The organism is uncultured Roseicyclus sp. (assembly GCF_937892565.1).
Classification (GTDB): domain Bacteria; phylum Pseudomonadota; class Alphaproteobacteria; order Rhodobacterales; family Rhodobacteraceae; genus Roseicyclus.
Window position 1 is genome coordinate 1 of the sequence record NZ_CALAHQ010000066.1, and the last position, 112,233, is coordinate 112,233.

Annotated in this window: 107 protein-coding genes (1 of these 107 only partly in view); 59 read left to right on the forward strand and 48 right to left on the reverse strand. The window is 64.8% G+C overall.

Annotated features, from left to right (window positions below):
• Window positions 1-8 precede the first annotated feature (8 nt).
• Complete coding sequence (locus Q0094_RS08275) at window positions 9-647, forward strand: DUF938 domain-containing protein (RefSeq protein WP_297618237.1); 639 nt, start codon at window positions 9-11, stop codon at window positions 645-647.
• Here Q0094_RS08275 and Q0094_RS08280 read toward each other — a convergent pair.
• The 9 genes from Q0094_RS08280 to Q0094_RS08320 form a co-directional block, all read right to left on the reverse strand.
• On the reverse strand, window positions 644-3,145 hold the full coding sequence (locus Q0094_RS08280) for an FAD-dependent oxidoreductase (RefSeq protein WP_297617658.1): 2,502 nt from the start codon (window positions 3,143-3,145) through the stop codon (window positions 644-646). The genes Q0094_RS08275 and Q0094_RS08280 overlap by 4 nt on opposite strands.
• A 269-nt stretch (window positions 3,146-3,414) precedes the next feature.
• Complete coding sequence (locus Q0094_RS08285; RefSeq protein ID WP_297617661.1) at window positions 3,415-4,491, reverse strand: BMP family ABC transporter substrate-binding protein; 1,077 nt, start codon at window positions 4,489-4,491, stop codon at window positions 3,415-3,417.
• Window positions 4,492-4,586: 95 nt separating this feature from the next.
• Window positions 4,587-5,510, reverse strand: coding sequence for an ABC transporter permease (locus Q0094_RS08290; protein ID WP_297617664.1), 924 nt, complete (start codon window positions 5,508-5,510; stop codon window positions 4,587-4,589).
• Window positions 5,507-6,592: an ABC transporter permease gene (locus Q0094_RS08295; protein ID WP_297617667.1), complete on the reverse strand. Its 1,086-nt coding sequence runs from the start codon at window positions 6,590-6,592 to the stop codon at window positions 5,507-5,509. Before Q0094_RS08295 ends, Q0094_RS08290 begins: the two co-directional genes overlap by 4 nt.
• On the reverse strand, window positions 6,589-8,103 hold the full coding sequence (locus Q0094_RS08300) for an ABC transporter ATP-binding protein (RefSeq protein WP_297617670.1): 1,515 nt from the start codon (window positions 8,101-8,103) through the stop codon (window positions 6,589-6,591). Before Q0094_RS08300 ends, Q0094_RS08295 begins: the two co-directional genes overlap by 4 nt.
• Window positions 8,100-8,873 (reverse strand): xanthine dehydrogenase accessory protein XdhC, encoded by a 774-nt coding sequence (xdhC, locus tag Q0094_RS08305; protein ID WP_297617673.1) that lies wholly within the window; start codon window positions 8,871-8,873, stop codon window positions 8,100-8,102. The genes Q0094_RS08300 and xdhC overlap by 4 nt, the downstream gene beginning before the upstream one ends.
• Window positions 8,870-11,218: a xanthine dehydrogenase molybdopterin binding subunit gene (xdhB, locus tag Q0094_RS08310; protein ID WP_297617676.1), complete on the reverse strand. Its 2,349-nt coding sequence runs from the start codon at window positions 11,216-11,218 to the stop codon at window positions 8,870-8,872. Before xdhB ends, xdhC begins: the two co-directional genes overlap by 4 nt.
• Window positions 11,215-12,615, reverse strand: a complete 1,401-nt coding sequence (gene xdhA / locus Q0094_RS08315; RefSeq protein ID WP_297617679.1) for a xanthine dehydrogenase small subunit — start codon at window positions 12,613-12,615, stop codon at window positions 11,215-11,217. Before xdhA ends, xdhB begins: the two co-directional genes overlap by 4 nt.
• 192 nt (window positions 12,616-12,807) lie before the next feature.
• Complete coding sequence (locus Q0094_RS08320) at window positions 12,808-13,251, reverse strand: J domain-containing protein (protein ID WP_297617682.1); 444 nt, start codon at window positions 13,249-13,251, stop codon at window positions 12,808-12,810.
• Between the two features lie 231 nt (window positions 13,252-13,482).
• On the opposite strand from Q0094_RS08320, the gene dnaE reads away from it, so the two are divergent.
• Together dnaE and Q0094_RS08330 are read left to right on the forward strand one after the other, a co-directional pair.
• A complete protein-coding gene (gene dnaE / locus Q0094_RS08325; RefSeq protein ID WP_297617685.1) occupies window positions 13,483-17,016 on the forward strand; it encodes a DNA polymerase III subunit alpha in 3,534 nt (1,177 codons plus the stop codon).
• A 40-nt stretch (window positions 17,017-17,056) separates the two neighbouring features.
• Entirely contained in the window at window positions 17,057-18,289 is a 1,233-nt protein-coding gene (locus tag Q0094_RS08330; protein ID WP_297617688.1) for a CynX/NimT family MFS transporter, read from the forward strand.
• Window positions 18,290-18,414: 125 nt separating this feature from the next.
• Here the strand turns inward: Q0094_RS08330 and Q0094_RS08335 are convergent, their stop codons facing one another.
• A complete protein-coding gene (locus tag Q0094_RS08335) occupies window positions 18,415-18,618 on the reverse strand; it encodes a SlyX family protein (RefSeq protein WP_297617691.1) in 204 nt (67 codons plus the stop codon).
• A 127-nt stretch (window positions 18,619-18,745) separates the two neighbouring features.
• Between Q0094_RS08335 and hisS the strand changes: the two genes are divergently transcribed.
• From hisS to hisG, 3 genes are read left to right on the forward strand one after another with little or no spacing between them, the layout of a single operon-like run.
• The gene (hisS, locus tag Q0094_RS08340) at window positions 18,746-20,236 is read left to right on the forward strand and encodes a histidine--tRNA ligase (protein ID WP_297617695.1); all 1,491 of its coding nucleotides are present in this window, start codon (window positions 18,746-18,748) and stop codon (window positions 20,234-20,236) included.
• On the forward strand, window positions 20,233-21,342 hold the full coding sequence (locus Q0094_RS08345; protein ID WP_297617698.1) for an ATP phosphoribosyltransferase regulatory subunit: 1,110 nt from the start codon (window positions 20,233-20,235) through the stop codon (window positions 21,340-21,342). The genes hisS and Q0094_RS08345 overlap by 4 nt, the downstream gene beginning before the upstream one ends.
• Entirely contained in the window at window positions 21,339-22,031 is a 693-nt protein-coding gene (gene hisG / locus Q0094_RS08350) for an ATP phosphoribosyltransferase (protein WP_297617701.1), read from the forward strand. The genes Q0094_RS08345 and hisG overlap by 4 nt, the downstream gene beginning before the upstream one ends.
• Before the next feature lie 405 nt (window positions 22,032-22,436).
• Here the strand turns inward: hisG and Q0094_RS08355 are convergent, their stop codons facing one another.
• A complete protein-coding gene (locus Q0094_RS08355; protein ID WP_297617704.1) occupies window positions 22,437-22,874 on the reverse strand; it encodes a DUF1489 domain-containing protein in 438 nt (145 codons plus the stop codon).
• Between the two features lie 124 nt (window positions 22,875-22,998).
• On the opposite strand from Q0094_RS08355, the gene Q0094_RS08360 reads away from it, so the two are divergent.
• From Q0094_RS08360 to Q0094_RS08385, 6 genes are all read left to right on the forward strand, one after another.
• Window positions 22,999-25,272, forward strand: a complete 2,274-nt coding sequence (locus Q0094_RS08360) for an adenosylcobalamin-dependent ribonucleoside-diphosphate reductase (protein ID WP_297617707.1) — start codon at window positions 22,999-23,001, stop codon at window positions 25,270-25,272.
• Between the two features lie 100 nt (window positions 25,273-25,372).
• The gene (locus Q0094_RS08365) at window positions 25,373-26,317 is read left to right on the forward strand and encodes a lipid A-modifier LpxR family protein (RefSeq protein ID WP_366940244.1); all 945 of its coding nucleotides are present in this window, start codon (window positions 25,373-25,375) and stop codon (window positions 26,315-26,317) included.
• A gap of 277 nt (window positions 26,318-26,594) precedes the next feature.
• Window positions 26,595-27,215 (forward strand): 30S ribosomal protein S4, encoded by a 621-nt coding sequence (rpsD, locus tag Q0094_RS08370; protein ID WP_297617712.1) that lies wholly within the window; start codon window positions 26,595-26,597, stop codon window positions 27,213-27,215.
• 81 nt (window positions 27,216-27,296) lie between these two features.
• On the forward strand, window positions 27,297-28,718 hold the full coding sequence (locus Q0094_RS08375) for a saccharopine dehydrogenase C-terminal domain-containing protein (protein ID WP_297617715.1): 1,422 nt from the start codon (window positions 27,297-27,299) through the stop codon (window positions 28,716-28,718).
• 188 nt (window positions 28,719-28,906) lie between these two features.
• Window positions 28,907-29,362, forward strand: coding sequence for a hypothetical protein (locus tag Q0094_RS08380; protein WP_297617718.1), 456 nt, complete (start codon window positions 28,907-28,909; stop codon window positions 29,360-29,362).
• A 73-nt stretch (window positions 29,363-29,435) separates the two neighbouring features.
• On the forward strand, window positions 29,436-30,302 hold the full coding sequence (locus Q0094_RS08385; RefSeq protein WP_297617721.1) for a 50S ribosomal protein L11 methyltransferase: 867 nt from the start codon (window positions 29,436-29,438) through the stop codon (window positions 30,300-30,302).
• Window positions 30,303-30,342: 40 nt separating this feature from the next.
• On the opposite strand, the gene Q0094_RS08390 is transcribed toward Q0094_RS08385, so the two are convergent.
• Window positions 30,343-30,549 (reverse strand): DUF1127 domain-containing protein, encoded by a 207-nt coding sequence (locus Q0094_RS08390; protein ID WP_297617724.1) that lies wholly within the window; start codon window positions 30,547-30,549, stop codon window positions 30,343-30,345.
• Between the two features lie 366 nt (window positions 30,550-30,915).
• Between Q0094_RS08390 and ruvC the strand changes: the two genes are divergently transcribed.
• The 16 genes from ruvC (at window position 30,916) to folD (ending at window position 46,330) form a co-directional block, all read left to right on the forward strand.
• Window positions 30,916-31,419, forward strand: a complete 504-nt coding sequence (ruvC, locus tag Q0094_RS08395) for a crossover junction endodeoxyribonuclease RuvC (protein WP_297617727.1) — start codon at window positions 30,916-30,918, stop codon at window positions 31,417-31,419.
• Window positions 31,416-32,099 (forward strand): Holliday junction branch migration protein RuvA, encoded by a 684-nt coding sequence (ruvA, locus tag Q0094_RS08400; RefSeq protein WP_297617730.1) that lies wholly within the window; start codon window positions 31,416-31,418, stop codon window positions 32,097-32,099. Before ruvC ends, ruvA begins: the two co-directional genes overlap by 4 nt.
• 43 nt (window positions 32,100-32,142) lie before the next feature.
• Complete coding sequence (gene ruvB / locus Q0094_RS08405) at window positions 32,143-33,165, forward strand: Holliday junction branch migration DNA helicase RuvB (protein WP_297618240.1); 1,023 nt, start codon at window positions 32,143-32,145, stop codon at window positions 33,163-33,165.
• A gap of 8 nt (window positions 33,166-33,173) precedes the next feature.
• Entirely contained in the window at window positions 33,174-33,827 is a 654-nt protein-coding gene (locus Q0094_RS08410) for a hypothetical protein (protein WP_297617733.1), read from the forward strand.
• Window positions 33,824-34,234 carry a tol-pal system-associated acyl-CoA thioesterase gene (ybgC, locus tag Q0094_RS08415; protein WP_297617736.1) on the forward strand — a complete coding sequence of 137 codons (411 nt, stop codon included), beginning with the start codon at window positions 33,824-33,826 and terminating at the stop codon, window positions 34,232-34,234. Before Q0094_RS08410 ends, ybgC begins: the two co-directional genes overlap by 4 nt.
• A gap of 109 nt (window positions 34,235-34,343) precedes the next feature.
• Window positions 34,344-35,036 (forward strand): protein TolQ, encoded by a 693-nt coding sequence (gene tolQ, locus Q0094_RS08420; protein ID WP_297617739.1) that lies wholly within the window; start codon window positions 34,344-34,346, stop codon window positions 35,034-35,036.
• Window positions 35,036-35,509, forward strand: coding sequence for an ExbD/TolR family protein (locus Q0094_RS08425; RefSeq protein ID WP_297617742.1), 474 nt, complete (start codon window positions 35,036-35,038; stop codon window positions 35,507-35,509). The genes tolQ and Q0094_RS08425 overlap by 1 nt, the downstream gene beginning before the upstream one ends.
• Before the next feature lie 12 nt (window positions 35,510-35,521).
• Window positions 35,522-36,637 (forward strand): hypothetical protein, encoded by a 1,116-nt coding sequence (locus tag Q0094_RS08430; RefSeq protein ID WP_297617746.1) that lies wholly within the window; start codon window positions 35,522-35,524, stop codon window positions 36,635-36,637.
• Between the two features lie 64 nt (window positions 36,638-36,701).
• On the forward strand, window positions 36,702-38,039 hold the full coding sequence (tolB, locus tag Q0094_RS08435; protein ID WP_297617749.1) for a Tol-Pal system beta propeller repeat protein TolB: 1,338 nt from the start codon (window positions 36,702-36,704) through the stop codon (window positions 38,037-38,039).
• 76 nt (window positions 38,040-38,115) lie between these two features.
• Entirely contained in the window at window positions 38,116-38,628 is a 513-nt protein-coding gene (pal, locus tag Q0094_RS08440) for a peptidoglycan-associated lipoprotein Pal (RefSeq protein WP_297618242.1), read from the forward strand.
• Window positions 38,629-38,632: 4 nt separating this feature from the next.
• Window positions 38,633-39,454: a tol-pal system protein YbgF gene (ybgF, locus tag Q0094_RS08445; protein ID WP_297617752.1), complete on the forward strand. Its 822-nt coding sequence runs from the start codon at window positions 38,633-38,635 to the stop codon at window positions 39,452-39,454.
• Window positions 39,451-40,728 (forward strand): tRNA lysidine(34) synthetase TilS, encoded by a 1,278-nt coding sequence (gene tilS, locus Q0094_RS08450; protein WP_297617756.1) that lies wholly within the window; start codon window positions 39,451-39,453, stop codon window positions 40,726-40,728. Before ybgF ends, tilS begins: the two co-directional genes overlap by 4 nt.
• Before the next feature lie 77 nt (window positions 40,729-40,805).
• Window positions 40,806-42,725 (forward strand): ATP-dependent zinc metalloprotease FtsH, encoded by a 1,920-nt coding sequence (gene ftsH / locus Q0094_RS08455; RefSeq protein WP_297617759.1) that lies wholly within the window; start codon window positions 40,806-40,808, stop codon window positions 42,723-42,725.
• A 137-nt stretch (window positions 42,726-42,862) separates the two neighbouring features.
• Window positions 42,863-43,471, forward strand: coding sequence for an MOSC domain-containing protein (locus tag Q0094_RS08460; protein ID WP_297617762.1), 609 nt, complete (start codon window positions 42,863-42,865; stop codon window positions 43,469-43,471).
• Between the two features lie 141 nt (window positions 43,472-43,612).
• Window positions 43,613-45,289 (forward strand): formate--tetrahydrofolate ligase, encoded by a 1,677-nt coding sequence (locus Q0094_RS08465; RefSeq protein WP_297617765.1) that lies wholly within the window; start codon window positions 43,613-43,615, stop codon window positions 45,287-45,289.
• A 141-nt stretch (window positions 45,290-45,430) separates the two neighbouring features.
• Window positions 45,431-46,330, forward strand: a complete 900-nt coding sequence (folD, locus tag Q0094_RS08470; protein ID WP_297617768.1) for a bifunctional methylenetetrahydrofolate dehydrogenase/methenyltetrahydrofolate cyclohydrolase FolD — start codon at window positions 45,431-45,433, stop codon at window positions 46,328-46,330.
• Between the two features lie 56 nt (window positions 46,331-46,386).
• On the opposite strand, the gene pdeM is transcribed toward folD, so the two are convergent.
• From pdeM to Q0094_RS08505, 7 genes are all read right to left on the reverse strand, one after another.
• Window positions 46,387-47,049, reverse strand: coding sequence for a ligase-associated DNA damage response endonuclease PdeM (gene pdeM, locus Q0094_RS08475; protein ID WP_297617771.1), 663 nt, complete (start codon window positions 47,047-47,049; stop codon window positions 46,387-46,389).
• A complete protein-coding gene (locus Q0094_RS08480; protein WP_297617774.1) occupies window positions 47,046-49,472 on the reverse strand; it encodes a ligase-associated DNA damage response DEXH box helicase in 2,427 nt (808 codons plus the stop codon). The genes pdeM and Q0094_RS08480 overlap by 4 nt, the downstream gene beginning before the upstream one ends.
• Window positions 49,473-49,652: 180 nt before the next feature.
• A complete protein-coding gene (locus Q0094_RS08485) occupies window positions 49,653-50,282 on the reverse strand; it encodes a 3-oxoacid CoA-transferase subunit B (RefSeq protein ID WP_297617777.1) in 630 nt (209 codons plus the stop codon).
• A complete protein-coding gene (locus Q0094_RS08490) occupies window positions 50,282-50,986 on the reverse strand; it encodes a CoA transferase subunit A (RefSeq protein ID WP_297617779.1) in 705 nt (234 codons plus the stop codon). The genes Q0094_RS08485 and Q0094_RS08490 overlap by 1 nt, the downstream gene beginning before the upstream one ends.
• A gap of 67 nt (window positions 50,987-51,053) precedes the next feature.
• A complete protein-coding gene (locus Q0094_RS08495) occupies window positions 51,054-52,160 on the reverse strand; it encodes a class II histone deacetylase (protein WP_297617781.1) in 1,107 nt (368 codons plus the stop codon).
• A 116-nt stretch (window positions 52,161-52,276) separates the two neighbouring features.
• Entirely contained in the window at window positions 52,277-52,513 is a 237-nt protein-coding gene (locus Q0094_RS08500; RefSeq protein WP_297617783.1) for a hypothetical protein, read from the reverse strand.
• Between the two features lie 9 nt (window positions 52,514-52,522).
• Entirely contained in the window at window positions 52,523-52,915 is a 393-nt protein-coding gene (locus Q0094_RS08505) for a thiol-disulfide oxidoreductase DCC family protein (protein ID WP_297617785.1), read from the reverse strand.
• A 131-nt stretch (window positions 52,916-53,046) separates the two neighbouring features.
• On the opposite strand from Q0094_RS08505, the gene Q0094_RS08510 reads away from it, so the two are divergent.
• On the forward strand, window positions 53,047-53,748 hold the full coding sequence (locus Q0094_RS08510; protein ID WP_297617787.1) for a M48 family metallopeptidase: 702 nt from the start codon (window positions 53,047-53,049) through the stop codon (window positions 53,746-53,748).
• Between the two features lie 85 nt (window positions 53,749-53,833).
• Window positions 53,834-54,088: a DUF6455 family protein gene (locus Q0094_RS08515; protein WP_297617789.1), complete on the forward strand. Its 255-nt coding sequence runs from the start codon at window positions 53,834-53,836 to the stop codon at window positions 54,086-54,088.
• Window positions 54,089-54,094: 6 nt separating this feature from the next.
• Here Q0094_RS08515 and rimO read toward each other — a convergent pair whose 3' ends face one another.
• Entirely contained in the window at window positions 54,095-55,462 is a 1,368-nt protein-coding gene (gene rimO, locus Q0094_RS08520) for a 30S ribosomal protein S12 methylthiotransferase RimO (RefSeq protein WP_297617792.1), read from the reverse strand.
• Window positions 55,463-55,764: 302 nt separating this feature from the next.
• Between rimO and Q0094_RS08525 the strand changes: the two genes are divergently transcribed.
• Window positions 55,765-56,133, forward strand: coding sequence for a transglycosylase SLT domain-containing protein (locus Q0094_RS08525; protein ID WP_366940245.1), 369 nt, complete (start codon window positions 55,765-55,767; stop codon window positions 56,131-56,133).
• Between the two features lie 106 nt (window positions 56,134-56,239).
• On the opposite strand, the gene Q0094_RS08530 is transcribed toward Q0094_RS08525, so the two are convergent.
• The 6 genes from Q0094_RS08530 to metF form a co-directional block, all read right to left on the reverse strand.
• On the reverse strand, window positions 56,240-56,848 hold the full coding sequence (locus Q0094_RS08530) for a GcrA family cell cycle regulator (protein WP_297617795.1): 609 nt from the start codon (window positions 56,846-56,848) through the stop codon (window positions 56,240-56,242).
• 124 nt (window positions 56,849-56,972) lie between these two features.
• A complete protein-coding gene (locus Q0094_RS08535; protein ID WP_297618248.1) occupies window positions 56,973-57,815 on the reverse strand; it encodes a DMT family transporter in 843 nt (280 codons plus the stop codon).
• 89 nt (window positions 57,816-57,904) lie between these two features.
• Complete coding sequence (locus Q0094_RS08540) at window positions 57,905-58,831, reverse strand: alpha/beta fold hydrolase (RefSeq protein WP_297617798.1); 927 nt, start codon at window positions 58,829-58,831, stop codon at window positions 57,905-57,907.
• 41 nt (window positions 58,832-58,872) lie between these two features.
• Window positions 58,873-59,799 carry an ornithine carbamoyltransferase gene (argF, locus tag Q0094_RS08545; protein ID WP_297617801.1) on the reverse strand — a complete coding sequence of 309 codons (927 nt, stop codon included), beginning with the start codon at window positions 59,797-59,799 and terminating at the stop codon, window positions 58,873-58,875.
• A gap of 83 nt (window positions 59,800-59,882) precedes the next feature.
• Complete coding sequence (locus Q0094_RS08550; protein ID WP_297617803.1) at window positions 59,883-61,073, reverse strand: aspartate aminotransferase family protein; 1,191 nt, start codon at window positions 61,071-61,073, stop codon at window positions 59,883-59,885.
• Window positions 61,074-61,239: 166 nt separating this feature from the next.
• Window positions 61,240-62,109, reverse strand: a complete 870-nt coding sequence (gene metF, locus Q0094_RS08555; RefSeq protein WP_297617806.1) for a methylenetetrahydrofolate reductase [NAD(P)H] — start codon at window positions 62,107-62,109, stop codon at window positions 61,240-61,242.
• A gap of 93 nt (window positions 62,110-62,202) precedes the next feature.
• On the opposite strand from metF, the gene Q0094_RS08560 reads away from it, so the two are divergent.
• Window positions 62,203-63,114 carry a LysR family transcriptional regulator gene (locus tag Q0094_RS08560; RefSeq protein ID WP_297617809.1) on the forward strand — a complete coding sequence of 304 codons (912 nt, stop codon included), beginning with the start codon at window positions 62,203-62,205 and terminating at the stop codon, window positions 63,112-63,114.
• Window positions 63,115-63,249: 135 nt separating this feature from the next.
• The gene (locus tag Q0094_RS08565; RefSeq protein WP_297617812.1) at window positions 63,250-64,044 is read left to right on the forward strand and encodes an inositol monophosphatase family protein; all 795 of its coding nucleotides are present in this window, start codon (window positions 63,250-63,252) and stop codon (window positions 64,042-64,044) included.
• On the opposite strand, the gene Q0094_RS08570 is transcribed toward Q0094_RS08565, so the two are convergent.
• From Q0094_RS08570 to fsa, 4 genes are read right to left on the reverse strand one after another with little or no spacing between them, the layout of a single operon-like run.
• Window positions 64,041-64,727: a CDP-alcohol phosphatidyltransferase family protein gene (locus Q0094_RS08570; protein ID WP_297617815.1), complete on the reverse strand. Its 687-nt coding sequence runs from the start codon at window positions 64,725-64,727 to the stop codon at window positions 64,041-64,043. The two genes, Q0094_RS08565 and Q0094_RS08570, sit on opposite strands and share 4 nt — an antisense overlap.
• Window positions 64,728-64,787: 60 nt before the next feature.
• Window positions 64,788-65,711 (reverse strand): tyrosine recombinase XerC, encoded by a 924-nt coding sequence (locus Q0094_RS08575; protein WP_297617818.1) that lies wholly within the window; start codon window positions 65,709-65,711, stop codon window positions 64,788-64,790.
• A 6-nt stretch (window positions 65,712-65,717) separates the two neighbouring features.
• A complete protein-coding gene (locus tag Q0094_RS08580; RefSeq protein ID WP_297617821.1) occupies window positions 65,718-66,449 on the reverse strand; it encodes a DUF484 family protein in 732 nt (243 codons plus the stop codon).
• Between the two features lie 50 nt (window positions 66,450-66,499).
• Complete coding sequence (gene fsa, locus Q0094_RS08585; RefSeq protein WP_297617824.1) at window positions 66,500-67,156, reverse strand: fructose-6-phosphate aldolase; 657 nt, start codon at window positions 67,154-67,156, stop codon at window positions 66,500-66,502.
• 75 nt (window positions 67,157-67,231) lie between these two features.
• Between fsa and Q0094_RS08590 the strand changes: the two genes are divergently transcribed.
• The 4 genes from Q0094_RS08590 to Q0094_RS08605 all read left to right on the forward strand — a co-directional run bounded on the left by Q0094_RS08590 (window position 67,232) and on the right by Q0094_RS08605 (window position 72,543).
• Window positions 67,232-69,424: a primosomal protein N' gene (locus tag Q0094_RS08590; protein WP_297617827.1), complete on the forward strand. Its 2,193-nt coding sequence runs from the start codon at window positions 67,232-67,234 to the stop codon at window positions 69,422-69,424.
• A gap of 67 nt (window positions 69,425-69,491) precedes the next feature.
• A complete protein-coding gene (hisC, locus tag Q0094_RS08595; protein WP_297617829.1) occupies window positions 69,492-70,577 on the forward strand; it encodes a histidinol-phosphate transaminase in 1,086 nt (361 codons plus the stop codon).
• The gene (locus Q0094_RS08600; protein WP_297617831.1) at window positions 70,574-71,509 is read left to right on the forward strand and encodes a prephenate/arogenate dehydrogenase family protein; all 936 of its coding nucleotides are present in this window, start codon (window positions 70,574-70,576) and stop codon (window positions 71,507-71,509) included. The genes hisC and Q0094_RS08600 overlap by 4 nt, the downstream gene beginning before the upstream one ends.
• A gap of 362 nt (window positions 71,510-71,871) precedes the next feature.
• On the forward strand, window positions 71,872-72,543 hold the full coding sequence (locus Q0094_RS08605) for an extensin family protein (RefSeq protein ID WP_297617834.1): 672 nt from the start codon (window positions 71,872-71,874) through the stop codon (window positions 72,541-72,543).
• Between the two features lie 105 nt (window positions 72,544-72,648).
• Here the strand turns inward: Q0094_RS08605 and Q0094_RS08610 are convergent, their stop codons facing one another.
• On the reverse strand, window positions 72,649-73,650 hold the full coding sequence (locus Q0094_RS08610) for a DUF2125 domain-containing protein (protein ID WP_297617837.1): 1,002 nt from the start codon (window positions 73,648-73,650) through the stop codon (window positions 72,649-72,651).
• An 86-nt stretch (window positions 73,651-73,736) separates the two neighbouring features.
• Here Q0094_RS08610 and Q0094_RS08615 point away from each other — a divergent pair, with 86 nt between their 5' ends.
• From Q0094_RS08615 to Q0094_RS08625, 3 genes are all read left to right on the forward strand, one after another.
• A complete protein-coding gene (locus Q0094_RS08615) occupies window positions 73,737-74,273 on the forward strand; it encodes a gamma-glutamylcyclotransferase (RefSeq protein WP_297617840.1) in 537 nt (178 codons plus the stop codon).
• Between the two features lie 93 nt (window positions 74,274-74,366).
• Window positions 74,367-75,602: a biopolymer transporter ExbB gene (locus Q0094_RS08620; RefSeq protein ID WP_297617843.1), complete on the forward strand. Its 1,236-nt coding sequence runs from the start codon at window positions 74,367-74,369 to the stop codon at window positions 75,600-75,602.
• Window positions 75,603-75,608: 6 nt separating this feature from the next.
• Window positions 75,609-77,177 carry a peptidoglycan -binding protein gene (locus Q0094_RS08625; protein WP_297617846.1) on the forward strand — a complete coding sequence of 523 codons (1,569 nt, stop codon included), beginning with the start codon at window positions 75,609-75,611 and terminating at the stop codon, window positions 77,175-77,177.
• Between the two features lie 84 nt (window positions 77,178-77,261).
• On the opposite strand, the gene clpA is transcribed toward Q0094_RS08625, so the two are convergent.
• Both clpA and gloB read right to left on the reverse strand, forming a co-directional pair.
• On the reverse strand, window positions 77,262-79,598 hold the full coding sequence (clpA, locus tag Q0094_RS08630) for an ATP-dependent Clp protease ATP-binding subunit ClpA (protein WP_297617849.1): 2,337 nt from the start codon (window positions 79,596-79,598) through the stop codon (window positions 77,262-77,264).
• Between the two features lie 200 nt (window positions 79,599-79,798).
• On the reverse strand, window positions 79,799-80,581 hold the full coding sequence (gene gloB / locus Q0094_RS08635; RefSeq protein ID WP_297617852.1) for a hydroxyacylglutathione hydrolase: 783 nt from the start codon (window positions 80,579-80,581) through the stop codon (window positions 79,799-79,801).
• 71 nt (window positions 80,582-80,652) lie between these two features.
• On the opposite strand from gloB, the gene Q0094_RS08640 reads away from it, so the two are divergent.
• From Q0094_RS08640 to Q0094_RS08670, 7 genes are all read left to right on the forward strand, one after another.
• On the forward strand, window positions 80,653-81,450 hold the full coding sequence (locus tag Q0094_RS08640; RefSeq protein ID WP_297617855.1) for a methyltransferase domain-containing protein: 798 nt from the start codon (window positions 80,653-80,655) through the stop codon (window positions 81,448-81,450).
• Window positions 81,451-81,802: 352 nt separating this feature from the next.
• Entirely contained in the window at window positions 81,803-82,363 is a 561-nt protein-coding gene (locus Q0094_RS08645; protein ID WP_297617858.1) for a F0F1 ATP synthase subunit delta, read from the forward strand.
• Window position 82,364: 1 nt separating this feature from the next.
• Window positions 82,365-83,903 (forward strand): F0F1 ATP synthase subunit alpha, encoded by a 1,539-nt coding sequence (gene atpA / locus Q0094_RS08650; protein ID WP_297617861.1) that lies wholly within the window; start codon window positions 82,365-82,367, stop codon window positions 83,901-83,903.
• Window positions 83,904-83,915: 12 nt separating this feature from the next.
• Window positions 83,916-84,794: a F0F1 ATP synthase subunit gamma gene (locus tag Q0094_RS08655; RefSeq protein WP_297617864.1), complete on the forward strand. Its 879-nt coding sequence runs from the start codon at window positions 83,916-83,918 to the stop codon at window positions 84,792-84,794.
• A 16-nt stretch (window positions 84,795-84,810) separates the two neighbouring features.
• Window positions 84,811-86,235: a F0F1 ATP synthase subunit beta gene (atpD, locus tag Q0094_RS08660; protein ID WP_297617867.1), complete on the forward strand. Its 1,425-nt coding sequence runs from the start codon at window positions 84,811-84,813 to the stop codon at window positions 86,233-86,235.
• A gap of 9 nt (window positions 86,236-86,244) precedes the next feature.
• Entirely contained in the window at window positions 86,245-86,664 is a 420-nt protein-coding gene (locus tag Q0094_RS08665; protein WP_297617870.1) for a F0F1 ATP synthase subunit epsilon, read from the forward strand.
• A gap of 148 nt (window positions 86,665-86,812) precedes the next feature.
• Complete coding sequence (locus tag Q0094_RS08670; RefSeq protein ID WP_297617873.1) at window positions 86,813-87,160, forward strand: H-type lectin domain-containing protein; 348 nt, start codon at window positions 86,813-86,815, stop codon at window positions 87,158-87,160.
• A gap of 58 nt (window positions 87,161-87,218) precedes the next feature.
• On the opposite strand, the gene Q0094_RS08675 is transcribed toward Q0094_RS08670, so the two are convergent.
• Window positions 87,219-88,247, reverse strand: coding sequence for a ribose-phosphate pyrophosphokinase (locus Q0094_RS08675; RefSeq protein WP_297617876.1), 1,029 nt, complete (start codon window positions 88,245-88,247; stop codon window positions 87,219-87,221).
• A 111-nt stretch (window positions 88,248-88,358) separates the two neighbouring features.
• Between Q0094_RS08675 and Q0094_RS08680 the strand changes: the two genes are divergently transcribed.
• Both Q0094_RS08680 and Q0094_RS08685 read left to right on the forward strand, forming a co-directional pair.
• Entirely contained in the window at window positions 88,359-88,961 is a 603-nt protein-coding gene (locus Q0094_RS08680; protein ID WP_297617879.1) for a 2-hydroxychromene-2-carboxylate isomerase, read from the forward strand.
• Complete coding sequence (locus Q0094_RS08685; protein WP_297617882.1) at window positions 88,958-89,725, forward strand: alpha/beta hydrolase; 768 nt, start codon at window positions 88,958-88,960, stop codon at window positions 89,723-89,725. The genes Q0094_RS08680 and Q0094_RS08685 overlap by 4 nt, the downstream gene beginning before the upstream one ends.
• A gap of 72 nt (window positions 89,726-89,797) precedes the next feature.
• Here Q0094_RS08685 and Q0094_RS08690 read toward each other — a convergent pair whose 3' ends face one another.
• The 6 genes from Q0094_RS08690 to Q0094_RS08715 all read right to left on the reverse strand — a co-directional run bounded on the left by Q0094_RS08690 (window position 89,798) and on the right by Q0094_RS08715 (window position 94,827).
• Window positions 89,798-90,844, reverse strand: coding sequence for a low specificity L-threonine aldolase (locus tag Q0094_RS08690; protein WP_297617884.1), 1,047 nt, complete (start codon window positions 90,842-90,844; stop codon window positions 89,798-89,800).
• Complete coding sequence (locus tag Q0094_RS08695) at window positions 90,841-91,287, reverse strand: YcgN family cysteine cluster protein (RefSeq protein WP_297617887.1); 447 nt, start codon at window positions 91,285-91,287, stop codon at window positions 90,841-90,843. The genes Q0094_RS08690 and Q0094_RS08695 overlap by 4 nt, the downstream gene beginning before the upstream one ends.
• The gene (locus tag Q0094_RS08700) at window positions 91,284-92,210 is read right to left on the reverse strand and encodes a bifunctional riboflavin kinase/FAD synthetase (protein ID WP_297617890.1); all 927 of its coding nucleotides are present in this window, start codon (window positions 92,208-92,210) and stop codon (window positions 91,284-91,286) included. The genes Q0094_RS08695 and Q0094_RS08700 overlap by 4 nt, the downstream gene beginning before the upstream one ends.
• Window positions 92,211-92,258: 48 nt before the next feature.
• Window positions 92,259-92,702 carry a MaoC family dehydratase gene (locus Q0094_RS08705; protein ID WP_297618251.1) on the reverse strand — a complete coding sequence of 148 codons (444 nt, stop codon included), beginning with the start codon at window positions 92,700-92,702 and terminating at the stop codon, window positions 92,259-92,261.
• A gap of 209 nt (window positions 92,703-92,911) precedes the next feature.
• Window positions 92,912-93,784, reverse strand: a complete 873-nt coding sequence (locus Q0094_RS08710) for a TIGR01459 family HAD-type hydrolase (protein WP_297617893.1) — start codon at window positions 93,782-93,784, stop codon at window positions 92,912-92,914.
• Window positions 93,785-93,903: 119 nt separating this feature from the next.
• Window positions 93,904-94,827 (reverse strand): manganese-dependent inorganic pyrophosphatase, encoded by a 924-nt coding sequence (locus Q0094_RS08715; RefSeq protein WP_297617896.1) that lies wholly within the window; start codon window positions 94,825-94,827, stop codon window positions 93,904-93,906.
• A gap of 240 nt (window positions 94,828-95,067) precedes the next feature.
• Between Q0094_RS08715 and Q0094_RS08720 the strand changes: the two genes are divergently transcribed.
• From Q0094_RS08720 to Q0094_RS08740, 5 genes are all read left to right on the forward strand, one after another.
• A complete protein-coding gene (locus Q0094_RS08720) occupies window positions 95,068-95,355 on the forward strand; it encodes a co-chaperone GroES (protein ID WP_297617899.1) in 288 nt (95 codons plus the stop codon).
• A gap of 66 nt (window positions 95,356-95,421) precedes the next feature.
• The gene (gene groL, locus Q0094_RS08725) at window positions 95,422-97,059 is read left to right on the forward strand and encodes a chaperonin GroEL (RefSeq protein WP_297617902.1); all 1,638 of its coding nucleotides are present in this window, start codon (window positions 95,422-95,424) and stop codon (window positions 97,057-97,059) included.
• Between the two features lie 132 nt (window positions 97,060-97,191).
• Complete coding sequence (locus tag Q0094_RS08730; RefSeq protein WP_297617904.1) at window positions 97,192-98,037, forward strand: NAD(P)-dependent oxidoreductase; 846 nt, start codon at window positions 97,192-97,194, stop codon at window positions 98,035-98,037.
• Window positions 98,030-99,163 carry an alpha-D-ribose 1-methylphosphonate 5-triphosphate diphosphatase gene (locus Q0094_RS08735; protein WP_366940251.1) on the forward strand — a complete coding sequence of 378 codons (1,134 nt, stop codon included), beginning with the start codon at window positions 98,030-98,032 and terminating at the stop codon, window positions 99,161-99,163. Before Q0094_RS08730 ends, Q0094_RS08735 begins: the two co-directional genes overlap by 8 nt.
• Entirely contained in the window at window positions 99,160-100,029 is an 870-nt protein-coding gene (locus Q0094_RS08740) for a DMT family transporter (protein WP_297617910.1), read from the forward strand. The genes Q0094_RS08735 and Q0094_RS08740 overlap by 4 nt, the downstream gene beginning before the upstream one ends.
• Here Q0094_RS08740 and Q0094_RS08745 read toward each other — a convergent pair.
• On the reverse strand, window positions 99,999-100,448 hold the full coding sequence (locus Q0094_RS08745) for an NUDIX hydrolase (protein WP_297617913.1): 450 nt from the start codon (window positions 100,446-100,448) through the stop codon (window positions 99,999-100,001). The two genes, Q0094_RS08740 and Q0094_RS08745, sit on opposite strands and share 31 nt — an antisense overlap.
• A 78-nt stretch (window positions 100,449-100,526) precedes the next feature.
• Between Q0094_RS08745 and Q0094_RS08750 the strand changes: the two genes are divergently transcribed.
• Window positions 100,527-101,270, forward strand: coding sequence for an alpha/beta fold hydrolase (locus tag Q0094_RS08750; protein ID WP_297617916.1), 744 nt, complete (start codon window positions 100,527-100,529; stop codon window positions 101,268-101,270).
• 59 nt (window positions 101,271-101,329) lie between these two features.
• On the opposite strand, the gene Q0094_RS08755 is transcribed toward Q0094_RS08750, so the two are convergent.
• The 3 genes from Q0094_RS08755 to Q0094_RS08765 form a co-directional block, all read right to left on the reverse strand.
• The gene (locus tag Q0094_RS08755; protein ID WP_297617918.1) at window positions 101,330-102,400 is read right to left on the reverse strand and encodes a 5-(carboxyamino)imidazole ribonucleotide synthase; all 1,071 of its coding nucleotides are present in this window, start codon (window positions 102,398-102,400) and stop codon (window positions 101,330-101,332) included.
• Window positions 102,393-102,881: a 5-(carboxyamino)imidazole ribonucleotide mutase gene (gene purE, locus Q0094_RS08760; RefSeq protein WP_297617920.1), complete on the reverse strand. Its 489-nt coding sequence runs from the start codon at window positions 102,879-102,881 to the stop codon at window positions 102,393-102,395. The genes Q0094_RS08755 and purE overlap by 8 nt, the downstream gene beginning before the upstream one ends.
• Before the next feature lie 72 nt (window positions 102,882-102,953).
• On the reverse strand, window positions 102,954-103,181 hold the full coding sequence (locus Q0094_RS08765) for a DUF465 domain-containing protein (protein ID WP_297617923.1): 228 nt from the start codon (window positions 103,179-103,181) through the stop codon (window positions 102,954-102,956).
• A 173-nt stretch (window positions 103,182-103,354) separates the two neighbouring features.
• Here Q0094_RS08765 and Q0094_RS08770 point away from each other — a divergent pair, with 173 nt between their 5' ends.
• Both Q0094_RS08770 and Q0094_RS08775 read left to right on the forward strand, forming a co-directional pair.
• Window positions 103,355-103,777, forward strand: a complete 423-nt coding sequence (locus tag Q0094_RS08770; RefSeq protein WP_297617925.1) for an Hsp20 family protein — start codon at window positions 103,355-103,357, stop codon at window positions 103,775-103,777.
• 15 nt (window positions 103,778-103,792) lie between these two features.
• Window positions 103,793-104,020 carry a DUF1150 family protein gene (locus Q0094_RS08775; RefSeq protein ID WP_297617927.1) on the forward strand — a complete coding sequence of 76 codons (228 nt, stop codon included), beginning with the start codon at window positions 103,793-103,795 and terminating at the stop codon, window positions 104,018-104,020.
• 54 nt (window positions 104,021-104,074) lie between these two features.
• Here the strand turns inward: Q0094_RS08775 and Q0094_RS08780 are convergent, their stop codons facing one another.
• Entirely contained in the window at window positions 104,075-105,733 is a 1,659-nt protein-coding gene (locus Q0094_RS08780) for an NAD+ synthase (RefSeq protein WP_297617929.1), read from the reverse strand.
• Window positions 105,734-105,910: 177 nt separating this feature from the next.
• Here Q0094_RS08780 and Q0094_RS08785 point away from each other — a divergent pair, with 177 nt between their 5' ends.
• Window positions 105,911-107,413 carry an MORN repeat-containing protein gene (locus Q0094_RS08785; protein ID WP_297617932.1) on the forward strand — a complete coding sequence of 501 codons (1,503 nt, stop codon included), beginning with the start codon at window positions 105,911-105,913 and terminating at the stop codon, window positions 107,411-107,413.
• A gap of 173 nt (window positions 107,414-107,586) precedes the next feature.
• Here the strand turns inward: Q0094_RS08785 and Q0094_RS08790 are convergent, their stop codons facing one another.
• Window positions 107,587-109,653 (reverse strand): bifunctional sulfate adenylyltransferase/adenylylsulfate kinase, encoded by a 2,067-nt coding sequence (locus Q0094_RS08790; protein WP_297617935.1) that lies wholly within the window; start codon window positions 109,651-109,653, stop codon window positions 107,587-107,589.
• 153 nt (window positions 109,654-109,806) lie between these two features.
• Window positions 109,807-110,763 (reverse strand): thioredoxin-disulfide reductase, encoded by a 957-nt coding sequence (gene trxB, locus Q0094_RS08795; protein WP_297617937.1) that lies wholly within the window; start codon window positions 110,761-110,763, stop codon window positions 109,807-109,809.
• Window positions 110,764-110,973: 210 nt separating this feature from the next.
• Between trxB and Q0094_RS08800 the strand changes: the two genes are divergently transcribed.
• Window positions 110,974-111,474: an Lrp/AsnC family transcriptional regulator gene (locus Q0094_RS08800; protein ID WP_297617940.1), complete on the forward strand. Its 501-nt coding sequence runs from the start codon at window positions 110,974-110,976 to the stop codon at window positions 111,472-111,474.
• Window positions 111,475-111,902: 428 nt separating this feature from the next.
• Here the strand turns inward: Q0094_RS08800 and pgeF are convergent, their stop codons facing one another.
• Window positions 111,903-112,233: the end of a peptidoglycan editing factor PgeF gene (gene pgeF / locus Q0094_RS08805; protein WP_297618254.1), read on the reverse strand. 431 nt of this gene lie beyond the right edge of the window; 331 of the gene's 762 nt are visible here — the last part of the coding sequence; the start codon falls outside the window, past its right edge; it ends in the stop codon at window positions 111,903-111,905.

Here is a 112,233-nt window from a genome sequence, read left to right on the forward strand (position 1 = left end):
CCCCGCCCATGTCCCCGCCCCATGCCCCGACCGCCGCGCCCGATCCGCGGCTTTCGGCCGCCGCGGCGCTCAGGAACCGTGACGCGATTGCAGCTGAGTTGATCCGCCTTGCCCCGCCACGGGGTCTTGCCCTGGAACTCGCCTCGGGCACGGGGGAACATGTGATCCGCTTTGCCGCCGCGATGCCCGGGCTGATCTGGCAGCCGACCGACCCCGACCCGACCCGCCGCGCATCCATCGCGGCATGGGCGGCCGACGCGGGCTTGGGAAACATCCGCGCGCCCCGGCATCTGGATGCGGCACAGCCCGGCTGGGCCAGGGATCACGGGCCGGCCGAATTGATCGTGCTGATCAACCTGTTGCACCTGATCTCGGGGCCTGCGGCGCGGACCCTGCTGGCCGAGGTGGCGGCGGCCCTTGCCCCGGGCGGCTGCTTTGCGCTTTATGGCCCCTTTTTGCGTGATGGGCGGACCACCAGCGATGGCGATGCGGCGTTCCACGCGGCTTTGCATGCGCAAGACCCGGCCATCGGTTACAAGGATGCGGCCGATGTGGCCGGCCTGCTGCAAGATGCCGGGCTGGTCCATGCGGGCACCATCATGATGCCCGCCAACAATCTGCTGATGGCGTTCGGCCGCCCGGCCTAGCCGTCGGCCCGGATGGCCGCGTTCTGCGGATCATAGGGGCTGTCTTCGGTCACCACCGCATCCCAGAGATCGCGGAACATGCGCAGCTTGAGCCGGGTGCCGGGCTTTGCCAGATCGGGGCGCACATAGCCCATGCCGATCTGCTTGCCAAAGGCCACCGAATAGCCCCCCGAGGTCAGCCGCCCGATCTTTTGCCCGTCATGCAACAGCGCCTCGCGCCCCCATGGATCGGCATCGGCCGGCCCGTCGATCAGGACCGTGACACAGGCGGCGCGAATCCCCGTGGCCAGCATGCGGGCCTTGCCGGTGAAATCCTTGTCCAGATCGACGAAGCGATCGAGCCCCGCCTCGAGCGGCGTGGCATCGCGCCCCAGTTCCGTGCCAAAGGCGCGATAGCTCTTTTCCTGCCGGAGCCAGTTCTGCGCCCGCGCCCCCACCAGCGTCAGCCCGTGTTTTTCGCCCGCGGTCATCAACTGGTCCCACAGATGGCGCTGCATCTCGATGGGATGGTGCAATTCCCAGCCCAGCTCGCCCGTATAGGCCACCCGGATCGCGCGCACCGGGCACATGCCCAGTTCGATGGTGCGCATCGACAGCCACGGGAAGCGCTTGTTGCCAAGCACCGTGTCCGGGTCGGCGTCCCTGACGATCTCGGCCAGCACGGCGCGCGATCTGGGGCCGGCGAGGGCAAAGACACCCCATTGCGTGGTGACGTCATGGATATCGACATATCCGCCGCCTGTGCCCATGAAATCCTCGGCCGACTTGATCAGGTAATCGGCGTCATAGGCGGTCCATGCCCCCGCGGAGACAAGGTAGTATTCCTGCTCGGCCAGCCGCACGATGGTATATTCCGTGCGCACCGTGCCGGCATTGGTCAGCGCATAGGTCAGGTTGATCCGGCCCACCTTGGGCAGCCGGTTGGTGGTGAAACGGTCCAGAAAGGCCGTGGCCCCCGGCCCGCGCACCAGATGCTTGGTGAAGGCCGTCGCATCGATCAGACCCACGCCGTGCCGGATCGCCTGGGCCTCGGCGCGGGCATGGGTCCACCAGCCCCCGCGCCGGAAACTGCGCGTGTCGTGGTCGAACCCCTCGGGCGCATCCTTGGGCCCGTAGTAATTCGGCCGCTCCCAGCCATTGACCTGCCCGAATTGCGCACCCAGCGCCTTTTGCCGGTCATAGACGGGCGCGGTGCGCAAGGGGCGGCAGGCTTCGCGTTCCTCATCGGGATGGTGCAGGATGAAGACGTGCTCGTAGCATTCCTCGTTCTTGCGCGCGGCATATTCGGTGGTCATCCAGGACCCGTAGCGCTTGGGGTCAAGGGCGGCCATGTCGATCTCGGCCTCGCCTTCGACCATCATCTGCGCAAGGTAATGGCCCGTGCCGCCCGCCGCCGTGATCCCGAACGAGAAGCCTTCGGCAAGCCACATGTTGCGCAGGCCCGGTGCCGGGCCGACCAGCGGATTGCCGTCGGGGGTGTAACAGATCGGGCCGTTGTAATCATCCTTCAGCCCCACCGTTTCCGAGGAGGGAATGCGGTGGATCATGCTCATGTATTCCGCCTCGATCCGCTCCAGATCCAGCGGGAAGAGATCGGCGCGAAAGCTTTCGGGAACGTCATATTCAAAACAGGCGGGCGCGCCCCGCTCATAGGGGCCGAGGATCCAGCCGCCGCGTTCCTCGCGGACATACCATTTGGCGTCGGCATCACGCAAAACCGGATGTTCGCCATGCGACTTGCGCCATTCGACCAGCGCGGGGTCGGGTTCGGTCACGATATACTGATGCTCGACCGGAATGGCGGGGATCTTGATCCCCAACAGGCGGGCGGTCCGCTGGGCGTGGTTGCCGGTGGCGGTGACCACATGTTCGGCGGTGATGATCACCTGCTCATCCGACGGCACCAGATTGCCGCCCTTTTCCACCATCTTTGTCGCGGTCACGCGCCAGTCTGTGCCGGTCCAGGCATAGCCGTCGACCTGCCATTTCCGTTCGATCGCGACACCACGCTGGCGCGCGCCCTTGGCCATGGCCATGGTGACATCGGCGGGGTTTATGTAGCCATCGGTCGGATGATAGATCGCGCCCTTCAGATCCTCGGTCCGCACGAGCGGCCAGCGTGCCTTGATCTCGGCCGGGGTCAGCCATTCATGGGCGATCCCGACCGTTTCGGCGGTGGTGGCATAGAGCATGTATTCATCCATGCGCGCATCCGTCTGGGCCATGCGCAGATTGCCCACCACCGAAAACCCGGCGTTCAGACCGGTTTCCGCCTCGAGCGTCTTGTAGAACTTGACCGAATGGTCGTGGATGTGGCTGGTCGCGAACCCCATGTTGAACAGCGGCAAAAGCCCTGCCGCATGCCAGGTGGAGCCGCTGGTCAACTCGTCGCGCTCCAAAAGCATCACGTCGTGCCAGCCCGCGCGGGCCAGATGATAGGCAATCGAGGTGCCGACGGCGCCGCCGCCGACAACAAGGGCTTTGACATGCGTTTTCATGGCCGGGCGGGTCCTTTGGGAATGGGCGCGGAAATCCACGCCCTACCTGCCCGAGTGGCGCGGCTTGCGCCACACCCACCCGACCGAAATCGATACGAAAGCGACATGACCTGGCCCGGCCTCTGCCTTTGCGAAACATTCCGGGCCAGCCCGGAACAGGCGGGGCAGAGCGCCCGAATTTTCGTACGAAAATTCGCACCCCCGTTTTGCTGCGCAAAACGAAAAAGGCCCGCCGGACAGGCGGGCCTTTCGCGACAAGGCAAGATGGATCAGTTCGGGATTTCGCCGGTGATGCCTTCGACATAGAAGTTCATGCCCAAAAGCGTGCCGTCATCGGCCACTTCGCCCGCAGCCAGCCAGGCCGAGCCGTCTTGCTTGTTGATCGGGCCGGTGAAGGGGTGATAGGTTCCCGCCTTCAGCGCATCGATCATCACCTGCGCCGAAGCGCGCACCTCGGCCGGGATCGCCTCGGTCAGCTCGCCGATCACGACCATGCCCTCGGGCATGCCTTCCCAGATGTCGGACTGTGTCCATGTGCCGTCCATCGCTTCACCGACACGACGGATGTAATAGGGCGTCCAGTTGTCGATGATCGAGGCCACGCGGGGGCGGGGCGCGAACTGGATCATGTCGGATGCCTGGCCAAAGGAGATGATGCCGGCTTCCTGAGCCACGGTCTGGGGTGCGGTCGAATCGGTGTGCTGCATGATCACATCCGCGCCCGCATCGATCAGCGCCTGTGCGGCATCCGCCTCGATCGCGGGATCGAACCAGGTATAGGCCCAGACGACGCGGAACTCGACATCGGGGTTGACCGCGCGCGCGTGCAGGAAGGCCGAGTTGATGCCCTGGATCACCTCGGGGATCGGATAGGACCCGATGTAGCCGATGATGTTGCTTTCCGTCATCTGCCCTGCGATGTGTCCGAGGACGGCGCGGCCTTCATAGAAGCGGGCGTTGTAGGTCGAAACATTGGAATGCTCGCGCATGTAACCCGTCGCATGCTCGAAATAGACATCGGGAAACTTGGCCGCCACCGCATTGGTCGCTTCGCCATATCCGAAGGAGGTGGTAAAGACCATGTCCGCACCGCCAAGGATCATCTGGGTGATCGACCGCTCTGCATCGGCGCCTTCGGGCACGCTTTCCAGATAGACGGTTTCGACAGCGTCGCCGTAATGGGCTTCCACGGCCAGGCGTGCCTGATCATGTTCGTAGGTCCAGCCGTAGTCACCGGGCGTGCCGACATAGATGAAGCCGACCTTGAAGGGGTCTTGCGCAACAGCCGGCAGCGCAAGGCCCATGGCCAATGCGGCCGATGCAAGAAGTTTTGGCAGCAGTTTCATTCAGATATCCTCCAGTTTGGATAGGGGGTAAGGATGCGCGCTGGCGCGTGCGGGGTGGATTGTGTGTCTGGTGTCTGTCGCATGCGCATGCGCCCTCATCCAGATGCATGAAAGATGCGGCCCAGCATGGCGGGCGCGTTCAGCGCGGCCCGCGACCGGTCCGACGAGATGATCACCAGCACGATGATCGTGATCAGATAGGGCGAGGCATCCAGAAGCGCCACCGGAACCCCCACCTCGGCGGCCTGCAGGCGCAACTGCAGCGCCGCGATCCCGCCAAACAGCCACGCGCCCAGCAGCACGCGCCACGGCTTCCACGACGCAAAGACGACCAGCGCCAGGGCGATCCAGCCTGCACCGGCTGTCATCGCCTCAAGCCAGTTCTGCACGCGCACCACCGACAAGAACGCCCCGCCAAGCCCGGCACAGGCGCCGCCGAACAAGATGGCCGCGATGCGGATGCGCACCACCTTGTAGCCCAGCGCATGGGCGGCATCGTGGTTTTCGCCCACCGCCCGCAGCACCAGCCCGATCCGTGTGCGCGTCAGGCCATACCAGACCGCTGCCACCAGAATCAGCGCCACATAGACCAGCACCGAATGCGAAAACAAGATCGGTCCGGCAACCGGGATATCGTGCAACGCGTCCGGAAAGGGGCGGAACACCGCAGGCAAGGCCAGCCCGCCATAGCCCACCCCGATCAGCGCGGCCAGACCCAGCCCGAACAGCGTCAGCGCCAACCCCGAAGCGACCTGATTGGCCAGCAGGATCTGGGTCAGGATGGCGAACAGGAAAGCCAGCGCAATTCCCCCGCCCATGCCCGCCACGAACCCCAGAAAGGCCGAACCGCTGTGATGGGCCACGACAAAGCCACAGACCGCGCCCATGATCATCATCCCCTCGACCCCGAGGTTGAGCACGCCCGCCTTTTCCACCACCAATTCGCCGATGGCCGCCAAAAGGATGGGGGTTGCCACCGTGATCAGCGCGACGATCAACGTGACGGGATCCACGATCATGCCAAGGCCCCCCGCTTTCGCCTGATCCGGTAATTGGCCATCACATCCAGCGCCAGAAGAAAGAACAACAGCATCCCCTGAAATGCCTGTATCGCAGGGGCCGGAATGCCCAGCATCAGCTGCGCCAATTCCCCCCCGATAAAGGTCAGGGCCATCAAGAGCCCCGCCAGCAGGATGCCGATCGGGTTGAGCCGCCCCAGAAACGCCACGATGATCGCCGTGAACCCGTAGCCCACATTGAAATCGATCGAGATGCGACCGGCGGGCCCCGCCACTTCGAACAGCCCCGCCGCCCCCGCCAGCGCGCCTGACACCCCCATGCACAAGATCACCAGACGGCCCGCATTCACCCCGCCAAAGCCCGCCGCGCGCGGCGCCTGGCCCGCCAGCCGGATCTGATAGCCCAAGATGTGCCGCGTCATGATCACATGGGCCGCGATCACCGCGACAAAGGCCGCCACGACCCCCAGATGCATCCCCGTGCCGGCGATCAGTTCCGGATTGTCGGTGCCCGCATGGCGCGCCAGATTGCGCGACCCCGGAAAGCCCGAGCCTTCGGGATTGCGCAGCCATCCCGTCGCGGCGGAGGCCAGCATGGCCTCGGCGACATAGACCAGCAACAGCGACACGAGGATCTCGTTGGTGCGCGCATAGACCCGCAAAAGCGCGGGGATCATCGCCCAAAGCACGCCCCCGGTCAGCCCCGCCACCAGCATGCCCGGAAAGATCAGCGGGTGGGTCGATGGCCAGAACGCCAGCCCGAACGCCGCGCCGCACAGCGCGCCCACGATATACTGACCCTCGGCCCCGATGTTCCAGATCCCCGCCCGGAAACCCAGCGAAAGCCCGATCGCGATCAAGATCAGCGGCCCCGCCTTGACCAGCAGCTGGGGCCGTGAATAGCCCGCGAATTGCTCGGAAAACAGCGGATCCCAGAAGATGATGCGGATCGCCTCGACCGGATCCTTGCCCAGCGCCGCAAACATCGCGCCGCCCGCGATCATGGTCAGAAGCACCGCCAGAACCGGGCCGCCGATGACCCAGGCCTGTGCCGGCTGGGGGCGCTTTTCCAGAACGATCATGCCACGGCCTCATGCATGTCATGCGCCCCGCCCAGCATCAGGCCGATCTCTTCCATGCTCAGGCCGCGTGCGGGTCGTGGCGCCGAAAGCCGACCCTCACTCAGCGCGCAGAACCGGTCCGAGATTTCCAGCAGCTCATCGAGATCCTGGCTGATCACGATCACCGCTGCCCCGCCCTGCGCCAGATCCAGCAAGGCTTGGCGGATCGCGGCGGCCGCGCTTGCATCCACCCCCCATGTCGGCTGGTTGACCACCAGAACCATGGGCTCTTGCAAGATTTCACGCCCGATCACGAATTTCTGCAGATTGCCCCCCGACAGCGCGCGGGCCGCCACCCAGGGCCCCGGTGTGCGCACGTCGAAGCGGCTGATGATGCGGTTGGCGAATGCGCGCGTCCTGGCCCAATCCACAAAGCCGTGCCTGTCCAAACCCTGTCTGAGCCGCCCGGTCAAAAGCGCGTTTTCCGTCAGGCTCATCTCTGGGGCGGCTGCGTGGCCCAACCGTTCCTCGGGGGCACACAACAGGCCCAGCGCGCGCCGCGCATTCGGACCCAATGCGCCGATGCCCTGTTGCTTGAACATGATCGCGTCGGGCGCCACCCGTGTTTCACCCGACAGCGCCGCCAAAAGTTCATCTTGGCCATTGCCCGCGACACCACCAATCCCCAGCACCTCGCCTTCCCGCACCAAAAAGGCGATATCGCGCAGCGCGGTGCCAAACGGGTTGGCCGGTGTCGCACTCAGCGCCCGGACCTCCAGCAGCACTGCGCCGGGGTCATGATCCGGGCGCGCGGGCTGGCTCAAGGATTTGCCCACCATCAATTCGGCCATATGTGCGGCCGTTACCTCGCGCGGGGTGCAGGCGCCGACCTTGCGCCCCAGCCGCAAGATCGTGGCCGCATCGCACAGCGTGCGGATTTCCTCAAGCTTGTGCGAAATATACAAGATCGCCGTGCCCTCGGCCGCCAGCTTGCGCAGGGTGTGAAACAGGATCTCGACCTCTTGCGGGGTCAGCACCGATGTGGGCTCATCCATGATCAAGAGCTTGGGGTCTTGCAACAGACAGCGGATGATCTCGACCCGCTGGCGTTCGCCCGCGCTCAGATCGCCCACCAGCCGATGCGGATCAAGCGGCAGGCCATAGGTCTGGCTTACCGTGGTAATCCGTTGGGCCAGGTCGCGCGATTTCGGCGGATCTTCCATGCCCAGCGCGATGTTCTCGGCCACGCTCAAGGCCTCGAACAGGCTGAAATGCTGAAACACCATCGCCACGCCCGCCGCGCGCGCGGCCCGCGGCGCGCCCGGCGCATAGGCAGCGCCGCGCAACCGCATCGTGCCGCGGTCGGGCTTGACCAGCCCATAGATCATCTTGACCAGAGTGGATTTGCCCGCACCGTTTTCACCCAAAAGCGCGTGGATCTCGCCGGGTGCAATCGAAAAAAAGATATCGTCATTGGCCACGACGCCCGGATAGGCCTTGCAAAGCCCCTCGATCTCCAAGAGCGCCGTCACGTCGTGATCACTTTCCCCGGGTGGATCGGCTTGGCTGCCGATTCCTTGTGCAGATGCTCTGTCAGTAGCCGCCCGGCCACCCCGACGGCAATGGCTTGCGGATGTCTGCCAAGCCGCGGGTCGCCGATGGGGCAGGCAATGCGCGAAATTTCGGCATCCTTGCACCCCAATGCCTTGAGGCGCGCCTGAAATCGCGCCCATTTGGTGTCTGATCCGATCAACCCGCAACTGGCAAAGCCTTGGGCAAGTGCGGCGTGACACAGCGCCAGATCGATCTCGTGGCTATAGGTGAGGATCAGGTGATGGGCGGCTTTGGGGGCATGCGCCATCAGCCGGGGCATGTCGGCGGTCACCACCCGGTCGACGCCGTCGGGGATCTGGGCGGGAAAGCGCGTGGCGCTGTCATCGATCCAGGTGATCGCCACCTCTGGCAAGGGGGCCATGACCGCCACGACCGCGCGCCCGACATGGCCCGCCCCCCAGACCCAGAGCGGTGCGCCTTCGGGCCGCTCGAGCGATCGGGCCGCCTCGAAACGCAAACCGACCGCGCCGCCGCAACACTGCCCCAGGCCGGGGCCCAGCGGCAGGCGGTGATCGGCGCGGTCCTGACCGTCGGCCAGCATCTGACGTGCGATGCGCATCGCCTCCCATTCCAGCGCGCCGCCCCCGATGGTGCCCACAATGTCATCCGCGCGCACCAGCATCGCGGCCCCAACCTCGCGCGGGGCGGAACCTTGCACGCTTGAAACCGTGACGCGGATGCCGGTCATTGCACCCCCCGCGCCCGGTCGACCGCCGCCAGCACCGCCTCGGGCGTGGCGGGGGCCTGAAGATCGGGGTAATGCCGCCCGCAAGCAGCGCAGGCATCCGACAGCGCCATCAGCACGCTGATCCCCAGCATGAAGGGTGGTTCCCCCACCGCCTTGGAGCGATAGATCGTTTCGGCGCGGTTGGGCTGATCCCAGAGCGCCACGTTGAAGACGGGCGGCCGGTCCGAGCAGGCGGGGATCTTGTAGGTCGAGGGCGCATGGGTTCTCAGCCGCCCGCCATCGTCCCAGACCAGTTCTTCGGTCGTCAGCCAGCCCGCGCCCTGAACAAACCCGCCCTCCACCTGCCCGATATCGAGGGCGGGGTTCAGGCTGGCGCCCGCATCATGCAAGATGTCGGTGCGCAAGATGCGGTTCTCGCCGGTCAATGTGTCGATCACCACCTCTGAGCAGGCCGCACCATAGGCAAAGTAGAAAAACGGCTGGCCCTTGCCCGCGATCCTGTCCCACGCGATGCCGGGCGTTGCGTAAAAGCCGGTCGCGCTCAACGACACGCGCGCCTGATAGGCGTGCTGCACGGCGCTGGCAAAGGGCATCTCTGCACCATTCGCCCGCACCATGCCCGCCTCGAATACCACCGAGGCTGCATCGGATTGCAACAGCGGCGCCACCACTGCCGCGATCCGGGCGCGGATCGCATCGCAGGCGGCCTGAACCGCCATGCCATTCAGGTCGCTGCCCGAACTGGCTGCCGTGGCCGAGGTGTTGGGCACCTTGCCCGTATCGGTCGCGGTGATCTTGACCCGGTCCATTCCCACCCCGAACCGCGCCGCCGCCACCTGTGCCACCTTCTGAAACAGGCCCTGGCCCATTTCGGTGCCGCCATGGTTGAGCTGGATGGACCCGTCCTGATAGACATGCACCAGCGCGCCCGCCTGATTGAGATGGGTGAGGGTAAAGGATATTCCGAACTTGACCGGCGTCAGCGCGATGCCCCGCTTCAGCACCGGCTGCGCGGCGTTCCAGGCCGCAATCGCCGCGCGCCGGCGGTCGTGGTCGCAGCTTTCGGCCAGCCGGGCGGTCATCGCGCCAAGGATGAAATCGGTGACCTGCATCCCATAGGGCGTCACCCCGGCCCTGGCGGGCGCCCCCCCCATCTTGGCTTCCGAAATACTCCCGCCGGAGGCTCCCGCAGGTGCCACCGGCGCCTCGGGGTAATAGTTGCGCCGCCGCACCTCTAGCGGGTCGCGGCCGAGCCTGTGGGCGATATGGTCCATCACCCGTTCGATCCCCGCCATGCCTTGCGGCCCGCCAAAGCCGCGAAAGGCCGTGGCGCTCTGGTGGTTGGTGCGCAATCGGTGCGAGGTGATGCGCGCGGCTTGCAGATCATAGGCATTGTCGGCATGCAGCATCGCCCGGTCGGCCACCGGCAGCGACAGGTCCATCGACCAGCCGCAGCGCAGGTAATGGGTGACATCCACCCCCAGCACGCGGCCCGTGTCGTCAAAGCCTGCGCGATAGTCGATGCGGATGTCATGGCGTTTGCCCGTCACCATGAAATCATCGTCCCGGTCATAACGCATCTTGGCGGGCCGGCCCGTGCGCGCGGCCACCACCGCACAGGCAATCGCCAGCGCATTGCCCTGGCTTTCCTTGCCGCCAAAGCCGCCGCCCATCCGCCGCACCTCTACCCGCACGCCATGCATGGCCACGCCCAACGCATCGGCCACCTTGTGCTGGATCTCGGTCGGATGCTGGCTTGAGGCGTGGATGACCATGTCGCCGCCTTCCTGCGGCAGGGCTAGTGCGGCCTGACCTTCGAGATAGAAATGCTCCTGCCCGCCCAGTTCGATGCGGCCCTCGATGCGATGGGGGGCTGCATCCAGCGCGGCCTCGACATCGCCCCGCCCATAGATGCGCGGGCCATCTTCGAAGCGGGAATTGGCGGCGAGCGCCGCCTCGATGGTCAGGATCGGTGGCTCTTCGGCATAGTCGATCCGCGCCAGTCGTGCCGCCCGACGCGCGGCCAGATGGCTGGTGGCCGCCACCAGAAAGATCGGCTGTCCCAGATAGTGAACCGCCCCATCGCTCACCAGCGGTTCGTCATGGGCTGCGGGCGCACAATCGGGGATGGTGTCGAAATCCGCCCCCGACAGCACCAGCGCCACGCCGGGCGCCGCGCGCACCGCCGCCACGTCCAGCGCGGTGATCCGCCCGCGCGCGACGCTCGACAGCCCAAAGGCCAGATGCAGGCAATCGGCCGGCATGGGGATATCGTCGATATAGCGCGCCTGACCCGTCACATGGAGGGGCGCTGCATCATGGGGCAGGGACCGGTTCACGCTCATGCCCCGACCTCCAGCACATTGACGGCACGGCCCATGCTTTCGTGGAAATGCCGTGTCAGCATGGCTTGTGCGGCGCGCAACCGATACGCGGCCGAGGCGCGCATATCCGAGAGCGGTGTGAAATCCAGCGCGAAACCCGCGCTGGCCTGTGCGATGGTGGCTTCGGTCCAGGGCTGGCCGATCAGTGCCGCCTCGACGGCCCGGGCGCGTCTGGGCGTGCCGGCCATGCCGCCAAAGGCGATGCGCGCGGCCGTCACGACACCATCCGCACGCGCGATGTTGAAGGCACCGCAGACGGCCGAGATATCCTGGTCAAAGCGTTTGGACAGCTTGTAACAGGCAAGCCGGTCGGGCTGGACCGGAAAGCTGACGCTTTCGACGAATTCGCCCGGGCTGCGGTCTTGCTTGCCATAGGCGACAAAGAAATCCTCAAGCGCCACGCTGCGCCGGGCATCGCCTTTGCGCAGATGCAGGGTTGCCCCCAATGCGATCAGCGCGGGCGGGCTGTCACCGATGGGCGAGCCATTGGCGATGTTGCCACCGACCGTGGCGGCCGCGCGCACCTGTGCCGATCCATAACGGCGGATCAATTCGGCGAAACCGGGGTGGCGGTCCGCCATGGCGGTGCCCAATTCGGCGATGGTGGTCATCGCCCCGATGCGGATCGTGTCGCCATCTGCATGGATCCCGCGCAGATCGGCGCATTGGTTCAGGAACGCGACCGGCCCCAGATCGCGCAAGCCCTTGGTCACCCAAAGCCCCACATCTGTCGCGCCTGCGATCAGCGTGGCGTCGGGATGGGCCAGATACCAATCGGCCAGCTCATCGGCAGACCGGGGGCAAGCGGCGGGCGGATGCGCGCCGCTGTGCGTTTGTGAAACGATGACGCCCGCATCGCCCAGCCTTTGGGCATCGGCCCGCATCCAGTCAGGGATCGGGGCCGATGCCGCCGCCCTTGCGGCCCGGATGATCGGCGCATAGCCCGTGCAGCGGCACAGATTGCCGGCCAGTTGGTCGTCATGGTCGCGCCGTCCGTTCAGATGCGCCACCGCCATCGACACGACAAAGCCCGGCGTGCAAAAGCCGCATTGCGATCCGTGGTGTTCGACCATCGCCTGTTGCACCGGGTGCAGACCCCCATCGGGCGCGGCAATGCCTTCGACGGTGCGCACCGCGCGCCCGTCGAGCTGGGGCAAGAACAAGATACAGGCATTGAGCGCGCGGGCGCTGCCATCGGGGTCGGTCACCATCACCGTGCAGGCGCCGCAATCGCCTTCGTTGCAGCCCTCCTTGGTGCCGGTCAACCCGCGCTGCTCGCGCAACCAATCAAGCAGCGTCACCGTCGGCGCCGCCGCGACATCATGCGGCGCCCCGTTCAGAAGAAACCGGATACCCATCGTGATCTCAGCCTGCCGCGATACCATCGGGGGTGGTCGTCCGGCCTTCGATGCGGCGTAGAAGGCGGCCCCGTTTTGTTGACTGACCGCTGCCTATCCAAACGAGGTTGCAGCCCCAATGCAAGCCTGCGCCCCGGCTTTGCCCGGATGTTGCCCGTGAAAATCACGGATCTGCAGCAATTTCAGCGATACTTACCAGACGCCAAGGCAGCGTGCCCGCGGCCCCGGGGCAAAGATCCGCCGTGCCTCCAGAAAACAGGCGCGCGCTGCTGCACGGGCAGCATCATGGCCGTGCCCGGTCGGGCGACCCGCTGGCACCGGCGCTGGCACCGGCACCGCATGGGGTGCAACGCGCGCTTGCGCGGCATGGTCGTGGGCCGATTGCGGGGCGGGGCCCTTGGGTGGGGCGATGTTGTCCGATCGGGCAGGGCGGTCGGTCGGCCGGGCGCGACAGGCTCTTGCCCGATCCGCGCGCGCCCATGCCAGAGCGGTGTCAAGCGCATCGTTGATTTCGGCCAGCTTGCGGCTTGTCTCGGCCCGGTCGCCGCGGGCCTGATCGGGATGGAGCGTGCGCACCAGAGCTTTCCACGCCCGGCGCAGTTCGACCGCGTCGGCACCCGGTGTCGCCCCCAACATGGCAAACGCGGCGCGTGTGCGAAGGGTCAGCTCAGGATGATGACTGTGCGGAATCGCTCACGCTCCATGGCACAAAGGGTCAGATTGCGGCAAATTTCTCACAAGAACAGCTAAAATGCACGCTAAATCCGTGCCGTTTCCCGGTCAGCCTGCAGCGCGCCATAGCGAGTGCCGCCGTCGCGCCGGGGGTTTGGGCTTCACGTTGCGCGCCCCTCAGGATAGGCTCTCGCCATGGCCGATCCGCGATTCATCCATCTGCGACTGCACACCGAGTATTCCTTGCTCGAAGGGGCGATGCGGGTCAAAAAGCTGCCCGGGATGGTGGCCGATGCCGGCATGCCTGCGGTGGCGGTGACCGACAGCAACAACATGTTTTGCGCGCTGGAGTTTTCGGAAACCGCCGCGAAATCCGGGGTGCAGCCCATCATCGGATGTCAGATCGATGTGGCCCATGACCCGGTCCGCCCCGGCGAGCGAGCGGTGCCGCCCGCGGCCCTTGTGTTGCTGGCACAAGACCGGCAGGGCTACGAGAACCTGATGACCCTGAATTCCGCGCTTTATCTGCGCGGCGATGGCAGCGTGCCGCATGTCACGCTGGACGAACTGGCCGCCCATGGCGCCGGGCTGATCTGTTTGAGCGGCGGGCCGGATGGGCCGCTTGGGCGGCTGCTTCAGACCGGCAACACGGCCAAGGCCGAGGCGCTGCTGACGCGGCTTTGCGCGATCTATCCCGACCGGCTTTACATCGAGTTGCAGCGCCACCCCGGCGAGGGCGGATTGACCCCGGCCGAGCGCCTGACCGAGCGGCCCAGCATCGAATTGGCCTATGCGCGCAACCTGCCGCTTGTGGCCACAAACGACGTCTATTTCCCCAAGCCCGAGATGTTCGAGGCCCATGACGCCATGATCTGCATTGCGCAAGGCGCCTATGTCGATCAGGCCGAACCGCGCCGCCGACTGACGCCGCAGCATTATTTCAAATCGCCCGAGGAAATGGCGGCGCTGTTCGCCGATCTGCCCGAGGCGCTGGACAACACCGTCGAGATCGCGCGCCGCTGCGCGTATCGCGCGCGCACCCACGCGCCGATCCTGCCGCGCTTTGCCGAGGATGAGGTCGAGGAATTGCGCCGTCAGGCCCGTGCGGGGCTTGCGGCGCGGCTTGCCGTCATCCCCCATGCAGCCCCGGTCGCAGAATATCAGGCGCGTCTCGATTTCGAACTTGGCATCATCGAGCGGATGGGATTTCCCGGCTATTTCCTGATCGTGGCCGATTTCATCAAATGGGCCAAGGATCAGGAAATTCCCGTGGGCCCCGGTCGCGGTTCGGGCGCGGGCAGCCTTGTGGCCTATGCGCTGACCATCACCGATCTGGACCCGCTGCGCTACAGCTTGCTGTTCGAGCGGTTCTTGAACCCCGAACGTGTGTCGATGCCCGATTTCGACATCGATTTCTGCATGGATCGCCGCGAAGAGGTGATCCGCTATGTGCAAGAGAAATACGGCCGCGACCGGGTGGGCCAGATCATCACCTTCGGCGCGCTTTTGTCCAAGGCCGCGGTGCGCGATGTGGGGCGTGTGCTTCAGATGCCCTTTGGTCAGGTCGACCGTCTGTCCAAGATGATCCCGCTTGACGGGGTCAAGCCTGTCTCGATCACGCAGGCCGTGACGCAAGAGGAACGCATTCGCGCGGAAATGCGCGAAACCGAACAAGACCGCCGCGAGGGGCGCACCAACCCGGTGCGGCGCCTGTTCGATTATGCCGAAAAGATCGAGGGGCTGCTCAGGAACGCGTCGACCCATGCGGCGGGCGTGGTGATTGCGGATCGTCCGCTGGATGCGCTGGTGCCGATCTACCGCGATCCGCGATCCGACATGCCCGCCACCCAGTTCAACATGAAATGGGTGGAACCCGCGGGTTTGGTAAAGTTCGATTTTCTGGGGCTCAAGACCCTGACCGTGGTGCAAAACGCCATCGATCTGATCCATGCCTCGGGTCGCCAGTTGCACGAAGCCCCCGATGGCGCCCGGCTCTATGATCCCGCGCCGGGGGCGGAAAACCAGATCAACGCCATCCCGCTTGACGATGCGAAAACCTATGAGCTTTACGCCTCTGCCAGGACGGTCGCGGTGTTTCAGGTGGAAAGCTCAGGGATGATGGATGCGCTGCGGCGCATGCGCCCGACCTGCATCGAGGATATCGTGGCGTTGGTGGCACTCTACCGCCCCGGCCCGATGGAAAACATCCCCGCCTATTGCGAGGTCAAGAACGGCCAGCGCGCGCTCGAATCGATCCACCCGTCGATCGACCATATCCTCAAGGAAACCCAAGGCATCATCGTCTATCAGGAACAGGTGATGGAAATCGCGCAGGTCATGGCGGGCTATTCGCTGGGGGGCGCCGATCTGTTGCGCCGTGCGATGGGCAAGAAGATCGCCGAAGAAATGGCCAAGGAGCGCCCGAAATTCATCGAAGGCGCGACCGCCAATGGCGTCAGCCAGCAAAAGGCCGGCGAGGTTTTCGACCTGCTCGAGAAATTCGCCAATTACGGCTTCAACAAATCCCACGCTGCTGCCTATGCCGTGGTCAGCTATCAGACCGCATGGCTCAAGGCCAACCATCCGGTCGAATTCATGGCTGCGGTGATGAATTGCGACATCCACCTGACCGAAAAACTGGCCGTCTACCGGCAAGAGGTGGCGCGCATGGGCATCAAGGTGGTGGCGCCTTGTGTGAACCGCTCGGCCGCCACCTTTGCCGTGGACAACGGGCGCATCCTGTATGCGCTGGGCGCGCTCAAGAATGTGGGCGTGGACGCCATGCGCCTGATCGTTGCCGCGCGCCAGACCGGCAGCGGCGGCGAAAAACCCTTCAGATCCGTCTTTGATCTGGCCCGGCGCGTCGATCTGAAAAGGGTGGGCAAGCGCCCATTGGAGATGCTGGTGCGCGCGGGGGCCTTTGACACGCTCGACCGTAACCGCGCCCGTGTCTTTGCCGGGCTGGATGCGCTGGTCGCCTATTCGGCGGCGATCCATGATGCGGCTGCCTCTGATCAGGTGTCGCTTTTTGGTGCGGCGGGCGATGATCTGCCCGAGCCGCGCCTGCCCGATCCCGAGGATTGGCTGCCAACCGAACGGCTGGCGGGCGAACATGCCGCCATCGGTTTCTACCTGTCGGGCCATCCGCTGGATGATTACCTGCCCGCACTCAGGCGCAAGGGCGTGCAGACGCTGGCCGAAGTCACCCAGAAGGTGCAGGGCGGGGCCTTTGTCGCCCGCATGGCAGGCGCGGTATCCTCGCGCCAGGAACGCAAATCGCAAAAGGGCAACCGCTTTGCCTTTGTGGCGCTGTCCGATCCCACGGGGCTCTACGAGGTCACCATGTTCTCCGATGTGCTCGATGCCGCGCGGCCGCATCTGGAGACGGGGATGAACATCCTGTTGCAGGTCGAGGCCACCCTTGAGGCCGATCAACTCAAGCTTCTGTGCCGTGGCGTGCAGCCGCTGGATGCGGCGGTGGCTGCGCAATCGAGCGGGCTGCGGGTCTTTGTGGAGGGCGAGGCGGGCATCGCCTCGGTCCGCTCGCTTTTGGCGCGCATGGCCGAAGGGGCGCCACGTACGGCGCGCGGCCCGATCCATCTGTGCCTGATGGCCCCCGACCTGCCCGGCGAGGTCGAGCTGATCTTGGGCGATGATTTCCCTGTCTCGCCCCAGATCAAGGGCGCGCTGCGCTCGATGGAGGGGGTCGTGACGGTCGAAGAGGTGTGACCCCTTTCCATCGGTCGCGCGCCCGCTTAGCGTCATGCCCATGAACGCCGCCCCCGCCGCCCCCCTCAGTCTCGACAGCCGTGCGTCATGGACCCGTCTTGGGCTGTCCTTGCTTGTCTCGCTGATCGGCAATGTCGGCATGTGGGCGATCATCGTGATCCTTCCGGCCGTGCAGGCGGAATTCGCCGTCGACCGGGCCGATGCGTCTTTGCCCTACACCCTGACGATGATCGGCTTTGCGCTGGGCAATTTCTTGATCGGCCGCGCCGTCGACCGCTGGGGCGTGGCGCGCTGCCTTGCGGGTTCGGCCGTGCTGATGGCGGCCGGATACGCCGTGGCCGCGCTGGCCCCCAACCTTGCCACGCTTTCGGCGCTGCAATTCCTGATCGGCTTTGGCACGGCGACCAGCTTTGGCCCCCTGATCGCCGATGTCAGCCAATGGTTTCTCAGGCGCCGTGGCATCGCGGTCGCGATCATCGCCTCGGGCAATTACCTGTCGGGCGCCTTTTGGCCACTGATCCTTGCCGATATCCTTGCCGGTCCCGGTTGGCGGACGGCCTATATGGTGATCGCGCTGACCACGCTTGTGGTGATGCTGCCCGCCACATGGCTGCTGCGCAAACCGCTGCCTGCCAGCGCGATGCAGGCCGCTGAAACCGCCGCAGCGCTCAAGGCGCGTGACAGCGGGCTGTCGCCGCGCGCGCTCACATGGTTGCTGGCGGTGGCGGGCATCGGCTGTTGCGTCGCGATGTCGATGCCACAGGTCCACATCGTGGCCTATTGCACCGATCTGGGCTATGGCCCGGCGGTGGGCGCCGAGATGCTGTCGCTGATGCTTATGGGCGGCGTTGTCTCGCGTCTGATCTCGGGGTTGCTGGCCGACCGTCTGGGCGGTGTCGTCACGCTCATCATCGGCTCAAGCCTCCAGATGCTGGCCTTGTTTCTCTATCTGCCCACCACGGGCCTGACGCCGCTCTATATCGTGTCCCTGATCTTTGGCCTGTCGCAGGGTGGCATCGTGCCGGCCTATGCGATCATCGTGCGCGAATATCTTCCCGCGCGTGAGGCGGGCGCCCGCGTCGGCCTTGTCATCATGGCGACCATCTTCGGCATGGCGCTGGGCGGCTGGATGTCGGGGCTGATCTACGACATCACCGGCTCCTATCGCTGGGCCTTTCTCAATGGCATTGCCTTCAATGCGCTGAATGTGGCGATCATGCTGGCGATCTGGATGCGCGCCCGTCCGCGCCACCCCCAGCCCGCGCCGGCCTGATCCCGCCTGACCCATGGCGCCCCGCCCCTGCCATCTTTGCTTTCCAAATACTCAAACTGGGGGAACGGCCACAGGCCGTGGGGGGCAACGCCCCCCGGACTGCGCGGGCAAGGTGTGCCGCTGATTTACCAGTGCGGGGGTTTTTGATCACCCAGCGGGATGGTGGCACCCTGATCGAGGCTGCGTTCGACCTCGCGCGCCAAAAGCATCTCGACCCGGCGCGTCAGCCGCGCGATGTCGGCGTCCTGGCGCGCCACGACCTCTGACAATTCATCGCTGACGCGCTCAAGATGCGCGATGCGTTCCTCGATTGGTCCCAGATCGCTCATGTTCAACCCCTGTTCGTCCTGTCTCTACCATCTGCTGCGCGCGTTCGCATCCCCCTGCCGCAGCCTTGCCGATCCCGCCCCCCTCCGCTAGACGAGGCGCGACGCCGACCCAAGGGATATGCCGCCCATGGCCCAAGATCGCAAACAGCCCCGCCCCAAGGCAGAGCCGCCCAAAGGGTTCCGCGACTATTTCGGCGCCGAGGTGCTGGAACGCCAGCAGATGCTCGATGCCATCGCGCGCGTCTATCACGCTCATGGCTTTGACCCGCTGGAAACCGCCGCCGTCGAAACCGTCGAGGCGCTGGGCAAATTCCTGCCGGATGTCGACCGGCCCAATGCCGGGGTCTTTTCCTGGCAGGAGGACGAGGGCGAGGGCGGCACATGGCTGGCGCTGCGCTATGACATGACCGCGCCCTTGGCGCGTGTGGCCGCGCAATACCGCAACGACCTGCCCAGCCCCTATCGCCGCTATGCCATGGGCCCTGTGTGGCGCAACGAAAAGCCGGGGCCGGGCCGCTTCCGGCAGTTCTACCAATGCGATGCGGATACCGTTGGCGCGGCATCCGTGGCCGCCGATGCCGAGATCTGCGCCATGCTGGCCGAGGCGCTCGAGGCCGTGGGGATCGAGCGGGGCGACTACATCGTGCGGATCAACAACCGCAAGGTGCTGAACGGCGTGCTCGAGGTCGCGGGGCTGTCGGGCGATGACAAGGACCATGAACGCGGCATCGTGCTGCGCGCCATCGACAAGCTTGACCGTCTGGGCGAAGCGGGCGTGCGCGCGTTGATGGGCGCGGGCCGCAAGGATGACAGCGGCGATTTCACCCAAGGCGCCGGTCTGTCGGCAGAGCAGGCCGATGTGATCATGGGCTTCATGGCCGCGCGCCGCGACACCGCCGCCCAGACAGTGGCGCGGCTGCACGACCTGGTCGCGGGCTCCGACATCGGGCGCGAAGGCGTGGCCGAGTTGGAAACGATCGCCGACCTCCTCGCCGCCCAGGGCTATGGCCCCGACCGCATCGTGATCGATCCGTCGGTCGTGCGGGGCTTGGGCTATTACACCGGCCCGGTCTATGAGGCGGAACTGACCTTTGAAATCCTCGACGAAAAGGGCCGTCCGCGCCAGTTCGGCAGCGTGGCGGGGGGCGGGCGCTATGATGATCTGGTCAAGCGCTTCACGGGGCAGGAGGTGCCTGCCACGGGTGTTTCCATCGGGGTGGATCGCCTGCTGGCCGCGCTGCGCGCCAAGGGGCGGCTGTCGGGTGCAACCCAGGGCCCCGTCATCGTCACCGTGATGGATCGCGACCGCATGGCCGATTATCAGCGCATGGCGGCGGATCTGCGCGCGGCGGGTATCCGCGCCGAGGTCTATCTGGGCAACCCCAGGAATTTCGGCAACCAGCTCAAATATGCCGACAAGCGCGGGTCGCCCGTGGCCATCATTCAGGGCGGTGACGAGGCCGCGCGCGGCGTGGTGCAGATCAAGGATCTGATCCTTGGCGCCAAGCTGGCCGGGGAGGCGACGCTGGAAGAATGGAAATCCCAGCCCGCGCAGGTTGAGGTGCCGCTGGCCGATCTGGTGGCCCGGACCCGCGCCATTCTGGATCGCCACAGGTGAGCGGGAAATCCGCCCTCCGGGCCGAGGCGGCGCGGCTTTTGGCCCTTTTTGTCGCGGCGGGCGCCACACCCGTCGAGGCCGATCTGCTGCTGCCCGCCGAAACGCTTCTGGATCTCTATGGCGAGGATATCCGCGCGCGCGCCTATGTGACCCATGACCCCGACCGGGGCGAATTGATGCTGCGCCCCGATTTCACCGTGCCGGTGGTGCAGATGCACATGCAGGGCGGCGCCGACCCCGCTCGCTATTGCTATCAGGGCGAGGTGTTTCGCACCCAGGCCGCCGGTTCCGGGCGGCCCAGCGAATACCTTCAGGTGGGCTATGAGGTCTTTGACCGCGCCGACCCCACCCGCGCCGACGCCGAAGTCTTCGCGCTGTTTGCCCGTGCGCTGGGCGCGCTTGATCTGCGTGCGGTGACCGGTGATATCAGCATTGTGTCGGCGGCCATCGACACGCTGGCCACGTCGGAGGCGCGCAAGGCCGCGCTGCGCCGGCATATCTGGCGGCCGCGTCGGTTTCGCGCGCTGATCGACCGGTTTACCGGCAAGCAACCTGCACCGCCCGCGCGCGCGGCCCTGATTGCGGCGATGGCGGCCAAGGGCGGCGAGGGCTTGATGGCCAAGGCCGGGCCCGAGATCGGCCTGCGCGCCCGCCAAGAGGTGACCGAGCGGCTCGAGGCGCTGCTCGCCGATGCCGCCACCCCGCCCATCCCCGCCCCTCAGGCCGAGGTGCTGAGCGCGATCCTGACCCTCAAGGCGATGATGCCGGACGCCCATGAACAATTGCGCGATATCTGTGTCGATCTGCCGGGGTTGCAGCCCGCCGTTGACCGGCTCGAGGCGCGGATGCAGGCGCTTGGCGCCGCCGGTGTCGATGTCGCCCATCTGCCGTTCGAGGCAAGCTTTGGGCGCACCACGATGGAATACTATGACGGTTTCGTCTTCGGGTTTCTGGTGCCGACCCGACCCGATCTGCCGCTGGTGGCATCGGGCGGGCGCTATGATGCGCTGACGCGGATTTTGGGGGCGGGGCGCGCCATTCCGGCGGTGGGCGGTGTGATCCGGCCGGAACTGGTGCTGCGGCTGGCCGCGGGAGGGGCGCCATGACGATCCGTTTGGCTGTGCCGTCCAAGGGGCGGCTGATGGAGAAAACCTTTGGCTGGTTCGCCGAGCGCGGGGTCGAGATGCGCCGCACCGGGTCCGAGCGCGAATATGCCGCCGCCGTTGATGGCGTGGATGTGGAATTGATGCTGCTGTCGGCGGGCGAGATCCCGCGCGAACTGGCCGCGGGGCGCATCCATCTGGGCGTCACGGGATCCGATCTTGTGCAAGAACGCATCCCCGCCTGGGATCAGACGGTCGAAGTGGTGGCGCCGATGGGCTTTGGTCATGCCGATCTGGTGATCGCCGTGCCCGCCTTCTGGATCGATGTCGCCACGCTGGACGATCTGGATGCCGTGGCGGCCGCCTTTCGGCGCCAGCATGGCTTTCGGCTGCGGGTTGCCACGAAATACCACCGCCTTGTGCGCGATTTCCTGCGCGAGGCGGGGGTGGCCGATTATCAATTGGTCGACAGCCAGGGTGCCACCGAAGGCACCGTGGCCCATGGCACCGCCGAGGCGATTGCCGACATCACCTCTACCGGTGAGACGCTGCGTGCCAATCACCTGAAAATCCTTGAGGATGGGCTTATCCACCGGTCCGAGGCGACGCTGTTTCGCGCGCGCGGCGCAGACTGGGGCGCGGTCGAAAAAGCGGCACTGGCCGATCTGGTCGCCCGCATCGGCGCAGCCTGAGGGCCGCCCCGGCCCTGACGCTGCGTCAGCGGCACCCGGACGGGTTGCCGCAACGCTGGCCCGGGATGGAACTTGGCCCCTGTCCCGGTTGTTGACACGAGGCGGCTGGCCTGTGTGGCGGTGCTGGCGGCGAGCGGGCGAAAGAAGACCATGATGGTTTCTTGCTGCCTGCGCTGTGCTGCCCTCGCATCCGCCACAGCGTCAGCCGACCCTGCACCCAAAGGCAAACCGCTTGATCCAGGCCGGGCTTCGCACATGGGCCCGAGGGCGCGCCCAACTTGCCCCTGCGGCGCGCAACGCAGGCTTGACGCCATGGCGTGACTGGTTGAGCCGATCAAGACCATGTTCGGCCCGCAACGGCCTTGCCGCCGTCAACAGCGTGAACGCCCGCATCACAAGCCGCAGCTAGAGCACGCCGATTTCCGCCAACGCCGTTTGCAGCGACTGGGGCAGGGCCTCTTCGGTTTCGCGGCCCTTGGGCAGGTCGCGCGGCGCATCTTCGGGTGACAGATAGCGCCAGCCCTGAAAGGGGCGCCTGGCCGTGGCAGCCACGCGGATCACTTGCGGGTTCAGGACGATGCCACACCGCATGATGCCGTCGTGACCGGTGATCTCATCAAGCCGCAAGATCGGCTGCCGGCACAGCACCAGCCCCTTGAACACCCAATAGAGCGCGCCGCCATTCAGCACCTCGCCCGCGCGTTTGGGCCACATGCGGGTGATGTGGCGCGGCAGGCCATCGGGCCCCTTTGCGCGGGCTGTTGCCTGCCAATCGGTCAGGTCTTCGACCCGTTCGGCGCCGACGCACAGCTTGATCAGATGGATTGTCCCCGACTTACCCACAGCTTGCTCCACAGATTCCCGAAACCCTACCGCATATCGTAGGACGTTCACGCGCCGCTGCAATCTGTTGAAGGATCGCACGGGTCGGGCTATGTAGCACATCTTCCCAAAGGAGCCACTTGCCATGTCGCGTTTCGCTGCCCCCATTGCCGAGCAAATCTGGGACATGAAATACCGTTTGAAACAGGCGGATGGCATGCCGCTGGACCAATCGGTCGAGGATACCTGGCGCCGCATCGCCCGCGCGCTGGCCTCGGTCGAACATGACACCGCGGAATGGGAAGATCGGTTTTACACCGCGCTCGAGGATTTCAAATACCTGCCTGCGGGCCGGATCGTGGCGGGGGCTGGCACGGCGCGGTCGGTGACGCTGTTCAACTGTTTCGTCATGGGCACGGTGCCCGACAGCATGGGCGGCATTTTCGACAATCTGCGCGAGGCGGCGCTGACCATGCAGCAGGGCGGCGGCATCGGCTATGATTTCTCGACCATCCGGCCCAAGGGGGCCGAGGTGCTGGGGGTTGCCGCCGATGCATCCGGGCCGCTTTCCTTCATGGATGTCTGGGATGCGATGTGCCGCACGATCATGTCGGCAGGCAGCCGTCGCGGCGCGATGATGGCGACCTTGCGCTGCGATCACCCCGATATCGAGGCGTTCATCGCCGCCAAATCCGATCCCGCGCGGCTCAGGATGTTCAACGTGTCCGTGCTGGTCACCGACCCCTTCATGGAGGCGGTCGCCGCCGATGGCCCGTGGGAGCTGGTCTTCGGGGGCCGCGTCTATCGCACCGTTCAGGCGCGCGATTTGTGGAACAAGATCATGCGCGCGACCTATGATTATGCCGAACCCGGCGTGATCTTCATCGACCGCATCAATGCCGAGAACAATCTCAACTATGTCGAGACGATCGCGGCGACCAACCCCTGTGGTGAACAGCCCTTGCCGCCCTATGGGGCCTGTTTGTTGGGGTCGATCAACCTGTCGCGGCTGGTCGAGGGGGCTTTTGGCCCCGATGCCCGGATCGATGCCGGCCGCCTGTCCGATCTGGTCGCACTGGCGGTGCGGATGATGGACAATGTCGTCGATGCCTCGCGCTTTCCGCTCGAGGCGCAGGCCGCAGAAGCGCGCGCCAAGCGGCGGATCGGGCTGGGTGTCACGGGTCTGGCCGATGCGCTGGCGATGGTGGGTCTGCGCTATGGCTCGGACGCTGCGGTCGAAATGACGGGCGAATGGTTGCGTCTGATTGCCAATGCCAGCTATCGCGCCTCGGCGCTGCTGGCGGCTGAAAAGGGGGCGTTCCCGCTTTATGACGCGGCGGCTTACGCCAAGGCGCCGATGATCTTGCGGCTTGAGCCTGATGTGCAGGCGCTGATCGCCCGGCACGGGCTTCGCAATGCGCTTTTGACGTCGATCGCGCCGACGGGCACGATTTCGCTGTTTGCGGGGAATGTGTCGTCGGGGATCGAGCCGATCTTTGCCAATTCCTACACCCGCAAGGTGCTGCAGCCCGATGGCACCCGCACCGAGGAAGAGGTGGTGGATTATGCCGTGGCGCTGTGGCGCGCGCGGATGGCCAGCGCGCCCTTGCCCGATCATTTCGTCACCGCCCAGACGCTTGCGCCGCTTGATCATGTGCGCATGCAGGCCGCCGCCCAGCCGTGGATCGACAGCTCGATTTCCAAAACCATCAACGTGCCCGCCGATATCGATTTCGAAAGCTTCAAGGATGTCTATGCCGCCGCCTATGCCAGCGGCTGCAAGGGATGCACGACCTATCGGCCCAATGACGTCACGGGAAGTGTCCTGACCGTATCCGAGGCCGAGGCCCGCCCCGAAGCATCCGCCGCAAGCGAGGCCGCCCGTGGCGAGGTCATCTATATGTCAGAGCCCCTGGATCGGCCTGCGGCCCTTGAGGGGCATACCTACAAGGTCAAATGGCCCGACAGTGAACATGCGCTCTATATCACCATCAACGATATCGTTCTGGCCGGCCACCGCCGCCCCTTTGAGGTGTTCATCAATTCCAAGAACATGGAACATTTCGCCTGGACCGTGGCGCTGACGCGGATGATCTCTGCGGTGTTCCGGCGCGGCGGCGATGTGAGTTTCGTGGTCGAGGAACTGAAAGCCGTGTTCGATCCGCGCGGGGGCGCGTGGATGAACGGCAAATATGTGCCCTCGATCCTTGCGGCCATCGGCGGTGTGATCGAACGGCACATGGTCTCGATCGGGTTCATCGCGGGCGAGGGGATGGGCCTGAAATCCGACCCGCAGGCCGAGGTGGTCAATCTGGGCCACAAGCCCGGCCCGGCCTGTCCGTCGTGCGGGCAATATGACATGCGCATGGCTGAGGGATGTCTAACCTGCAACAGCTGTGGTTATTCGAAATGCAGCTGACGGGCGGGTCCGCTTTGCCACATTCTTGCCTTATTTCATGCGATAATTAACGGTAATTTTAGGGTGGCGCGACGGCGCCGGCGCGCAGGGTGTATCAATGATGTCGATTTCGCGTCTTTTTGGGGCGGCTTTTCTTTGCTTGGGGGTGATTGCCCAAACTGCCGCTGCCCAAGACGGGCACAAGACTTTGGGATTGACATCGTTCTTTGCGAACGACGGCATCGGTGACGGTATCGTCAAATTTCCAAGCGACGGCGCGAACGATCGCTGGCGCAGCGCCGGTGTCGGGGTCCATGCGGTGCGCGGCGAAAGCTGGTCGGGTTCGCTGCCGATGCTGCCCTTCGAGATCATCGAGTACCGCTTTCGCCTTGAGGTGATGGCGCCAGATAACCTCAGGAGGCCCGATTCCGATGATCGGCTCTTCGCGGGCAGCCTTTGGGCGGGTGCGCATACCCATCTGGCGTGGCGTGGGTTCGAGGTGACGGCCGGGGCCGATCTGGTCATCACTGGCGAGCAGTCCGGCGTGCGCCGGTTGCAAGCCAACATCTACGATTGGCTGGGCGAATCAGAGGTCAATGTCGAAGACCATCAGGTCGACGATGGCATCTATCTGCACGGCACGGGGGAACTGGCCAAGACCTTGGCGATCGGCTGGGGCGAACTGCGCCCGTTTTTCGAAGTGCAGGCCGGGGTTGAAAACCTGTTGCGGGTGGGGGCCGATCTGACTGTTGGCGGTTTGGGACAGGGCGGATTGCGCATCCGCGAACCGATCACCGGCCAGCGGATCGCGTCGATTTCCACCATTGCCGATGGCGGCTGGTCCTTTCTTGCGGGGGCGGATGTGGCATTTGTGGCGCGTTCGATCTTTTTGCCGGAAAGCCGGGGTTATACGGTGGAACCCATGCGTTACCGGCTGCGGGCGGGGGCAAATTACGGTTTCGCCAACCGGAACCTGTTTTATGGTCTGACCTACATGTCCGAGGAATTTTCTGCCCAGACCGAAGGCCAGTTTCTTGGAACGATCAGCCTGATGCGGCGGTTCTGACGCAGCCCGGCGGGTGCCGCACCCGGCCCCGTCGAATGCGACGCAGGTGTGGCGCCTCCGCTTCCGTCCAAATCCCGCGCGCTGACGCGTCAAGCGCCGCCGCTTGCCCGGCATTGACACGCTGTCGGGTTGCCCCTAGAGACGCGGCTTGTCCTCGGCCCGTGATGGGCGGGGATTCCTATTGGTGTTGGTGGCCCCCGCAAGGGAATGCCTGTCGCCCCGGCAAAATCCGGGGAAAGGACAACGCCCTCTCGAACAACGAAGAGGAGATCAGACGGTGACCAAACGCACCTCTGCCAAGTATAAAATTGACCGCCGGATGGGCGAAAACATCTGGGGTCGTCCCAAATCCCCCCTCAACAAGCGCGAATATGGCCCCGGCCAGCATGGTCAGCGCCGCAAAGGCAAGGTTTCGGATTTCGGTCTGCAACTGCGCGCAAAGCAGAAGCTCAAGGGCTATTACGGCGACCTGACCGAAAAGCAGTTCCGCCGCATCTATACCGAAGCTGAACGCCGCCGCGGGGATACCGGTGAGCTTTTGATCGGTCTGCTCGAGCGCCGCTTGGATGCGGTCGTGTATCGCGCGAAATTCGTGGCGACCGTCTTTGCCGCCCGTCAGTTCGTCAACCACGGCCATGTCACCGTGAACGGTCAGCGGGTCAACATCCCCTCTTACCGCGTCAAGGATGGTGATGTGATCGAGGTGCGGCAGAAATCCAAGCAACTGGCCTTCGTGCTGGAAGCCGCACAGCTGGCCGAGCGTGACGTTCCCGATTACATCGAAGTCGATCACTCAAAGATGATCGCAACCTTCGTGCGCACCCCGGGTCTTGGCGATGTGCCGTATCCGGTCGTGATGGAACCCAAGCTCATCATCGAATACTACGCGCAGAACTGAATTTTCTGCACGCGATTGTCATGGGCCGTGCCACTATGGCGCGGCCCATTTGTTTGCTTGGTAACCTGACAGGAGGCCCGCATGGTGCAGACCCATCCCGTCTATGGCCGCATTGACGGACCCATCGTGATCATCGGATTTGGCTCGATCGGCAAAGGCACCTGGCCGCTGATCGAACGCCATTTCGACTATGATGCCGACAGGCTTGTGGTGATCGAACCCGATCCCGCACGGGCCAATTTCCTGCGCCAGCATCGGATTACCCATGTGCGCGATGCCCTGACGCCCGAAAACCACCGCGCTGTTCTGGGGCGGCTTCTGGAGCCGGGCCGGGGTTTTTGCGTCAATCTCAGCGTCGATGCGTCCTCGCTCGATCTGATGCGGTTTTGTCGCGAGATCGGGGTGCCTTACATCGACACGGTCGTCGAGCCATGGGCAGGGTATTATTTCGGCACCGCCGACAATGCGGCGCGGACCAATTATGCGCTGCGCCAGGCGGTGCGCGATGAAAAGATGCGCCATCCCGGCGGTACCACTGCGGTCAGTTGCTGTGGGGCCAATCCGGGGATGGTGTCGTGGTTTGTCAAGGACGCGTTGCTGACCTTGGCGAAAGACACCGGTCGGTCGGTGGCCGTGCCACGCGACCGCGCGGGCTGGGCCGGGTTGATGCAGGCGCTGGGCGTCAAGGGCGTGCATATCGCCGAACGCGACACCCAGGCCCGCCGCCAGCCGCGCCCGCGTGGCGTGTTCGTCAACACATGGTCGGTCGACGGCTTCATCGCCGAGGGTTTCCAGCCCGCCGAGCTGGGCTGGGGCACCCATGAGCCATGGTTCCCCGAAAATGGCTACCGTCATGACACCGGCTGTCAGGCCGCGATCTGGCTGGACCGGCCCGGCGCCATCACCCGCGTGCACAGCTGGTGCCCGACACCGGGGCCGCAATTCGGTTTTCTCGTGACCCATAACGAGGCGATTTCCATCGCCGATTACTATACCGTCGGCGCTGGCGCCGATCCTCAATACCGGCCCACCTGTCACTACGCCTATCACCCCTGCGATGACGCGGTCTTGTCCTTGCACGAGATGTTCGGATCAGGGCGCGCGCAGGACAAGCACCACATTCTGACCGCCGACGAGATCGTCGAAGGCATCGATGAATTGGGTGTGTTGCTCTATGGGCACGAAAAGAACGCACTCTGGTATGGCTCGCGGCTGTCCACGACCGAGGCCCGCGATCTTGCGCCCTATCAGAACGCCACCGGCCTTCAGGTGACATCGGCGGTTCTGGCGGGAATGGTGTGGGCCTTGGAAAACCCCAATGCCGGGATCGTCGAGGCCGATGAGATGGATCATGCGCGCTGTCTCGAGGTGCAGCGCCCCTATCTGGGGCCGCTCGAGGCGCATTACACCGACTGGACACCCTTGCAGGATCGGTGGGAGCTGTTCCCCGAGGATATCGACCCCGAAGAGCCTTGGGCCTTTCGCAACGTGCTGGCCAGTTGAGCCGCAACAGGGGTGATCCAATGGTGCCGCCTGCGGCGGCGTTGCCTTTGCCTCGCCCCGCCTTTGGCGGGTCTCAGGCGCGGGGGCGCTGGCGCCCTGCGCGGTTCGGGAATGATCAGGGGGCAGCCCCGCCCGCCTGCACGCTGGTGGGCAGGGATGGCATGGGCACAGCGGCGTAAGGGCGCGCCATGGCGCGTGGCGATACCCTGAAAACCTTGTCTCTGGCCGAAGCAGGGCGGCTATCGGTCTGCCGGCGGCCGGGCGTGCTTTTGGCGCTGATGCTGGAAAACAGCGGTCTTGGCATGATCTTTGTGCCTTACGCCGGGCTTTACCTGTTCGATTGGGGCCCTTGGATGGCGGGCGCGCTTCATGCGGTGAGCCATCTGTTCTTTGCGCTGTGGCCTGCGATGAAGACCTGTGTTCAGAAGATCGCGGCGCCCGGCAATATCGCCCCGACCGCGGCCATGGCCTTGACCTTGACCATCAACCACATCGCCGCGGTGTTCCTGCCCGCGGTATGGGGGTATCTGTGGCTCAGCGCGCCAGCGGCGGTATCGCTGGCGCTGGCGTGTCTGGTGCCGCGTCTTCCCGAACGCGGGCGCGAAACCGTGCTGTTGGGTGGCGTTGCAGCGCCCGCCCGGTAGCGTCGCCGTTGCCAAGCGTGACGCAAGCGCGTAGGTCCCGCCCAAGCATTTTTCGCGACAGGGATCTTGACCCATGCCCACATGGACAGCGCTGACCACATTGCCCGACAGCGACAAGGCCGAGGCGCTTGGTGCGGCGCTGGAGGCGCTGGAGCCAGAACCCACCGGCGTCGGTATCTTCGAGCTGGAGGATGGATCGGGCCTGTGGGAGGTCGGGGGCTATTTCTCCGTGGCCCCCGATGTGATTGCGTTGAGCATTCTGGCCGCGGCCCATGGCGCGCGCCCCTTTGCGGTGTCGGACCTGCCCGAGACCGATTGGGTCGCGCATGTGCGGCGCGAATTGCACCCTGTCGAGGCGGGGCGGTTCTTTGTCTACGGATCCCACGATGCGGCGGCCTTGCCGGCGGATCGGATCGGGCTGTTGATCGAAGCGGCCATGGCCTTTGGCACCGGGCATCACGGCACCACCAAGGGCTGCCTTGATGCATTTGACATGCTGTTGACCGACGATGTTGTGCCGCGCAACGTTGCCGACATCGGTTGCGGCACGGCTGTTTTGGCGATTGCGGCGGCCAAGGCGACGGATGCGGCGGTTGTCGCCTCTGACATTGATCCGCAGGCCGTTGAGGTGGCATGCGCCAATGCTGCCGCCAATGGCGTGGGCGGGCGGGTCGCCTGTCTGGAGGCGGCGGGGTTCGCGCATCCCGAGTTGGCCCGAAATGCGCCGTTCGATCTGGTTTTCGCCAATATCCTCAAGGGGCCGCTGATCGATCTTGCGCCCATGATGGCAACCCATGTTGCCCCAGCGGGGCATGTGATCTTGTCGGGTATCTTGATCGCGCAGGCCGATGAAGTCACGGCTGCCTATCATGGGGTGGGCTTTTGCTTGCGCGACCGCCGCGAGATCGGGGATTGGGCCACGCTGACCTTGCGCCGCTGAGGCGGCTTTGCCTGTGGCGCGTTGCGCCCACAGGCGGCGGTCAGTCGCGCCGATAGGTGCCGCGCGCGATATCGTCGATATCCCCGCGCACAAGCCCCAGATCATCAAGTTCCCGGTCGGTCAGGACCGACAGGCTTTTGCGGGTGACGCGGGCATCGTTCCAGGCGGCAATCCGACCGAACACATCAGCCAGCATCCGGGAAAGGCTCGAGCTTGCGCCAAGGGGGCGGGTTGTGATGATTGCCATGATTGTATCCTTGCGATGATCATCTTTCGGGGAACGGGGCGCACATCGGTTCGGCCCGTCTGATCAGAGGCTGCATCTAGATCGCCGGAAAGCGGCATTCAAGCGGCGTTTTCTGCATGGGACACATGCGTTTTGTGCATGACGCAGAAACCGGCATTAACCCTTGGAGATTATGGTGAAATCCGGGCCAGGTCTGTCGTTTTCGACGATGGGAGCGGCGGTTTTGGGCGTCGCTTTTCCGACATCGATCGCAAACAGCTTTTCTGCGCGGGCAAGGGCGCTTGCGCTAGGCAATGTTCGCCTTTCGTGCTAGTGGTGCAGAAAGGTCACGAATAAGGCCGGTGTTTTCCGGGCAAGGGCGGGCGGATGCGGATTATCGGGATCGACCCGGGGCTCAGATGCCTCGGATGGGGGGTGATCGATGTGGATGGCACGCGCTTGCGGCATGTCGCCAATGGTCAGATCCTGTCGGGGGCGGGCGATCTGGCGGCGCGGCTTTTGGCGCTGCATCAGCAATTGAGCGCGGTTGTCGCCTGTCATGCGCCACAGGCGGCGGCGGTAGAGCAAACCTTTGTGAACAAGGATGCGGCTGGCACGCTCAAGCTGGGTCAGGCGCGTGGTATCGCCATGCTGGTGCCCGCGCAGGCCGGGTTGCGTGTGGCGGAATACGCGCCCAATGCCGTGAAAAAGGCGGTGGTGGGCGTGGGGCATGCCGAAAAGCAACAGGTGGATCATATGGTGCGCTTGCAATTGCCCGGCTGCGATCCGGCCGGACCGGATGCCGCCGATGCGCTGGCTGTCGCGATTTGCCATGCCTTTCACGCGCAATCGGCCCATCGGCTTGCCCAGGCGATCGAGGCGGCATCATGATCGGCAAGCTGACGGGGCGCGTGGATTACAAGGCGGCGGATCATCTTTTGCTCGATGTGGGCGGTGTGGGCTACACGGTGCATTGCTCGGATCGCACCTTGGCCGCGCTGCCGGGGGCCGGACAGATGGCCGCGGTCTATACCGAATTGTTGGTGCGTGAGGATTTGTTGCAGCTTTTTGGATTTCTCACGCCCTATGAGCGCGAATGGCACCGCTTGCTCATCACGGTTCAGGGTGTGGGCTCCAAGGCGTCGATGGCCATATTGGGCACGCTGGGCCCCGATGGTGTGGCGCGCGCCATCGCGATTGGCGATTGGGCGTCGGTCAAGGCCGCACCCGGTATCGGGCCGAAACTGGCCCAGCGCGTGGTCAATGAGTTGAAGGAAAAGGCGCCGGGCATCATGGCCTTGGGCGGCACGATGGGGCAGGCGGCGGGCATCGCGCCCGATCCGCTGGTCGAGGATGCGGCCCGACCCGGCGCGCCCGATGTCCGACAGACCCAACCGACCCTGCCCCCCAGCGGCGCGGCACAGGCCGACGCGCTGTCGGCATTAAGCAATCTCGGCTACGCCCCATCCGAGGCGGCGCGCGCCGTCGCCGAAGCCGCCGGGGCGGCACCGGGGGCCGAGGCATCCGTGCTGATCCGCGCGGCGCTCAGGCTTTTGGCACCCAAGCAATAGGGGGGGTGGCGTGGCCCGCGTGGCTCAGCCATAGATGCCCGATATGACAGAGCCCGATCCAACCTTGCGCCCTGCGCCCCTGCCCGAAGATGTCGACCGCGCTCTGCGTCCGCAGACGCTGTCCGATTTCATCGGTCAGGCCGAAGCGCGGGCCAATCTGAGCGTATTCATCGAAAGCGCGCGCCGCAGGGGCGAGGCGATGGATCATGTCCTGTTTCATGGCCCCCCGGGCCTTGGCAAGACCACGCTGGCGCAGATCATGGCGCGCGAACTGGGGGTGGGGTTTCGCATGACCTCGGGTCCGGTGCTGGCGCGGGCGGGCGATCTGGCCGCCATCCTGACCAATCTGGAAGCGCGCGATGTGCTGTTCATCGACGAGATCCACCGCCTGAACCCCGCCGTGGAAGAGGTGCTTTATCCCGCGCTCGAGGATTTCGAGCTGGATCTTGTGATCGGTGAGGGGCCAGCCGCGCGCACCGTGCGCATCGAGTTGCAGCCCTTCACGCTGGTCGGTGCCACGACGCGGATGGGGCTGTTGACCACGCCGCTCCGCGACCGCTTCGGCATCCCGACACGGTTGCATTTCTACACCACCGAGGAATTGACCCGCATCGTCGCGCGCGGCGCGCGCCTGTCGAACATCGATGCCGACCCCGAGGGCGTGATCGAGATTGCCGGTCGCGCGCGCGGCACGCCGCGCATCGCCGGGCGGCTCTTGCGGCGGGTGATCGATTTCGCGCTGGTTGAAGGCGACGGGCGGCTGACACAGGCCATCGCCGACATCGCGCTGACGCGGCTGGGGGTGGATCATCTGGGGCTCGACGGGGCCGACCGGCGCTATCTGGGCCTGATCGCCGAGAACTATGGCGGTGGGCCGGTGGGGGTGGAAACCCTGTCGGCCGCGCTGTCGGAAAGCCGCGATACATTGGAAGAGGTGATCGAGCCCTACCTGCTGCAACAGGGCCTGATCGCGCGCACGCCACGGGGGCGGATGCTGGCACACAAGGGCTGGACGCATCTGGGGATGCCCCCGCCACCCGGCCCGGCGCAGGGCAATCTGATCTAGGCCCGCAGATGACCGATACCACCCTCGCCCCTCTGTCGCCCGATGCCATCACCGCGCTGTTCACCCGCTCGGATGGGCAGTTTCTGTTTGCCCGCTGGGGGCGGCCCATCGTGCCGGTGGTCTTTGGGGTCGAGGATGCGACTGTTTCGATCCTCAAGGGCGCGATCGAGGCGGTGGTGGCGCTGGCCGGACACAAGATGGCGGAAACCGACCCGGAACTGGGTGCGAACCTGATGGTGTTTTTCATCCGCGACTGGGCCGAGTTGACCGCAACCCCCAATCTTGACCGGCTGATCCCCGATCTGGCCGCTCTGGTCGTCCGGTTGGATGGGGTGGGCGCCAATCAATATCGATCGTTCCGCTTTGACGAAGGCGGCGGGATCAAGGCGGGCTTTGTCTTTGTCCGCATGGATGACGCGCTGGCCGAGGCCCCGGCGGAAACCATCGCGCTCAGCCAGATCGTGCAGACGATCCTGTTGTGGTCCGACACGGCCTTTCTGGGCGCATCGCCGCTGGCCATCTTGCGACCGGGCGGCCCCGCGATCCTCAAGCCGCAGATCGCCGATCTGATCCGGGCGGCCTACGACCCCGCATTGCCGGTGGCCGCGACCGATCCCGCGCTGTGCTTGCGCTTGGCGGCGCGGGTGGGGCGGAGGCAATGACCCATCGCTGGCCCATCCGCGTCTATTATGAAGACACCGATCTGGCGGGGATCGTCTATTATGCCAATTACCTGCGGTTCATCGAACGCGCGCGGTCTGAACTGGTGCGGGCGGCGGGCATCGATCAGGTGGCCCTGAAGGCGGCAGGCTTGGTCTTTGTCGTGCGCCGACTGGAGGCGGATTATCTGAGCCCCGCGCGCTTTGATGATCAACTTGAGGTCCACAGCCGTCTGTTGGAGATGACAGGGGCCGGTTTTTCCCTGTCGCAAGAAATCTGGCGCGATCAGACGCTGGTGTTTCGCGCGGTGGTTTGGCTTGTGGTCATCAACGCCAAAGGGCGCGTGACGCGGCTTGCGGCGGGGCTTCGCGCAGGGCTGGATGCGTTCACGGCGGATGTCGGCCGCTGACACAGAAGTGTTCGCATTCCCCCTTTCAAGCTGGTATATCGTCGCCTTAATGAGGCGCGAAAAGCGCCCGTTCCGATTTGAGGCCCGGGCAAAGGACAGTTTACAGGCTATGGAAACCGAAACGCTCGCTGCTGCGTCACACGCAGACTTTACCCTTATTGCGCTTTTCTTCCGTGCGTCGATTACGGTGCAACTTGTCATGATCGGGTTGATCGTGGCCTCGGTCTGGGTCTGGGCCGTGACCTTTACCAAGGTCAAGATGTTTCGCGGCGCGCGCGCCAATGCGACCGCCTTTGACGCCGCGTTCTGGTCGGGGGAACCTCTGGATGAGTTGTACGACCGGATCGCCGATGCGCCAAACAGCGCCCAAGAGCGGGTGTTTGTGGCTGGCATGACCGAATGGCGGCGGTCCTTGCGGGATGATGGCGCGCTCATCCCCGGCGTGCAGCAACGGGTGGACCGATCGATGGATGTGGCCATTGCCCGTGAAAGCGAACGCTGGACCCACGGTTTGGGCTTTTTGGCCACCACCGGGTCGGCCGCGCCGTTTGTGGGCCTGTTCGGCACGGTCTGGGGGATCATGCGGTCGTTTCAGGAAATCGCCATTTCCGGCAATACCTCGCTGGCAACCGTCGCCCCCGGCATCGCCGAGGCGCTTCTGGCCACGGGTCTTGGCCTTTTGGCCGCAATTCCGGCGGTGATCATCTACAACATGCTCAGCGCCGATGCCGAGCGTCTGGTGGGCGGGCTGGAAGGGTTCGCGGACGAGTTTTCCACCCTCTTGTCGCGGCAGCTTGACTGATGGGGGTCTCGGTTTCAACCAACAGCGGATCGCGCCGCAGGGGCCGCGGACGGCGCGCCAATCTCAAGCCCATGTCCGAGATCAACGTCACGCCCTTTGTCGACGTGATCTTGTGCCTGTTGATCATCTTCATGGTGGCCGCCCCCTTGATGACGGTGGGCGTGCCCATCGATCTGCCCGACACCGCCGCCGAGGCGCTGCCGTCCGAGGACGAAGAACCCCTGACCGTGACCTTGGCGCCCGACGGGCAAGTGATGATCCAGACCACGCCCGTTCCGATGGCCGATCTGATCACCCGCCTGCAAGCGGTCGCGACCGAGCGCACATCAACGCGTATTTTCCTGCGCGCCGATGGCGCCATTCCCTATGACGATGTGATGCGCATCATGGGTGCGCTGAATGCGGGCGGCTTTCGCGAGATCGGTCTTGTGACCGATTCGGGTGGCCCGCGTCTCAACGGCGCCGGAGAGTGAGGGGGCGAGCGGATGCGTCGATCCCTGTACGTCTCATCCGCCATTCACGCCGCGATCCTGCTATGGGTCGCGCTGGGCGATGGCTTGTTCAAGGACAGCCCGGATCCTGTTTTTGAGGTGACAGGCGTCACATTGGTGTCGACCGCCGAGTTCGACGCCATGTTCGATCAAGCCCAAACCTCGGCCCCGGAGGCAGAGATCACGCCCGCGCCGCGCCCGGCGGAACCCGAACCGCCCGCTGCGCCCGAACCTCTGCCCGAGCCCGCACCCTTGCCTGAGCCGCCCGCGCAAACCGCCGAAGCGGCACCCGAGCCCGCGCCGCAGCCTGAACCCACCCCGCCGGGTGAGGTGACCGATACGCTGGCGCCCCCCGCGCCGCCATCGGGTGCGCCCGATCTTCCCCAGACGGGTCGGCCCACGCCGCGCCCGGCCGACCGCATCGCGCCCGTCCCCACACCCGCCCCGGAACAAGATGTGGCCATAGCCCCCGAGGCAACGCCCGAGGTGGCCACGCCCGCCCCGGCGGAAACACCCGCCCCGGCCGAAGAACAGGCCGCCCCCGAAGAGGCCGCGACGCGCATCGTGACCGAAGCCGAAACGCCATCAGGCGGCCCGCTTGGCCCCTTGGCCTCGATCCGCCCGCCGACACGCCCCGACCCCCCGCGCCCGGTGGAAACCGCCGCCCCCGCGCCCGATCCGGCCCCCCAGCCAGAGCCGCCGCAAAGCGATCCTTTGGCCGATGCCATCGCCTTGGCGGTCGCCTCTGCCGTCAGCACACCGGCCCCATCCAATGCGCCGTCTGGCCCGCCCTTGACCGCCGGTGCGCGCGAAGGCTTCCGGGTGGCGGTATCAACCTGTTGGAACGTCGGTTCGCTCAGCAGCGAGGCACAGCGCACCACCGTGATCGTGGGCTTTGACATGACGCGCGAGGCGCGCCCGGTCGAAGGGTCGTTGCGCCTGATTTCCTTTGAGGGCGGATCGCAGATGGCGGCCCAGCAAGCCTTCGAGACCGCGCGCCGCGCGATTTTGCGCTGTGGTGCCACGGGTTATGGCCTGCCTGTCGAAAGCTATGACCACTGGCAGCAGGTCGAACTTGTCTTCAACCCCGCGGGGATGCGTCTGAGATGAAATCCGCGCCCGCCCCTGTTACAATGCCCCGTCAGACCCGCCCCCAGTGGCCAGAGGTACATCCATGTTGACCCGTCGCTCCCTGATCTGTTCCGCCTCGGCGCTGGCTGCGGCCACGACCCTGCCCGGGCTGGTGCGCGCCCAAAACCGGCCGCTTCGTCTGGAAATCACCGAAGGTGTGATCGAACCCTTGCCCTTTGCGATCCCCGGTTTCATCGCGCGCAACGGCGCCGCCGCCGATGCCGCCGCCGACATCACCCGTGTGATCGCTGCCGATCTGCGCGGGACCGGGTTGTTCCGCCAAATTCCCGACAGCGCGCATATCTCGACCGTGACCAGTTTCGATGCCCCGATCCTTTATCCCGACTGGCAGGCGATCAATGCCCAGGCCCTGATCGTGGGCGAGGTGGAACAGCAAGGCGGGCGCCTGATCGTGCGCTTTCGCCTGTTCGACGTGTTCAGCCAGCAGCCTTTGGGTGATGGGCTGCAATTCGTGGGCGAGCGTGACGGCTGGCGGCGCATGGCGCATAATGTGGCCGATCAGGTCTATGAGCGGATCACCGGCGAGACGGGCTATTTCGACACCCGCGTCGTCTTTGTGCATGAGGAAGGCCCCAAGAACGCGCGCCTCAAGCGGTTGGCGCTGATGGATTACGATGGGGCCAATGTGCAGTTCCTGACCGACAGCCGCGCCATCGTCATGGCGCCGCGCTTCAGCCCCACGGGCGACCGCATCATCTATACCAGCTTCTTATCCGGCCAGCCGCGTGTCTATGTCATGGATGTCGCCAGCGTCAGAAGCCGCCCCCTCGAGGCAATCTCGGCGGGCAACATGACCTTTTCGCCGCGCTTCACCGCCGATGGCGGCACTGTGGTGTTTTCCATGGAACAAGGCGGCAACACCGACATCTTCCGCGTGGATGTCAATGGCGGCGGCCGCACCCAGCTGACCAATGCGCCCTCGATCGAAACGGCGCCGTCCTTTTCACCCGATGGCAGCCAGATGGTGTTCGAAAGCGACCGCACCGGCGGCCAGCAGATCTATGTCATGCCCGCCGGTGGCGGCGAGGTGCGCCGCATCAGCCAGGGCAGCGGGCGCTACGGCACGCCGGTCTGGTCGCCGCGCGGCGATTACATCGCCTTTACCAAGCAAGAAAGCGGCCGCTTCCATATCGGCGTGATGCGCACCAATGGCTCGGAGGAACGTCTGTTGACGGCCTCTTTCCTCGATGAGGGCCCGACATGGGCACCCAATGGGCGCGTGCTGATGTTCACCCGTGAAACCGCCGGCGCCAATGGCGCGCCTGCCGTCTATTCGGTCGATATCTCGGGGCGCAACCTGCAGCGTGTGGCCACCCCCGGCATGGCATCCGACCCGTCATGGTCGCCGCGCTTGCCATAAAATCCACCCTCGCATGGACGCGCGCCGTGCGGCCATGCTATGCTGATCAAAACAACAAGGACCGAGCATCATGACCATGTCCCTTCGCGCTTCTGCACTGATCCTTTCGGCCACGCTTGCGCTGTCCGCCTGTTCGCAGGGTGGGCTTTTCGGGCGCGATGACGCCGTCGATTTGAACGGCGCGCAAGCGTCTGGCGCCTTTGGATCGGTCTCTGACCCGCGCTCCATCGCGTATTTCAACCAGATTGTGGGCGACCGGATCTTGTTTGCGGTGGACCAATCCACGCTTGATGCGACCTCGATGGCCACCCTCGACGGTCAGGCGCAGTGGCTGATGACCAACCCCGAATTCATAGCCCTGATCGAAGGCCATGCCGATGAACAGGGCACCCGGGAATACAACCTTGCGCTGGGCGCGCGCCGGGCTGCGGCCGTGCGCGATTACCTTGTGTCGCGCGGTGTGGCCGCCAACCGGCTCAACACCATCAGCTACGGCAAGGAACGCCCGATCGAGATCTGTTCGGATGAAAGCTGCTATCGCCAGAATCGTCGCGGTGTGACGGTGCTGACGGTCGGCGCCGGGGTCTGATCCCATGCGCCGCGCCCTGATCCTTGCGCTTGCGCTGGGCCTTTGGCCGCTTGTGGCTGTGGGGCAGGACAGGGCGCAGTCTCTGGCCGATATCCGGCAGGAACTGGCCATCCTTTTCGTTGAGATGCAACGCCTTCGGGCTGAGCTGAACACGACGGGCGGCGCGATGGGCACCGGTGGCGACGGCACGGTGCTTGCCCGTGTCGATGCCATCGAGGGGGAGTTGCGCCGCCTGACCTCGGCGACCGAGACGATGCAGATCCGTGTCGACCGTGTGGTAAGCGATGGCACCAACCGCATCGGCGATCTGGAGTTTCGGCTGTGCGAACTGACGCCGGATTGCCGCATCGCCGATTTGCCGCCCCAGCCGCCGCTGGGCGGTGAGGCGGCGCAGCCGGATGCCGGCACCGCCCCCCCATCGGACGGCGGTGGTGCCAATCTTGCCGTGGCCGAGCAGAATGATTTCGACCGCGCGCGTGCGGCCTTTGAGGCGGCAGATTACGCGCAAGCCGCTCAGTTGCTGGATGCCTTTACCCAGACTTATCCCGGCGGACCCTTGTCAGCCGAAGCACATTTCCTGCGCGGTCAGGCCGAAGGCCAGCAAAGCGCGTGGAACCGGGCGGCCCGGGCCTATCTTGACAGTTTCACGGCCGATGCGTCGGGGCCACGCGCGGCTGCGGCCTTGCTCAATCTGGGCACGTCACTGGCCGAGCTTGGCCAAAGCGACGAGGCCTGTTTGACCCTGTCCGAGGTGTTGTCGCGCTATCCCGCCGATCCTGTCACCGCCGATGCGCAGGCCGCGCGCGGGCGTCTGGGCTGCAGGTGAACCAAGACACGCTTGAAAGCCGTTTTGCCGTGCAGATGGGCGCCTGTCTGGGCCCCGATTTCCCGCGCGCGATCGGCCTTGCGGTGTCGGGCGGCGGCGACAGCATGGCGATGCTGGCGCTTGCGCATGGCTGGGCGCGGGTCATGGGAATCGGGCTGAGGGTTGTGACCGTGGATCACGGCCTGCGCTCCGAAGCGGGGGCCGAGGCCGCGATGGTGGCGGCCGAATGTGCCACGCTTGGACATGCCCACGACATTATGCGCTGGCATTGGGATGGGCAGGGCAATCTGCAAGATGCCGCGCGGCAGGCACGGCGCGATCTGATCGGCGCATGGCGGCGCGATCTGGCGCATGTGCTCTTTGCCCATACCCAAGACGATCAGGCCGAAACCGTGCTGTTGCAGCTGTTGCGGGGGTCGGGGGTCGATGGGCTGGCGGGCATGGCCGCCGCACGGCGCGTGCCGGATGCGCGGGGCGGCTGGTGGCTGTTGCGCCCGCTCTTGGGCGAGGCGCGGGCGGATCTGCGCCACTATGCGACCACCTTGCGTGTGCCGTTTGTCGATGACCCCTCCAACAGCGATCCAAGATTTGACCGGGTGCGCGCGCGCCACGCGATGGCGGCCCTTGGCCTGGCGCCCGAGGGGCTGGCCCGGACCGCCGCCCGCATGGCGCGTGCTGCCCGAGCCTGTCGTGCAAGGGCCGCCGACATTGCCCGGCGGATCGCCACCGAGGAACAGGTGAATGGCGCGCCGACCGGCGATCTGCTGATCGACCGCGATGGTCTGGCTGCCGTCGAGCGCGACAGCCAGATGCGGCTTTTGGCGGGCGGGCTGCAATGGGTGGCCAGCGCCCCCTACAGACCCCGCGCGCAGGCCCTTGAGGCGTTGCTTGATCGGGTGCTGGCGGGGGGTGGCGGCACCTTGCATGGCGTGGATGTGACGCCAGGCGCTGCGGCGATCCGCCTCTCCCGCGAGGGGGCGGCCTTGACCGATGCGCGAAAGCCCGCCTGTGCCGGTCTTGTCTGGGATGGGCGCTGGCATCTGGGCGCGCTGGCCGAACCGGGCCTGATCTTGCGCCCGCTTGGGCCTGACGGATGGGCACAGCGCCCTGAAAAAACACAAGTTTCAGCCCCGGCGCGTGCCGCTTATGCTTGGCCTGCGTTGTTTCGCGGCGACCGGCTTGTGACCTGTGGGCCACTTGGTCTTGGGGGGGCCGATGTGATCGGGTTTCGTCCAGGGGGCGGCCATTTCGCCCAGTTCCTTGAATCACATTGAAGTCGGGCGCGGCATCTCTATCTTTCCACCATAACGCGGGTGTTGAGTTTCACGCCCGGATGTAAGGAGATATCCCCTTGGGCAACGCGAGAAACGTCGCATTCTGGGTCATCTTGTTCCTGCTGATACTGGCCCTGTTCAACCTGTTCTCGGGTGGTCAGACTCAGGTGGCACAGCGCGGCGTGGCCTATTCTGAATTCATCTCTCAGGTGCAAGGCGGGCAGGTTCTGTCGGCAACGCTGGATGGCGAGAATGTTCAATTCACCACATCGGACGGCACCTTTGGCACCGTTGCGCCGGCTGATGCCAACACCACCCAGATCCTGCTTGATCGCGGTGTGCGCATCGAAGCGCGCCCGCAGGAGCAATCGGGTTTCCTGAGCGTGCTGTCCTTGTGGCTGCCGGTGCTGGTCCTGATCGGCATCTGGATCTTCTTCATGAACCGGATGCAGGGCGGCGGGCGTGGCGGCGCCATGGGCTTTGGCAAATCCAAGGCGAAACTCCTGACCGAAAAGCATGGCCGCGTGACCTTTGACGATGTCGCCGGCATCGACGAGGCCAAGGAAGAACTGGAAGAAATCGTTGAATTCCTGCGCAATCCGCAGAAATTCAGCCGCTTGGGTGGCAAGATCCCGAAAGGGGCGCTGCTGGTCGGCCCGCCCGGCACGGGCAAGACGCTTCTGGCGCGCGCCATCGCGGGCGAGGCGGGCGTGCCGTTCTTCACCATCTCCGGCTCGGATTTTGTCGAGATGTTCGTGGGCGTGGGCGCAAGCCGCGTGCGCGACATGTTCGAACAGGCAAAGAAGAACGCGCCCTGCATCGTCTTCATCGACGAGATCGACGCCGTGGGCCGGTCGCGCGGCGTGGGCTATGGCGGCGGCAATGATGAGCGCGAACAGACGCTGAACCAGTTGCTGGTCGAGATGGACGGCTTCGAGGCAAACGAGGGCATCATCATCATCGCGGCCACCAACCGCCCCGATGTGCTGGACCCCGCATTGCTGCGCCCCGGCCGGTTCGACCGTCAGGTTCAGGTGCCCAACCCCGACATCAAGGGCCGCGAGCGCATCCTGAGCGTGCATTCGCGCAAGGTGCCTTTGGGCCCCGATGTCGATCTGCGCATCATCGCGCGCGGTACGCCGGGCTTTTCGGGTGCCGATCTGGCCAACCTGGTGAATGAGGCGGCATTGGCGGCCGCACGCATCAACCGGCGTTTCGTGACCATGGAAGATTTCGAGAATGCCAAGGACAAGGTCATGATGGGCGCTGAGCGCCGGTCGATGGTCATGTCCGAGGATGAGAAGAAGCTGACAGCCTATCACGAAGCCGGCCATGCGGTCGTTGGCATGAACGTTCCCGAGCACGACCCGATCCACAAGGCCACCATCATTCCGCGCGGTCGCGCGCTGGGTCTGGTGCTGTCCTTGCCCGAACGCGACCAGCTCTCGGTCAGCTACCGCAAATACACCTCCAAGATCGCCATGGCGATGGGTGGGCGCGTGGCCGAGGAACTGGTTTTCGGCAAGGACATGGTGACATCGGGCGCGGCCAGCGACATCCAGCAGGTGTCGCGCATCGCGCGCGCCATGGTCACGCAGTTCGGTTATGCCGAAGAGCTGGGCTATGTCGACTACGCCAATGAACAGCAATCCTATCTGGGCGCTTACGGGGGCGGCACGAACCATTCGGCGGCGACGCAAAAGATCATCGATGACAAGGTCAAGGCGCTGATCGACGAAGGCTATGAGACCGCCAAGCGCATCCTGACCGAAAGGCGCGACGATCTGGAGCGATTGGCGCAAGGGCTGCTGGAATACGAAACCCTGACCGGCATCGAGATCCAGAAGGTGATAAACGGCGAAGCGCTGAACAAGGGCGATGACAGCGGCGACACCACCACCCGCTCGGGCGGCGGCACGCCATCGATCACGGCGATCCCCAAGCTCAAGCCCAAATCAAAGCCCGCAGGCGACATGGAACCCGAACCCAGCGCCTGATCGATCTGTGCCCCGAAATTACTGAAAAGGCCCCCGCCTGTTGGGGGCCTTTTTCCTTTGCGCCAAACTGCAGCTTGCGGGTTGCGCCCATGCCTTGCCTTTGGTGAGATGGGCCAACCGATGACAGGATGCCGCCCATGCCCGCCTTGATCCCTACCAACCATACCGCCACCGTCACATGGCTGGGTGTGAACCCCGACCGCGATGCCGCGCTGGAAACCCAAGCCTTGAGCGAAATGGTGCTGACCTTCGCGGGGCATGTGCGGGAAAGCCGGGCGGGGCTGACGCGCCCCTCCGACAGCCGGGTGCTGGCGCAATACAAGCGCGGCACGCCGATCCGCAACACCCGCCAACTGTCGATCCTGTCGGCCGAGGATCTGGATGCCATCGCCGCCGAGATGGGGATCGCGGCGCTGGATCCGGCACTTTTGGGCGCCTCGATGGTGATCCGGGGCATCCCCGATTTTTCCCATGTGCCGCCGTCGTCGCGGCTGCAAGACGAGGCCAGCGGCACCACGCTGACCATCGACATGGAAAACCGCCCCTGCACGCTGCCTGCCAAACCGATCGAGGCGCGCCATCCCGGCAAGGGCGCGCGCTTCAAACGCGCGGCGCAGGGACGGCGCGGTGTGACCGCATGGGTCGAACGCGAGGGGGTGATCGCCCTGGGGTCGACGCTGCGCCTGCATATCCCCGACCAGCCGGTCTGGCCGCATCTGCACCAGGCGCGAAAAGACGTCGGTTGATCACAGCCGTTTCGGATCGGAAACCTCGCGTGGCGATTGAGCCCGCGAATGTGTCGCAATCGGTCCTCACGATGCGGATCGCACCCGCTATAGCCAAAAGCGACAGATCACGCCCGCATGTGGGAAGGGAGCCCGCCTGACATGGCCTTCAAGACAGATATCGAAATCGCCCGCGAGGCGAAGAAGCACCCGATCCAAGCCATCGGCGAGCGGCTTGGCATTCCGACCGAGGCGCTTGTGCCCTATGGGCATGACAAGGCCAAGATCGGGCAGGATTTCATCACCGGGCTGGCGGGGCGGCCCGATGGCAAGCTGATCCTTGTGACCGCGATCAACCCCACGCCCGCGGGTGAGGGCAAGACCACGACGACCGTGGGTCTGGGCGATGGGCTGAACCGCATCGGCAGGCGGGCCGCGATCTGCATCCGTGAGGCCAGCCTTGGCCCGAATTTCGGCATGAAGGGCGGGGCCGCGGGGGGTGGCTATGCGCAAGTCGTGCCGATGGAAGAGATGAACCTTCATTTCACCGGCGATTTCCATGCGATCACCAGCGCGCACAATCTGTTGTCGGCGATGATCGACAACCACATCTATTGGGGCAATGCGCTGGGCATCGATGAGCGCCGCGTCGTGTGGCGCCGCGTGATGGACATGAACGACCGCGCGCTGCGCGATATCGTCGTGTCGCTGGGGGGCGTGTCGAACGGATTTCCGCGCCAGACGGGCTTTGACATCACCGTTGCCTCCGAGGTGATGGCGATCTTGTGCCTGAGCGAGAACCTGGCCGATCTGGAGCGGCGTCTGGGCGACATGATCGTGGCTTACCGCCGCGACAAATCCCCGGTCTATTGCCGCGACATCAAGGCCGACGGGGCGATGACCGTGCTGCTCAGGGATGCGATGCAGCCCAATCTGGTGCAGACGCTGGAAAACAACCCCGCCTTTGTGCATGGCGGGCCCTTTGCCAATATCGCGCATGGCTGCAACAGCGTGATCGCCACCAAGACCGCGCTGAAGCTGGCGGATTTCGTCGTGACCGAGGCCGGGTTTGGTGCCGATCTGGGCGCCGAGAAGTTCATGAACATCAAATGCCGCAAGGCAGGCCTTGCGCCCGACGCGGTGGTGATCGTGGCGACCGTGCGCGCGATGAAGATGAATGGCGGGGTGGCAAAATCCGATCTGGGGGCCGAGAATGTCGCGGCCGTTCAGGCGGGCTGTGCCAATCTGGGCCGCCATATCGAGAACGTCAAAAGCTTTGGCGTGCCGGTTGTCGTCGGCATCAACCATTTCGCGGGCGACACCGAGGCCGAGATCGCGGCGGTAAAAGCCTATGTCGCGGCGCAGGGTTCCGAGGCGATCTTGTGCAAGCACTGGGCCGAGGGCAGCGCGGGGATCGAGGATCTGGCGCGGCGGGTGGCGGAGCTGGCCGAAGGCGGCAGCGCCGATTTCCGCACGCTCTATCCCGATGAGATGGGGCTGATGGCCAAGATCGAGACCATCGCGACCAGGATCTATCGCGCAGGGTCCGTGACCGCCGACGCAGGCGTGCGTGCACAGCTCAAGGCCTGGGAAGAGGCGGGCTATGGGCATCTGCCGGTCTGCATGGCCAAGACGCAGTATTCCTTTTCGACCGATCCCAACCTGCGTGGTGCGCCCGAGGGCCATGTGATCCCCGTGCGTGAGGTGCGGCTGTCGGCGGGGGCGGGGTTTGTCGTTGCGATCTGTGGCGAGATCATGACCATGCCCGGCCTGCCCAAGGTTCCGGCGTCGGAAACCATCCGGCTCAATGATGCAGGCCTGATCGAGGGGCTGTTCTAGGCAAGGGGGGCGCGGCGGCGGGGGCATCGAACCCCCGCCGCCGCGCGTGCCGCCCCGGGCGGCCCGGGCGCCCAGACCGATGGGCTGTGCGGGTCGGCGGGTGTCGGCATGCGTATTTCGGGAAAGATGAAGGATCAGGGCATGGCCGCGACGATATTGGACGGAAAAGCCTTTGCAGCCAAGGTGCGTGGGCAGGTGGCGACCCATGTCGCGGCACTCAAGGCCGGGCACGGGATCGTGCCCGGGTTGGCGGTCGTGCTGGTGGGCACGGATCCGGCCAGCCAGGTCTATGTGAAGAACAAGGGCATTCAGACAATCGAGGCCGGCATGGCGAGCCATGAGCACAAGCTCGATGCCGCCACGCCCGAGGCCGAAATTCTGGCGCTGGTTGCGCGGCTGAATGCCGATCCTGCGGTGCATGGGATCTTGGTGCAATTGCCGTTGCCGGCCCATGTGGATGCGGCCAAGGTCATCAACACCATCGACCCGGCCAAGGATGTGGACGGCTTTCACATCTCGAATGTGGGGCTTTTGGGCACGGGGCAAAAGGCGCTGGTGCCCTGCACGCCGCTGGGCTGTCTGATGATGCTGCGCGATCATCATGGTGATCTGTCGGGGATGGAGGCGGTGGTGCTGGGCCGGTCCAACATCGTGGGCAAACCCATGGCACAGCTTTTGCTGGGGGAAAGCTGCACGGTCACGATCGCGCATTCGCGGACCCGCGATCTGGGCGCGGTGTGTCGGCGCGCCGATATTCTGGTCGCGGCCGTCGGCCGCCCAGAGATGGTCCGGGGCGACTGGATCAAGCCCGGCGCCACGGTAATCGATGTGGGGATCAACCGCGTCGCCCATCCCGAGGATGCGACCCGGACCCGGCTTGTGGGCGATTGCCATACGCAGAGTTGCGCCGAGGTCGCAGGCGCGATCACGCCTGTGCCGGGCGGCGTGGGGCCGATGACCATTGCCTGTCTGTTGGCCAATACGCTGACGGCCTGTTGTCGGGCGCATGGGCTAGCTGAACCTGACGGTCTGGCGGTCTGACGGCCTGACGGCTCCCGTTGCGGGGGCGCTTGCGTCCGGGGTAGCGGCCCGTGGCATCAGCGCGGCATCGGCAGCCTTACGGGCGGGGCCCCGATTGCGATCGCCTCGGCCGCGGCGCCCATCAGGCCCGACAGTTCCGGCCGGTCGCAAAACAGCCCGCCCGTATAGGCGCCATAGGCGGGCAGGATCAGCCGGGTGTCGTCAAACAAAAGGCAGCGGCGGGTGATGCTGCGTCCGCGCAATTGCAGCCGCAGCTTGGGGTGATAATGGCCCGACACCTCGCCCTGCGCGCCGGGTTCGGCGATGTGGCGAAACATCAGCGGCCCGTTGCGATGTTCGGCCAGATGGGTGCCGCCCAGATCGAGCGGGCCGGGGTCGTGATTGCCCAGAACCCAGATCCAGCGCCGCCCGGCCATCAGGCTGGTCAGATGATCGCGCACGGGATCGGTCAAGCCCTGGGCAGCGGTCAGATCATCGAAGCTGTCGCCGAGGCAAATGACCGTTGCCGGGGCCAGAAGCGCAATGTCTTGCGCCAGCCGATCCAGCGTTTCAACGGTTTCATAGGGTGGCAAAAGCACGCCGCCCCGCCGCGCCATGCGGTCGGATTTTCCCAGATGCAGATCCGCAACGCAGAGCAGGTCGCGCGCGGGCCAGTGGAGCCCGCCCGAGGGCAGCGCATGCAGAATTTGGGCCCGGAACACAAAGGGCAGCGCGGTCATGACCGGGGCGCTTCGGTCAGGCCGGCGGTGGCCATCAGGCGCGCGGCCTCGGCCTCGAGCAGGCGCTGGTCGGCCATGCCCGCGATGGGCACGCGGCCGGGTTCAAGAAACAGGGGCGCGGCCAGCGGGCTGACGCGGTCCAGCCGCAGATGGTCGATCCGGTCGCCGATGCGCGCCAGCATCGCCTCGATCCGGCCGAAATCGACCAGACCGCGCATCGCCTCGGCCCTTGTGATGTCAAGCATGACATGGCCAGGGTCATATTTGCGCAGCGTGTCATAAAGGATGTCGGTCGAAACTGTCGCTTGTCGGCCCGATTTTCGTGGCCCGCCGGGCTGGTTGCGTTCGATCAGCCCCGCGATGATCGCGCTGGCCTTGAAGGTGCGTTTCATCACGGCGTTGTCGGCCAGCCATGCGGTCATGGTGTCAATCAGATTGTCGCGGGAAAACAGGTGTTTGGGATCGCCCGGTGCCCGCAGGCCCCAGATCAGCGTGGCATAGTCGGTGGCCACGAAGCCCATGGGGTCAAGGCCCAGATCCTCCATCCGTTTGGTGATCAACAGGCCCAGCGTCTGTTGCGCGTTCCGCCCGGCAAAGCCATAGGCCACGACATGTTCGCGCCCGTCATGGGCAAAGCTTTCCACCAGAAGCCGGTCACGTTCCGGCAGCCGCGACACCCGGCGCTGAAGCGCGAGCCAGTCGCGGGTGTGTTGCGGCAGATCGGGCCAGTCGGTTTGCGCGAACATCGCCAGAATCCGCTCGCTGAGCTGGGTTGAGGTGGCGAATTTCGTGCCCATGAAGGTGGCGATCTTGGGCTTTTGGGTGGGTGTGCGGCTGACCTCGACCACCAGATCGCGCATGCCTTCGTAGCGCACGATCTGACCGCCGATCAGAAAGGTGTCGCCGCGCTTGAGCATGGCGGCAAAATATTCCTCCACCTCGCCCAACGGCGCCCCGCCCCGGGTTTTCTGATAGCGGACCTGCATCTTGTCGGCATCCACGATGGTGCCGATGTTCATGCGGATGCGCAGCGCCCGGCGCGGATCGCGCAACTGCCACAGCCCATCGGGGCGCTGGACCAGCCGTTGCCATTGATCATAGGCCCGCAGCGCATAGCCCCCGGTCGCCGCGAAATCGAGGCAGCGCTCAAAGCTTTCGCGCGACAGGTTCGCATAGGCCCCTGCGGTGCGGATTTCCGCAAACAGGTCATCGGCATCGAAAGGTCCGGCCGCGGCACGGATCAGGATATGCTGGCACAGCACATCGAGCGGGCCGTCATGGTCGCTGTCGCCATCCAGCGTATGGTCGCGCACGGCATCCAGCGCGGCCTTGCATTCGATCACCTCGAAGCGGTTGGCGGGCACGATCAGCGCCTTGGACGGCGCGTTGTAGCGGTGGTTGGCGCGCCCGATCCGTTGCACCAGCCGCTTGACGTTTTTTGGCGCGCCGATCTGGATCACCAGATCGACATCGCCCCAATCGATCCCCAGATCGAGCGATCCCGTGCACACGATTGCTCTCAATTTTCCTTCGACCATCGCCTGTTCGACGCGGTCGCGCTGTTCGCGCGCCAGCGCGCCGTGATGGATGCCGATGGGCAATTGCGCATCATTGGCCAGCCACAGATGGTGAAAGAACAGCTCGGCCTGCGCGCGGGTGTTGTGAAAGATCAGCGTGGTGCGATGGCGCTTGATCTCTTCCAGCACGGCCGGAATGGCATAACGGCCACCGCCGCCCGCCCACGGGGGGGGCGCATCGGTTTGCAGCATGGCGATGTCGGGGTCGGGGCCGGGATCAGCCAGCAAGATGGCGCAAGGATCGGGGTGGCGGGCAAGGATGCGGGCGATGGCGGGCGGGTCTTCGACGGTGGCCGACAGACCCACACGGCGCAGACCGGGGGCCAGCGCCGACAGCCGCGAGAGCGCCAGCATCAGCTGATCGCCCCGCTTGCTTTCGGCCAGCGCGTGCACCTCATCGACGATGACGCGGCTGAGCCCGGCAAAGATGCGCTCTGCATCAGGGTAAGACACCAGTAACGCAAGGCTTTCGGGGGTGGTCAACAAGATATGCGGCGGGTCGGCGCGCTGGCGCCGCTTGACATGGGCGGTGGTGTCGCCGGTCCGGTCCTCGACCCGGATCGGCAGGCCCATCTGTGCGATGGGGCCGGTCAGGTTGCGCTTGATGTCGGCGGCCAGCGCCTTGAGCGGGCTGATATAGAGCGTGTGCAGCCCTGTGTGGCGTCCATCGGCAAGCTCTGCCAGCGTGGGCAGAAACCCCGCCATGGTCTTGCCCCCGCCGGTGGGCGCGATCAGCAACTGGCAGGGCGCACCGGCACAATCCAGCATCGCTTGCTGGTGTGGGTGGATCGACCAGCCGCGCGTGGCGAACCAGCCGGTGATCTGAGGGGGAAGGGGGCGCGTCATGGGATGCAAGATAGCCATGCGCGCGGGCTTTGCCATGGGGGGTAAGTTTTCGCGTCCGGCTCTTGGCAATCGTGCTTGATCGCATCCGGTTGGCGGCCTGATGCGCGGTCTGGCCCGGCCCCATATGAAAACGGCCCGCTTTCGCGGACCGTTTCAGATCGTGCCAAGGTCTGTCGGGGCTCAGTTGACCAGCGTCGCCTCGGTCGCGGCGCGGAGGTCACCTTCGGTCACACCATCGGCCAGTTCCAAAAGCTTCAGGCCACCGGGAACCACCTCGAGCACACCCATATTGGTGATGATCAGATCGACCACGCCCGTGCCGGTCAGCGGCAGGGTGCAGGATTTCAGCACCTTTGATTCGCCATGCTTGTTGGCGTGATCCATGACGACGACCACGCGGCCCACACCGGCCACCAGATCCATCGCGCCGCCCATGCCCTTCACGAGCTTGCCGGGGATCATCCAATTGGCAAGATCGCCGCTTTCCGACACCTCCATCGCGCCCAGGATCGCCATGGCGATCTTGCCGCCCCGGATCATGCCAAAGGACGCCGCGCTGTCGAAATAAGCGGTGTGGGGCAATTCGGTGATCGTCTGCTTGCCGGCATTGATCAGATCGGCGTCTTCCTCGCCCGCGAACGGGAAAGGGCCCATGCCGAGCATGCCGTTTTCCGATTGCAGCGTCACGGTGATGCCATCGGGGATGTAGTTCGACACCAAGGTCGGGATGCCGATGCCAAGGTTCACATACATCCCGTCGCGCAGTTCCTTTGCCGCACGCGCGGCCATCTGGTTGCGGTCCCAAGGCATTATGCTGTCTCCCTCTGGCGAACGGTGCGTTGCTCGATCCGCTTTTCATGTGTCCCTTGGATCAGGCGGTGCACATAGATGCCCGGTAAATGAATGGTGTCGGGGTCGAGCGAGCCTGTCGGCACGATCTCCTCGACCTCCATGATGCAGATGCGCCCACACATGGCGGCGGGCGGGTTGAAGTTGCGGGCGGTCTTGCGGAACACGGCGTTGCCGGTTGCATCGGCTTTCCACGCCTTGACGATGGCGAGATCGGCGAAAATCCCGCGTTCGAGGATGTAATCCTGCCCGTCGAAGGTTTTCACCTCTTTGCCCTCGGCAATCACGGTGCCGACGCCCGTCTTGGTGTAAAAGCCGGGAATGCCCGCGCCGCCCGCGCGCATCCGCTCGGCCAGCGTGCCTTGGGGGTTGAATTCCAGTTCCAGCTCGCCCGACAAATATTGGCGCATGAATTCGGCGTTCTCGCCCACATAGGACGACATCATCTTCTTGATCTGGCGGGTGGCCAAAAGCTTGCCCAAGCCGAAATCATCAACCCCCGCATTGTTGGACGCGACGGTCAGATCCTTGGTGCCCGCCGCGACAATCCCGTCGATCAACAATTCGGGAATACCACATAGCCCAAAGCCGCCCGCCGCGATCAGCATGCCGTCAAACAGCACCCCATCGAGTGCTTCCGCCGCTGAGCCATAGATCTTTTTCATTGCGATCTTCCTTCAACACGAATTCGGGCGCACCCTGCCGCCGCGCTGCGGCGAAGTCAACGGAGCCTCAGGGGTCAAGGGCTGCTTCCATCTCGGCCAACAAGCCAGAGCAATAGGCCTCGAACCTTGGGCCGGGCTGCTGGCTGTCGATGCGGTCCTTCAGCGGATCGGGTGCGGTGATGTCGCTGCCTGACAGGGTCTCCAGCACGGCGTGGCCACAAAAGGGAACATGCGCCTCGGAATAGCCGCCTTCATGGGTCAGCATCAGCCGCCCTTCGCACAGATCGGCGGCGGCCGCCATCGTCATGGCGGTCATCTTGCGAAACGTGTCCGAGCCCGCCATCATCCGCCCCAGCGGGTCGACGGCCGAGGCATCAAAGCCACAAGCCACCACGATTGCATCGGGTTGAAAGGCATAAAGCTGCGGGATCACCAGCCGTTCGAAGGCCTCCAGATAGGTGGTATGCCCAGTTCCGGGGGGCAGAGGCAGGTTGAGGTTGAACCCCAGGCCGGCACCCGCGCCGCGATCCTCGAAATCGCCCGAATCGCGCGGATAGTTGCGTTCCTGATGGATCGAGATGGTCAGCGTGTCAGGGCGCTCGTAATAGATCGCCTCGGTGCCGTTGCCGTGATGCACATCCCAATCGATCACCGCGATCCGGTCGGCCAACCCCGCGGCGCGCGCGGATTCGAGCGCGATGGCAATGTTGTTCAACAGACAAAATCCGTTGGGAAAATCCGGCAGGCAATGATGCCCCGGTGGGCGTGACAGCGCATAGGCATTGTCAAGCCGCCCCTGCAGCACATCGAACAGTGCTGCCTTGGTCAGCCCGGCGGACAGCGCCGCGATGTCATAGCCATCCGCGCCAAAAGGGGTGCGCAAGCCCAATTCCCCGCCGCCTTCGGCACATTTCTGTCGAAACAGATCGATGTAATGGCGCGGATGGATGCGCAAGATATCCTCATGGGTGGCGGGGGCGGCGCCGGGCGTGGCCAGATCGGCGATCAGCCCGGTCACTTCGACCAGATTGCGAAAGCGCCGCTTGGTTTCGGGATTTTCGGGCAGCCCGCTGCCCGTTGCGGGCTGCATCAGCCCGCCGACAGGCACCAGAAAACTGTAGTTGCCGCCAGAGTGCCAAAAGCAGCGTTCATTGACGAAAAATCCGGTGGCCATGCTGTCTTCCCCCTATCCCATGCCGCAGTATGGGCGGGTCCACCGGGATCTGTCCATGGAAATGGCGCCCTGTGGACAACTGTGGGGACAGATTGGATAAGCATAAGCCGCTGACCCTAGCGTTCCAGCCGATAGACCCCTTCGGGAAGGTCAAGTGCTGCGGCCAGATCATGCAACTGGGCGATGGATAGGGTGACGACCTGTTCCGTGTTGGTGCGCGGATCATATTGGGTGATCGTCACACATTCGGCAAAGGCCGCGATGGCGACATCCTCAAGCAAGGGCTGGCCGTTTTCCCCCTCATCGACAAGGGTGATCACGGTGGCGTCGAACTCGTGTTCGATGGTGAACATGGATGAAGCCTATGGTTGAGTGCCATCGCTCGCAAGGCCCCGCGCATCACGGCGCGCCTGGCGGTGATACAGCCACGGGGCCGCAATGCGGTTGTAGATCAGATCGGCCAAACTGCGCAGACCGGGCAGCATGACCAGCCTGGCCACCCAACCCATCCCCGGCAATGCAGCCCAGATCGCCGCAAACGCAGGTATGCCGCTGATGATCCGCCCATCGGGCAGTGCCGCATGCATGCGCCGCTTGGCCTGATCCGGGGTCAGTTGCCAAAGCCCCAGATCGGCGGTGTTGAGATCTTCGAACAGCAGCGGCGCGCGTGTCTTTTCGGCGCGGGCGCGATAATGGGCGATCTCGGCCCGGCAGATCGGGCAGCGGTCGTTGTAAAGGATGCGCGTGATTGCCATGCCCTGCACCTATCGCAGGCGCGCCGTGGGTCAAGCGCAGGGATCACCCATAAGACCACAATGCCGTGATGGGGGCTGGACGGCGCCCAAGGGCTGGTTAGGCTTGGCGGATCTGGAAAATGAGACCCCGCATGCAGCGTTTTGCCCTGTATCTCGGACTGGCAATTGCCCTGGCGGGCTGTGTGCCGATGGCCGCGCCCCCGGTCGCATCCGCCCCAAGGCTTGGGCCAGAGCAGGCGCTGGAAAATTTCCGCGAGGTGATTGCGCGCGTCGAGCCTGTCGCCGAACAGCTGTGCCGCGAACAAACCCCCGATCAGCGGTGCGACTTTGCCATCTATGTCGACCGCGCGCCGCGCAGCGGGGTAAATGCCTTTCACACCATCGACGATGCAGGCCGCCCTGCCATCATCTTTACCGTCGCCCTGATCGCTGTGGCCGCAAATGTCGATGAGCTGGCCTATGTCATGGGCCATGAGGCGGGCCACCATATCGGACGCCATCTGCCGCAGGCCCGCGCCAGCGCCCATCTGGGCGCCGAGGTCTTTGCCCAGATCGCGCGCGCGGGCGGTGTCAGCGAGCGTGCCGTGGGCGAGGCCGCACAGATCGGCGCAGTGGTGGCCGCCCGCCAATTCACCCGGCAGGCGGAATTGGAAGCCGACGCCATTGGCACGATCATCGCCTTGCGGGCGGGCTATGACCCTTTGCGCGGGGCGGCGTTCTTTGAACGCCTGCCCGATCCTGCCCGCAGCTTTCTGGCCACCCACCCGCCCAATGCGCTGCGCATGGAAACGGTGCGCCGCACGCTGGCCGAGGCGCGCCGCCCCGGTCCTTGATCTGGGTCAAGGTGTAGCGCCACGCGACCTCTAGAGTTTCCCCAGTTCAATCGGCCAAACGAGGGCCGCACACGGGGAAAGACCGATGCCGGGTGACAAGACCCGCGCGCAACATGCCGCGCTGATGACCCAAATGGCCCAGACGCTGGGCGTTGATCTGGATGCCGCTCAATCGCGCGGCGCGCTGTCACCCGCCGCGCACGCGGCGATGGTGACGGCTTGCACCGGTTGCGCCAACCCCAAGGCCTGTGGCCAATGGCTGGCTCACACCACAAGTGCCAAGGCTGCGCCATCCTATTGTCGCAACGGCGATCTGTTGGGCCGTCTTGCGCCGCAATAGGCGCGTCTAGCCCGTCAGGCGGCCCCAAAGATCATATTCCCCGGCGTCTTCCACCACGACTGTGACCATGTCACCGGGGGCAAGCCCGTCAAATCCTGCGTCGATGAACAGGTTGCCGTCGATTTCCGGGGCATCGGCCATGGTGCGACAGGTTGCGCCCTCATCATCCACCGCATCGACCAGCACCACCATCGTTTGCCCGACCTTGGCGGCAAGCTTGGCCTCGGAAATGGCTTGGGCTTTTTGCATGAAGCGGTCCCAGCGCTCTTGCTTGACCTCTTCGGGCAGGTGACCCGGCAAGGCGTTGGATCGCGCACCCGCCACATTTTCGTATTTGAAGCAACCCACCCGGTCGAGCTGCGCCTCATCCAGCCAGTCAAGCAATGTCTGGAATTCAGCCTCGGTTTCGCCGGGATAGCCCACGATAAAGGTCGAGCGCAGCGTGATGTCGGGGCAATCGCGCCGCCATGCCGTGATCTCGTCAAGCGTGCGCGAGGCCGCGGCGGGCCGTGCCATGCGCCTGAGCGTGTCGGGATGGGCATGTTGAAACGGAATGTCGAGATAGGGCAACAGCCCGTTGGCCGGGTCAGCCATCAGCGGGATCAGATCACGCACATGCGGGTAAGGATAGACATAGTGCAAGCGAACCCAAGCACCCAGTGTGGATAAATCTCTGGATAGATCGAGAATTGGAAACTTTACCTCGCGGCCTTTCCAGTCGGTTCCATAGGCTGACGTGTCCTGAGAGATCACCAGAAGCTCGCGCACGCCCGCCTCGACCAGCTTTTCGGCTTCGCGCAGGACGGCCTTGGCCGGGCGTGATTGCAGCCGCCCCCGCATGTCGGGAATGATGCAGAATTTGCATGTGTGATCGCAGCCCTCGGCGATCTTGAGGTAGCTGTAATGGCGCGGCGTCAGCTTGATACCCGTTGCAGGCAACAGATCAACAAAGGGATCGGGCGAGGGCGGCACCGCCTTGTGGACGGCATCCAGCACCTGTTCGTATTGGTGGGGCCCGGTCACGGCCAGAACGGTGGGGTGGGCGCCCGTAATGGTGTCGGGCTCGGCCCCCAGACATCCCGTCACGATCACCCGACCGTTTTCGCGCAGCGCCTCGCCGATGGCCTCCAGGCTTTCGACCTTGGCCGAATCGAGAAAGCCGCAGGTGTTCACGATCACCGCATCGGCCCCCGCATAGTCAGGCGAAATGGCGTAGCCTTCGGCTCTGAGCCGCGTCAGGATGCGTTCGCTGTCAACCAGCGCCTTGGGGCAGCCAAGGCTGACCATCCCGATCCGGGGCTGTCCGGAGCGGGCGACATCTGGGATCTGGGCGCGCGCAAGATCCGGGCGCAGGTCGGGCGGGTTCTGGCTCATGATGGCGCAGATAGCCCGCCTTGCACAAAAGGGGAAGGCGTGACCGCGGTGTTCCCCTCTGAAGTGGCCGGCAAACCGCAACGTGGTCTTGACGCCGTGCCCCGACCGCCGGAAAAGATCGTGTGCGCCAGCATCAAGGCCCTGTCGGTGCTGTGGCAAGATGATCTGTCGGGTCGCGTGTTTCTGGGGGTATTGTGCGGGTCAGGATCAGCTTTTTGGCGGGCATCCTTGCCCTTACCGGGTGCGCTGCCACGCCGGTTCCGACGGTATCGACCAGTCTATATGCCGGTGAGACACCACAGATGCGCAGGCTGGTGCGCGCTAGTGCGCAAGAGCATGACCTCCCCGAGGTTCTGCTGCACCGGGTGATACAGCGCGAAAGTGACTACCGCGCCGATGCGCGCAACGGCCCCTATTGGGGACTGATGCAGATCACGCCGCAGACGGCGCGCAGCATGGGCTTTCAGGGCCCGCCAGAGCGTCTGCTCGATCCAAGGGTGAATTTGACCTATGCGGGCAAGTATCTGCGCGGTGCATGGCTGGTTTCGGATGGGGATATGGACAAGGCCATGAGTTGGTATGCGCGTGGCTATTATTTCGAAGCGCGCGAGCGTTGCTTGCTGGTGGAAACAGGGCTGGCCCAGCGCGAGGTGGCACGCCAGTGTCGATGAGGGGTGCGCCCATAAAGGTAGGGCGGGGTTAACCCCGCCCTACGGGCTGCTCCGGCCAAAGCGTGGGGCAGCGACGCCCTGTCTCAATGCGTCTGGGCGGGTTTTCTTACCGCCGTCGGTCGCGGCGGGCGGACATCGGTTGAAACGCCACGCCCACATGCGCCTCGCAATAGGGTTTGCCCTGTTGCACAGGCAGGCCGCAGAAATAGAATTCCTGCGTGGCGGGGTCGCCGATGGGCCATTTGCAGGTGCGTTCGGTCAATTCCATCAGGCTGATGCGTTTGGCGGTCTTTTCCACTTCGTGCACCTTGGCCAACGCTTCGGGGCTGATTTCATTGGCTGAAGGCTGTGGCGGCAATGGTTGGCCCGCGGGCACGATGGGCTTTCTGAGCGGCATCACATTGCTGGGGCGCGGCGCGGGTTGTTCTTCCTCGACAGAGGCGGGCGGGATATCCGGTTCGGAGGGGGCGGCGCGCGGTTCGTCCTTGCGAACGGGCTTGGGTGCCGGGCGCGCCTCTGCTTCCGGGGTTGGCTTGGCTTGCGGGGCCGGCGTGCTGGCCGCGCCACCCACGCGGTTGGACAGGCCAAGGCGATGCACCTTGCCGATCACCGCGTTGCGGGTGACCCCGCCCAGTTCCTTGGCGATCTGGCTGGCCGACTGGCCCTCGCCCCACATCTTCTTCAACGTCTCGACGCGTTCGTCGGTCCAGGACATGCCCGTCTCCTGATTGCTGGGCCGCATGGCCCGTCCCAAGACACCGCCCTATGACGGGTCTGGCGCGAAAAGTGAACCTCATTCTATCCCCGCGCCCTTGGGCGGCGCAAGGGCGTGCCCGCGATCAGTTTTTGCGGCGGTTGACCGCCTCGCGCCAGGCCAGCAGGCCCGCGCCCGCGATGATGGTCAGCGCGCCGATCAGGCTGACCGCCGTCGGGATCACGCCGAAGAGAAGGGCATCATAGCCCGCCGCAAAGACCAAGGTGAGGTAAGAGAAGGGCGTGATGAAACTGGTGTCGGCACGCGCCAGGGCATTGATGAAAAACACCTGCGCGCAGGCCATCAGCAGGCCGATCCCCGCCATCCCCGCCCATTGCGCGGTTGTGGGTGGCTGCCAGACCCAGATCACGGTGAGCGCGGCGATGACCAACCCGATGGAATTGTTTACAATGAGGATCTGAAGCGGCCTTTCGCGGCCCGACAGGCGCTTCATGAAGATCAGCTCCAGCCCTAGCGCCAAGGCCGCCCCCAGCGCAAGAAGCGCGCCGGGTTGTACGGCCTCCGTTCCAGGCCGGATCAAGATCATCGCGCCTGCAAAGGCGATGACGGCGGCCAGCCAGCGCCACGGCCCCACCTTTTCTCCCAGAAGCGGGATGGCAAGGATCATGGCCAGAACCGGGTTCAGAAAGGAAATCGCCGTCGCATCCGACAAGGGGATGGCGGCCGCGGCCGCGAACATCAGCGTGACGCCGCCCCAGCCGCAGGCCGTGCGCAGAACATGCGTCCGGTAATCTGGCCGGATCAGGCGCAGTCGCAGAACGGCAATGGCCGTAGCAAAGACCAGCCAGGCGAACAGGAACCGCCCGAAGCTGACCTGCATCGGATGCAGCGGCGGGCCCAGCGTGTCGGTGCCCAGTGCCTTGGCGATCAGCGTGGTTGCGGCCAGAAAGGCGGTGGCGCAGATCATCAGGGCTACGGCCAGCCCCGGTGCGGGGCGGTACAGCGGGGCTGGCAGGGCCGCGGGTGGAACCGGTCCCTGCGGGGTGGAGGGTCCGGTCATCGCGGGGCCAGAATGAACCCGGCGATGGCGGGTCCGAGCCTGTCGTGAAGCGGCAGGGACGGGTCGGCATAGGTGGCGAAGCTCGCGGCGGTCAGCGCTGCCGGGCTGTCGTCGGCCGGGGTGGCGAGCTTGAGCGTATGGGTCAGGCCGGGCAACGTCAGGCGGCTTGCATCGGGGCGGGCGGCGGCGAGAGGGTCGGCCTCGGACGGCGGGACCTGCAGATCGGCATCGCCGTGGATCATCAGGACGGGCAGGTCGCTGGCAGCCAGCAGCGCGGCGGGATTGGTCATCACCAGTTCGCGCAGGTAGGCGCGGGTCGCGGGGCCGAAGATCGCGGCGAGGCCGGGCGGCAGGCCAATGGGGTCTGGGGTGCCGGTCGCGATCAGCTTGGCCAGCGCCCTGTCGAAGGCGGGCAGCGTCGGGGCGAGGGTCGGTTGCGCGGCGATCTGGTCGCGCATCACCGCGCCGAGGATGCGGCCGGGCGTGGCCAGAAGCACGAGGCCGCAGACATCGGGCAGGGCGGCGGCATCGAGCGCGAGGATCCCGCCCTCGGAATGGCCGATCAGCCAGATGCAGGGCGCGCCCGTCTGGGCCCGAAGGAGGTCGGCCCAGGCGGCGGTATCCTCGCGGTAGGCGCTCAGGCTGACGGCATTCGGATCGCCGCCGCTGTTGCCGATGCCGCGCTTGTCGATCCTGAGGGTCGCGATGCCCTCGGCGGCGAGCGCCTCGGCGAGCAGGCGGTAGGCGTCGGTGCTCAGGCCAAAGGCCGAGTTGCCGTTCCGGTCCGTCGGTCCCGATCCGGGCACGATCAGCGCTGTGGCCCGGACAAGGCGCGCGGGCCGTTCGAGCGTGCCGTGAAGCGTCCCGAAGGGGCGTTCCACCGAGAGTGCGACCGGATCGGCGGAGGCGGGCAGGGCAGACATGAGGAGAAGGCTCAGGGCAAGGCGGCGCATGCGGGCACGGGTCACACGCCCAGACACCAGCGCAGGATCGCCTTTTGCGCGTGGAGCCGGTTTTCCGCCTCGTCGAAGACCACCGATTGCGGGCCGTCCATCACGGCATCGGTAACCTCTTCGTTTCGGTGAGCGGGCAGGCAATGCATGAACAACGCATCGGGCGCGGCATGGGCCATCAGCGCCTCGTTCACCTGATAGGGGCGCAACTGGTTGTGGCGGCGTTCGCGGGTGGTCTGGCTGTCATGCATGGAAATCCATGTGTCGGTGACGACCAGATCGGCGTTTGAAACCGCACGCACGGGGTCGCGTTCAATCGTCACCGTGGCGCCTTTGGCGCGGGCTTCGTCGAGAAAGCGGCGCTCGGGATCAAGGGTTTCGGGGCCGGAAAAGGTCAGGTCAAATCCGAACTGCCCCGCAGCATGGGCGAAACTGGCGAACACGTTGTTGCCGTCGCCGCACCAGGTCACCTTGCGCCCGGCGATGGGGCCGCGATGTTCTTCGTAGGTCAGGATATCGGCCATGATCTGGCAGGGATGGGTGCGATTGGTCAGCCCATTTATCACGGGAACCGTGGCGTGATCGGCCATCTCCAAGAGCACATCCTCCTCATAGGTGCGCAGCATGATCAGATCGACATAGCGCGACAGCACCCGGGCGGTGTCGGCAATCGTTTCGCCATGGCCCAGCTGCATTTCCGATCCGGTCAGCACCATGGTCTGCCCGCCCATCTGCCGCACGCCCACGTCAAAGGACACACGCGTGCGGGTCGAGGGTTTTTCGAAGATCAGCGCCACCATGCGGCTGGCCAGCGGTTGATGATCATCCGCGGCTCCCTTGGGGCGGTCTGCGCGCGCGCGCTTCATCGCGGCGGCCTGATCGATCATTGCGCGCAGATCGGTCGGGGCGGTTTTGTTGATGTCGAGGAAATGGGGCATCTGAGGTGCCTTTCGGCTTGTGGCGGGCACCCGGGGGGCCAGCCCCCCGGACCCTCCGGAGTATTTGCAAGGCAAAGATGGGATCAGGCAGCCGCAATCTTTCGGCTGAGTGCGCTGGCGGCGGCGTCAAGTCGGGTGATGCCTTCGGCGATCTCGTCTTCGGTGATGGTCAGCGCGGGCAGGATGCGCACGACATTGTCGCCCGCGGGAACGGTCAGGATGGCCGCATCATAGCCCGCAGCCACCAAATCGGTGTTGGTGGCGCGGCATTTGAGCCCCAGCATCAGGCCAGAACCCCGCACGGTTTCGAGGATATCAGGATGTGCGGCGACCAATCCTTCGAGTTTCTGGCGCAAAAAGCCCGCTTTCTTGCGGACATCTTCCAGAAAACCGGGCCGGGTGATTTCATCCATGACAGCCGCGCCCACGGCGCAGCCCAAGGGATTGCCGCCATAGGTCGAGCCATGGGTGCCTGCGGTCATGCCGCGTGCGGCCTGTTCGGTCGCCAGAAGCGCACCAATTGGGTAGCCGCCGCCAATACCCTTGGCCACCATCATGATGTCGGGCGTAACACCCGCCCATTCATGCGCGAAAAGCCGACCCGTCCGCCCAACGCCGCACTGAATTTCGTCGAAGATCAGGAGCAGCCCATATTGGTCGCACAGATCGCGCAGCCCCTTGAGGCACGCGTCGGGAAGCGGGCGGATGCCGCTTTCGCCTTGCACGGGTTCGACCATGATCGCGCCCACATCGGGCGCGCTGGCGGCTGCGCGCAGCGCGTCGTGATCGGCAAAGGCAAGCTGGCGGAAACCGGGCAGAAGCGGCCCGAACCCCTTGGTCAGCTTTTCCGATCCGGCCGCCGAGATCGCGGCGATGGACCGGCCATGGAATGCGCCTTCGAAGGTCAGGATCGTCGTGCGCTCGGGTGTGTCGCTGTCATACCAGTACTTGCGCGCCATCTTGACGGCCAGTTCTGTCGCCTCGGTGCCGGAATTGCAGAAAAACACGGTGTCGGCAAAGGTATGGTCCACGAGCCGGCGCGCCAATTCTTCTTGTTGGGGGACGACATAAAGGTTCGATGTGTGCCACAGCGCGTTCGCCTGATCCGTCAGGGCGCGCACCAGCGCCGGATGCCCATGGCCCAGCGACATGACCGCGATGCCTGATCCGAAGTCCACAAAGCGTCGCCCGTCAGCCTCGATCATCCACGATCCTTCGCCTTTGACAAAGGACAGCTTGGCACGGTTGTAGCTTGGCAGGACAGGCGAAATCATCTCCGTCTCCGTTGCGGACATCAAAAAACCTGCATCGCGCAGCGTCGCGCGCAAGTCAATTCATCCCTGCGCCGCGCACGCCTGTTTGTGCACGGCGTGCCTGCCATCTTTGCTTTGAAAATACTTGGGGGAGGCCGCAGGCCGGGGGCAGCGCCCCCTTGACGCCTCAGGCCACTTGCGACAGCGCGGCCTTGGGCAAGACGCCCAGCGCGGCACAGACATCGCGCGTCAGGTCGGGGGCGTTGAGCGTGTAGAAATGCAGATCCTCCACCCCGCCTGCGATCAGATCCGTGCAAAGCTCGGTTGCAAGGGCGGTGGACAACAGCGTCTCGCGCCCGTCGCGCAGGGCCTTGTCATAGGCCTCGTCCAGCCATGCGGGGATCGCGGTGCCGCAGCTTTGGGCGAATTTGCGCACGCCCGTCCATGCGTTGATCGGCAGGATGCCGGGAATGATCGGGGCGGTGATGCCCTGCGCCGTGCAGGCATCGCGGAAGCGGAAAAAGGTCTCGGCCTCGAAAAAGAACTGGGTGATGGCGGAATTGGCGCCGGCATCGATCTTGCGCTTCAGGAAATCGACGCAGGCCTGAAGCGAACCCGCCTCGGGGTGGGGATCGGGGTAGGCGCCCACGCGCAGATGGAACTTGCCGGTTCGCGCCAGTGCCTCGATCAGCTCGACGGAGCTGGCAAAGCCCTGTGGATGCGGGGTGAAACGGCCCTGACCCTTGGGCGGATCGCCGCGAAGCGCCACGATCTGGGTCACACCGGCGGCGGCATAGGTTTCGGCGATGTCCAGCGTTTCCGCGCGGGTCGCGTCCACACAGGTCAGATGTGCCGCGACCGCGACACCGTAATTGGCGTGGATCGTCTTGACCGCATCATGGGTCAGCGCCCGCGTCGTGCCGCCCGCCCCATAGGTGACCGAGACGAATTCCGGGGCAATGGGCGCCAGCACATTGAGCGTTTCCCACAGGCGGAACGAGCCCTCGAGCGATTTGGGCGGGAAAAACTCGAAAGAAACGCGGGGCGGGCGGGCCATGATATATCCGATGCTTGATCTGGTGCCCTCAGATGTCGCATAGACTGTGCCTTGCGACAAATTCATAATCTTCATCATCAATATGAGTTTCACATGCATCTGGAGTTCCGGCACCTGCGCACGATCAAGGCGATCCACGAGGAAGGCGGGCTTGCGCGCGCCGCTGACAGGCTGCACATCACGCAAAGCGCGCTGTCCCATCAGATCAAGGGGCTGGAGGATCAGGCGGGGCTCGAATTGTTCGTGCGCCGGGCCAAACCGATGAAGCTGTCGCCCGCCGGGATGAAGCTGCTCCGACTGGCAGAGGATGTCTTGCCGCGCATCGCCGCCCTCGAGGATGAGTTTCTGTCGCTGCGCAAAGGGCGGACCGGGCGCTTGCACATCGCGATCGAATGTCACGCCTGTTTCGACTGGCTTTTGCCGGTGCTGGAGGCGTTTCGCCTGTCCTGGCCCGATATCGATGTCGATATCCGCCCCGGCCTGCAATTCGAGGCGCTGCCGGCGCTCTTGCGCGAAGAGGTGGATCTGGTGGTGTCGTCGGATCCCGAAAAGCTTGCAGGCGTCGATTTCACGCCGCTCTTCGACTATGAGCCGGTGTTCGTCTGCGCCGCCGATCATCCGCTGGCCACCAGACCATGGATTGATGCCGAAGATTTTGCCGATCAGTCGTTGATCACCTATCCGGTGGAACGTGCCCGGCTTGATGTCTTCAGCCAGCTCCTGTTTGCCGCCGGGGTCGAGCCGAAATCGATCCGGCAGGTGGAATTATCGGCGGTCATCTTGCTGTTGGTGGCGTCCGGGCGGGGGGTGGCGGTGTTGCCCGATTGGGTGGTGCGCGACAGCGCCAGGCACCCATCCCTGGTCACGCGGCGATTGACGCAAACGGGCATCACCCGCCGCCTTTATGGCGCCACGCGGGCCGAAGATACCGCCAAGCCCTTCATGGCGCAGATGCTCAAACTGAGCCGGACAGAGCCCCCCAAACTCCAGCGTCGCCAAGGGTAGCGAAAAACGCAAGTTTTTCGGTTCGTTTTCCTCAGGGAAAACGGCGCGGAAAACTCCGGTTTTCCGCCCCCCTTGGCACTGCGGCGCAGGGGGTCTATAGGCTCGGCCCTGTCCGACCCGAAGGAAGAATGTGCCATGCAAGGCTCCGCCAATCTCAACATCATGCTCAAGGCCGCCCGCAAGGCGGGGCGCGGCCTCGTCAAGGATTTCCGCGAGGTCGAGAATCTTCAGGTGTCCTCCAAGGGGCCGGGCGATTTCGTCAGCCGCGCCGATCGCGCCGCCGAAGACATCTTGAAGACCGAGTTGATGGGCGCGCGCCCGAATTACGGCTTTCTGGGCGAAGAAGGCACCCGCATCGAAGGCACCGATCCGACCCGGCGCTGGATTGTCGATCCCTTGGATGGCACCACGAATTTCCTGCATGGCATGCCCCATTGGGCGGTGTCGATCGCGCTGGAACACAAGGGCGAGATTGTGGCGGGCGTGGTCTATGACCCCGCCAAGGATGAAATGTTCTATGCCGAAAAGGGCGCAGGCTGCTGGCTCAACGACAGCCATCGCTTGCGTGTGTCGGGGCGCAACAAGATGATCGAAAGCGTCTTTGCGACCGGCGTGCCCTTTGGCGGGGCGAAATACCTGCCCGCGACCTTGCAGGATCTGGCGCGTCTGATGCCCGCTTGTGCGGGTGTGCGGCGCTGGGGGTCAGCGGCGCTGGATCTGGCCTATGTGGCGGCAGGCCGCTACGAGGGCTATTGGGAACGCGGCTTGAATGCGTGGGATATTGCCGCTGGCATCTTGCTGGTGCGCGAAGCGGGCGGTCTGGTGGAGACGATCCGCGAGGGGCAGGATCTTTTGGCCGATGGTCAGCTGATCGCCGCATCCGAGCCGATGTTCGACAGTTTTGCCGCCATCATCCGCGACCGTTCCTAGGCGCGCGCCGGGATCATTTGCTGGGCTACGCCCGCCAGAAGCAGATAGAGCGAGCTCAACGTCACCACCCCGGTCAGAGCCGGGTTGGAGGCAAAATCCGTTGCGGCCGCCAAAGCGATCGATCCGGTCCAGATCATTGCAACGGGCAGCGTCACCCAACGCCAGCGCGCCGTGCGCACCGGATGGACGAACCTCAGGTTCAGGAATTGCGCAAGGCACAATGCCACCACCAGCCCCAAAATGATCTCCCAAGGGGGCAAGATCACCAACAGCGCCAGCGCCACCATGTTCCAGCAGGCGGGAAATCCGCGAAAGCTCTTGTCGGCGGTCTTCATGCGCGTATCCGAAAAATACAGCGCCGAGGCAAAGGGGATCAGCAAGACAACGATCCACCCCGACCAACCCGGCAACAGCCCCGATCCGTAAAGCGCATAGGCGGGGATCATCACATAGGTCAGGAAATCCACGATCAGATCCAGCAGCACGCCGTCGATGATGGGGGCGTTCTGCGTCACGCCGTAGCGGCGCGCCAGCGGCCCGTCGATGCCGTCGACCAAAAAGGCCACGGTCAGCCAGATGGTCATCATCGCCCAATCATGCTGCGCTGCCTCAAGCAGGGCGAGCATGGCCAACGACGCGCCAAGCGCGGTGAACAGGTGAACGCTGTAGGCCCGAATTCGCATCCAATCCAGATGCAGCGTTCTGGCGCGCTTGGCAACCACAGATGTGACATTTTCATGACATCACGCCTTGGGGTGGGTGGCCGCATAAACCTCGAGCAGGCGGGCGGCATCGACCGCGGTATAGGCTTGCGTCGTCGACAGCGAGGCGTGGCCCAGCAATTCCTGTATCGCGCGCAGATCGCCGCCAGCATCGAGCAGATGGGTTGCAAAGCTGTGGCGCAGCGCATGTGGTGTGGCCGTGGCCGGAAGGCCAAGCTGCATGCGGGCCTGTTCCATCACGCCGGCCACCAGCCGCCCATTGAGCGGCCCGCCCCTTATGCCGCGAAACAGCGGCTTGCCCGGGGACAGATCATGCGGGCACACCATGGCATAGCGTGCCACGGCGGCACGCGCGGCGGGCAGCACCGGCACCTCACGCTCCTTTGACCCCTTGCCGCGAATGCGCAGCGTATCGCCCAGCGGCAAGAGCCCCGCATCAAGCCCCAGCGCCTCGGATCGGCGCAGACCGCAGCCATAAAGCAGCGTCAAGATTGCCACATCGCGCGCCGACACCCAATCGCGGGCGTCCAGCGCGCCCGCCGCCGCGATGACATCGCGCGCGGCCGCAACCGACAGCGGCCGGGGCAAGCGGCGGCCCTGTTTGGGGCTGCGCATCGACAAGATCGGGGTGGCGTCGAAATCATCGCAATCGGCCCACCAGCGATAAAAGGATTTGACCGCCGAAAGCCGCCGCGCCAGCGACCGCGACCCAACCCCGCGCCCCCGTTGCGCCGCCATCCATGCGCGCATGTCCGATGCGCTCAGCGCGCACAGTGCCGCGGGGCCTATCGCCTCGGGGGAATGCCGTGCCTGAAATGCCAGGAAATCGGTCAGGTCGCGCCGATAGGCATCAACCGTCGCATCGGCACGCCCCCGCAGGCTGCCCAGATGGATCAGCCAGCTTTCCATCCGGTCGCGCATCGCGGGGCTGAGCGCAAGGGTCATGCCTGCCTAACTCAGCCAGCGCCGCATCTGCCGTTCAAAGACACCGGCAAAAAATGCCAAAAGATCCGTGCCTTGGCTGGGGCGAAACTGGTTGGGGTCCTCTGCGCCCATCACCAGCATCGCAGGCAGGTGGCCCGCGCCAAGATCGATCAGCATCACGGCTTCGGATTTGATCCAAACGGCATCCGCGCCGAATATCAGGGCGCTGTCATGACCCGTTTGGCGCAGCGTGACCTCACGATGGGGGACGGCGCGGCCTGCGGTGATGTAGGTTTCGGCAAAGCCCGGGGCGACAAGCGTCAACACATCCTCAAGCTTCTGGATATGGGGGGCGGCGTTGGTCGTTGCCTCGGCGCTTTCCAGCACCAACCGGATGCGGTCCACGCGCAGCGTGCTGGCCACATCGGTGCCCAGGGCCTTGAGGAAGCCTTCGAAATCGGTCTGATCCAGCAGCTTGAGGATGGCGCGATGGATCTGGTTGGTGCCCGACAGGTTTTCGTAGGCCGCCGCGATGACCGACCGGTGGGTGTCTTCCAGACGGTCGAGCCGATGTTCCAGCCGCTCCATGGCGATGCCGCGCATGTCCACGATATTGCCGCCCATCTGCCGGTCATTGGCGGCCATGAGCGCGCGCATCAGGTCGCGGTCGTCCAAGACCAGACCAGGGTCGGCAAGCACGCGGCTACGCCAGTCTGTGGCGGCATAGGGGGCCAGATCATCGGCTTCAACGCTGCTCATCGGTGCTGCCTCATGGTTGATGGTCGTGGCACCCGCACCTTAGCACAAGCTCACAGGATTTTCTGTCCTGTTTTTGCCCAATCCTTGAGGAACGCGTCCAGCCCTTTGTCGGTCAGGATGTGATTTGCCATCGCCTTGATCACGGCGGGTGGCGCCGTCGCCACATCCGCGCCCAGCAGGGCGGCCTCTTTCATGTGGTTTACCGTCCGCACCGAAGCTGTGAGTATCTGTGTGGAGAAATCGTAATTGTCATAGATTTGCCGGATGTCAGCGATCAGATCCATGCCGTCGATGTTGATATCGTCCAAGCGCCCGACAAAAGGCGAGATGAAGGTGGCACCGGCCTTGGCCGCCAGAAGCGCCTGATTGGCCGAAAAGCACAGTGTGACATTGACCATGCGGCCTTCGCCCGACAGCACCTTGCACGCTTTCAGCCCGTCCCAAGTGAGCGGCACCTTGATGGCGATGTTTTCGGCGATGCGGGCCAGTTCGCGGCCCTCGGCGATCATCCCTTCGGCATCGAGTGCCACGGTTTCGGCCGAAACCGGGCGGCCGGGGATCATGGCACAGATCTCGGCGGTGACTTCCCTGATGTCGCGGCCTGATTTCGCGATGATCGAGGGGTTCGTTGTCACCCCATCGACCATGCCCAGATCATCGAGTTCGCGGATCGCATCGACATCGGCGGTATCCACAAAGAATTTCATGGCGGCCCTTCCTTTCTGGTGGAGGTCATGGTGAGTTGCGAGGCTTCTAGCGCAGCGACCCCCGGGCGGGAAGGCATGACCGACAGCTATTTCGAAGAAGGCACCCGTGTCGGTATCCTGACGCCCGAGCCGATCGACCGGGTGCTGGATTACCTTGCGCCCGAGGGAGGGTGCTGGCTGGGCGCCTTTGTCGAGGTGCCGCTGGGCCCGCGCAAGGTTCTGGGCGTGGTCTGGGGGCCGGGGCAGGGCGATTGGGCGGCGGCCAGGCTGCGCGCCGTGACGCGGGTTCTCGATGTTGCCCCGATGCGCGACGAATTGAAGGTCTTTCTGGAAAAGGCCGGCGCCTACACGCTGACCCCTGTGTCCCAGATGCTGCGGCTGGCCACGCGTGTGCCGGGGCTGTCCGACCCGCCGTCGATGCGCAAGATCTATCGGCTGGGCCAAACCCAGCCCGACCGCATGACCGATGCGCGCGCCCGCGTGATCGCCGCCTTGGTCGACTATGGCGGGCTTGGCTTTACCTTGGGCGAACTGGCGGAACTGGCGGGTGTGACAGCTTCGGTCATCAAGGGGCTGGCGGCCCAGGGCGTGGTGGTGGAAACCGACACACCGCGTGATGCGCCTTTTCTGCCGCTTGATCCGGACCGTCCGGGCAAGCCGCTGACCCCCGATCAACAGGCGGCCGCCGATGCGCTTGGCGCGGCGATCGCGGCCGGGCACTATGGCACCACCTTGCTCAAGGGGGTGACCGGGTCAGGCAAGACCGAGGTCTATCTGGAAGCGGTGGCCGCCTGCCTGCGGGCCGGGCGTCAGGCGCTGGTGCTCTTGCCCGAGATTGCGCTGACATCGGAATTCCTGACCCGCGTCGAGATCCGGTTTGGCGCCAAGCCCGCCGAATGGCATTCGGGCGTGACCATGACCGAACGCCGCCGGGCGTGGCGCATGATCGCGCAGGGCGAGGCGCAATTGATCGTCGGCGCGCGTTCGGCGCTGTTCTTGCCATTTCGCGATCTGGGGCTGGTCGTGGTCGATGAGGAACATGACAGCTCCTACAAGCAAGAAGAGGGCGCGCTTTACAATGCCCGCGACATGGCGGTGCTGCGCGCGTCGCTGAACGGCGCGCAGGTGGTGCTGGCCTCGGCCACGCCGTCGCTGGAAAGCTGGGCCAATGCACAGGCGGGCAAATATGCGCGGCTTGATCTGAACGCACGCTTTGGTGCGGCGGTGCTGCCCCGGATGCGCGCCATCGACATGCGCACCGAAGATCTGCCGGGGCAGTCGTGGATTTCGCCCAGTCTTCAGGCCGAGGTGGCCGCGCGGCTTCAAAAGGGCGAGCAGGCGCTGTTGTTTCTGAACCGGCGCGGCTATGCGCCCGTCACGCTGTGCCGGGCCTGCGGCGCACAGGTTGGGTGCGACCACTGCGATGCGCGGATGGTCGAACACCGGTTCCAGAAACGGCTCGTCTGTCACCAATGCGGCGACACCAAGCCGCTGCCCGACCGCTGCCCTGCCTGCGGGGTTGCGGGCAAGATGGCCGCCATCGGGCCGGGGGTGGAACGCATCGCCGAGGAAGCGGCGCGGGTCTTTCCCGATGCCAAGCTTGCCATCTTGTCCTCCGATCTGTTCGGCTCGGCCCGCGCGCTCAAGGCACAGATCGAAGAAATCGCACATGGCCAGACCGATATCATCATCGGCACCCAGCTTGTGGCCAAGGGGCACAATTTTCCACGCCTGACGCTGGTGGGGGTGATTGATGCCGATCTGGGGTTGCAGGGGTCCGATCTGCGGGCGGCCGAACGGACGTTTCAGCTGATGCGGCAGGTTTCGGGCCGGGCGGGGCGGGCCGATGCGCCCGGCGTGGCGCTGTTGCAAAGCTTTCAGCCCGACCATCTTGTGATCCGCGCCATCTTGTCGGGTGATGAGGAAGGGTTCTGGCGCGCCGAGGCCGCCGAGCGCGAGGCGACAGGCATGCCCCCGTATGGGCGGCTCGCGGGCATCATCATTTCGGCCGATGATGCCACGGCGGGCTTTGATCTGGGCACCCGGCTGGCGCGCAATGACGCGGCGCTGCGCGCCATCGGGGCGGTGGTCTATGGCCCCGCCCCCGCCCCCATCGCGCGGGTCCGCGGCCGCCACCGCGTGCGGCTGCTGGTCAAGGCACCCAAGGGGGCGGCGTTGCAACAGGCCATCGCACAGTGGATCGCGCCGGTGCGACAAAGCGCCAAGCTGCGCCTTGCGGTCGATATCGATCCTCAAAGCTTCTACTGATAGCGGTTTTCTTGGCCTGCGAACCCCGCTAAGGAACCACGGTAACGACCAAAGTCCGGTGCATCCCATGTCCGCCCCGATCCGCCCACAGCCCGGTATTCTTGACATTGCGCTCTATCAGGGCGGTCAATCCGCGCTTGCGGGTGTGGCCGAGCCGCTCAAGCTCAGCTCGAACGAGAATCCCTTTGGACCCTCGCCCGCGGCCGTGGCGGCGATGGCGGCGGCGCTGGGTGACAGCCACCGCTACCCATCGACCGATCATGGCCCCTTGCGCGCGGCGATCGCTTTGGCCGAAGGCCTGGACGCCGATCGCATCATCTGTGGCGTGGGCTCGGACGAGATCATCCATTTCCTGTGCCAGGCCTATGCCGGGCCGGGGCAAGAGGTGCTGCACACCGAACACGGGTTCGCGATGTATCGCATCAGCGCGCTGGCCGCCGGTGCCACCCCCGTCGAGGTGCCCGAACGCGAGCGCGTCGTCGATGTGGATGCCATTCTGGCGCGCGCGGGGTCTGATACCGCGCTTGTGTTCATCGCCAACCCGGCCAATCCCACGGCGACCTTTCTGCCGCTCGATCAGATCACGCGGCTGGCCGATGGGCTGCCCGAAAGCTGCATTCTGGTGCTCGACGGGGCCTATGCGGAATTCGCCCCGGGCTATGATGGCGGTGCAGCCCTCGTCGATCGGCGTGCCAATGTCGTGATGACGCGCACCTTTTCCAAGGCTTACGGCTTGGGCGGGTTGCGCGTGGGCTATGGCTACGCCCCCCGGGCCATCATCGATGTCCTGAACCGTATCCGGGGACCGTTCAACCTGTCGGGTGTGGCGCTGGCCGGGGCCGAGGCGGCGGTGGGCGACAGGGCCTGGGTGGCCGAATGTCTGCGCGTCAATGCATCCGAACGGGCGCGGCTGGTGGCTGGGCTGCGCCAGCTTGGGCTGGGCTGCGACGAAAGTTTCGCCAATTTCGTGCTGGCCCGCTTTGCCGACGAGGCCGAGGCGCTGGCCGCTGACGCCCATCTGAAGGCCTGCGGGATCATCGTGCGCCATCCCAGGAGCTACGGATTTGCCCATGCGCTGCGCATCACCGTGGGCCGGGCAGAAGACAACGACCGCGTGCTGGCCGCGCTGACGGAATTCCGGGGGATGGCATGAGCGTGATCTACAACCGTGTGGCCTTGATCGGTCTGGGCCTGATCGCGGGGTCGATGGCCCATGCGATGCGGCGCGCGGGGCTGGCAGGTGAGATCGTGGGCACCGCCCGCTCGCCCCAGACGCGCGCCATCGCCGCCGACATCGGGCTGTGTGACCGCATCACCGCAACCGTGGCCGAGGCGGTTCAAGGGGCCGATCTGGTGGTTCTGTGCGTGCCGCCGGGCGCCATGGGCGCGGTCGCGGCCGAGATTGCCCCCCATCTGGCACAAGGCGCGACCGTCAGCGATGTGGGATCGGTCAAGCGCGACGTGATCACGCAAGTCGGGCCCCATATTCCGGCGGGCGTGCATTTCGTTCCCGCCCACCCGCTTGCGGGGACCGAACATTCGGGGCCGCGCGCGGGCTTTGCCGAGCTATTCGACAACCGCTATGTGTTGCTGACGCCCGAGCCGGGCACCGATGCGGCGGCCGTGGCCAGGCTGCGCGCGCTGTGGGAGGGCTGCGGCGCGCGGGTCGAGGAAATGGACGCCGATCATCATGATCTGGTGCTGGCCGTCACCAGCCACACGCCGCATCTGATCGCCTATACCATGGTGGGTGTGGCCGATGATCTGCGCCGCGTCACCGACAGCGAAGTGATCAAGTATTCCGCCGCGGGGTTTCGGGATTTCACCCGGATCGCCGCCAGCGATCCGACCATGTGGCGCGATGTGTTCCTGACCAACAAGGATGCGACCCTGGAAATCCTCGGCCGCTTCACCGAGGAACTGTTCGCCCTGCAACGGGCCATCAGGCGCGGGGACGGGGATCACCTGCATGCGTATTTTACCCGTACTCGCGCCATACGTCGCGGCATCATCGAGGCGGGTCAGGATACCGACGCGCCGGATTTCGGACGGATGAAGGCAAAGCGCGAGCCCGCCGAGGGGTGAGGCGCATCGCGCGATATGCCGCGTGCCTGGCGGGGATGGTGCTGGCCCTGTCGGCAGCCGCACAAGCGCCCGATCGTTCGCCCCGGCCCGAATTGCGCCCCGGTGCCGCCGCGCGCATGCCCATCACGCCCGCGCCCCGATCCGCGCAGCCCGCTGCAGGCGCCACAAGCGCGGCCCCCGCCAGTTCCGGCCGCCCGGTGCCGCGCCCCCTTCCGCGCCTAGGGCCGCAGCCTGTTCCTGCGTCGGCAGGGCTGGCCGCGATTGTCGATGCTGCGATTGCCCGCAGCGCCGACGCGGCCCCAACCCAAGACCGGAACCAGGATCAGGCCCAACAACAAGCTGCCGATCGCTCAGGCGCACAGATGACGCCGACGCCCCCGTCGGGCTCTGGCACCGTGCTTGCCACCCGCCAATCCCTGCGCCCGATGCTGCGGCCCGAAGGGCTGGCAGAGCGATCAACGGCCTCGGCGGCGCGCAACATTTCATCCAGCGTGGCCCAGCTTGGCCAGCGCGGCGCCCTGTGTGGTCAAGCGGGGCTGGAGGGCGAGCGGCTGGAGCCCATCGCCGGGCGTGTGCGGGGCTGCGGCATTGCAGAACCCGTGCGGCTGCGCGTGGTTGATGGCATTGCGCTCAGCACACCCGCCACCGTCAATTGCGAGACCGCCCGCGCCCTGCAAACTTGGGTTCGCCACAGCGTTGTGCCGACCGTCGGCCGTCATGGCGGCGGGGTCCGATCCTTGCGCGTGGTGGCCTCTTTTGCGTGCCGGACGCAAAACAATCGGCCCGGCGCACGGATGTCCGAACATGGGCGCGGTAATGCGATCGACATCGCGGGCGTCGGGCTGGCCGATGGCGGTGAATTGACCGTGCTGGGCGATTGGCGCACGCGGCGCGAGGGGCGCATCCTGCGCGCCCTGCATGCGGGGGCATGTGGGCCGTTTGGCACCGTTCTGGGGCCTCAGTCAGACCGCTTTCACCGGGATCATTTCCATTTCGACGTGGCGCGCCATCGCTCGGGGCCGTTCTGTCGTTAGGCAGGGGGGCGGAAAACCCGGGTTTTCCGCACGGGAAATCTCGAGATTTCCCGCCCCTGCCGGCCCGCGGTGCAATCGGGATCCGGGCGTCTGCCCGGCTGCCGATCAGCGCAGCCTGAGCCTTGGACCTTCGCCGATGGGCAGCGGCCCGAGAAACACGAAGCCCTGATCAAGCCGCAAGGTCACATCCAGATCCTCGCGCCGCCCCGACAGCCCCGCCAGAAACCCAAGCGCGCTTTCGGCCGCTTGCCGCATGGAGGCGGGCAAAAGACCCGAGCGTTCGGCCATGGCCAGCATCTCGGGCCAGTTTTGCGCGCGGATCGCGACCTCGCCGGTGGGGCGGCCCTGATCATCGATATCGACCGCCCCCGACAAGCGCAGCATCAGCGCGCCCCATTCGGCGCGGGCCTCGGTCAGATCGATCCGGGTGGGTTGCGGGCGGGTGGTTTCAATGGCGCTGATATCCCAAGGCCGGTCAAAGCGGACCATCGCCTCGGAACGGACGATCGGGATCGCTTCGGGCAAAAGCCCGGCGGGGTCAAGCAGGCGCGCAATCTGCGTGGCGGGGATCAGATCGCTGGCTTCGAACGCGATGGCATAATGTGCCTCGGAACCCTCTTGGCGGGTCATCTCAAGGCGGCCTTGGGCCAATTGGCTGCTCCAACCCAGCGAACTGTCGATGCGCAGATCCAGCATTTCGGTGCGCAAGGCATCAAGCGCCAGCCCCGCCGAAGGGCGCAGATCCAGAACCGACTGCAGCCTTTGGGCGGTGATCGTCAGCGTTTCGAACGGTGACGCGACGGTGTGCGTGGCGGGCCAGATCGCTTCGATCCGCGACGGATCCCATGTGGCATGGCGGATGATGAACAGCGGGGCCGCCCAGGCCAGCCCTGTGGCCGGATCGGCCAGGGACAGTTCGGCGATGCGTGTCTCGAAAGCCGATGGGAAGCCCGCGACCGTCACATCGCGGCGGCTGACGACCCAGCCCTCGGCCTCGCGGGCGTCAAGCCAGTTTTGTACTGTCCGCTCGGTCAGCGCGGCCCAGCCGAACCAGCCGGCCACAGCCAAGGCCGCGAACCCCGTCACCCATCCCAACAGCCGTTTCATGCGATCCCCTATCGCCGGTTTGACCCGGACGATATAGCCACAAGCAGGGTGGCTGGCCATGCGGGAGAATGGGCGCAATGGGTGGAATGGGCGATCTTTGGGTCTTTGGCTATGGCTCGCTGTTGTGGAACCCGGGTTTTGCGGTGCTGGAGCGGCGTGTGGCGCGGCTGCATGGCTGGCAGCGCAGCTTTTGCATGTCGTCGATCCATCATCGCGGCACACCCGAGGCCCCCGGTCTGGTGCTGGCGCTGGACCGGGCCGATCATGCGGTGTGCCATGGGCTGGCCTTTCGCGTGGCGGCCGGGCAGGCAGAGGCGACGCTTGCCTATCTGCGGGCGCGTGAACTTGTGTCTTCGGCCTATCTGGAGACGCGCCAGCCGCTGGAGCTTGAGGATGGAACGCCGCTCGAGGGCGCGCTGGCCTATGTGGTCGACCGCGCCCATGCGCAGTATTGCACCCTGCCGCTTGACCAACAGGCCCGGATCATCGCACGCGCCGTGGGCGGGCGCGGGCCGAACGATGAATATCTGGAAAATACCGCCACCCAACTGCATGCGCTGGGCCTGCCTGATCCGGATCTCGATTGGCTTGTGGCCCGGGTGCGCCAAATCAAGGCGGGCTGAGCGCCCATTGCGCATTGGCATATGCCCCCCGCCCCTGTAGATTGCACCGGGCAAATCAAGAACCGGGCCGGAGCCATGGCGAGCAGAGCAGACATGGGCGCAGAACAGCGCAATCCGCGCATGGCGCGGCCAACACGCCAGATCGTGCTGATGGCGATCATCTGTGCCGTGGTGCTGGCAGGCGCCGGGGTGCTCTGGCCGTCGGTTCAGCCGGTGTTCTTGTCGGCGCCGGTGTTGAACGGCTTGATCGGCGTGGTTTTCATCATCGGCGTCTTGGCCTGTTTCGCACAGGTGTTTCAGCTGTTTTCGTCGATCACCTGGCTCGAGGCGCTGGCGGGTGGCGCCCCGCAAGAGGCGACCGAACGCCCGCCCCGGCTGTTGGCCGCCATGACCGGCATTGCGCGGGTGCGCGGGCGGGGCATGCAAGTGACGGGCCCGGCCGCGCGCTCGATCCTTGATTCGGTCGGCTCGCGGATGGAGGAAAGCCGTGACATCACGCGCTATCTTGCCAATCTGCTGATCTTTCTTGGCCTTCTGGGCACGTTTTTCGGGCTGGCCACGACGGTTCCCGCCGTGGTCGATACCATCCGGTCGCTGCAACCCGCCGCAGGCGAGGAAGGTCTGGCCGTTTTTGGGCGGCTGATGGATGGTCTCGAGGATCAGCTGGGCGGCATGGGCACGGCCTTTGCCTCGTCGCTTCTGGGGTTGGCGGGGTCGCTGGTCGTGGGCTTGCTGGAGCTTTACGCGGGCCATGGCCAGAACAGGTTTTACCGCGAACTGGAGGAATGGCTGGCCACGATCACACGCGTCAGCCTTGCCGCCAGCGAGGGCGAAGGCGGCGGGATCGATCGCAGCGCGATTGCCACCGTTCTCGATCACATGGTCGATCAGGTCGAAACGCTGCAATCGCTGTTTGCCCAATCCGAGGCGCGCCGCGCCGATACAGAGGCACGTCTGATCCAGTTGACGGGCGCCATCGAAGGGCTTGCGGGCCAGTTGAGCACACAGCCCTTTGCCGTGGCCGAACGGCTTGCCGAAGGGCAGAACCGGCTTTCCGAAGGCCAGAACCGGCTTGCTGTCGGGCAGGAACGGCTGATTGATGTGCTGGCGGCCGCTCAATCGACCCCACCCGTCGATGAAGAAAGCCGGATGCGGCTGCGCTCGATCGATGTGCAGCTTCTCAAGATCTACGATCATCTGGGCACCACGCGGGACGCGGAAATCTTGTTGCTGCGCCGCGATATCGGGGATCTGACCCAAGCCTTGCGCGATCTGGTCGCCGCCGCCCGCACCCCCGCGCGCCCATCCCGCACCCATCCCGGGGAGTGACGCGCGATGGCCTTTCAGCGCCGCGCGGGTAATCGGGGCTCGGGGCCGATCTGGCCGGGATTCGTCGATGCGATCACAGCGCTGTTGATGGTGATGATCTTTGTGCTGACCATATTCATGGTCGTGCAATTCGTGCTGTCGGAAGAAATCAACAACCAGGATGATGAGCTTGCCAGCCTGAACGCGCAGCTTAACGCCCTGTCGCTGGCCTTGGGGCTGGAAGAAGCGCGGGCCGGCGATCTGGAAAGCCGGGTGGCCACGCTGACCGGATCGCTCGCCGCCGCCGAGGGGCAATTGGCCGCCCAAGGCGCGCTGATCGCGGATTTCGAAGCACAGGTGGCCGCCTTGATCGCAGCCAATACGCAACTGTCCACCGAACGCGATACGGTGGCCGCTGAATTGGCCGAGAGCCTGACGGCTGCCCAAGCGCTGGAACTGGCACTGGCCAGCGCGCGTTCGGAAATCGACACAGCCGCCCAGGAGGCCCGCCTTGCTGCGGCCCGCCGTGAGGCGCTCGAGGCGCTGATTGCCAGCCTTGAAACCGATGCCGAGACGCAGGCGGGCCAGATCACCGCGCTTGAGGCGGAATTGTCCGAGGCCGAGATCGCCCGGCTGACCGAAGCCGCCGCCGCCGAGGCGCTGCGCGCGCGGTTGCAAGACGCGGATGCCGAATTGACCGCGCTGACGCTGGCGTTGGAGGAACAGCGCCGCCGGGCCGAAGAGACCTTGACGCTTCTGGCCGCCGCTCGGGCCGCTCAGGGTGATCTGGGCGAAATCGAGGCCGCCCGCGCCGCTGCCCTGTCCGAGGCGGAAAGGCGCGCGGCATTGTTGGCCGTGGCCAATGCCGAACTGGCCCGGGCCGAGGCGGATTCGGCCGAAAGCCAGCGACAGGTCGCGCTCCTGAACGAACAAGTGGCTGCCTTGCGCCAGCAGCTTGGTGCGCTTCAGGGCCTGCTCGATGCCTCGGCCGCCGAGGATGCCGCGGCGGATGTGCAGATTGCAACGCTTGGCTCACAGCTGAACGCCGCGCTGGCCCAGCTTGCCGCGCAACAGACCCGCGTGGCCGAATTCGAGGCCGCCGAGGCCGCCCGCCTTGCCGCCGAAGCCCAGGAGCTGGAGCGCTATCGCTCGGAATTCTTCGGGCGGTTGCGCAGCCTTCTGGAAGGGCGCGAGGGGGTCCGCATCGAAGGCGACCGATTCGTGTTTTCCTCCGAGGTGCTGTTTGAAGTGGGCTCGGCCGATCTGGCCCCCGAGGGGCTATTGCAGATCGCCAATGTCGCCAGCCTTTTGTCGCAAGTGGCTGAAGAGATCCCCGAAGGCATCGACTGGATCTTGCGCGTGGATGGCCATACCGATGACCGGCCGCTCAGCGGAACGGGGGCGTTTCTGTCGAATTGGGAGTTGAGCCAGGCGCGCGCGCTGTCGGTCGTGCTCTATCTGTCCGAGCAGCTGGGCTTTCCTGCCGACCGGCTGGCGGCCACCGGTTTTGGCGAATTCAACCCGATTGCCCCCAATACCACCGTGACGGGCCGCGCCCAGAACCGGCGGATCGAGTTGAAGCTGACCGAACGCTGACGCGCAGGCTTTTGCCAAAGGCACCAACAAAAAGGCCCGGCGCATGGCGCCGGGCCCTTGTCTTGTGCGCTCTGGGCCGGAGGATCAGTCGGCGGTCAGAAGCGGCGGTTTTTTCGCCGTGATGCGCGGCGCGCTGGGCGGATCGATCTGCAGGTCGATCTTGTCGTCCTTGACGCTGACCTTGACATTGCCACCCTTGGCGAGCCTGCCGAACAACAGTTCTTCGGCCAAGGGTTTCTTGATGTGTTCCTGAATGACGCGGCCCAGCGGGCGCGCACCCATCCGGTCATCATAGCCCTTTTCGGCAAGCCACGCAGCGGCGGGTTCGGTCAGTTCGATGGTGACGTTGCGATCCATCAGCTGCGCTTCGAGTTGCAGAACGAATTTCTCGACCACTTGCATGATCACCTCGCGCGGGAGCGCGCCAAAGCTGATCACCGCATCCAGCCGGTTGCGGAATTCCGGCGTGAATGTGCGCTCGATGGCGGCTGTATCTTCGCCCTCGCGCTTGTCGCGGCCGAAACCTATCGCGGCCTTTTGCATGTCGGCCGCGCCCGCGTTCGAGGTCATGATCAAGATCACGTTGCGGAAATCGACCTTGCGCCCGTTGTGATCTGTCAGCGTGCCGTGGTCCATCACCTGCAACAAGATGTTGAACACATCCGGGTGGGCTTTCTCGATCTCGTCGAGCAGCAGAACGCTATGGGGATGCTGGTCGATCCCATCGGTCAAAAGCCCGCCCTGATCAAAGCCCACATAGCCCGGCGGTGCGCCGATCAGGCGGGAAACCGCGTGCTTTTCCATGTATTCCGACATGTCAAAGCGCAACAGCTCCACGCCCAGCGTGTCGGCCAGTTGCTTGGCCACCTCGGTCTTGCCCACGCCGGTCGGGCCCGCGAACAGGTAGTTGCCGATGGGCTTTTCCGGTTCGCGCAGACCCGCGCGCGCCAGCTTGATGGAACTTGCCAGCGCCTCGATTGCCTTGTCCTGACCAAAGACGACGCGCTTGAGCGTCACCTCCAGATCCTTGAGCACGGCGGCGTCATCCTTGGAGACGTTCTTGGGGGGGATGCGGGCGATTTTCGCCACGACATCCTCGATCTCCTTGGCGCCCAGCGTCTTGCGGCGCTTGGATTCGGCCACCAGATGCTGGGCTGCGCCGGCCTCGTCGATCACATCGATGGCCTTGTCGGGCAGCTTGCGGTCGTTGATGTAGCGCGCGCTCAGCTCCACCGCCGCCTTGATCGCATCGGCGGTGTATTTGACGCCGTGATGATCCTCGAAATAGGGCTTGAGACCCTTGAGGATCTTGATCGTGTCTTCGACCGTGGGTTCGTTCACATCGATCTTCTGGAACCGGCGCGACAGCGCACGGTCCTTTTCGAAATGCTGGCGGAATTCCTTGTAGGTGGTCGATCCCATGCAGCGCAGCTTGCCGCCCTGAAGCGCAGGCTTGAGCAGGTTCGACGCATCCATCGCCCCGCCGCTGGTCGCGCCCGCGCCGATGACGGTGTGGATCTCATCGATGAACAAGATCGCATCGGGGTGATCTTCAAGCTCCTTGACGACCGCTTTCAGCCGCTCTTCGAAATCGCCGCGATAGCGGGTGCCCGCCAGAAGCGCGCCCAGATCGAGCGAATAGATGGTGGAATGGGCCAGCACCTCGGGCGTTTCGCCTTCGACGATCTTTTTGGCCAGACCTTCGGCGATGGCGGTTTTGCCCACGCCCGGATCACCCACCAGAAGCGGGTTGTTCTTGCGGCGGCGGCACAGTACCTGAATGCAGCGTTCCACCTCGGCGGCACGCCCGATCAGCGGGTCGATATCGCCCTTGAGCGATTTGGCGTTCAGATCGACGCAATATTTGGCCAGCGCCGAATCCTTGGCATCGCCGCCTTCGGTGCCGGTTTGCGACCCGGCGCGGGTTTCTTCTTCGGTGTCGGTGGCGCCGGTGACCGGGCGGCTTTCGCCATAGGACGGGTCCTTGGCCACGCCATGGGCGATGAAATTGACCGCGTCATAGCGCGTCATGTCCTGTTCTTGCAGGAAATAGGCTGCATTGCTTTCCCGTTCGGCAAAGATCGCGACCAGCACATTGGCGCCTGTGACCTCGGTGCGGCCCGAAGATTGCACATGGATCGCGGCGCGCTGGATCACCCGCTGGAACGCGGCGGTGGGAACGGCCTCGGAACCTTCGACATCGGTTTCCAATGTGGACAGGTCATCATCGATAAAGGCCACCAGCGTTTCGCGCAGCGCCTCGATATTGACCGAACACGCAAGCATGACCTTGCGGGCCTCGGGCTCGTCCAGCAGCGCCAGAAGCAGATGCTCCAGCGTTGCCAGTTCATGGCGGCGCGCATTCGCGTTGGCCAGCGCCGCATGGATGGCCTGCTCAAGTGTGGTTGAAAAAGATGGCACGGGCGTGCTCCTTTACTCGTGCATCGGACGGGGCGGGCGGCCCCTCGCCGATCATGGCCTCTTGGTGACAAGCTTCGCTTTCTGTGCGCCTGTTTCAAGGGGAAACTGCGCAAGGTTTCGTGTGCGTGGCCAAGATGGCCCTCTATCCCTTGCCTCCGTCTGTCGTGCCCAAACTTTGGGCACGCGGTGCGGCTGACGTCTCAAAACGAATCCTTGAGGCTGCGGATCCGGGCAAAGACGTCGACGGGCGCCTGACCGGCAAGGCCCAGATGCTGGGCAATCCCCGGGTCGGCTGCACGCAGGAAAGGGTTCGTTGCAAGCTCCTCGGACAACACCGAGGGGACTGTGGGCCGATCGGCGGCGCGCGCGGCCTCGATCTTCATGCCGCGTGAGATAAGCGCAGGATTGCCCGGTTCAATGGTGCGTGCAAAACGAAGATTGCTCATCGTGTATTCATGACCCGAACACACCAGCGTTTCGGGGGGCAGGGCGGCCAGCTTTTGCAGGCTGTCCCACATCTGTGCCGCTGTGCCTTCGAACAGGCGGCCACAGCCCAGCGCCATCAGGCTGTCGGCGGTAAAGACGGCATTGGCCTGCGGAAAGTGACAGGCGATATGGCCGATGGTGTGGCCCGAGACATCGATCACATGGCCCCTCAGTGCGCCGATGACGACCTGATCCCCTTCGGTCAGGGCATGATCGAGCGGCGGCAGGCGATGGGCATCGGCCGCTGCCCCCCATACCCGCGCACCGCTGGCCGCGCGCAGGGCCGCCACGCCATCGACATGATCCCAATGGTGGTGCGTGATCACGATATCCGTCAGATGCCAGCCGCGCGCAGCCAGCGCCGCCTCGACCGGGGCGGCGTCCGGCACATCGATCACGGCGGTGGCGCCGGTGGCCCGATCATGCAGCAGATAGGCGTAATTGTCCTTGAGACAGGGGATGGTGACGATTTCGGGTGCCGGGCCGGTATCGGGCATGGAATTTTTCGGCTCCTTCGGTCAAACTTGGACACAGGGCGATAGCCTCGCGCACCATCAGAGCTAGTGCAATGCATCTCGACGTCACGGATTTGCGGCAATTCTATTACCGGACCCAGCTGGGCCGTATCGCGCAAAAAGCGGTGCGCGATCGCATGCTGGCGCTCTGGCCCGAGGCGCAGGGTCAGACGGTGGTGGGCTTTGGCTTTGCCGTGCCGCTGTTGCGCCCCTATCTGGGGCAAGCGCGCCGCGTGATCGGGGTGATGCCCGCCCAGCAAGGCGTAATGCCTTGGCCGGCGGGGTCCGAGAATGTTTCGCTCTTGTGCCGCGAGGGGTTGTGGCCATTGCCGACGGGTCTGGCCGACAAGGTCGTGTGCCTGCACGGGCTGGAAACATCCGAACATCCCACCGCCGTGCTGGAGGAATGTGCCCGCGTTCTGGGCCCGGGGGGCAAGGCGCTGTTCATCGTGCCGAACCGTTCGGGGCTTTGGGCGCGACGCGACGCGACGCCCTTTGGCTTTGGGCGGCCCTATTCGCTGGGCCAGCTCGAGGCACAGATGAAGCGCCACGACTTTACGCCCGAACGCCATGCCGCCGCCCTGTTTGCGCCGCCGTCCCACCACCGCTTTTGGCTGCGGTCGGCCGAATTGGTGGAAAAGATGGGCGCGCGCCTGTCGCGCCATTATGCGGGCGGGGTGATCTTGCTGGAGGTTTCAAAGCGGGTGCATGCGCCAACGCGGCCGGGTCTGGCCGAACGGATGCGCCAGCCGCTCAAGGTGCTGGAAGGGACGCCTGCACCTGTGGGGGCGTCAGCCGTCACAGGCCTTGGGCGTGAGCGTCACATCATCACCCCGTCTGGCATCGCCTGAGGGGCGCATGACCGCCCATGCGACCGGGCCTTGGGGCCGATGCCGCAGGGCATGGGCAGATCCGTCTGTGTCACCCATGATTCCGCTGGCCAAACGCGACCGATCTTTTGTCGCCGGGCGCTTCGATCTGGTGCGGTCAAAGCGTCGCATATCCCGGACATGCGGTCTTTGCCTTGTTTTGCTGGGATTTTCCTTCTGGGCCAGCACAGTGTATCGCGGTTGCAGCATTGCGGGGGCTCTGCTACACCACCGGCGATTTTACAGAAAACGGCCGCCTTTTGCTGCCATGATGCGATTTGCCCGGGGGCGTCTGCGCGCCCTCTCCGGGCCACCTATATGAGAAAGGGTGGACGTGAGCGAACCAGCTTCAATTTCGACCGGCATTGCAGCCCGTTATGCGACGGCCGTGTTCGATCTGGCCAAGGGTGAGGGTGTTCTGGACGCGCTGGAAAGCGATGTGGCCACCTTGGAAGCCGCGATGGCCAGCAGCGCGGATTTGCGCGATGTGATCACTTCGCCACTCTACGGGCGCGACGCGACCGAAGCGGCGATGGGCAAGCTTGCGGCTGCGATGGGGCTGCATGGGATCACGGGCAACACGCTGCGCCTGATGGCACAAAAGCGCCGCCTGTTCATTCTGCCGGCCTTGTTGCGCGCGCTGCGCGCCAAGATCGCCGCCGACAAGGGCGAGGTGACAGCCGATGTCGTGTCAGCCAAGGCGCTGACCAAGACCCAGGCCGACAAGCTGGCCAAGGTTCTGGCCGCGTCTGTGGGCCGGGATGTCAAATTGAATGCGACCGTCGATGAAAGCCTTATCGGCGGTCTTGTCGTAAAGCTGGGCTCGACCATGATCGACACCTCGGTCAAGGCAAAGCTCAACGCACTCCAGAACACGATGAAAGAGGTCGGTTAACATGGCGATCCAAGCTGCAGAAATCTCTGCGATCCTGAAGGACCAGATCAAGAATTTCGGCCAGGACGCCGAAGTGGCCGAAGTGGGCCGGGTGTTGTCGGTCGGCGACGGGATCGCGCGCGTCTACGGTCTGGACAATGTCCAGGCCGGTGAGATGGTCGAATTCCCCGGCGGCATCCGCGGCATGGCGCTGAACCTTGAAGCCGACAACGTCGGTGTCGTGATCTTCGGTTCGGACCGGGACATCAAGGAAGGCGACACCGTCAAGCGCACCAAGTCGATCGTGGACGTGCCCGCCGGCAACGCGCTTTTGGGCCGCGTGGTCGATGGTCTTGGCAATCCGCTGGATGGCAAGGGCCCGATCGCCACGACCGAACGTCGCATCGCCGATGTGAAGGCGCCCGGCATCATCCCGCGCAAATCGGTGCATGAGCCGATGGCCACCGGCCTCAAGGCGATCGACGCCATGATCCCGATCGGCCGTGGCCAGCGCGAATTGATCATCGGTGACCGCCAGACCGGCAAGACCGCCGTGGCGCTTGATACGATCCTGAACCAAAAGGTCTACAACCAGGCCGCAGGCGATGACGAAAGCAAGAAGCTCTACTGCATCTATGTTGCCGTCGGTCAAAAGCGGTCGACCGTGGCGCAGCTGGTCAAGAAGCTCGAGGAAACCGGCGCGATGGAATACACCATCGTCGTGGCCGCAACCGCATCCGACCCTGCACCGATGCAGTTCCTTGCGCCCTATGCTGCAACCGCGATGGCCGAGTTCTTCCGCGACAATGGCCGTCATGCGCTGATCATCTATGATGATTTGTCCAAGCAGGCCGTGGCCTATCGCCAGATGTCGCTGCTGTTGCGCCGCCCGCCGGGTCGCGAAGCCTATCCCGGCGACGTGTTCTATCTCCACTCCCGCCTGCTGGAGCGGTCGGCCAAGCTGAACGAAGACAATGGCTCGGGCTCACTGACAGCCCTGCCCGTCATCGAGACGCAGGGCGGCGACGTGTCGGCCTTTATTCCGACCAACGTGATCTCGATCACCGACGGCCAGATCTTCCTGGAAACGGAACTGTTCTTCCAAGGTATCCGCCCTGCCGTGAACACCGGTCTGTCGGTGTCGCGCGTGGGATCGAGCGCCCAGACCAACGCGATGAAATCGGTTGCGGGTTCGGTCAAGCTGGAACTGGCACAGTATCGCGAGATGGCGGCTTTCGCTCAATTCGGGTCTGATCTTGATGCCGCCACCCAGCGGTTGCTCAACCGCGGCGCGCGTCTGACCGAATTGATGAAGCAGCCGCAGTATTCGCCGCTGACCAACGCGGAAATCGTCTGCGTCATTTTCGCGGGCATCAACGGCTATCTCGACAAGCTGCCCGTGTCCAAGGTCGGCCCGTTCGAGCGTGGTCTGGTGGCCTTTCTGCGCAGCAAGCGCCCCGATCTGCTCAGCTGGATCACCACCGCCGACCCCAAGATCAAGGGCGACGCATCCGACAAGATCAAGGCTGCTCTGAACGAATTCGCCGCCGATTTCGCCTGAGGGATCTGACAGATGCCCAATCTCAAGGATCTCAAGAACAGGATCGCGTCGGTCAAATCGACCCGCAAGATCACCAAGGCGATGCAGATGGTCGCCGCCGCCAAACTGCGCCGTGCGCAAGAAGCGGCGGAGATGGCGCGCCCCTATGCCGAGCGTATGCAGACCGTGATGAGCGGTCTGGCGCAATCGGTGGGCAATTCCGACGGCGCGCCCCGGCTTTTGGCGGGCACGGGCCGGTCTGATGTGCATCTTCTGGTTGTGATGACCTCTGAACGCGGGCTGTGCGGTGGGTTCAACTCGACCATCGTGCGGCTGGCCCGCAACCGTGCCGAAGCGCTGACGCGTCAGGGCAAGACGGTCAAGATCCTGACCGTCGGCAAGAAGGGCCGTGAGCAACTCCGCCGCGATCAGTCCGACAGGTTCATCGGCCATGTCGATCTGAGCGATGTGAAACGGTTGGGCTATGCGGAGGCCGCGCGCATCGCCACGGACGTGCTGGGCCTGTTCGATGCGGGCGAATTCGACGTCGCCACCATCTTTTTCAATCGGTTCCAGTCGGTCATCAGCCAGGTGCCGACCGCAACCCAGATTATCCCGGCCCAGTTCGACGCGCCCGATGGCGCGGCCGAAGTCGGCGCACAATATGACTACGAGCCGTCCGAAGAGGCCGTGCTTGAAGACCTGTTGCCGCGCGGGGTGGCCACCCAGATCTTTACCGCGCTGTTGGAAAACGCCGCCTCGGAACAGGGTGCGCGCATGTCCGCAATGGACAACGCGACCCGCAACGCAGGTGACATGATCGAGCGGCTGACCATCGAATACAACCGTTCGCGTCAGGCCGTGATTACCAACGAGCTGATCGAAATCATCTCGGGCGCTGAAGCGCTCTAAGAACCGGAGACACGACATGGCAAACGCAGTCGGAAAAATCACCCAAGTCATCGGCGCCGTCGTCGACGTGCAGTTCGATGAACACCTGCCCGAGATCCTGAACGCGCTGACCACCGACAATGGCGGCAAGCGGCTGGTGCTGGAAGTGGCCCAGCATTTGGGCGAAGGCACCGTGCGCACCATCGCGATGGATGCCACCGAAGGTCTGGTGCGCGGCCAGAAGGTCACGGACACCGGCGGCCCGATCATGGTTCCCGTGGGCACCGCGACGCTGGGGCGCATCTTGAACGTGGTGGGCGAACCCGTGGACGAAGGCGGCCCGGTCGAGGCAGATGAATACCGCTCGATCCACCAGCCCGCACCGGAATTCAGCGAACAGGCCACCGAATCGGAAATCCTTGTGACCGGTATCAAGGTGGTCGACCTGCTGGCCCCCTATTCCAAGGGCGGCAAGATCGGCCTGTTCGGCGGCGCCGGCGTCGGCAAGACGGTGTTGATCATGGAGTTGATCAACAACATCGCCAAGGTGCATTCGGGCTTTTCCGTGTTCGCCGGCGTGGGTGAGCGCACCCGCGAAGGCAACGATCTCTATCACGAGATGATCGAATCCAACGTGATCAAGCCCGACAACCTTTCGGAAAGCCAAGTGGCTCTGGTCTATGGCCAGATGAACGAGCCTCCGGGCGCGCGGGCGCGTGTGGCGCTGACCGGCCTGACCTTGGCCGAACAGTTCCGCGATGCCTCGGGCACCGATGTGTTGTTCTTCGTCGACAACATCTTCCGCTTCACGCAGGCAGGCTCCGAAGTGTCGGCGCTGCTGGGTCGTATCCCCTCGGCTGTGGGCTACCAGCCGACGCTGGCCACCGACATGGGCGCGATGCAGGAACGCATCACCTCGACCAAGTCGGGATCGATCACCTCGATCCAGGCCGTTTACGTTCCTGCCGACGACTTGACAGACCCCGCGCCCGCCACGACCTTTGCCCATCTTGACGCGACCACCGTCTTGTCGCGCGCCATCTCGGAACTGGGCATCTACCCGGCGGTGGACCCGCTCGACAGCTCCTCGCGGCTGATGGATCCCCAGATCCTGGGCACGGAGCATTATCAGGTCGCCCGCGACGTCCAGGGCATCTTGCAGCGCTACAAGTCGCTGCAAGACATCATCGCCATCCTTGGCATGGATGAACTGTCCGAAGAGGACAAGCTGACCGTGGCGCGCGCCCGCAAGATCCAGCGCTTCCTCAGCCAGCCCTTCGACGTGGCCAAGGTGTTTACCGGATCAGACGGCGTTCAGGTGCCGCTGGCCGTGACCATCGACAGCTTCAAGCGCGTCGTCGCCGGCGAGTTTGACCATCTTCCCGAAGCGGCCTTTTACATGGTCGGCGGCATCGAGGATGTGATCGCAAAGGCGGAACGTATGGCGGCCGAGGCCGCGTAAGGGGGCCTTATGGCACAGAAGATGCAGTTCGATCTGGTCGCACCCGAACGGCGCCTTGCGTCGGTCGCGGTGGATGCCGTGCAGATCCCCGCGACCGATGGGGATCTGACGGCCATGGCCGATCACGCACCGCTGATCACCACGCTGCGTCCCGGTATCTTGCGGGTCCAGGGCGGCGAAGGCGCTGCTGAGACGGCGTATTTCGTCACCGGCGGTTTTGCGGATGTGGCGGGCCCCTCGGTCACGGTGCTGGCCGAACAGGCCTTGCCGGTCAGCGAGGTGACAACCGAACTGATGGAAGGCTTCATCGCCGAGGCCCGCGCGGCCCATGACAAGGCGCGTGCCGCCGATGCCACCAACCCGGCCGTCAATGTCGCGGCCAAGCGTTTGGCGGATCTGGAAGCAGCCAAGGCACAACTGGCGGGCTGATACCGCACCGGTCCAAAAAATAAGGGTCCCTGCGGCTTGCGCAGGGGCCCTTTTTTCTTAAGCTGATGTCAGGGGTGTGCATGTGTTTACCTGTGGGACACGAGCGTCTTGGTAAATGCGGGCAAAGATCGGGCATTGTGGTCCAATGATGAAACGTTACCTCCGGCATCTGATCGGGGTCGAGCAGGGATCGGTTCTGTTGTTCAGCGATTTCGCCGACAACGGGTCAATGTGGGTGGGCGAAGGCCCACGCGAAAAACGACGTGTGGTTTCGTTTTCCGAACCCTTTCGGGCTGTGCCCATGGTTCATGTGGCCATTTCGATGTGGGACATGGATGGAAACACCAACCAGCGCGCCGATCTGAGCGCCGAGGCGATCACGCCCAAGGGCTTTGATCTGGTGTTTCGCACATGGGGTGACAGCCGCGTCGCACGTATCCGCGCCGATTGGATGGCGCTGGGCGAAATCGCGGGCGATGATGATTGGGACTTGTAGCGCCGCCGCGGGGGCTCGGTGCGCGCTCTGGCGCACCGCCGTGTTGCGGCTCAGTGCTTCAGCGGCCCCAGGTGCCTTTGGGATAAAGCCCTTCGTAGATTGGCACGATGCTGGCGGCATCGAACAGGGACGACACGCTGGTGCCGTTCCAGATATTGACGATGGCTTGCGCGAACATGGGGGCCGTCGGCACCACGCGGATGCGTGAACACGCCTTGGCGGCGGCGGTTGCCTCGATCGTATCTGTGGTGACCAGCGATTTCAGCACCGACCCCGAAATCCGTTCAACCGCAGGGCCCGACAAGACGCCATGGGTGGTGTAGGCATGCACCTCGGTCGCGCCCGCCTCGAGCAGGACATCGGCGGCCTTGCACAGCGTGCCGGCGGTGTCACAGATGTCATCCACGATGATGCATTTATGGCCCGTCACATCCCCGATGACCGTCATGCCGGCGACCTCGCCCGCCTTTTCACGCCGCTTGTCGACGATGGCCAGTGGCGCACCGATCCGCGTTGCCAATTCGCGTGCCCGTGCCACGCCGCCCACATCGGGTGAGACCACCATCACATCGGACATGTCGCCATTGAACTGATGCAAGATATCCAGCGCAAAGATCGGGCTGGCATAGAGATTGTCGACCGGAATGTCGAAAAACCCCTGAATCTGGGCCGCGTGCAGATCCATGGTCAACACCCGTTCGACACCGGCGGCCACCATCATGTTGGCCACCAGCTTGGCCGTGATGGGGGTGCGCGCCTTGGTGCGCCGATCCTGACGGGCATAGCCGAAATAGGGAATAACCGCCGTGATGCGCGCGGCCGATGACCGGCGCAGCGCATCGGTGATGATCAGCAGCTCCATCAGATTGTCGTTGGCGGGCTTGGATGTCGGCTGGATCATGAACATGTCTTCGCCGCGCACATTCTCGAACATCTCGACGAAAATCTCGCCGTCGTTGAAGCGTTCGACGCGCGCGTCAACCAGCCCCACCTGCATGCCGCGATGCATCGACATCCGGCGCGAGATCGCCTCGGCAAGGGTGCGATTGGCGTTACCGGAAATCAGTTTCGGATCTTGTGCGGGCATGATGGGTGTTCCTTGTGGCAGCCAGCGTCGCGCGGTCCCCAGCGCGAGATGTTGACACCCCCTAGCACCCGTCTAGTGTCCGCGCAAAGCCGAAAAGGAAGGCACCGTCCCATGTCCCATATCGATTACTATTTCTCGACCATTTCACCCTTTACCTATCTTGCCGGTCTCAGGATGGAGACAGTCGCCGCGCGCCATGGTGCCAGCATCGCCTACAAGCCCGTCGATCTTCTGGGCAGCGTTCTGCCCCGCACGGGTGGCGTTGCCCCCAAGGATCGTCACCCCGCGCGGCTGGATCTGCGCGCACAGGAATTGCGCCGCCAATCGGCCAAGTACGGCCTGCCGATGGATCTTGATCCGCCGTTCCGCGCGGTCAATGGCGCGCCTTCGGCCTATGCCTTTATCGCGGCGCTGGGCGCGGGCGGGGGGGATCCGGGGGCGCTGGTGCATGCGCTGACCGGCGCCGTCTGGCGCGACCGGCGTGACACCGCCGAGGATGCGGTGATCGCCGATTGTCTGGCCGAGGCGGGCTATGACCGGGCGCTTGCGGGAATGGGCATGTTGGCGGGCGCCGAGGAATACACCCGCAACACCGAGGATGCGGTGGCTGCCGGTGTCTTTGGTGCGCCCTTCTACATCGTCGATGGGTCCGAGAAATTCTGGGGTCAGGACCGGATCGAGGATCTGGATCTGTTCTTGTCCGGCCGATTGTGACGGGATTTTCCCGCCACTGGGGGCAGGGGGCAGAGCAGGCGCTCTTGTTGCATTGTTCGATGGCCCATTCGGGCGCGTGGGACGGTGTGGCACATGCCCTGTCCGACCGGCTGCATCTGGTCGCACCCGATCTGGTGGGGCATGGTCGCGGCCCCGCTTGGGACCGGGCGCAAGATTTCCACGATCAAACGACCGAGGCCGCCTGTGGTCATCTGCCCAAGGCGCCTTGCCACCTGATCGGCCACAGCTTTGGGGCGACCGTCGCGCTCAGGCTGGCGTTGGAGCATCCCGATCGCGTCACAAGCCTGACGCTGATTGAACCGGTTCTCTTTGCCGCCGCGCAGGGTCAGCCCGGATGGCGGGCGCATGAGGCCGCCATGGCACCGCTGCCGGGTCTGATCGATGCGGGCCGGTTCGAGGACGCAACCCGGCTTTTCCTCAGCCTTTGGGGCGGAACCGTGCCGTTCGACACCATGCCAGATGCGGCCCGACGCGCGCTGATTGCGCAAATCTGGGTCGTGACGGCAAGCGCGCCCGCGCTCCATCAAGACCGCGCAGGGCTGTTGCCGGGCTTGAGCCGGATTGGCTGTCGGGTGCTGCTGATCGACGGCGCCAATTCCCCGCCCGTCATCGCCGAGATACAGGCCGCTCTGGCGGCCGCCATGCCACGGACCCGACGCTGCATCATCCCGGGCGCAGGGCACATGGCCCCGATCACCCACCCGCATGCAGTCGCGGCCGAAATGCGCCGCGCGCTCGTTTGAGCGGGGCGGAAAACCCGGGTTTTCCGCACGGGAAACCTTGAGGTTTCCAGTGCGTTTTCCTTGCGGAAAACGCTACCCCGCCCAAGCGGTGAGCAAGCGATCCACATCCTCGGGCGTCTTGGCCCAATCGCACACGATCCGGCAACGCAGGGCGGCGTCGCCCGGCCCATCCTCGGGCGTGCCGCCGAACAGATAATACTGTGCCCCCGCCGCAAAGGCGCGAATGTGGGCTGCGCGCGGTACATCGATGAAGGCCAGGTTGCCCGCCACCGGATGGGCCAGCCGCGCAGCCGGCACTCGCGCCAGCCCCTGCACCAGTTGCGCCATGCGCGCATTGGCCGAGTGCGCCATTTCAAGCCAAAGCCCGCTGTCGCAATAAGGCACCATTTGCGACGACAGGTACCGGTGTTTGGAAAACAGATGCCCACCGCGTTTGCGCCGCAATGCCAGTTCGCGGCCATGCGCGGGGTCGAACATCACCACCGCCTCAACCCCCATGCAACCATTCTTGGTGCCGCCAAAGCTGACCGCATCGATGCCTGCTTGCCATGTCATCTCGGCCGGGCTGCATCCAAGTGCGGCACAGGCATTGGCAAAGCGCGCGCCGTCCAGATGCGTGGCAAGGCCATGGGCGTGCGCAACCGCCGTGATCGCGCGGATCTCGGCCAGGCTATAGGCTGTGCCGCGTTCTGTGATGTTGGTCAGTGTCACCGGCCCGGGCTGGGCGCCATGCACGCCGCGCGCCTTGCATTGGCCGATCGCTGCCTCCAGACCTTGGGGGGTGATCTTGCCATCCAGCCCGTCGATCAGGATGGTCTTGGCCCCGGAATAGAAATCGGGGGCACCGCATTCATCCTCTTCGACATGGGCGGTGCGGTGACAGAACACGCCATCCCAAGGCTTGGCAAGGCAAGCCAGCGCCAAGGCATTGGCCACACTGCCGGTGGCCACGAATTCGACCGCCGCCTGAGGTGCTTCGAACAGCGCGCGAACCGCGTCGCGGGCGGCCGCCGTGATGGCGTCATTGCCATAGGGCATCGCATAGCCATCATTGGCGGCCATCACAGACGCCATGATCTTTGGATGCACTGGCCCGGTGTTGTCGCTGGCAAACATCATGTGCCCGGCTCCTCGATGATGTAATCTTCCCACTCTTCCTCGGGCACTTCGAATTCGGGCACCGACAAGCCGCGCACGCTGACGCCCGCCGCATGCACGCTTTCGGGGTCGCCCGAGACCAGCGGATGCCACCAGAAAAGCGGCTTGCGCTCATGCAAGAGCCGATAGGCACAGGTCTGTGGCATGAAATAGGCGACATCGCCCATCGTCTGCGGCGTCAGCCGGATGCATTCGGGAACCAATGTCTTGCGGATCTCATACTGCCCGCAGCGGCAGCTTTCATCATCGAGCAAGCGGCACGCCACCCGCGTCAGCGCGACCTCGCCCGTCTCTTCATCCTCGAGCTTGTTGAGACAGCATTTGCCGCAGCCATCGCACAGCGCCTCCCATTCGGCTTCGGTCATCCGTGTCATCGGCACGCGTTCCCAAAAGCGGTCCCTCATGGTCGCTCCAGCGCGATGCGCGCGGCGGTGCTGTCGCGGTCCATCTGCGCAATCAGCGCGCCCAGCCCATCAAAGCGCATTTCACCGCGCAGCCATTCCACCAGACCCACCGACAGGGTGCAGCCGTAAAGATCGCCCGAGAAATCGAACAGAAAGCTTTCCAGATTGGGCGTGGCCCGCGCGAACATCGGACGGATGCCCAGATTGGCCACACCGCGATAGGTGCCCTTGTGCGGCCCGTCCAGCACATCGACCAACACCGCATAGACCCCGAGTTTTGGCACATGCAGCCCGTCCAGCGCCATGTTCGCCGTGGGATAGCCCAGCTCGCGGCCACGCTTGTCGCCATGCAGAACCTGCCCCTCGATCCGGTGCCAATGGCCCAGCATGCTGGCCGCATCGCGCGCGCGCCCCTCCGACAACGCCGCCCGGATCGCGGTCGACGACACGGCGCCGGCTTCGGCTGTGACCAGATCGGCGATGCTGACCTCAAACCCATAGGTCTTGCCCAGGTCGCGCAGCATCTGCGCGGTGCCAGTGCGGCCCTGACCAAAGCAGAAGTCGGCGCCGACCACCACATGGCTCAATCCCAGACCCCGGGCCAGGATATCGCGGGCGAATGCCTCGGCCGACAGCGCCGCCAGCCGCGCGTCAAAGGGCAATTCCGCCAATATCTCGACGCCGAGCTTCTCCAGCCGATGGGCGCGGGCGGCGGCATTCATCAGCCGAAAGGGGGGGGCGTCGGGGGCAAAGAACGCGCGCGGATGCGGCTCGAATGTGACGACGCCCAAGGGCGCGTCCGGGCGCCGGGCCAGGTCGATCACATGGCAATGGCCACGGTGGACGCCATCGAAATTTCCGATGGCGGCTGATGCCCCGCGATCTTGCGGGCGGGTGTATTGAGGGTCGCGCAGGATCCGCATGCGCCATGGCGTAGCCGCCCCCGCGCCGATGCGCAAGCGCGTGCCGCGTCAGTCGAACTTGCGCGAAGGCGCCAGAACCACCGCCTCGCCTTTCAGCACGACGGTCTTGCCCACCTTGCAATGGGTGGCCAGCGTCACGCGGCGGCGAGCATGATCGATCTCGGTCACCTCGACCTCGGCCAGCACCATGTCGCCGGGCCGCACGGGGGCCATGAATTTCAGCGTCTGGCCCAGATAGACCGTGCCATGCCCCGGCAATTGCTCGCCGATCACCGCCGAGATCAGCCCCGCAGTCAGCATCCCATGCGCGATGCGTCCCTCAAAGATCGTGTCGCGGGCATAGTCATCATCCAGATGCACCGGGTTGCGATCGGTCGAAACCTGGGCGAACAACTCGATATCGTGATCGGTGACCAGTTTTTGAAGCGACCGCTTCATCCCGATCTCCAGATCCTCGATGACGATCGTTCCGGTCGTGATGTTGTCGAGCATGGGCGGCGACTCCTGCATGATGGGCCATCCATACTCCGATCGGCCGTGACCTGCAATGCAGAAAGTAATAAAGCAATACTATCGGACGCAATTAAGTAATTATGTTGCGCTGTCACTATACAATCTTTGCTTCGGAAATACTCCAGAGGGGTGTGGGGGGACAGCGTCCCCCCACGGGTCGGCGCGCAAAGCGCGGCGAAACCGGCTGTTCAGCGCAGCATGCCGATGCAATAGCTGGGTTCCAGCTGCACCCCGGTCAGGAACTGCGCCAGCTTGCCCGGGTCGGGCTGCCGGGTGGTGCCCGTTTCCTCGCGGGCAAGCCCACCTGTGATGAACATTGTGTCGATGTCTTCGCCCATGCCGCCCTGCACATCGGTGTGGATGCCATCGCCCACCGCCAGAATGCGCGCATCGGGCACCGAATGGCCCAACTGCGCCAGCCGCCGCCGCGCCAGATCATAGATCGGTGGGTGCGGCTTGCCGAAATAGAGGCTCTCGCCCCCCATCTCGGTGTAAAGCCGTGCCAGCGCGCCCGCGCACCATTCCCGCGTGTCACCGCGGTCGACGACGATATCGGGATTGGCGCACAACAGTTTCAGCCCGCGCGACTTGGCCAGCAAGAATTCGGGCCGCATCACGCTTGGCTCGGCCATCGGGTCAAAGGGGCCGGTGCACACTATTCCCTCCGCCTCGGCCAGCGGCACCAGTTCAATGGTGACGGGGCTGTCCAACAGCGCCATCGGCTCAAAAAAGGACAAATCCTGTGGCTCGCCGATGTGCCAGATCTTTTGGCCCACCACGCCCGCGAACATCGCGGCGCGCGCGCTGTCGCCCGAGGTGGCGATCACATCCCAGCAATCGGCTGGCACGCCCATGCGGTCAAGCTGGCGGGCCACGCTGGCGCGGGGGCGGGGCGAATTGGTCACCAGAACGACGATGCCACCTTGGGCCTTGTAGGCGCGCAAGGCCGCGACCGCCTCTGGAAAGGCGCGCATCCCGTCATGCACACAGCCCCACAGATCGCAAAAGAGCGCGTCATATTGCGCCGAAATCTCGGCAAGGCTTTCGAGGATGCGGGTCATGGGCGGGCTCCTTTGCGCGTGCCCCCCCATACGACAGGCGCGCCGATGCCGCCAGCCTTGCGGCTACAAAATGGTCGGCACCGATGCGCGGCCCCCCAAACCGGGTTCCGCCGCGCGGCCTAAAGCGCGAGGTTGGGGATGATCTGCTTCTTGCGGCTCATGATGCCGGGCAAAACGACCAAATCGGCGCCATCGGCATCCGCGCCAAAGCTTTTCGCGGCAATCCGGGCGACCAGATCATTGGGCACCAACAGCGTTGCCTCTTCGCGCAAGATATCGACCACGAACAACAGCACCTGATCGGCGCCATCCTCGGCTGCGACCTTTGGCATGGCCGCCATCAGCGCATCCTTGCGCGACAAGACCGTGGCGGGCGATGTGGTTTCCAGCACGCTGACGCGGAATTGCTTGCCGCCGACGGCGTATTCCTTGCTGTCCATGCGCAGCAGTTCCGCCTCGGTAAAGGCCGAGACATCGGATTTGGCCGCAAACATTTCGGCGGCGTAGGACGCGATGTCGATCCCCAGGTCGGCGGCCAGGGCTTCGGCCAGCGCGCGATCGTCGGGGGTGGTGGTGGGGCTGCGGAATTCCAGCGTGTCCGACAAGATACAGGTCAGGATCGTGGCCTTGATCCAGTCGGGGGCGTGGGCCATGTCGGCCCCGATCATCTTGTGCAAAATCGTGGCGGTGCAGGCCAATGGCTCCATCCGGATCTCGATCGGGCCCTTGGTTTCCAGACCACCCACCAGCTTGTGATGGTCGATGATGCCGCGGATATCGGCCGCGTTGATGCCCGCGGGCAATTCGGCGGGATTGTTCGTGTCCACGATCACAACCGGTTGGCCCGCTGCAACATCCGTGATGATACGCGGCTTTGGCAATTGCCAGCGCGCCAGCAAGAACGCCGCTTCGGTGTTGGGCTCGCCCAACAGCACGGCCTCGGCGGCCTCGCCACGGATTTCGTTGAGATACCAGGCCCAGATGATGGGCGACCCGGTCGAATCGGTGTCGGGCGATTTGTGGCCGAATACGAGCGTTGTCATGGCGTCTCTCTCAAGCTGGCACAGTGGAAATGCCGCCCTCATAGCGATGGGGGGCGGGCTTGTCACGGGGCAGTCGGTCGCGCCCGCGGCATGCCCGCGCCATGTTGGGGATGGGGTGTGTTTTTGGGTCGTGGGCCCGTTGACACGTCTCGGGTCACTGCTTATCTGCCTGATGTTGGCACTCGATACACGTGAGTGCCAACATCAAGATGAAACGAACCCGAGAGGAGTGTTCGAGAGATGGCATTCAAACCGCTGCATGACCGTGTGCTGGTCCGCCGCATCGCGTCTGACGATAAGACCAAGGGCGGCCTGATCATCCCCGACAGCGCCAAGGAAAAGCCCTCCGAAGGCGAAGTAATCGCTTGCGGCCCCGGCGCGCGCAAGGATTCCGGTGAGCTGATCGCCATGGCTGTCAAAGCCGGTGACCGTATTCTGTTCGGCAAATGGTCGGGCACCGAGGTCACGATCAATGGCGAAGAGCTTCTGATCATGAAGGAATCGGACATTCTCGGCGTTACCGCCTGAGCCTGAGGGCGCATCAGCGCCCGTTTCCGATCCATACATTCAACGATAATCCAAGGAGAGCCCACAATGGCTGCTAAGGACGTCAAATTTTCGACCGATGCCCGCAACCGCATGCTGCGCGGCGTCAACATTCTGGCCGATGCCGTCAAGGTGACGCTCGGCCCCAAGGGCCGCAACGTCGTGATTGAAAAATCCTTCGGCGCACCCCGCATCACCAAGGATGGTGTGACTGTCGCCAGGGAAATCGAACTGGAAGACAAGTTCGAGAACATGGGCGCGCAGATGGTCAAGGAAGTCGCCTCGCGCACCAATGACGAGGCCGGCGACGGCACCACCACCGCAACGGTTCTGGCACAAGCCATCGTGCGCGAAGGCATGAAGTCGGTCGCGGCCGGCATGAACCCGATGGATCTCAAGCGCGGTATCGATCTGGCCGTGCACAAGGTCATCGACCACATCAAGGCGTCCTCGCGCGCTGTCGCCGACAGCGACGAAGTCGCCCAGGTCGGCACAATCTCTGCCAATGGCGAGGCCCAGATCGGCCGCATGATTGCGGACGCGATGCAGAAGGTCGGCAATGACGGCGTCATCACCGTCGAAGAGAACAAGGGCCTTGAGACCGAGGTTGAGGTCGTCGAAGGCATGCAGTTCGATCGCGGCTACCTGTCGCCCTATTTCATCACCAATCCTGACAAGATGGCCGTCGAACTGGAAGACGTGCTGATCTTGTTGCACGAAAAGAAACTGTCGTCGCTGCAGCCGATGGTTCCCTTGCTGGAATCGGTGATCCAGTCGGGCAAGCCGCTTTTGATCATCTCGGAAGATGTCGAAGGCGAAGCGCTGGCGACGCTTGTGGTCAACAAGCTGCGCGGTGGCCTCAAGATCGCCGCCGTCAAGGCGCCGGGCTTTGGCGATCGCCGCAAGGCCATGCTGCAAGATCTTGCGATCCTGACCGGCGGTCAGGTGATTTCCGAAGATCTGGGCATGAAGCTGGAAAGCGTCACGCTTGACATGCTGGGCCGCGCCAAGAAGGTCGTCATCAAGAAAGATGACACCACCATCGTGGACGGTGCTGGTGCCAAGGCCGAGATCGAAGCCCGCGTTGGCCAGATCCGCGCACAGATCGAAGAAACCACCTCCGACTACGACAAGGAAAAGCTGCAGGAACGCGTGGCCAAGCTGGCTGGCGGCGTGGCCGTCATCCGCGTCGGCGGCATGTCCGAGATCGAGGTCAAGGAACGCAAGGACCGCGTTGATGACGCGCTCAACGCGACCCGCGCCGCGGTTCAGGAAGGCATCGTTGTCGGCGGTGGCGTGGCTCTGGTTCAGGGCGCCAAGTCGCTGAGCGGTGTCAAGGGCGACAACCCCGATCAAGATGCCGGCATCGCCATCGTGCGCCGCGCGCTGGAAGCACCGCTGCGTCAGATCGCGGACAACGCAGGCGTCGACGGTTCGGTCGTTGCCGGCAAGATCCGTGAATCCAAGGATGCAAAGTTCGGCTTCAACGCGCAGACCGAAGAATATGGCGACATGTTCAAGTTCGGCGTGATCGACCCCGCAAAGGTCGTGCGCACCGCGCTTCAGGATGCGGCATCGGTCGCGGGTCTGTTGATCACCACCGAAGCGATGGTGGCCGACAAGCCCAAGAAAGACGAAGCCGGCGGCGGCATGCCCGACATGGGCGGCATGGGCGGCATGATGTGATCTGATCCGCCTCGGGGGATCAGGGAAAGGGGCCGCACTGCGCGGCCCCTTTTTTGTTTTGCGGCGTGGCTGTGGTTGCCGGGCCTTGGGGGGCATGGCATGGTCAGGTGCGCGTCGCAAAAAGGGGCAAGCATGGACAGGATCGGGGTGATCGGGCTGGGCCGGATGGGCAGCGCCATCGCGGCGCGGTTTGCGGCCCTTGGACTGCCCGTCATCGGCTGGACGCGCAGCGGGCGGTCGGTGCCGGATGTGCCTGCCGCCCCTGATCTGGACCATCTGATCGCGCGCGCCGATACGCTGGTCTTGAGCTTGTTTGACGATGCGGCCGTGGCCGGGATGCTGGCGGCGCTTTTGGCGCGTGATCTGGGCGGGCGGCTGATCGTCGAGACCAGCACCATAGCCCCCGCCACGCTCACGGGTTTTGCAGACCGGGTCGCGCGGGCCGGTGCGGCCTTGGTCGATGCGCCCATTTCGGGCGGGCCGGAAATGGTTGTGGCGGGGTCTTGCGGGGTGTTCATCGGCGGTGATCTTGCGGCCGCTGCCCGTGCCGAGGCGGTGCTGGCGCATCTGTCGGGGCGCATCTTTCACGTCGGGCCACTGGGCGCGGGTCTGGTGATGAAGTCGATCAACAACGCCATGATGCAAAGCTATTTCGCTGCCCTTGCCGAACAGATGGCGGTCGCTGCCCGTGCGGGCGTGCCCCTGGAAACCGCCCTGACGATCCTGAGCGGCGGACCGGCCGGGGCACCGGTGCTGAAAGATCGTCTGCCGCGCATGCTGGGCCATGATCGCAGCGTGGGCTTTCCCATTCAGGGTGCCGCCAAGGACAATGCCGTGTTTCGCCGGGTCGCGGCTGAATTCGGTGTGCCGACCCCGACGCTGGAGGCCGCCCGCGCGATGATCGCAGCGGCCATGGCCGCGGGCCTGGCCGAGGCGGATGTGGCCGCCCTGATCGCGCGGGCCTATGCCGATGCCTGATCTGCCGCCCCTGCGCCTGACGGGTGGCGAGATCTTGTTTGCCGATGGTCTGCGCCGGGATGCGATCAGCATCGCCGAAGGCCGGATCGGCGAACATGGCGGGCGCGAGATCGATCTGACCGGATGGCGCATCCTGCCCGGCATCATCGATCTGCATGGCGACGGTTTCGAGCGGCACATGGCGCCCCGGCGTGGGGCCGTCGATACCCCTGCGGCGGGTCTGTCGGGGCTCGATGCCGAATGTGGCGCCGCAGGCATCACCACCGCCGTTCTGGCCCAGTTCTGGAGCTGGGAGGGCGGCATGCGCGGCCCCGATTTCGCCCGGACCCTGGCCGCGGCGCTGCACGGCGCCCGGACCCTGACGCAGATGCATCTTCAGTTGCGGGTCGAGACCCACATGATCGACACGCTTGATGCAATGGTCGCATTCGTGCAGCGGGCGGGCATTTCCTATGTCGTTTGGAACGACCATCTGCCGCACAAGCATTTGTCGCAAGGCAAGCGCCCACCCGGCTTGACAGGACAGGCGCTGAAAGCGGGCCGCGCGCCCGAAGATCATGCGCGCTTGCTGGAAAGGCTGCATGCAAATGGTCCCGATCTTGCCGATGCGCTGGGTCGGGTGGCCGGGCAACTGGCGGCGCAGGGTGTGCGCATGGGCAGCCATGATGACCACACCGCCGCCGACCGCGCGCGGTTTCGGGCGCTGGGCGCCGATCTGTGCGAGTTTCCGGAAACGCTCGACGCGGCCCGCGCGGCCAAGGCAGCGGATGAGCCGGTGATCATGGGTGCCCCCAATGTGGTGCGCGGCGCGTCCCACAGCGGCAAGGTCGCCGCCGAAGCGCTGATCGAGGCCGGGTTGGTCGATGCGCTGGTGTCGGATTACCATTATCCCACATTGGCGCGCGCGGCGCTGAAACTGGCCCCGCGGATCGGCTGGGCGGCGGCATGGGGGCTGGTGTCATCTGGCCCGGCGCGGGTGATGGGCTGGCACGATCGCGGCCGCATCGCGCCGGGTGCGCGCGCCGATCTGACGATCATGGACGAACAGGGCGCGATCTGTGGCACCATTGCGGGGGGGCGGGTGTCGCATCTGGCGGGGGCGCTGGCGGCGCGGATGCTGTCATGAGGCTGGTGGCGCTGACGGCGCTGGTGATGCTGGCCTTTGCGGCCAATTCGGTCCTGAACCGCGCTGCCGTGGGCGCGGGCCAGATCGGGGCGCTGGATTTCGCGCTGCTGCGCGCCGTGGCTGGCGCCGGGGTCCTGGTGATGCTGATCCGGCTTACGGGCGGGCGCTTGCCGGTCTTGGCACCGCGCCGGATTCTGGGCGGGGTGATGCTGTCGAGCTATCTGATCGGGTTTTCGCTGGCCTATCTGGCGATGGATGCGGGGCTTGGCGCGCTGATCTTGTTTGGTGGTGTGCAGGTGACGATGTTTGCGGGTGCTCTGATCCTGGGCGAACGGCCGCCTGCCCGGCGCTGGCTGGGGGCGGGGATGGCGCTGGTCGGGCTGGTCTGGCTGGTCTGGCCGGGCCATGACGCGGCAAGCCCGCCGCTTTGGGCGGTTGGTTCGATGGTGGCTGCGGCGCTGGGCTGGGGCCTTTATTCGCTGATCGGGCGCGGATCGGCCGATCCCTTGGGCGACACGGGCGCGGCTTTCGTCTGGGCCGTGGTCTTGGGGTTTCTGGCCGTGCTGGTGCAAACAGGCGGCAGCACGGTCAATGAGGCGACGCTTGCGGGCATGGCGCTGGCGGTGATCTCGGGGGCGATCACATCGGGGTTGGGCTATGCGCTGTGGTACCATGTGCTCCCGCGCATCGGGGCATCGGTCGCGGGGTTGACGCAGCTTTGCGTGCCGGTGATCGCGGCCTTGGGTGGCGTGGTCGTCCTGACGGAAAGCCCGACGTTCGACATGGTTCTGGCGGGCGCGGTTGTGCTGGGGGGCATCGGCTGGGGCCTGTGGCCTCAGCGCACCAGCGGTTCGAGCGCGTCGTAAAAGATGCAGCCGTCCGACCATGCCACATCGGGCAGGCTGTCGGGCTTGTAGCGGTAGCGGTGCATGTCGTGGCGCGCGATCAGATGTCGCTGGGTCACGATGCCTTCGGGATCGGTCCAGGGCGCCAGCGGATCGCCCGCCACCAAGCGTACGCGGAAATAGATGTCGACCTGATGGAAATCATGCACCGGTGCGTGAAATTCATTCACCAGACAGGGTGCCCCCACCGTGATGGTCAGCCCGGTTTCCTCGTGGAATTCGCGGATCAGATTGTCGGGGAGCGAGCTGTGCATCTCGACCCCGCCGCCTGGTGCGCAGAGCAGGTCGCTTTTGCCGCCGCCCCATGCGTTGACCATGAGCAGCCGATCATCGATCAGAAGAATGCCGCGAACGGCAAGGCGGGGGCGTGAGGTGGCCATCGACAAAGATTGGCCCGTGGCGCAGCCCTGCGCAATCCCCCCTCGCGGAAGGGATGCCGCGCACCTATCTGACCGGGCATGAGATGGTCTTTCCGGTTCGCCGCCATGGCGCTTTTCGCTGTGCTTTTCGCCACGCTGCCTGCGCGCGCGGCCGATTGCGTGATCTTGCTGCATGGGCTGGCGCGCAGCGAAACCTCGCTCTTGCTGATGGAACGGGTGCTTCTGGCCGAGGGCTATCTTGTGGTCAATCAGGGCTATCCGTCGCGCAAGGCGTCGATCGCCGATCTGGCCCAGGCGACGCTGGCGCCGGCCTTTGCCCGCTGCGAAGGCCAGCGGGTGCATGTGGTGACCCATTCGATGGGGGGCATTTTGTTGCGTTACTGGGTGTCGCGCCACAGGCCTGCCAATCTGGGCCGGGTGGTGATGCTGGCCCCGCCCAATGCCGGATCGGAAATCGTGGATGTGCTGGGGCCGCTGGAACCCTTCGAATGGATCAACGGGCCTGCCGGCATGCAGTTGGGCACCGGCGCCGAGGATCTGCCCAACCGCTTGCCGCCGGTCGATTTCGAACTGGGCGTGATTGCCGGCAACCAGTCGCTGAACCCGGTCTATTCCACGATGATCCCGGGCGAAGATGACGGCAAGGTCGCCGTCGACAGCACAAGGGTCGCGGGCATGGCCGATCACATCGTGCTGCCGGTCACCCACACCTTCATGATGAACAACCCGATGGTCATCGCGCAGGTGCTGGCCTTCTTGCGACAGGGCCGTTTTGATCGCGATCTGAGCTATATCGGGGCCATCGAGCGCATCATCGAATGAGGCGCGCCTTGACTGCGGCTGCATGCGTATTTCTGGAAAGATGAAGCGGCAACACGCCCTCAGGCGGGGCCGGTCACGCGGTTGATATGGCCCATCTTGCGGCCCGGGCGCGCCTGGGCCTTGCCGTAAAGATGGATCTGCACGCCCGGTTGGGCGGCCAGCGCGCGGGCGCGGTCCACATCGGCACCGATCAGGTTTTCCATCACCACATTGGCGTGGCGATGCCCGTCGCCCAAGGGCCAGCCCGCGATGGCGCGGATGTGTTGCTCGAATTGATCGACGGCGCATCCGGCTTGCGTCCAGTGGCCGGAATTATGGACGCGGGGGGCGATTTCGTTGACGACCAGCCCGTCGGGGGTCACGAACAACTCCACCCCCATGACGCCCACATAATCCAGCGCACTCAGGATGCGCGAGGCGATCAGCACCGCATCGGTGCGCAGCTTGAGGGGCAGGGCGGCGGGAACGGTGGTGGTGGCCAGGATGCCGTCGGTATGCACATTCTCGCCCGGATCATAGGCCGAGACGCTGCCATCGCGCCCGCGCGCGGCGATCACGCTGATCTCGCGCGAAAAATGGACAAAGCCTTCGGCAATGGCGGGCGCGCCTTGCAGGCTGTTCAGCGCTGCGGGGCCATCGGCGGACGCCATCACGCGGGCCTGCCCCTTGCCGTCATAGCCCAAGCGGCGGGTCTTCAGGATCGCGGGCGTGCCGGTAGCCGCCAGCGCGGCTGCCAGATCCGCCGGGCTGTCAATCGGCGCGAAAGGAGCGGTGGCGAGCCCAAGCCCCGCGAGAAAGGTTTTTTCGGTCATCCGGTCCTGGCTGGTTTCCAGCGCGCGGCGATCGGGGAAAAGCGGGGTCGTTCGGGCCAGAACATCCAGCGCGGGGGCGGGGATATTCTCGAATTCGAAGGTGATCAGGTCACAGTCGCGCGCAAAGCGGGCCAGCGCATCCAGATCGTCATAGGGGGCTTGGGTCAGCGCATGGGCCACATCGGCGGCCGGCGCTGTGCCCGGCTCATAGATATGGCTGCGATAGCCCAGACGGGCGGCGGCCATGGACAGCATGCGGCCCAATTGTCCGCCGCCAAGAATGCCGATGGTCGATCCGGGCGCGAGCGGATCAGTCATCGCTGGGCGTCTCGGGGATCGAGGCGGTAAGCGCCGCGCGCCATGCATCAAGCCGGGCCGCCAGCGCCGCATCGGACAGGGCAAGGATCGCGGCCGCCATCAGCCCGGCATTGGCGGCACCCGCCGCGCCGATGGCCATGGTGGCCACCGGGTAGCCCTTGGGCATCTGCACGATGGAATAAAGCGAATCGACCCCCGACAGCGCCTTGGTCTGAACCGGCACGCCAATCACCGGCACACGGGTTTTCGACGCCATCATGCCCGGCAGATGCGCCGCGCCCCCCGCGCCCGCGATGATCACCTTCAGCCCACGGTCCACGGCCGTGCGGCCATAGTCCCACAACCGGTCGGGTGTGCGATGGGCCGACACGATGCGCGCCTCATAAGGCACGCCTAGCTCGTCGAGGATGCCGGCGGCCGCGCGCAGGGTGGGCCAGTCCGACTGGCTGCCCATGATGATGCCGACCTCGATATCTGCCATGACGCTTGCCCTTTTCGCCCATCGTCAGAGCGGCGCACTATAGCTGTGCCGCCCGGTCATGCAATGGCGCGCTCAGGCGATGATGTCAGGGGTCAGCTCATCCTCGATCCGCGCGATCCGGTCCTTGAGGTGGAGCTTTTGCTTTTTCAGCCGTCTGAGCGTGAGCGGGTCGGGGTTGACCGCCAGATGCAGCGCAGCGATGGCTTCGTCGAGATCGCGATGCTCGCGCTTGAGAACCTCAAGAGAGATGCGCAACACCTCTTCGTGGTTCAGTTCCTTGGGGCCCATGGGGGCATTCATGATTGGCGATCCCTTGCTGGGTCTGCACGATCCGACGACCCAGTCTAGCGCGCAGAAGGTGACCCGCCAAGCCTTGCAGGAGACAGAAACGCTTCCCATATCCCGCTCAATGGTGCGTCGCCGGAGTTGGGGCGCGCCAGCGTGCAGATCGCTTTTTGCAAGGATGTGCCTTGATGACGAAACTGACGCTTGGATCGCACCCCTTCCTGCTGGGCTTCGATCAACTCGAACGGCTGGTCGAGCGCACCGCGAAGGCGGGCAATGACGGCTATCCCCCCTACAATATCGAACAATGCGGCGAGACGGCCTATCGCATCACGCTGGCCGTGGCGGGCTTTGCCGAAAGCGATCTGTCGATCACGGTGGAGGATCGGCAATTGCTGATTCGGGGCCGTCAGCTTGACGACGGCGCCGATCGCGTCTTTCTGCACCGCGGGATCGCGGCCCGGCAGTTTCAGCGCAGCTTTGTCTTGGCCGACGGGGTCGAGGTGGCGGGCGCCAATCTGCAAAACGGGCTGTTGCACATCGCGCTGCAGCGCAGCCGACCCGACAGCATCGTGCAGACGATCCGCATCACCACAGGCGCCAATAGTTGAGGGGAGAGCGACAGAATGACCAATGAACATGACGCCGCCACCGTTTCCGGGCGGCCCATCGTCTATATCCGGCCCGTCGCCGTGGCCGATCTGCCTGATGAGATCCGCGCGCAAGCCCGGGGTATCGAGACGCTTTACGCCATCGGCAGCGAAACGGGCGAACAACTGGCCTTGGTGCGCGACCGCAAGATGGCCTTTGCCATGGCGCGCCAGAACGACATGACGCCGGTCAGCGTGCATTGACGCGACAGCAGGGCTGCGCCCTCGGGCGCACCCCCCGCGCTTGGGCGCGCGCGTTCAGGTCTTGTCGCGCCAGCGGTTGACGATCGGATAGCGCCGGTCCAGCCAAAAGGCGCGTTCGGTCAGCCGCGCGCCGGGGGCAGATTGGAAGCGTTTGTATTCGCTGATGTAAATCAGGCTTTCGATCTTTTCCACCATGGCGCGGTCATGGCCCCTGGCCACCACTTCGGCGACCGAGGCGTCCTTGTCGATCAGCATCTCGAGGATATCGTCGAGAACCGGATAGGGCGGCAGGCTGTCCTCATCCTTCTGGTTTTCGCGCAGCTCGGCGGTGGGCGGCTTGTCGATCACGGCGGGCGGGATCACCTCACCGCCAGGGCCCTTCATCCAGGCCTCGTGATGGGCGTTGCGCCAGCGGCAGGTCTCGAACACGCGGGTCTTGTAGAGATCCTTGATCGGATTGTAGCCGCCCGCCATGTCGCCATAGATCGTGGCATAGCCCACCGCGACCTCGGATTTGTTGCCGGTCGTCAGCAGCATGTCCCCGAACTTGTTGCTGAGCGCCATCAGCATCACGCCGCGCAGGCGGGACTGCACGTTTTCTTCGGTCAGACCGGGTTGGGTGCCCGCAAAGAGCGGTGCAAGCGTTTCCAGAACGGTGGCATGGGCGGGACCGATCGGGACGGTATCGAGCCGCAGCCCAAGCCGGCGCGCCACATCGGATGCATCGTCAAGCGACGCCTGCGAGGTAAAGCGCGACGGCAGCATGACGCAGCGCACATTCTCGGGGCCCAGCGCATCGGCGGCGATGGCGGCCACCAGCGCGCTGTCGATGCCACCCGACAGGCCCAGAAGCACGCGTGAAAACCCCGCCTTGCCGACATAATCGCGCAAGCCTTCGACCATGGCGCGATAATCGGCTGCCCATGGATCGGGCAGCACCGCCTTGTCGCCCGGGCACGCCCGCCAGCCATCGGGGCCGCGTTCGAAATCGACATGAAACAGCCCCGCCTCGAATGCGGGCATCTGCTGGGCCAGAACCCCATGCGGGTTCAGCACAAAGCTTGCGCCGTCGAAAATCTGATCGTCCTGCCCGCCGGTCAGGTTCAGATAGACCAAGGGCAGCCCCGTTTCGATCACGCGGGCGACCATGATCGCCTGTCGCGTGTCCATCTTGCCCCGATGATAGGGCGAGCCATTGGGCACCAGCAAGATTTCGGCGCCGGTTTCGGCCAGTGTCTCGGTCACATCCTCGAACCACGCATCCTCGCAGATCGGCACGCCGATGCGGATGGGGCCCACGCGGACCGGCCCCGAAGGATTGCCGGCATTGAAGTAGCGATGTTCGTCAAACACCTTGTAATTCGGCAGATGGTGTTTGAGCAGCTGTGCCGCGATCTTGCCCCCTTGCAAGATGAACCACGCGTTAAAGGGCTTGTCTTGGCCCGGCAGCGGCGCGCCGATCCCGATGGCCGGACCATCGGCACAATCTTGCGCCAATTGCGCCAGCACGCGCTGCACATCGGCGACAAAGGCGGGTTTGCCCACCAGATCTTGCAATTGGTAGCCGGTCAGAAACATCTCTGGAAAGGCCACCATATCCGCACCCGCCGCCTTGGCTTGTGCCCAGGCGGCGGCGGCTTGAGCGGCATTGCCGCGCAGATCGCCCACAATGGGGTTGAGTTGTGCAAGGCTCAGGCGAAAGCGCTCGGTCATGGGGCGCCCTTTCAGGATGTGGCGGCATCTTGGTTGCGGCACATGTAACAGAAAGCGCCCCGAGGCCAAGGCCGCGCATGGATCCATGCCTTACCCGTTGCACCCGCCCGCCCGACCCCATAGCCTTGCGCCGACCGCGATACGGCCACATGCGAACAACAAAGGGGCTTGCGACCCGTGATCAGGACGACACATGCCGTGGCGGTTTGCGCCGTGATCTTGTTCGCCCCCGCCATAGCGCATGCGCAGGCGACAAGCGACATCGTCACCGATATCCAGCAATACGACAATGGCGGTATCTACGAGGGTGAATTCCGCAATGGCGTGCAGCATGGGCAAGGCACCTATCGTCTGCCCAATGGCTATGAATACACCGGCAGTTGGGTCGATGGCGAAATCAGTGGCCAGGGCCGTGCCGTGTTTCCCGATCAATCCATCTACGAGGGCGAATTTCGCATCGGGCGGCCCCATGGGCGGGGGCGCATCACCTATGTCGACGGATCGACCTATGAGGGCGAATGGGCCGAGGGGCGCATCCATGGCACGGGCGTGGCGGTCTATTCCAACGGCGTGACCTACAGCGGACAGTTCGCGGATGCCCAACATCACGGGCAAGGCATTCTGACGGGTCCCAATGGCTATCGGTACGAAGGCGACTGGGTGGCCGGCGTGATGGAGGGGCAGGGCGCGATCACCTATCCCGATGGCGCGACCTATGCGGGCGGCTTCGTGCAGGGCGAGCGCGTTGGCACCGGAAAGCTCGTCATGCCCGACGGCGCCACATTCGAAGGTGAATGGGCCGCAGGCCAGATCAATGGCACAGGCGTGCTGACCCAATCGAATGGCGATGTCTATGAAGGCAGCTTCGTGAATGGTCAGCGCGCCGGGCGGGGCGTGGTGCGCTATGCCAATGGCGATGTCTATGAGGGCGATTTCGCCAATGATCAGCGCCACGGCACGGGCAATTTCACGGCCGCTGACGGTTTCAGCTATCTGGGCAGTTGGTCCGAGGGCCGCATCGCCGGTCAAGGCCGCGTGACCTATCCCGACGGGTCCGTCCATGAGGGGCAATTTGTCGATGATCTGGCGCAGGGCACCGGCACCATCACCTATCCCGACGGCTCATCCTATGCCGGCGATTGGGTCGCGGGCGTGATCCAGGGTCAGGGCACAGCCAGCTACGCCAATGGCCTGACCTATGTTGGCCAGTTCCTCAATGCACGCCAACAGGGGCAAGGCGTCATGAGCCACCCGGACGGCTACCGCTACGAAGGCGAATGGCAAGACGGGTTGCGCCATGGTCAGGGCCGGGTCGTCTATGCGGACGGCTCGATCTATGACGGAACCTTTGTCGCGGGCGAACGCCATGGCCAAGGCAGGCTGACCATGCCTGAGCCCAATGCCTTCACCTATGTCGGCGAATGGGCCCGGGGCGAGATCAACGGCTTTGGCATCGCAACCTATTCGAATGGCGACATCTACGAGGGCCGCTTCGTCGATGGTCGTCGCGAGGGCGAAGGCACGATGCGCTACGCCTCGGGCGAGGTTCTGCGCGGCACATGGGAAAACGGTCTGCCGACCGAAGGATCGGCCGTCGATGGCCCGGCCCCCGCCAACGATCCCGTGACCAGCGAGGCCGCACCGGGCGCGGGGGCTACGACGACCGTTCCCCGCCCATAGCCGGCCGCCTTGCCGTTTCACGACGATCCCGTGATCCGGGGCGCACACCCGACGCGCCCCGCGACGCGATGATGCTTGGTCGATCCTGGGCCGATCCAATGGTCGGGAGACCGATTTTCCCTTGGAAAATCGGCCCCCGCGACGGCGCAGCCGGCGCAATGCCTGTCGTGCGATCAGGCCGCGATCAAACCCATGCTTTCGAGCTTGAGCAGCACCTGTTGGGCACAGTAATCCACTTCGGTGCCTTCGGTGTTGACCACCAGCTCGGCCGTGGTTGGCGCCTCGTAAGGGTCTGAAATTCCGGTGAATTCCTTGATCTTGCCCTCGCGCGCGAGCTTGTAGAGCCCCTTGCGGTCGCGCCGTTCGCATTCCTCGATGGGGGTTGCCACATGCACCTCGACAAAGGCGCCGTAAGCTTCGACCATCTCGCGCACGGCACGGCGGGTGGCGGTGTAGGGCGCGATGGGCGCACAGATCGCGATGCCGCCATTCTTGGTGATCTCGGATGCCACATAGCCGATCCGGCGGATGTTGATGTCGCGGTGTTCCTTGGAAAAGCCCAGCTCCGATGACAGATGCTTGCGCACCACATCACCATCCAGAAGCGTCACGGGGCGGCCCCCCATCTCCATCAGCTTGACCATCAACGCATTGGCGATGGTCGATTTGCCCGACCCCGACAGCCCGGTGAAGAAAACGGTAAAGCCCTGTTGGCTGCGCGGCGGCGAGGTGCGGCGAAGCTCGCGCACCACCTCGGGGAAGGAGAACCATTCCGGGATCTCAAGGCCCTCGCGCAAGCGGCGGCGCAGTTCGGTGCCGGAAATATCCAGGATGGTATCGCCCTCGGGCACCTCGTTGGCGGGGTAATATTGCGCCTTTTCCTGCACATAAACCATGTGCTTGAAATCGACCATTTCCAGCCCGATCTCGGCCTCATGCGCCTTGAACAGCACTTGCGCGTCATAGGGGCCGTAGAAATCCTGACCTTGGCTGTTCTTGCCGGGGCCCGCATGGTCGCGGCCGACGATGAAATGGGTGCAGCCGTGATTGCGCCGGATCAGCCCGTGCCACACCGCCTCGCGCGGGCCGGCCATGCGCATGGCAAGGTTCAGAAGGCTCATATGCGTCGTTGCGGCGGGGTATTTGTCCAGCACCGCCTCATAGCAGCGCACCCGGGTGAAATGATCGACATCGCCGGGCTTGGTCATGCCGACAACCGGATGGAGCAGCAGGTTGGCCTGCGCTTCCTTGGCGGCGCGAAAGGTCAGTTCCTGATGCGCGCGGTGCAGCGGGTTGCGCGTCTGAAAGGCGACGATGCGCCGCCAGCCAAGCTTGCGGAAATAGGCGCGCAGCTCATTGGGCGTGTCGCGCCGCGCGCGGAAATCATAATGCACCGGCGGCTGGATCCCGGTGATGGCGCCGCCCAAATAAACCGGGCCCGCCACATGGTGGAGGTAATTGACCGCCGGATGCGCCAGATCATCGGCGCCAAACACCATCTGCGCCTCGCGCGCCTTGTTGGGCACCCATTTGTCCGAGATCGACAAGATCGCAAGGATCACCCCTTCGGCATCGCGCAGCGCGATATCCTGACCGGGCGCGACCTTTGCCGCAAAATCCTCGGATACATCGAGCGTGATGGGCATGGGCCAGAGCGTGCCATCGGCCAGCCGCATGGTTTCGACCACGCTGTCGTGATCGGCCTGTCCCAGAAAGCCCTTGAGCGGCGAAAAGCCGCCATTCATCAACAGTTCCAGATCACAGGTCTGGCGCGCGCTCAGATCCCAGGAGGGCAGATCGCCCGCCTCGCGCCTGAGTTTTTGCGCGCTGTCGGGCGACACATAGAGTTCCTGGATCGGGGCAAGATGGGTCTGCATGGCGTGGGTCCTGGTCTTGATGGAAAAAAGTCCGCGCCCCGTGCCGGTCAGTTCGGCATGAAGGGCGTCATATTCGGCAAGCTTGCGGGCAAGAAACCGGTCGGTCAGCCGTGCCTTTTCGGCGGCACCTTGCGGCGTCAGCCCATAGGCCATGCGCTGGCGCTTGTCGGCGCTGTCGCGCGCGCCGATCCGCACCAGCCCCGCTTCGGTCACGGCACGCAACAGGGCATTGAGCCGCCCAAGGCTGACATCGAGGGCGGCCGCCGTCGCGCGCTGCGAGGCGTCGGGCGCGGCGTCAAGCTGGCGCAACAGGCGAAAGAGCAGGTCTTCCTCGGGCAGGGCATGGGGCAAAGCGTCGGGCATGGGCGGGCCGTATTATGTTCAAAAGTGAACATACGCATCGAAAGATCGGCCGTAAAGGTGTTTGTTCAAAATTGAACAATTTCTTCCAGGGATGGAAAAACCCGCCACAACGATCTGTGGCGGGTCGCACGGGTCGCGCCGCGCGGTTTTGGTTCAGGCGGTTTTGGTCTCGTGCCCGGCCAGCCATTTTTCGGCATCCAGGGCGGCCATGCAGCCCATGCCTGCGCTGGTGACGGCCTGCCGATAGATGTGATCGGTCAGGTCGCCCGCAGCAAAGACGCCGGGAATGCTGGTCTGGGTGGTGCCCGGTTCGACCTTGACGTAGCCGCCATTGTGCAATTCCAGCTGATCCCTGACCAGGTCGCTGGCTGGCGCGTGGCCGATGGCGACGAAGAACCCCTTGCACGGGATCTCCGTGATCTCGCCCGTGTCGACATGGCGCGCGCGCACCCCTTCGACGCCACGCGGGCTGTCGCCGCCGATGATCTCTTCGATGCCATGGTTCCACAGCACCTCGATCTTGGGGTTCTTGAACAGCCGCTCTTGCATGATCTTTTCGGCCCGCAAGCTGTCGCGCCGGTGGATCAGCGTGACCTTGGAGGCGAAATTGGTCAAAAACAGCGCCTCTTCCACGGCGGTGTTGCCGCCGCCGACCACGACGATCTCCTGCCCACGGTAGAAAAATCCGTCACAAGTGGCACAGGCCGAAACGCCAAAGCCCTTGAAATGTTCCTCCGACGGCAGGCCCAGCCATTTGGCTTGTGCGCCCGTGGCCAGGATCACGGCGTCTGCGGTGTAGGTCGTGCCGCTGTCGCCTTGGGCCACGAAGGGGCGCGCCGACAGATCAAGCGACTGGATATGGTCCGAGATGATCTCGCAGCCCATTTCTTTGGCGTGGGCTTCCATCCGCACCATCAGGTCGGGGCCCATGACGGATGCATCGCCCGGCCAGTTCTCGACATCGGTGGTGATGGTCAACTGCCCGCCGGGCTGGATGCCTTGCACAAGGATCGGCGCCAGCATGGCGCGGCTGGCATAGACCCCGGCCGTATAGCCGGCAGGCCCCGAACCGATGATCAACAGGCGGGTGTGTCGGGTGGCTTGGGTCATGGTCTTGCTCCTTGCATGGCGCGCGTGCCGCTGGTGTGGGGCCGCGATTGCCCGTTTCATATATTTCCGGCAAGCCACGGGCGAAAGCCCTGCGGCACGGGGTTGCACAGCCGCGTCGAATGATACAAATGTTGCGCGAGTGTGAAATAAAATTGCGCAAGCGGTTGTGTTGTGGTTTGAATCGCAAACCGCGCAGGGGGGCCGGAGCAAATGGCACAAACAAAGCTCGATCCGATCGACCGAAAGATTCTGTCCGAGTTGCAAGATGACGGGCGCATGACCAATGTGGAGCTGGCCAAGCGGGTGGGCATTTCGGCCCCGCCCTGCTTGCGCCGTGTCCGCACCTTGGAAGAGGCGGGCTATATCCGCGGCTATCACGCCGATGTCGATCCGCGCATGCTGGGTTTTGAGGTTCAGGTTTTCGCCATGGTCGGCCTGCACAGCCAAGCCGAGGCCGATCTGGTCGCTTTCGAGGCGCGCTGCCGCGGCTGGCAGCTTGTGCGCGAATGCCACATGCTCAACGGCGAGATCGATTTCATCCTCAAATGCGTGGCACCTGATCTGTCGACCTTTCAGAGCTTTCTCACCGGTCAATTGACGGCAGCGCCCAATGTGGCAAGCGTGCGCACCTCGCTGGTGATCCGCGCCTCCAAGGATACGCCCGGCGTGCCGTTTGATGTGATGGAAGCGCGGCTGAACCAGACCGCCTGAAGCCGCAAGACCAAGAAATGGCTTGGAACCAAGAAAAAGGCGGCCATTCTGGCCGCCTTTTTTCCGCTGCGTCGCGGGTGTTGCGCGACATTGGTTCGCCGCAACCAGCGGCCTTTTGCCCGGGCGGATTTTTCGCCCGTCTTTTTGACGCTCCCGGGGTTGGTCCGGGGCATTTCGATCCCGTCGGTCTTGGCGTTTGCCTGACCCCTTTGGTGTCAGCGCCGGAAATCATCTGGCCCGGTCTTGCCTGTCGCCGTGCAGGTGTGACCACCAGCACCGCGCAGACAGGGTTGATCGCCAAGTGTTGCAACCGATAACGCAAAAGCCTTAGCGCGCGGTAAATCCCAAGGGCGCTTGTGCGCCGCAAGGCGGACCCCGGGCGCAGCCGGGGTGGCACCTGTATGAAAAGCAGGCTGATCTTGCGGCTGCTACAGACGGATGACCGAGATCAGCCGCCCGTAATCGGCTTCGGCCCTGTGGGTGGCGCGGCGGTAGGAATAGAATCGCTGCGCATCGCTGTAGGTGCAGTGGTGCGTCCATTCCGCCGATCCGATGCCGGTCCCGCGCAGCCGCATCAACCCATAGCCCGGCAGATCGAACAGATAGCGCCCATCGGCCCCGTTGATGAAGAACCGCGCACTTGCCGGGTCTTCGTCAAGAAAGCGTTCGAGAAATTCCTGTCCGACCTCATAGGCGCGCTGGCTGATGGTGGGGCCGATGACGGCGTTGATCCGGTCGCGCCGGGCGCCTGCGGCCTGC

Excerpts from the sequence above, each read along its gene's own strand:
- Q0094_RS08275 (WP_297618237.1), top strand. The coding sequence starts at position 9 with ATGTCCCCGCCCCATGCCCCGACCGCCGCGCCCGATCCGCGGCTTTCG.
- Q0094_RS08280 (WP_297617658.1), bottom strand. The coding sequence starts at position 3,145 with ATGAAAACGCATGTCAAAGCCCTTGTTGTCGGCGGCGGCGCCGTCGGC.
- Q0094_RS08285 (WP_297617661.1), bottom strand. The coding sequence starts at position 4,491 with ATGAAACTGCTGCCAAAACTTCTTGCATCGGCCGCATTGGCCATGGGC.
- Q0094_RS08290 (WP_297617664.1), bottom strand. The coding sequence starts at position 5,510 with ATGATCGTGGATCCCGTCACGTTGATCGTCGCGCTGATCACGGTGGCA.
- Q0094_RS08295 (WP_297617667.1), bottom strand. The coding sequence starts at position 6,592 with ATGATCGTTCTGGAAAAGCGCCCCCAGCCGGCACAGGCCTGGGTCATC.
- xdhC (WP_297617673.1), bottom strand. The coding sequence starts at position 8,873 with ATGACCGGCATCCGCGTCACGGTTTCAAGCGTGCAAGGTTCCGCCCCG.
- xdhB (WP_297617676.1), bottom strand. The coding sequence starts at position 11,218 with ATGAGCGTGAACCGGTCCCTGCCCCATGATGCAGCGCCCCTCCATGTG.
- xdhA (WP_297617679.1), bottom strand. The coding sequence starts at position 12,615 with ATGGGTATCCGGTTTCTTCTGAACGGGGCGCCGCATGATGTCGCGGCG.
- Q0094_RS08320 (WP_297617682.1), bottom strand. The coding sequence starts at position 13,251 with ATGTTGGGGGCGACACCGGGTGCCGACGCGGTCGAACTGCGCCGGGCG.
- dnaE (WP_297617685.1), top strand. The coding sequence starts at position 13,483 with ATGGCCGATCCGCGATTCATCCATCTGCGACTGCACACCGAGTATTCC.
- Q0094_RS08330 (WP_297617688.1), top strand. The coding sequence starts at position 17,057 with ATGAACGCCGCCCCCGCCGCCCCCCTCAGTCTCGACAGCCGTGCGTCA.
- Q0094_RS08335 (WP_297617691.1), bottom strand. The coding sequence starts at position 18,618 with ATGAGCGATCTGGGACCAATCGAGGAACGCATCGCGCATCTTGAGCGC.
- hisS (WP_297617695.1), top strand. The coding sequence starts at position 18,746 with ATGGCCCAAGATCGCAAACAGCCCCGCCCCAAGGCAGAGCCGCCCAAA.
- hisG (WP_297617701.1), top strand. The coding sequence starts at position 21,339 with ATGACGATCCGTTTGGCTGTGCCGTCCAAGGGGCGGCTGATGGAGAAA.
- Q0094_RS08360 (WP_297617707.1), top strand. The coding sequence starts at position 22,999 with ATGTCGCGTTTCGCTGCCCCCATTGCCGAGCAAATCTGGGACATGAAA.
- Q0094_RS08365 (WP_366940244.1), top strand. The coding sequence starts at position 25,373 with ATGTCGATTTCGCGTCTTTTTGGGGCGGCTTTTCTTTGCTTGGGGGTG.
- Q0094_RS08375 (WP_297617715.1), top strand. The coding sequence starts at position 27,297 with ATGGTGCAGACCCATCCCGTCTATGGCCGCATTGACGGACCCATCGTG.
- Q0094_RS08380 (WP_297617718.1), top strand. The coding sequence starts at position 28,907 with ATGGCGCGTGGCGATACCCTGAAAACCTTGTCTCTGGCCGAAGCAGGG.
- Q0094_RS08385 (WP_297617721.1), top strand. The coding sequence starts at position 29,436 with ATGCCCACATGGACAGCGCTGACCACATTGCCCGACAGCGACAAGGCC.
- Q0094_RS08390 (WP_297617724.1), bottom strand. The coding sequence starts at position 30,549 with ATGGCAATCATCACAACCCGCCCCCTTGGCGCAAGCTCGAGCCTTTCC.
- ruvC (WP_297617727.1), top strand. The coding sequence starts at position 30,916 with ATGCGGATTATCGGGATCGACCCGGGGCTCAGATGCCTCGGATGGGGG.
- ruvA (WP_297617730.1), top strand. The coding sequence starts at position 31,416 with ATGATCGGCAAGCTGACGGGGCGCGTGGATTACAAGGCGGCGGATCAT.
- ruvB (WP_297618240.1), top strand. The coding sequence starts at position 32,143 with ATGACAGAGCCCGATCCAACCTTGCGCCCTGCGCCCCTGCCCGAAGAT.
- Q0094_RS08410 (WP_297617733.1), top strand. The coding sequence starts at position 33,174 with ATGACCGATACCACCCTCGCCCCTCTGTCGCCCGATGCCATCACCGCG.
- ybgC (WP_297617736.1), top strand. The coding sequence starts at position 33,824 with ATGACCCATCGCTGGCCCATCCGCGTCTATTATGAAGACACCGATCTG.
- tolQ (WP_297617739.1), top strand. The coding sequence starts at position 34,344 with ATGGAAACCGAAACGCTCGCTGCTGCGTCACACGCAGACTTTACCCTT.
- Q0094_RS08425 (WP_297617742.1), top strand. The coding sequence starts at position 35,036 with ATGGGGGTCTCGGTTTCAACCAACAGCGGATCGCGCCGCAGGGGCCGC.
- Q0094_RS08430 (WP_297617746.1), top strand. The coding sequence starts at position 35,522 with ATGCGTCGATCCCTGTACGTCTCATCCGCCATTCACGCCGCGATCCTG.
- tolB (WP_297617749.1), top strand. The coding sequence starts at position 36,702 with ATGTTGACCCGTCGCTCCCTGATCTGTTCCGCCTCGGCGCTGGCTGCG.
- pal (WP_297618242.1), top strand. The coding sequence starts at position 38,116 with ATGTCCCTTCGCGCTTCTGCACTGATCCTTTCGGCCACGCTTGCGCTG.
- ybgF (WP_297617752.1), top strand. The coding sequence starts at position 38,633 with ATGCGCCGCGCCCTGATCCTTGCGCTTGCGCTGGGCCTTTGGCCGCTT.
- Q0094_RS08460 (WP_297617762.1), top strand. The coding sequence starts at position 42,863 with ATGCCCGCCTTGATCCCTACCAACCATACCGCCACCGTCACATGGCTG.
- Q0094_RS08465 (WP_297617765.1), top strand. The coding sequence starts at position 43,613 with ATGGCCTTCAAGACAGATATCGAAATCGCCCGCGAGGCGAAGAAGCAC.
- folD (WP_297617768.1), top strand. The coding sequence starts at position 45,431 with ATGGCCGCGACGATATTGGACGGAAAAGCCTTTGCAGCCAAGGTGCGT.
- pdeM (WP_297617771.1), bottom strand. The coding sequence starts at position 47,049 with ATGACCGCGCTGCCCTTTGTGTTCCGGGCCCAAATTCTGCATGCGCTG.
- Q0094_RS08480 (WP_297617774.1), bottom strand. The coding sequence starts at position 49,472 with ATGACGCGCCCCCTTCCCCCTCAGATCACCGGCTGGTTCGCCACGCGC.
- Q0094_RS08485 (WP_297617777.1), bottom strand. The coding sequence starts at position 50,282 with ATGCCTTGGGACCGCAACCAGATGGCCGCGCGTGCGGCAAAGGAACTG.
- Q0094_RS08490 (WP_297617779.1), bottom strand. The coding sequence starts at position 50,986 with ATGAAAAAGATCTATGGCTCAGCGGCGGAAGCACTCGATGGGGTGCTG.
- Q0094_RS08495 (WP_297617781.1), bottom strand. The coding sequence starts at position 52,160 with ATGGCCACCGGATTTTTCGTCAATGAACGCTGCTTTTGGCACTCTGGC.
- Q0094_RS08500 (WP_297617783.1), bottom strand. The coding sequence starts at position 52,513 with ATGTTCACCATCGAACACGAGTTCGACGCCACCGTGATCACCCTTGTC.
- Q0094_RS08505 (WP_297617785.1), bottom strand. The coding sequence starts at position 52,915 with ATGGCAATCACGCGCATCCTTTACAACGACCGCTGCCCGATCTGCCGG.
- Q0094_RS08510 (WP_297617787.1), top strand. The coding sequence starts at position 53,047 with ATGCAGCGTTTTGCCCTGTATCTCGGACTGGCAATTGCCCTGGCGGGC.
- Q0094_RS08515 (WP_297617789.1), top strand. The coding sequence starts at position 53,834 with ATGCCGGGTGACAAGACCCGCGCGCAACATGCCGCGCTGATGACCCAA.
- rimO (WP_297617792.1), bottom strand. The coding sequence starts at position 55,462 with ATGAGCCAGAACCCGCCCGACCTGCGCCCGGATCTTGCGCGCGCCCAG.
- Q0094_RS08525 (WP_366940245.1), top strand. The coding sequence starts at position 55,765 with ATGCGCAGGCTGGTGCGCGCTAGTGCGCAAGAGCATGACCTCCCCGAG.
- Q0094_RS08530 (WP_297617795.1), bottom strand. The coding sequence starts at position 56,848 with ATGTCCTGGACCGACGAACGCGTCGAGACGTTGAAGAAGATGTGGGGC.
- Q0094_RS08535 (WP_297618248.1), bottom strand. The coding sequence starts at position 57,815 with ATGATCTGCGCCACCGCCTTTCTGGCCGCAACCACGCTGATCGCCAAG.
- Q0094_RS08540 (WP_297617798.1), bottom strand. The coding sequence starts at position 58,831 with ATGTCTGCCCTGCCCGCCTCCGCCGATCCGGTCGCACTCTCGGTGGAA.
- argF (WP_297617801.1), bottom strand. The coding sequence starts at position 59,799 with ATGCCCCATTTCCTCGACATCAACAAAACCGCCCCGACCGATCTGCGC.
- Q0094_RS08550 (WP_297617803.1), bottom strand. The coding sequence starts at position 61,073 with ATGATTTCGCCTGTCCTGCCAAGCTACAACCGTGCCAAGCTGTCCTTT.
- metF (WP_297617806.1), bottom strand. The coding sequence starts at position 62,109 with ATGGCCCGCCCGCCCCGCGTTTCTTTCGAGTTTTTCCCGCCCAAATCG.
- Q0094_RS08560 (WP_297617809.1), top strand. The coding sequence starts at position 62,203 with ATGCATCTGGAGTTCCGGCACCTGCGCACGATCAAGGCGATCCACGAG.
- Q0094_RS08565 (WP_297617812.1), top strand. The coding sequence starts at position 63,250 with ATGCAAGGCTCCGCCAATCTCAACATCATGCTCAAGGCCGCCCGCAAG.
- Q0094_RS08570 (WP_297617815.1), bottom strand. The coding sequence starts at position 64,727 with ATGCGAATTCGGGCCTACAGCGTTCACCTGTTCACCGCGCTTGGCGCG.
- Q0094_RS08575 (WP_297617818.1), bottom strand. The coding sequence starts at position 65,711 with ATGACCCTTGCGCTCAGCCCCGCGATGCGCGACCGGATGGAAAGCTGG.
- Q0094_RS08580 (WP_297617821.1), bottom strand. The coding sequence starts at position 66,449 with ATGAGCAGCGTTGAAGCCGATGATCTGGCCCCCTATGCCGCCACAGAC.
- fsa (WP_297617824.1), bottom strand. The coding sequence starts at position 67,156 with ATGAAATTCTTTGTGGATACCGCCGATGTCGATGCGATCCGCGAACTC.
- Q0094_RS08590 (WP_297617827.1), top strand. The coding sequence starts at position 67,232 with ATGACCGACAGCTATTTCGAAGAAGGCACCCGTGTCGGTATCCTGACG.
- hisC (WP_297617829.1), top strand. The coding sequence starts at position 69,492 with ATGTCCGCCCCGATCCGCCCACAGCCCGGTATTCTTGACATTGCGCTC.
- Q0094_RS08600 (WP_297617831.1), top strand. The coding sequence starts at position 70,574 with ATGAGCGTGATCTACAACCGTGTGGCCTTGATCGGTCTGGGCCTGATC.
- Q0094_RS08605 (WP_297617834.1), top strand. The coding sequence starts at position 71,872 with ATGACGCCGACGCCCCCGTCGGGCTCTGGCACCGTGCTTGCCACCCGC.
- Q0094_RS08610 (WP_297617837.1), bottom strand. The coding sequence starts at position 73,650 with ATGAAACGGCTGTTGGGATGGGTGACGGGGTTCGCGGCCTTGGCTGTG.
- Q0094_RS08615 (WP_297617840.1), top strand. The coding sequence starts at position 73,737 with ATGGGCGATCTTTGGGTCTTTGGCTATGGCTCGCTGTTGTGGAACCCG.
- Q0094_RS08620 (WP_297617843.1), top strand. The coding sequence starts at position 74,367 with ATGGGCGCAGAACAGCGCAATCCGCGCATGGCGCGGCCAACACGCCAG.
- Q0094_RS08625 (WP_297617846.1), top strand. The coding sequence starts at position 75,609 with ATGGCCTTTCAGCGCCGCGCGGGTAATCGGGGCTCGGGGCCGATCTGG.
- gloB (WP_297617852.1), bottom strand. The coding sequence starts at position 80,581 with ATGCCCGATACCGGCCCGGCACCCGAAATCGTCACCATCCCCTGTCTC.
- Q0094_RS08640 (WP_297617855.1), top strand. The coding sequence starts at position 80,653 with ATGCATCTCGACGTCACGGATTTGCGGCAATTCTATTACCGGACCCAG.
- atpA (WP_297617861.1), top strand. The coding sequence starts at position 82,365 with ATGGCGATCCAAGCTGCAGAAATCTCTGCGATCCTGAAGGACCAGATC.
- Q0094_RS08655 (WP_297617864.1), top strand. The coding sequence starts at position 83,916 with ATGCCCAATCTCAAGGATCTCAAGAACAGGATCGCGTCGGTCAAATCG.
- atpD (WP_297617867.1), top strand. The coding sequence starts at position 84,811 with ATGGCAAACGCAGTCGGAAAAATCACCCAAGTCATCGGCGCCGTCGTC.
- Q0094_RS08665 (WP_297617870.1), top strand. The coding sequence starts at position 86,245 with ATGGCACAGAAGATGCAGTTCGATCTGGTCGCACCCGAACGGCGCCTT.
- Q0094_RS08670 (WP_297617873.1), top strand. The coding sequence starts at position 86,813 with ATGAAACGTTACCTCCGGCATCTGATCGGGGTCGAGCAGGGATCGGTT.
- Q0094_RS08675 (WP_297617876.1), bottom strand. The coding sequence starts at position 88,247 with ATGCCCGCACAAGATCCGAAACTGATTTCCGGTAACGCCAATCGCACC.
- Q0094_RS08680 (WP_297617879.1), top strand. The coding sequence starts at position 88,359 with ATGTCCCATATCGATTACTATTTCTCGACCATTTCACCCTTTACCTAT.
- Q0094_RS08690 (WP_297617884.1), bottom strand. The coding sequence starts at position 90,844 with ATGATGTTTGCCAGCGACAACACCGGGCCAGTGCATCCAAAGATCATG.
- Q0094_RS08695 (WP_297617887.1), bottom strand. The coding sequence starts at position 91,287 with ATGAGGGACCGCTTTTGGGAACGCGTGCCGATGACACGGATGACCGAA.
- Q0094_RS08700 (WP_297617890.1), bottom strand. The coding sequence starts at position 92,210 with ATGCGGATCCTGCGCGACCCTCAATACACCCGCCCGCAAGATCGCGGG.
- Q0094_RS08705 (WP_297618251.1), bottom strand. The coding sequence starts at position 92,702 with ATGCTCGACAACATCACGACCGGAACGATCGTCATCGAGGATCTGGAG.
- Q0094_RS08710 (WP_297617893.1), bottom strand. The coding sequence starts at position 93,784 with ATGACCCGCATCCTCGAAAGCCTTGCCGAGATTTCGGCGCAATATGAC.
- Q0094_RS08715 (WP_297617896.1), bottom strand. The coding sequence starts at position 94,827 with ATGACAACGCTCGTATTCGGCCACAAATCGCCCGACACCGATTCGACC.
- Q0094_RS08720 (WP_297617899.1), top strand. The coding sequence starts at position 95,068 with ATGGCATTCAAACCGCTGCATGACCGTGTGCTGGTCCGCCGCATCGCG.
- groL (WP_297617902.1), top strand. The coding sequence starts at position 95,422 with ATGGCTGCTAAGGACGTCAAATTTTCGACCGATGCCCGCAACCGCATG.
- Q0094_RS08730 (WP_297617904.1), top strand. The coding sequence starts at position 97,192 with ATGGACAGGATCGGGGTGATCGGGCTGGGCCGGATGGGCAGCGCCATC.
- Q0094_RS08735 (WP_366940251.1), top strand. The coding sequence starts at position 98,030 with ATGCCTGATCTGCCGCCCCTGCGCCTGACGGGTGGCGAGATCTTGTTT.
- Q0094_RS08740 (WP_297617910.1), top strand. The coding sequence starts at position 99,160 with ATGAGGCTGGTGGCGCTGACGGCGCTGGTGATGCTGGCCTTTGCGGCC.
- Q0094_RS08745 (WP_297617913.1), bottom strand. The coding sequence starts at position 100,448 with ATGGCCACCTCACGCCCCCGCCTTGCCGTTCGCGGCATTCTTCTGATC.
- Q0094_RS08750 (WP_297617916.1), top strand. The coding sequence starts at position 100,527 with ATGAGATGGTCTTTCCGGTTCGCCGCCATGGCGCTTTTCGCTGTGCTT.
- Q0094_RS08755 (WP_297617918.1), bottom strand. The coding sequence starts at position 102,400 with ATGACTGATCCGCTCGCGCCCGGATCGACCATCGGCATTCTTGGCGGC.
- purE (WP_297617920.1), bottom strand. The coding sequence starts at position 102,881 with ATGGCAGATATCGAGGTCGGCATCATCATGGGCAGCCAGTCGGACTGG.
- Q0094_RS08765 (WP_297617923.1), bottom strand. The coding sequence starts at position 103,181 with ATGAATGCCCCCATGGGCCCCAAGGAACTGAACCACGAAGAGGTGTTG.
- Q0094_RS08770 (WP_297617925.1), top strand. The coding sequence starts at position 103,355 with ATGACGAAACTGACGCTTGGATCGCACCCCTTCCTGCTGGGCTTCGAT.
- Q0094_RS08775 (WP_297617927.1), top strand. The coding sequence starts at position 103,793 with ATGACCAATGAACATGACGCCGCCACCGTTTCCGGGCGGCCCATCGTC.
- Q0094_RS08780 (WP_297617929.1), bottom strand. The coding sequence starts at position 105,733 with ATGACCGAGCGCTTTCGCCTGAGCCTTGCACAACTCAACCCCATTGTG.
- Q0094_RS08790 (WP_297617935.1), bottom strand. The coding sequence starts at position 109,653 with ATGCCCGACGCTTTGCCCCATGCCCTGCCCGAGGAAGACCTGCTCTTT.
- trxB (WP_297617937.1), bottom strand. The coding sequence starts at position 110,763 with ATGACCCAAGCCACCCGACACACCCGCCTGTTGATCATCGGTTCGGGG.
- Q0094_RS08800 (WP_297617940.1), top strand. The coding sequence starts at position 110,974 with ATGGCACAAACAAAGCTCGATCCGATCGACCGAAAGATTCTGTCCGAG.